At 42.9% G+C, this 115,343-nt stretch carries 122 protein-coding genes, 4 tRNA genes and 3 pseudogenes (1 of these 129 running past the window's edge); 48 read left to right on the forward strand and 81 right to left on the reverse strand.

Annotated elements, in window-relative coordinates; all coding sequences use genetic code 11:
* From WAE57_RS08495 to rlmJ, 3 genes are all read right to left on the reverse strand, one after another.
* A partial coding sequence (locus tag WAE57_RS08495) for a DUF6670 family protein (protein ID WP_337710044.1) occupies nt 1–1,065 on the reverse strand: 1,065 nt, incomplete at its 3' end.
* A 38-nt stretch (nt 1,066–1,103) separates the two neighbouring features.
* Nucleotides 1,104–1,931 carry a CDP-diacylglycerol--serine O-phosphatidyltransferase gene (gene pssA, locus WAE57_RS08500; RefSeq protein WP_237787143.1) on the reverse strand — a complete coding sequence of 276 codons (828 nt, stop codon included), beginning with the start codon at nt 1,929–1,931 and terminating at the stop codon, nt 1,104–1,106.
* A gap of 45 nt (nt 1,932–1,976) precedes the next feature.
* A complete protein-coding gene (gene rlmJ / locus WAE57_RS08505; RefSeq protein ID WP_237787142.1) occupies nt 1,977–2,834 on the reverse strand; it encodes a 23S rRNA (adenine(2030)-N(6))-methyltransferase RlmJ in 858 nt (285 codons plus the stop codon).
* Between the two features lie 117 nt (nt 2,835–2,951).
* Here rlmJ and WAE57_RS08510 point away from each other — a divergent pair, with 117 nt between their 5' ends.
* A complete protein-coding gene (locus WAE57_RS08510) occupies nt 2,952–3,554 on the forward strand; it encodes a 2OG-Fe(II) oxygenase (protein WP_337710049.1) in 603 nt (200 codons plus the stop codon).
* Between the two features lie 75 nt (nt 3,555–3,629).
* Nucleotides 3,630–4,157, forward strand: a complete 528-nt coding sequence (locus WAE57_RS08515; RefSeq protein WP_237787140.1) for a hypothetical protein — start codon at nt 3,630–3,632, stop codon at nt 4,155–4,157.
* 177 nt (nt 4,158–4,334) lie between these two features.
* Here WAE57_RS08515 and WAE57_RS08520 read toward each other — a convergent pair whose 3' ends face one another.
* The 6 genes and pseudogenes from WAE57_RS08520 to WAE57_RS08545 form a co-directional block, all read right to left on the reverse strand.
* Nucleotides 4,335–4,595: a DUF2789 family protein gene (locus WAE57_RS08520; protein ID WP_166168765.1), complete on the reverse strand. Its 261-nt coding sequence runs from the start codon at nt 4,593–4,595 to the stop codon at nt 4,335–4,337.
* A 105-nt stretch (nt 4,596–4,700) separates the two neighbouring features.
* Nucleotides 4,701–4,952 (reverse strand): annotated as a pseudogene (locus WAE57_RS08525) (DUF2789 family protein).
* A gap of 51 nt (nt 4,953–5,003) precedes the next feature.
* Nucleotides 5,004–5,282, reverse strand: a complete 279-nt coding sequence (locus WAE57_RS08530; protein WP_337710055.1) for a DUF2789 family protein — start codon at nt 5,280–5,282, stop codon at nt 5,004–5,006.
* Between the two features lie 170 nt (nt 5,283–5,452).
* Nucleotides 5,453–6,439 carry a malate dehydrogenase gene (locus WAE57_RS08535; RefSeq protein WP_086174414.1) on the reverse strand — a complete coding sequence of 329 codons (987 nt, stop codon included), beginning with the start codon at nt 6,437–6,439 and terminating at the stop codon, nt 5,453–5,455.
* A 154-nt stretch (nt 6,440–6,593) separates the two neighbouring features.
* On the reverse strand, nt 6,594–7,250 hold the full coding sequence (locus WAE57_RS08540; RefSeq protein WP_337710286.1) for a ribonuclease I: 657 nt from the start codon (nt 7,248–7,250) through the stop codon (nt 6,594–6,596).
* 32 nt (nt 7,251–7,282) lie between these two features.
* Nucleotides 7,283–9,256 (reverse strand): transglycosylase SLT domain-containing protein, encoded by a 1,974-nt coding sequence (locus tag WAE57_RS08545; protein WP_337710057.1) that lies wholly within the window; start codon nt 9,254–9,256, stop codon nt 7,283–7,285.
* A gap of 356 nt (nt 9,257–9,612) precedes the next feature.
* On the opposite strand from WAE57_RS08545, the gene miaB reads away from it, so the two are divergent.
* The 4 genes from miaB (at nt 9,613) to WAE57_RS08565 (ending at nt 13,215) form a co-directional block, all read left to right on the forward strand.
* Nucleotides 9,613–11,067, forward strand: coding sequence for a tRNA (N6-isopentenyl adenosine(37)-C2)-methylthiotransferase MiaB (gene miaB, locus WAE57_RS08550; protein WP_337710059.1), 1,455 nt, complete (start codon nt 9,613–9,615; stop codon nt 11,065–11,067).
* Nucleotides 11,068–11,105: 38 nt separating this feature from the next.
* Nucleotides 11,106–12,179: a PhoH family protein gene (locus tag WAE57_RS08555; RefSeq protein WP_086198506.1), complete on the forward strand. Its 1,074-nt coding sequence runs from the start codon at nt 11,106–11,108 to the stop codon at nt 12,177–12,179.
* 19 nt (nt 12,180–12,198) lie between these two features.
* Nucleotides 12,199–12,678 (forward strand): rRNA maturation RNase YbeY, encoded by a 480-nt coding sequence (ybeY, locus tag WAE57_RS08560; protein WP_337710064.1) that lies wholly within the window; start codon nt 12,199–12,201, stop codon nt 12,676–12,678.
* A gap of 108 nt (nt 12,679–12,786) precedes the next feature.
* Entirely contained in the window at nt 12,787–13,215 is a 429-nt protein-coding gene (locus WAE57_RS08565; RefSeq protein ID WP_337710067.1) for a hypothetical protein, read from the forward strand.
* A 58-nt stretch (nt 13,216–13,273) separates the two neighbouring features.
* Here WAE57_RS08565 and WAE57_RS08570 read toward each other — a convergent pair whose 3' ends face one another.
* Complete coding sequence (locus WAE57_RS08570; RefSeq protein WP_337710069.1) at nt 13,274–14,152, reverse strand: TonB family protein; 879 nt, start codon at nt 14,150–14,152, stop codon at nt 13,274–13,276.
* A 240-nt stretch (nt 14,153–14,392) separates the two neighbouring features.
* Here WAE57_RS08570 and WAE57_RS08575 point away from each other — a divergent pair, with 240 nt between their 5' ends.
* The 3 genes from WAE57_RS08575 (at nt 14,393) to WAE57_RS08585 (ending at nt 16,619) form a co-directional block, all read left to right on the forward strand.
* Entirely contained in the window at nt 14,393–15,073 is a 681-nt protein-coding gene (locus WAE57_RS08575) for a hypothetical protein (protein WP_337710071.1), read from the forward strand.
* Between the two features lie 165 nt (nt 15,074–15,238).
* Entirely contained in the window at nt 15,239–15,952 is a 714-nt protein-coding gene (locus WAE57_RS08580; protein ID WP_237787132.1) for a DUF3108 domain-containing protein, read from the forward strand.
* A 91-nt stretch (nt 15,953–16,043) separates the two neighbouring features.
* Complete coding sequence (locus WAE57_RS08585; RefSeq protein ID WP_086195739.1) at nt 16,044–16,619, forward strand: xanthine phosphoribosyltransferase; 576 nt, start codon at nt 16,044–16,046, stop codon at nt 16,617–16,619.
* Between the two features lie 392 nt (nt 16,620–17,011).
* Here the strand turns inward: WAE57_RS08585 and WAE57_RS08590 are convergent, their stop codons facing one another.
* From WAE57_RS08590 to WAE57_RS08600, 3 genes are all read right to left on the reverse strand, one after another.
* Nucleotides 17,012–17,626: a hypothetical protein gene (locus WAE57_RS08590; RefSeq protein ID WP_237787130.1), complete on the reverse strand. Its 615-nt coding sequence runs from the start codon at nt 17,624–17,626 to the stop codon at nt 17,012–17,014.
* 85 nt (nt 17,627–17,711) lie between these two features.
* The gene (locus WAE57_RS08595) at nt 17,712–18,902 is read right to left on the reverse strand and encodes a CsgG/HfaB family protein (RefSeq protein WP_337710077.1); all 1,191 of its coding nucleotides are present in this window, start codon (nt 18,900–18,902) and stop codon (nt 17,712–17,714) included.
* Complete coding sequence (locus WAE57_RS08600) at nt 18,896–19,273, reverse strand: hypothetical protein (RefSeq protein ID WP_086174426.1); 378 nt, start codon at nt 19,271–19,273, stop codon at nt 18,896–18,898. Before WAE57_RS08600 ends, WAE57_RS08595 begins: the two co-directional genes overlap by 7 nt.
* A gap of 879 nt (nt 19,274–20,152) precedes the next feature.
* Between WAE57_RS08600 and WAE57_RS08605 the strand changes: the two genes are divergently transcribed.
* On the forward strand, nt 20,153–20,512 hold the full coding sequence (locus WAE57_RS08605; RefSeq protein WP_337710080.1) for a hypothetical protein: 360 nt from the start codon (nt 20,153–20,155) through the stop codon (nt 20,510–20,512).
* Between the two features lie 141 nt (nt 20,513–20,653).
* Here the strand turns inward: WAE57_RS08605 and wrbA are convergent, their stop codons facing one another.
* Complete coding sequence (gene wrbA / locus WAE57_RS08610) at nt 20,654–21,250, reverse strand: NAD(P)H:quinone oxidoreductase (protein ID WP_337710081.1); 597 nt, start codon at nt 21,248–21,250, stop codon at nt 20,654–20,656.
* Between the two features lie 114 nt (nt 21,251–21,364).
* Here wrbA and WAE57_RS08615 point away from each other — a divergent pair, with 114 nt between their 5' ends.
* Nucleotides 21,365–22,612 (forward strand): YihY family inner membrane protein, encoded by a 1,248-nt coding sequence (locus tag WAE57_RS08615; protein WP_337710083.1) that lies wholly within the window; start codon nt 21,365–21,367, stop codon nt 22,610–22,612.
* Nucleotides 22,613–23,137: 525 nt separating this feature from the next.
* Here WAE57_RS08615 and WAE57_RS08620 read toward each other — a convergent pair.
* The gene (locus WAE57_RS08620) at nt 23,138–23,776 is read right to left on the reverse strand and encodes a fumarylacetoacetate hydrolase family protein (protein WP_337710085.1); all 639 of its coding nucleotides are present in this window, start codon (nt 23,774–23,776) and stop codon (nt 23,138–23,140) included.
* Nucleotides 23,777–23,814: 38 nt separating this feature from the next.
* A complete protein-coding gene (locus tag WAE57_RS08625; protein ID WP_086174432.1) occupies nt 23,815–24,312 on the reverse strand; it encodes a YcxB family protein in 498 nt (165 codons plus the stop codon).
* Between the two features lie 199 nt (nt 24,313–24,511).
* Between WAE57_RS08625 and WAE57_RS08630 the strand changes: the two are divergent.
* Nucleotides 24,512–25,782 (forward strand): annotated as a pseudogene (locus WAE57_RS08630) (SRPBCC family protein).
* Between the two features lie 88 nt (nt 25,783–25,870).
* Here WAE57_RS08630 and WAE57_RS08635 read toward each other — a convergent pair.
* From WAE57_RS08635 to WAE57_RS08655, 5 genes are all read right to left on the reverse strand, one after another.
* Nucleotides 25,871–25,947, reverse strand: a tRNA-Arg gene (locus WAE57_RS08635).
* A 201-nt stretch (nt 25,948–26,148) separates the two neighbouring features.
* Nucleotides 26,149–26,748: a dihydrofolate reductase family protein gene (locus WAE57_RS08640; protein WP_337710088.1), complete on the reverse strand. Its 600-nt coding sequence runs from the start codon at nt 26,746–26,748 to the stop codon at nt 26,149–26,151.
* Between the two features lie 159 nt (nt 26,749–26,907).
* Nucleotides 26,908–26,984: transfer RNA gene (locus tag WAE57_RS08645), tRNA-Arg, on the reverse strand.
* A 48-nt stretch (nt 26,985–27,032) separates the two neighbouring features.
* A tRNA-Arg gene (locus WAE57_RS08650) sits at nt 27,033–27,109 on the reverse strand.
* A gap of 15 nt (nt 27,110–27,124) precedes the next feature.
* Nucleotides 27,125–27,216: transfer RNA gene (locus WAE57_RS08655), tRNA-Ser, on the reverse strand.
* Nucleotides 27,217–27,480: 264 nt separating this feature from the next.
* On the opposite strand from WAE57_RS08655, the gene rnr reads away from it, so the two are divergent.
* The 5 genes from rnr (at nt 27,481) to WAE57_RS08680 (ending at nt 33,715) form a co-directional block, all read left to right on the forward strand.
* The gene (gene rnr, locus WAE57_RS08660; protein ID WP_337710288.1) at nt 27,481–29,901 is read left to right on the forward strand and encodes a ribonuclease R; all 2,421 of its coding nucleotides are present in this window, start codon (nt 27,481–27,483) and stop codon (nt 29,899–29,901) included.
* A gap of 132 nt (nt 29,902–30,033) precedes the next feature.
* The gene (locus WAE57_RS08665; protein ID WP_337710290.1) at nt 30,034–32,088 is read left to right on the forward strand and encodes a M3 family metallopeptidase; all 2,055 of its coding nucleotides are present in this window, start codon (nt 30,034–30,036) and stop codon (nt 32,086–32,088) included.
* 41 nt (nt 32,089–32,129) lie between these two features.
* On the forward strand, nt 32,130–32,339 hold the full coding sequence (locus tag WAE57_RS08670) for a YheV family putative zinc ribbon protein (protein WP_171262930.1): 210 nt from the start codon (nt 32,130–32,132) through the stop codon (nt 32,337–32,339).
* A 13-nt stretch (nt 32,340–32,352) separates the two neighbouring features.
* Nucleotides 32,353–32,790, forward strand: coding sequence for a hypothetical protein (locus WAE57_RS08675; RefSeq protein WP_337710089.1), 438 nt, complete (start codon nt 32,353–32,355; stop codon nt 32,788–32,790).
* A gap of 52 nt (nt 32,791–32,842) precedes the next feature.
* Entirely contained in the window at nt 32,843–33,715 is an 873-nt protein-coding gene (locus WAE57_RS08680) for a DMT family transporter (RefSeq protein ID WP_337710090.1), read from the forward strand.
* Between the two features lie 73 nt (nt 33,716–33,788).
* Here WAE57_RS08680 and WAE57_RS08685 read toward each other — a convergent pair whose 3' ends face one another.
* The 5 genes from WAE57_RS08685 to WAE57_RS08705 all read right to left on the reverse strand — a co-directional run bounded on the left by WAE57_RS08685 (nt 33,789) and on the right by WAE57_RS08705 (nt 39,039).
* Nucleotides 33,789–35,987, reverse strand: coding sequence for a TRAP transporter large permease subunit (locus tag WAE57_RS08685; RefSeq protein ID WP_237787119.1), 2,199 nt, complete (start codon nt 35,985–35,987; stop codon nt 33,789–33,791).
* 183 nt (nt 35,988–36,170) lie between these two features.
* Nucleotides 36,171–36,740 carry a rhombosortase gene (rrtA, locus tag WAE57_RS08690; protein WP_086174593.1) on the reverse strand — a complete coding sequence of 190 codons (570 nt, stop codon included), beginning with the start codon at nt 36,738–36,740 and terminating at the stop codon, nt 36,171–36,173.
* Between the two features lie 90 nt (nt 36,741–36,830).
* Nucleotides 36,831–37,886 (reverse strand): hypothetical protein, encoded by a 1,056-nt coding sequence (locus WAE57_RS08695; protein ID WP_337710093.1) that lies wholly within the window; start codon nt 37,884–37,886, stop codon nt 36,831–36,833.
* Nucleotides 37,887–38,402: 516 nt separating this feature from the next.
* Complete coding sequence (locus WAE57_RS08700; protein WP_337710095.1) at nt 38,403–38,789, reverse strand: hypothetical protein; 387 nt, start codon at nt 38,787–38,789, stop codon at nt 38,403–38,405.
* Nucleotides 38,782–39,039, reverse strand: coding sequence for a succinate dehydrogenase assembly factor 2 (locus WAE57_RS08705; protein WP_086174442.1), 258 nt, complete (start codon nt 39,037–39,039; stop codon nt 38,782–38,784). Before WAE57_RS08705 ends, WAE57_RS08700 begins: the two co-directional genes overlap by 8 nt.
* A 187-nt stretch (nt 39,040–39,226) precedes the next feature.
* Here WAE57_RS08705 and WAE57_RS08710 point away from each other — a divergent pair, with 187 nt between their 5' ends.
* On the forward strand, nt 39,227–40,399 hold the full coding sequence (locus WAE57_RS08710; RefSeq protein WP_337710099.1) for an acyl-CoA dehydrogenase family protein: 1,173 nt from the start codon (nt 39,227–39,229) through the stop codon (nt 40,397–40,399).
* A gap of 33 nt (nt 40,400–40,432) precedes the next feature.
* On the opposite strand, the gene WAE57_RS08715 is transcribed toward WAE57_RS08710, so the two are convergent.
* The 31 genes and pseudogenes from WAE57_RS08715 to WAE57_RS08865 form a co-directional block, all read right to left on the reverse strand.
* A complete protein-coding gene (locus tag WAE57_RS08715; RefSeq protein WP_337710101.1) occupies nt 40,433–41,224 on the reverse strand; it encodes an alpha/beta hydrolase in 792 nt (263 codons plus the stop codon).
* Between the two features lie 159 nt (nt 41,225–41,383).
* Complete coding sequence (locus WAE57_RS08720; protein ID WP_337710103.1) at nt 41,384–42,880, reverse strand: NAD(P)/FAD-dependent oxidoreductase; 1,497 nt, start codon at nt 42,878–42,880, stop codon at nt 41,384–41,386.
* Nucleotides 42,881–43,083: 203 nt separating this feature from the next.
* On the reverse strand, nt 43,084–43,449 hold the full coding sequence (rplQ, locus tag WAE57_RS08725) for a 50S ribosomal protein L17 (protein ID WP_337710105.1): 366 nt from the start codon (nt 43,447–43,449) through the stop codon (nt 43,084–43,086).
* An 18-nt stretch (nt 43,450–43,467) separates the two neighbouring features.
* Entirely contained in the window at nt 43,468–44,475 is a 1,008-nt protein-coding gene (gene rpoA / locus WAE57_RS08730; RefSeq protein ID WP_004869497.1) for a DNA-directed RNA polymerase subunit alpha, read from the reverse strand.
* 17 nt (nt 44,476–44,492) lie between these two features.
* Nucleotides 44,493–45,119 (reverse strand): 30S ribosomal protein S4, encoded by a 627-nt coding sequence (rpsD, locus tag WAE57_RS08735; protein WP_086195760.1) that lies wholly within the window; start codon nt 45,117–45,119, stop codon nt 44,493–44,495.
* Nucleotides 45,120–45,131: 12 nt separating this feature from the next.
* Nucleotides 45,132–45,518 (reverse strand): 30S ribosomal protein S11, encoded by a 387-nt coding sequence (rpsK, locus tag WAE57_RS08740; RefSeq protein WP_001040166.1) that lies wholly within the window; start codon nt 45,516–45,518, stop codon nt 45,132–45,134.
* A 19-nt stretch (nt 45,519–45,537) separates the two neighbouring features.
* The gene (gene rpsM / locus WAE57_RS08745; protein WP_086174447.1) at nt 45,538–45,894 is read right to left on the reverse strand and encodes a 30S ribosomal protein S13; all 357 of its coding nucleotides are present in this window, start codon (nt 45,892–45,894) and stop codon (nt 45,538–45,540) included.
* A 106-nt stretch (nt 45,895–46,000) separates the two neighbouring features.
* Complete coding sequence (gene rpmJ / locus WAE57_RS08750; RefSeq protein ID WP_000867907.1) at nt 46,001–46,117, reverse strand: 50S ribosomal protein L36; 117 nt, start codon at nt 46,115–46,117, stop codon at nt 46,001–46,003.
* Between the two features lie 19 nt (nt 46,118–46,136).
* Nucleotides 46,137–47,456, reverse strand: a complete 1,320-nt coding sequence (gene secY / locus WAE57_RS08755; protein ID WP_171263967.1) for a preprotein translocase subunit SecY — start codon at nt 47,454–47,456, stop codon at nt 46,137–46,139.
* A gap of 45 nt (nt 47,457–47,501) precedes the next feature.
* Nucleotides 47,502–47,942, reverse strand: a complete 441-nt coding sequence (rplO, locus tag WAE57_RS08760) for a 50S ribosomal protein L15 (RefSeq protein WP_086174449.1) — start codon at nt 47,940–47,942, stop codon at nt 47,502–47,504.
* Nucleotides 47,943–47,945: 3 nt separating this feature from the next.
* Nucleotides 47,946–48,122 (reverse strand): 50S ribosomal protein L30, encoded by a 177-nt coding sequence (gene rpmD / locus WAE57_RS08765; RefSeq protein WP_004691302.1) that lies wholly within the window; start codon nt 48,120–48,122, stop codon nt 47,946–47,948.
* A gap of 6 nt (nt 48,123–48,128) precedes the next feature.
* Nucleotides 48,129–48,626 carry a 30S ribosomal protein S5 gene (gene rpsE / locus WAE57_RS08770; RefSeq protein WP_004657688.1) on the reverse strand — a complete coding sequence of 166 codons (498 nt, stop codon included), beginning with the start codon at nt 48,624–48,626 and terminating at the stop codon, nt 48,129–48,131.
* A 2-nt stretch (nt 48,627–48,628) separates the two neighbouring features.
* Nucleotides 48,629–48,979, reverse strand: a complete 351-nt coding sequence (rplR, locus tag WAE57_RS08775; protein ID WP_053579516.1) for a 50S ribosomal protein L18 — start codon at nt 48,977–48,979, stop codon at nt 48,629–48,631.
* A 14-nt stretch (nt 48,980–48,993) separates the two neighbouring features.
* The gene (gene rplF, locus WAE57_RS08780; RefSeq protein ID WP_086174450.1) at nt 48,994–49,527 is read right to left on the reverse strand and encodes a 50S ribosomal protein L6; all 534 of its coding nucleotides are present in this window, start codon (nt 49,525–49,527) and stop codon (nt 48,994–48,996) included.
* 13 nt (nt 49,528–49,540) lie between these two features.
* Nucleotides 49,541–49,936 (reverse strand): 30S ribosomal protein S8, encoded by a 396-nt coding sequence (gene rpsH, locus WAE57_RS08785; protein WP_086195766.1) that lies wholly within the window; start codon nt 49,934–49,936, stop codon nt 49,541–49,543.
* A gap of 12 nt (nt 49,937–49,948) precedes the next feature.
* Nucleotides 49,949–50,254 (reverse strand): 30S ribosomal protein S14, encoded by a 306-nt coding sequence (gene rpsN, locus WAE57_RS08790; RefSeq protein ID WP_086174452.1) that lies wholly within the window; start codon nt 50,252–50,254, stop codon nt 49,949–49,951.
* Between the two features lie 9 nt (nt 50,255–50,263).
* On the reverse strand, nt 50,264–50,800 hold the full coding sequence (gene rplE / locus WAE57_RS08795; RefSeq protein WP_086174453.1) for a 50S ribosomal protein L5: 537 nt from the start codon (nt 50,798–50,800) through the stop codon (nt 50,264–50,266).
* Between the two features lie 16 nt (nt 50,801–50,816).
* Nucleotides 50,817–51,134 (reverse strand): 50S ribosomal protein L24, encoded by a 318-nt coding sequence (rplX, locus tag WAE57_RS08800; protein WP_086174454.1) that lies wholly within the window; start codon nt 51,132–51,134, stop codon nt 50,817–50,819.
* A 9-nt stretch (nt 51,135–51,143) separates the two neighbouring features.
* The gene (gene rplN / locus WAE57_RS08805) at nt 51,144–51,512 is read right to left on the reverse strand and encodes a 50S ribosomal protein L14 (RefSeq protein ID WP_086174455.1); all 369 of its coding nucleotides are present in this window, start codon (nt 51,510–51,512) and stop codon (nt 51,144–51,146) included.
* Between the two features lie 92 nt (nt 51,513–51,604).
* Nucleotides 51,605–51,862: a 30S ribosomal protein S17 gene (rpsQ, locus tag WAE57_RS08810; protein ID WP_004650481.1), complete on the reverse strand. Its 258-nt coding sequence runs from the start codon at nt 51,860–51,862 to the stop codon at nt 51,605–51,607.
* Nucleotides 51,859–52,056 (reverse strand): 50S ribosomal protein L29, encoded by a 198-nt coding sequence (gene rpmC / locus WAE57_RS08815; RefSeq protein WP_004650482.1) that lies wholly within the window; start codon nt 52,054–52,056, stop codon nt 51,859–51,861. The genes rpsQ and rpmC overlap by 4 nt, the downstream gene beginning before the upstream one ends.
* Nucleotides 52,056–52,469: a 50S ribosomal protein L16 gene (rplP, locus tag WAE57_RS08820; protein WP_086174456.1), complete on the reverse strand. Its 414-nt coding sequence runs from the start codon at nt 52,467–52,469 to the stop codon at nt 52,056–52,058. The genes rpmC and rplP overlap by 1 nt, the downstream gene beginning before the upstream one ends.
* Nucleotides 52,409–53,225 (reverse strand): annotated as a pseudogene (gene rpsC, locus WAE57_RS08825) (30S ribosomal protein S3). Before rpsC ends, rplP begins: the two are co-directional and overlap by 61 nt.
* A gap of 1 nt (nt 53,226) precedes the next feature.
* Entirely contained in the window at nt 53,227–53,556 is a 330-nt protein-coding gene (gene rplV, locus WAE57_RS08830) for a 50S ribosomal protein L22 (protein ID WP_004754247.1), read from the reverse strand.
* Between the two features lie 9 nt (nt 53,557–53,565).
* Nucleotides 53,566–53,841 carry a 30S ribosomal protein S19 gene (rpsS, locus tag WAE57_RS08835; RefSeq protein WP_004869548.1) on the reverse strand — a complete coding sequence of 92 codons (276 nt, stop codon included), beginning with the start codon at nt 53,839–53,841 and terminating at the stop codon, nt 53,566–53,568.
* A gap of 19 nt (nt 53,842–53,860) precedes the next feature.
* Nucleotides 53,861–54,685 (reverse strand): 50S ribosomal protein L2, encoded by an 825-nt coding sequence (gene rplB, locus WAE57_RS08840; protein WP_086174458.1) that lies wholly within the window; start codon nt 54,683–54,685, stop codon nt 53,861–53,863.
* A gap of 11 nt (nt 54,686–54,696) precedes the next feature.
* Nucleotides 54,697–55,017 (reverse strand): 50S ribosomal protein L23, encoded by a 321-nt coding sequence (gene rplW, locus WAE57_RS08845; protein WP_086174459.1) that lies wholly within the window; start codon nt 55,015–55,017, stop codon nt 54,697–54,699.
* The gene (gene rplD / locus WAE57_RS08850; protein ID WP_086174460.1) at nt 55,014–55,616 is read right to left on the reverse strand and encodes a 50S ribosomal protein L4; all 603 of its coding nucleotides are present in this window, start codon (nt 55,614–55,616) and stop codon (nt 55,014–55,016) included. The genes rplW and rplD overlap by 4 nt, the downstream gene beginning before the upstream one ends.
* An 11-nt stretch (nt 55,617–55,627) precedes the next feature.
* Entirely contained in the window at nt 55,628–56,266 is a 639-nt protein-coding gene (rplC, locus tag WAE57_RS08855; RefSeq protein WP_086174461.1) for a 50S ribosomal protein L3, read from the reverse strand.
* A 59-nt stretch (nt 56,267–56,325) separates the two neighbouring features.
* Nucleotides 56,326–56,637 carry a 30S ribosomal protein S10 gene (gene rpsJ, locus WAE57_RS08860; protein WP_000070912.1) on the reverse strand — a complete coding sequence of 104 codons (312 nt, stop codon included), beginning with the start codon at nt 56,635–56,637 and terminating at the stop codon, nt 56,326–56,328.
* Between the two features lie 269 nt (nt 56,638–56,906).
* On the reverse strand, nt 56,907–57,644 hold the full coding sequence (locus WAE57_RS08865; RefSeq protein WP_337710140.1) for a type 1 glutamine amidotransferase: 738 nt from the start codon (nt 57,642–57,644) through the stop codon (nt 56,907–56,909).
* Between the two features lie 159 nt (nt 57,645–57,803).
* Here WAE57_RS08865 and WAE57_RS08870 point away from each other — a divergent pair, with 159 nt between their 5' ends.
* The 7 genes from WAE57_RS08870 to WAE57_RS08900 all read left to right on the forward strand — a co-directional run bounded on the left by WAE57_RS08870 (nt 57,804) and on the right by WAE57_RS08900 (nt 65,106).
* Nucleotides 57,804–59,006 carry a PLP-dependent transferase gene (locus WAE57_RS08870; RefSeq protein ID WP_337710142.1) on the forward strand — a complete coding sequence of 401 codons (1,203 nt, stop codon included), beginning with the start codon at nt 57,804–57,806 and terminating at the stop codon, nt 59,004–59,006.
* A 19-nt stretch (nt 59,007–59,025) separates the two neighbouring features.
* Entirely contained in the window at nt 59,026–60,609 is a 1,584-nt protein-coding gene (locus WAE57_RS08875; protein ID WP_337710143.1) for a helicase HerA-like domain-containing protein, read from the forward strand.
* Nucleotides 60,610–60,758: 149 nt separating this feature from the next.
* A complete protein-coding gene (gene hmpA, locus WAE57_RS08880; protein WP_237787108.1) occupies nt 60,759–61,967 on the forward strand; it encodes an NO-inducible flavohemoprotein in 1,209 nt (402 codons plus the stop codon).
* 93 nt (nt 61,968–62,060) lie between these two features.
* Entirely contained in the window at nt 62,061–62,504 is a 444-nt protein-coding gene (locus WAE57_RS08885) for an Rrf2 family transcriptional regulator (RefSeq protein WP_237787107.1), read from the forward strand.
* A gap of 86 nt (nt 62,505–62,590) precedes the next feature.
* Nucleotides 62,591–63,463 (forward strand): ribosome biogenesis GTP-binding protein YihA/YsxC, encoded by an 873-nt coding sequence (gene yihA, locus WAE57_RS08890; RefSeq protein ID WP_337710147.1) that lies wholly within the window; start codon nt 62,591–62,593, stop codon nt 63,461–63,463.
* Nucleotides 63,464–63,614: 151 nt separating this feature from the next.
* Nucleotides 63,615–64,562, forward strand: coding sequence for a metal-dependent hydrolase (locus WAE57_RS08895; protein WP_337710149.1), 948 nt, complete (start codon nt 63,615–63,617; stop codon nt 64,560–64,562).
* Between the two features lie 124 nt (nt 64,563–64,686).
* Nucleotides 64,687–65,106 (forward strand): VOC family protein, encoded by a 420-nt coding sequence (locus WAE57_RS08900; RefSeq protein ID WP_337710150.1) that lies wholly within the window; start codon nt 64,687–64,689, stop codon nt 65,104–65,106.
* Here the strand turns inward: WAE57_RS08900 and WAE57_RS08905 are convergent.
* Nucleotides 65,103–66,338, reverse strand: a complete 1,236-nt coding sequence (locus tag WAE57_RS08905; RefSeq protein ID WP_237787103.1) for a dicarboxylate/amino acid:cation symporter — start codon at nt 66,336–66,338, stop codon at nt 65,103–65,105. The two genes, WAE57_RS08900 and WAE57_RS08905, sit on opposite strands and share 4 nt — an antisense overlap.
* Nucleotides 66,339–66,728: 390 nt before the next feature.
* On the reverse strand, nt 66,729–67,601 hold the full coding sequence (locus tag WAE57_RS08910; RefSeq protein ID WP_337710152.1) for an acyl-CoA thioesterase II: 873 nt from the start codon (nt 67,599–67,601) through the stop codon (nt 66,729–66,731).
* Between the two features lie 294 nt (nt 67,602–67,895).
* Between WAE57_RS08910 and plsB the strand changes: the two genes are divergently transcribed.
* Nucleotides 67,896–70,472 carry a glycerol-3-phosphate 1-O-acyltransferase PlsB gene (gene plsB, locus WAE57_RS08915; protein ID WP_337710154.1) on the forward strand — a complete coding sequence of 859 codons (2,577 nt, stop codon included), beginning with the start codon at nt 67,896–67,898 and terminating at the stop codon, nt 70,470–70,472.
* Between the two features lie 146 nt (nt 70,473–70,618).
* Here plsB and WAE57_RS08920 read toward each other — a convergent pair whose 3' ends face one another.
* Nucleotides 70,619–71,425 (reverse strand): NAD-dependent epimerase/dehydratase family protein, encoded by an 807-nt coding sequence (locus WAE57_RS08920; RefSeq protein WP_337710155.1) that lies wholly within the window; start codon nt 71,423–71,425, stop codon nt 70,619–70,621.
* 35 nt (nt 71,426–71,460) lie between these two features.
* On the opposite strand from WAE57_RS08920, the gene recG reads away from it, so the two are divergent.
* Both recG and WAE57_RS08930 read left to right on the forward strand, forming a co-directional pair.
* Nucleotides 71,461–73,506: an ATP-dependent DNA helicase RecG gene (gene recG / locus WAE57_RS08925; protein ID WP_337710157.1), complete on the forward strand. Its 2,046-nt coding sequence runs from the start codon at nt 71,461–71,463 to the stop codon at nt 73,504–73,506.
* A 125-nt stretch (nt 73,507–73,631) separates the two neighbouring features.
* Complete coding sequence (locus tag WAE57_RS08930; RefSeq protein WP_337710159.1) at nt 73,632–74,264, forward strand: phosphoribosyltransferase family protein; 633 nt, start codon at nt 73,632–73,634, stop codon at nt 74,262–74,264.
* A gap of 93 nt (nt 74,265–74,357) precedes the next feature.
* On the opposite strand, the gene WAE57_RS08935 is transcribed toward WAE57_RS08930, so the two are convergent.
* Complete coding sequence (locus WAE57_RS08935) at nt 74,358–74,768, reverse strand: NUDIX domain-containing protein (RefSeq protein ID WP_337710161.1); 411 nt, start codon at nt 74,766–74,768, stop codon at nt 74,358–74,360.
* Nucleotides 74,765–75,367, reverse strand: coding sequence for a TIGR00730 family Rossman fold protein (locus WAE57_RS08940; protein ID WP_337710163.1), 603 nt, complete (start codon nt 75,365–75,367; stop codon nt 74,765–74,767). Before WAE57_RS08940 ends, WAE57_RS08935 begins: the two co-directional genes overlap by 4 nt.
* A gap of 149 nt (nt 75,368–75,516) precedes the next feature.
* Between WAE57_RS08940 and WAE57_RS08945 the strand changes: the two genes are divergently transcribed.
* Complete coding sequence (locus WAE57_RS08945; RefSeq protein ID WP_086174477.1) at nt 75,517–76,530, forward strand: CorA family divalent cation transporter; 1,014 nt, start codon at nt 75,517–75,519, stop codon at nt 76,528–76,530.
* A 144-nt stretch (nt 76,531–76,674) separates the two neighbouring features.
* Here WAE57_RS08945 and WAE57_RS08950 read toward each other — a convergent pair whose 3' ends face one another.
* The 8 genes from WAE57_RS08950 to dxs form a co-directional block, all read right to left on the reverse strand.
* Entirely contained in the window at nt 76,675–76,965 is a 291-nt protein-coding gene (locus WAE57_RS08950; protein ID WP_237787095.1) for an STAS domain-containing protein, read from the reverse strand.
* Between the two features lie 16 nt (nt 76,966–76,981).
* Nucleotides 76,982–77,608 carry an ABC transporter substrate-binding protein gene (locus WAE57_RS08955; RefSeq protein ID WP_086174479.1) on the reverse strand — a complete coding sequence of 209 codons (627 nt, stop codon included), beginning with the start codon at nt 77,606–77,608 and terminating at the stop codon, nt 76,982–76,984.
* A gap of 18 nt (nt 77,609–77,626) precedes the next feature.
* The gene (locus WAE57_RS08960) at nt 77,627–78,298 is read right to left on the reverse strand and encodes an outer membrane lipid asymmetry maintenance protein MlaD (RefSeq protein WP_337710168.1); all 672 of its coding nucleotides are present in this window, start codon (nt 78,296–78,298) and stop codon (nt 77,627–77,629) included.
* Nucleotides 78,298–79,077 (reverse strand): lipid asymmetry maintenance ABC transporter permease subunit MlaE, encoded by a 780-nt coding sequence (gene mlaE / locus WAE57_RS08965; RefSeq protein WP_086174481.1) that lies wholly within the window; start codon nt 79,075–79,077, stop codon nt 78,298–78,300. Before mlaE ends, WAE57_RS08960 begins: the two co-directional genes overlap by 1 nt.
* Complete coding sequence (locus tag WAE57_RS08970; protein WP_337710170.1) at nt 79,074–79,892, reverse strand: ABC transporter ATP-binding protein; 819 nt, start codon at nt 79,890–79,892, stop codon at nt 79,074–79,076. Before WAE57_RS08970 ends, mlaE begins: the two co-directional genes overlap by 4 nt.
* 387 nt (nt 79,893–80,279) lie before the next feature.
* Nucleotides 80,280–82,166 carry a DEAD/DEAH box helicase gene (locus WAE57_RS08975; RefSeq protein ID WP_337710172.1) on the reverse strand — a complete coding sequence of 629 codons (1,887 nt, stop codon included), beginning with the start codon at nt 82,164–82,166 and terminating at the stop codon, nt 80,280–80,282.
* A gap of 545 nt (nt 82,167–82,711) precedes the next feature.
* Nucleotides 82,712–83,542 (reverse strand): inositol monophosphatase family protein, encoded by an 831-nt coding sequence (locus tag WAE57_RS08980; protein WP_086174483.1) that lies wholly within the window; start codon nt 83,540–83,542, stop codon nt 82,712–82,714.
* A gap of 115 nt (nt 83,543–83,657) precedes the next feature.
* On the reverse strand, nt 83,658–85,565 hold the full coding sequence (dxs, locus tag WAE57_RS08985; protein WP_337710175.1) for a 1-deoxy-D-xylulose-5-phosphate synthase: 1,908 nt from the start codon (nt 85,563–85,565) through the stop codon (nt 83,658–83,660).
* 308 nt (nt 85,566–85,873) lie between these two features.
* Here dxs and ribA point away from each other — a divergent pair, with 308 nt between their 5' ends.
* Nucleotides 85,874–86,476, forward strand: coding sequence for a GTP cyclohydrolase II (ribA, locus tag WAE57_RS08990; protein ID WP_337710177.1), 603 nt, complete (start codon nt 85,874–85,876; stop codon nt 86,474–86,476).
* Nucleotides 86,477–86,585: 109 nt separating this feature from the next.
* Here ribA and hemN read toward each other — a convergent pair whose 3' ends face one another.
* Nucleotides 86,586–87,950: an oxygen-independent coproporphyrinogen III oxidase gene (gene hemN / locus WAE57_RS08995; RefSeq protein WP_337710179.1), complete on the reverse strand. Its 1,365-nt coding sequence runs from the start codon at nt 87,948–87,950 to the stop codon at nt 86,586–86,588.
* A 275-nt stretch (nt 87,951–88,225) separates the two neighbouring features.
* On the opposite strand from hemN, the gene hemF reads away from it, so the two are divergent.
* The 6 genes from hemF to WAE57_RS09025 all read left to right on the forward strand — a co-directional run bounded on the left by hemF (nt 88,226) and on the right by WAE57_RS09025 (nt 94,881).
* A complete protein-coding gene (hemF, locus tag WAE57_RS09000; protein ID WP_337710181.1) occupies nt 88,226–89,170 on the forward strand; it encodes an oxygen-dependent coproporphyrinogen oxidase in 945 nt (314 codons plus the stop codon).
* Nucleotides 89,171–89,450: 280 nt separating this feature from the next.
* The gene (locus tag WAE57_RS09005; RefSeq protein WP_086195801.1) at nt 89,451–89,657 is read left to right on the forward strand and encodes a hypothetical protein; all 207 of its coding nucleotides are present in this window, start codon (nt 89,451–89,453) and stop codon (nt 89,655–89,657) included.
* Nucleotides 89,658–89,790: 133 nt separating this feature from the next.
* Nucleotides 89,791–90,579 carry a shikimate dehydrogenase gene (aroE, locus tag WAE57_RS09010; RefSeq protein WP_337710184.1) on the forward strand — a complete coding sequence of 263 codons (789 nt, stop codon included), beginning with the start codon at nt 89,791–89,793 and terminating at the stop codon, nt 90,577–90,579.
* Between the two features lie 395 nt (nt 90,580–90,974).
* Entirely contained in the window at nt 90,975–92,798 is a 1,824-nt protein-coding gene (locus WAE57_RS09015) for an acyl-CoA dehydrogenase C-terminal domain-containing protein (RefSeq protein WP_337710186.1), read from the forward strand.
* Between the two features lie 136 nt (nt 92,799–92,934).
* On the forward strand, nt 92,935–93,894 hold the full coding sequence (locus WAE57_RS09020; RefSeq protein ID WP_337710188.1) for a hypothetical protein: 960 nt from the start codon (nt 92,935–92,937) through the stop codon (nt 93,892–93,894).
* Nucleotides 93,895–94,290: 396 nt separating this feature from the next.
* Nucleotides 94,291–94,881 (forward strand): DUF4142 domain-containing protein, encoded by a 591-nt coding sequence (locus tag WAE57_RS09025; protein WP_337710189.1) that lies wholly within the window; start codon nt 94,291–94,293, stop codon nt 94,879–94,881.
* A gap of 130 nt (nt 94,882–95,011) precedes the next feature.
* On the opposite strand, the gene hemW is transcribed toward WAE57_RS09025, so the two are convergent.
* The gene (gene hemW / locus WAE57_RS09030) at nt 95,012–96,166 is read right to left on the reverse strand and encodes a radical SAM family heme chaperone HemW (protein WP_337710191.1); all 1,155 of its coding nucleotides are present in this window, start codon (nt 96,164–96,166) and stop codon (nt 95,012–95,014) included.
* Nucleotides 96,167–96,290: 124 nt separating this feature from the next.
* On the opposite strand from hemW, the gene WAE57_RS09035 reads away from it, so the two are divergent.
* Together WAE57_RS09035 and WAE57_RS09040 are read left to right on the forward strand one after the other, a co-directional pair.
* Nucleotides 96,291–96,752 (forward strand): DMT family transporter, encoded by a 462-nt coding sequence (locus tag WAE57_RS09035; protein ID WP_337710194.1) that lies wholly within the window; start codon nt 96,291–96,293, stop codon nt 96,750–96,752.
* Between the two features lie 36 nt (nt 96,753–96,788).
* Nucleotides 96,789–98,147, forward strand: coding sequence for an MATE family efflux transporter (locus tag WAE57_RS09040; RefSeq protein WP_337710196.1), 1,359 nt, complete (start codon nt 96,789–96,791; stop codon nt 98,145–98,147).
* A 108-nt stretch (nt 98,148–98,255) separates the two neighbouring features.
* On the opposite strand, the gene WAE57_RS09045 is transcribed toward WAE57_RS09040, so the two are convergent.
* Nucleotides 98,256–98,327 (reverse strand): DUF1737 domain-containing protein, encoded by a 72-nt coding sequence (locus WAE57_RS09045; RefSeq protein ID WP_237787152.1) that lies wholly within the window; start codon nt 98,325–98,327, stop codon nt 98,256–98,258.
* Between the two features lie 212 nt (nt 98,328–98,539).
* Here WAE57_RS09045 and WAE57_RS09050 point away from each other — a divergent pair, with 212 nt between their 5' ends.
* Complete coding sequence (locus tag WAE57_RS09050) at nt 98,540–99,838, forward strand: AarF/ABC1/UbiB kinase family protein (RefSeq protein WP_337710198.1); 1,299 nt, start codon at nt 98,540–98,542, stop codon at nt 99,836–99,838.
* A gap of 107 nt (nt 99,839–99,945) precedes the next feature.
* Nucleotides 99,946–100,200, forward strand: coding sequence for a type B 50S ribosomal protein L31 (locus WAE57_RS09055; protein ID WP_237787078.1), 255 nt, complete (start codon nt 99,946–99,948; stop codon nt 100,198–100,200).
* Between the two features lie 111 nt (nt 100,201–100,311).
* Here the strand turns inward: WAE57_RS09055 and crcB are convergent, their stop codons facing one another.
* On the reverse strand, nt 100,312–100,692 hold the full coding sequence (gene crcB / locus WAE57_RS09060) for a fluoride efflux transporter CrcB (protein WP_337710201.1): 381 nt from the start codon (nt 100,690–100,692) through the stop codon (nt 100,312–100,314).
* Nucleotides 100,693–100,846: 154 nt separating this feature from the next.
* On the opposite strand from crcB, the gene WAE57_RS09065 reads away from it, so the two are divergent.
* Nucleotides 100,847–101,179, forward strand: coding sequence for a HopJ type III effector protein (locus tag WAE57_RS09065; RefSeq protein ID WP_337710203.1), 333 nt, complete (start codon nt 100,847–100,849; stop codon nt 101,177–101,179).
* Between the two features lie 280 nt (nt 101,180–101,459).
* Here WAE57_RS09065 and WAE57_RS09070 read toward each other — a convergent pair whose 3' ends face one another.
* Together WAE57_RS09070 and WAE57_RS09075 are read right to left on the reverse strand one after the other, a co-directional pair.
* Nucleotides 101,460–101,867 (reverse strand): protease inhibitor I42 family protein, encoded by a 408-nt coding sequence (locus WAE57_RS09070; protein WP_337710206.1) that lies wholly within the window; start codon nt 101,865–101,867, stop codon nt 101,460–101,462.
* Between the two features lie 52 nt (nt 101,868–101,919).
* Nucleotides 101,920–102,480, reverse strand: a complete 561-nt coding sequence (locus WAE57_RS09075) for a hypothetical protein (RefSeq protein WP_337710208.1) — start codon at nt 102,478–102,480, stop codon at nt 101,920–101,922.
* Between the two features lie 174 nt (nt 102,481–102,654).
* On the opposite strand from WAE57_RS09075, the gene WAE57_RS09080 reads away from it, so the two are divergent.
* Entirely contained in the window at nt 102,655–103,272 is a 618-nt protein-coding gene (locus WAE57_RS09080) for a class I SAM-dependent methyltransferase (RefSeq protein WP_337710210.1), read from the forward strand.
* Nucleotides 103,273–103,623: 351 nt separating this feature from the next.
* Here the strand turns inward: WAE57_RS09080 and WAE57_RS09085 are convergent, their stop codons facing one another.
* Entirely contained in the window at nt 103,624–104,091 is a 468-nt protein-coding gene (locus WAE57_RS09085) for a Holliday junction resolvase-like protein (protein WP_237787072.1), read from the reverse strand.
* Nucleotides 104,092–104,210: 119 nt separating this feature from the next.
* Here WAE57_RS09085 and WAE57_RS09090 point away from each other — a divergent pair, with 119 nt between their 5' ends.
* The 5 genes from WAE57_RS09090 to WAE57_RS09110 all read left to right on the forward strand — a co-directional run bounded on the left by WAE57_RS09090 (nt 104,211) and on the right by WAE57_RS09110 (nt 109,515).
* Nucleotides 104,211–104,855, forward strand: coding sequence for a ParA family protein (locus tag WAE57_RS09090; RefSeq protein WP_337710214.1), 645 nt, complete (start codon nt 104,211–104,213; stop codon nt 104,853–104,855).
* Between the two features lie 131 nt (nt 104,856–104,986).
* A complete protein-coding gene (locus WAE57_RS09095; RefSeq protein ID WP_237787070.1) occupies nt 104,987–106,114 on the forward strand; it encodes an AI-2E family transporter in 1,128 nt (375 codons plus the stop codon).
* A gap of 116 nt (nt 106,115–106,230) precedes the next feature.
* The gene (sodC, locus tag WAE57_RS09100) at nt 106,231–106,779 is read left to right on the forward strand and encodes a superoxide dismutase [Cu-Zn] SodC (RefSeq protein WP_337710217.1); all 549 of its coding nucleotides are present in this window, start codon (nt 106,231–106,233) and stop codon (nt 106,777–106,779) included.
* 167 nt (nt 106,780–106,946) lie between these two features.
* Complete coding sequence (gene yccS, locus WAE57_RS09105) at nt 106,947–109,097, forward strand: YccS family putative transporter (protein WP_337710219.1); 2,151 nt, start codon at nt 106,947–106,949, stop codon at nt 109,095–109,097.
* A 121-nt stretch (nt 109,098–109,218) separates the two neighbouring features.
* On the forward strand, nt 109,219–109,515 hold the full coding sequence (locus WAE57_RS09110; protein WP_237787151.1) for a DUF3817 domain-containing protein: 297 nt from the start codon (nt 109,219–109,221) through the stop codon (nt 109,513–109,515).
* 75 nt (nt 109,516–109,590) lie between these two features.
* Here WAE57_RS09110 and WAE57_RS09115 read toward each other — a convergent pair whose 3' ends face one another.
* The 4 genes from WAE57_RS09115 to WAE57_RS09130 all read right to left on the reverse strand — a co-directional run bounded on the left by WAE57_RS09115 (nt 109,591) and on the right by WAE57_RS09130 (nt 114,456).
* Nucleotides 109,591–110,820, reverse strand: coding sequence for an MFS transporter (locus tag WAE57_RS09115; RefSeq protein WP_337710221.1), 1,230 nt, complete (start codon nt 110,818–110,820; stop codon nt 109,591–109,593).
* 246 nt (nt 110,821–111,066) lie between these two features.
* A complete protein-coding gene (locus tag WAE57_RS09120) occupies nt 111,067–112,461 on the reverse strand; it encodes an AbiH family protein (RefSeq protein WP_337710223.1) in 1,395 nt (464 codons plus the stop codon).
* A 93-nt stretch (nt 112,462–112,554) separates the two neighbouring features.
* Nucleotides 112,555–112,935: a hypothetical protein gene (locus tag WAE57_RS09125; RefSeq protein WP_337710224.1), complete on the reverse strand. Its 381-nt coding sequence runs from the start codon at nt 112,933–112,935 to the stop codon at nt 112,555–112,557.
* A 111-nt stretch (nt 112,936–113,046) separates the two neighbouring features.
* Nucleotides 113,047–114,456, reverse strand: a complete 1,410-nt coding sequence (locus WAE57_RS09130; RefSeq protein ID WP_337710227.1) for an FAD-binding oxidoreductase — start codon at nt 114,454–114,456, stop codon at nt 113,047–113,049.
* 357 nt (nt 114,457–114,813) lie between these two features.
* Between WAE57_RS09130 and serA the strand changes: the two genes are divergently transcribed.
* On the forward strand, nt 114,814–115,343 hold the start of the coding sequence (serA, locus tag WAE57_RS09135; protein WP_237787063.1) for a phosphoglycerate dehydrogenase. 703 nt of this gene lie beyond the right edge of the window; 530 of the gene's 1,233 nt are visible here — the first part of the coding sequence; it begins with the start codon at nt 114,814–114,816; the stop codon falls past the right edge of the window.

Here is a 115,343-nt window from a genome sequence, read left to right on the forward strand (position 1 = left end):
GCATGCAAAAGGTACAGGATTGGCTAATTCATCGCGCATTTTTTCTTGTTTATTTTTTTCTTGCCAGGTGAGTGAGCGGCAATCGATATATTCACAATAACCACTTTCACCCGTTTCTTCATGCCGATTAATGCGAATTTGATATTTAAAGCTACCCACATAGCCTGCTGCCAGGCCAAATTTAAAATCTCCACGGCTTTGTGCTTGTACGGAAATGCAGGTGCCATCTTTACCTTCATAACCCCACTCAAACTCACGTGGCAAATACATGCTTTGTCCATTCGGTGTTTTTACTTTGGGATAAACCCGATGCACCTTAAAGCGAACGTTTTGGTCAAACATTTGTGTCTTGCCTGTTTTTGCATCTCTTAAATAGAGTCGTGATTGCAAAATGCCATTAAAAGAATCACGAATTTGTGCCAAAAGCAGCTGACGCTGATTTTCCAGATTTATTACCTGATAAGTAAAAAATGCCAAAGGCAAATAGGAAAAATTAATGCAGCGTGCATATTCAAAACAGCCCATCTGCTGAATTTCAAATTTTTGTTCTTTATAAGTCACCTGCCCTTCACATTGACACAGTAAAGACCAGTGATCCGCCAACCCCATACGTAACTGGGTAAAATAAGAAATAATATTGCTGGTGGTAATCGATAAATCAAAACTCAGTTCTTTATCTTTACGCTGTATTTGAAAATGCGGAAAACTGCCGCGAATTGTTTCCCGATCTGAAAACTGAAAATGCCCTTTTGTAAAAAAACAGTCCTGTCCTACCGAGTAAGAATTCAATTGCCCCACCATATGCGAGCTAATACTGGCAATCGTGGTTGCAGTATCTAAGGCGGTGGTATGAATAGCACTTTCATTACGCAGCATTGCCGCATTCGGCTGACCAATCAGGCTAATAAAATTAAGATAATGTAAGGGTGCCGGCAAATTAGGAATCATCAATCCTTGATGAATGATTTTATAACGGCCTTTTTGCGCATGATATGCCAAGCGCGACTGAAGTGGAGCCTGATTGAGTTGTTTGGAACGATCAAATAAATCTTGAAACAACTGCATATCTTGCTCCTTTTATTTTCAGTATAGCGTTCTCATTTTTATATGGCGGTATTTTTTCTCGCAAGGAAAGTGGTCACAAAACCAGACAGTGCATAAATAATGGAAATTACCATAATCCCTACAGGAATATTATAAGTAATCGCGGCAAAGATAAATACAGCGATCGGCAACACAAAAAATGGAACACGTTTGCGATCAAATGTTTTAAATGAATAGTATTTGATATTAGAAATCATCAGTAATCCCACAGCAATGATCGCTATAGCATTAAAGAGCTGAATACCAAATTCACGTACATCAAAAATTTGCGGGAAATCTTGTGCTACCCAAATCAGGGTAATAATAATCACGGCGGCTAATGGACTTGCAACACCAATAAAATAGCGCTTATCCACCACACCAATTTGTACATTGAAGCGTGCCAAACGGAATGCTGCACAGGCGGTATACACAAAACAGGCGGCTAACCCAATCCGTCCCAAATCATGCAGACACCAGCTATACATTAAAATAGCCGGTGCCACACCGAAAGCAAGCAAGTCCGACAAGGAATCGAACTGTTCGCCAAACGGGCTTTGAGCACCAATTGCACGCGCTACCCGACCATCCAACCCATCAAACAAAGCTGCCAGAAAAATGGCATAAATGGCGTGAATGAAATCACCATTCATACTGGCAATAATGGAGTAAAAGCCAGACAACAAAGCTGCCGTGGTAATCAGATTCGGCCACAGATAGATTCCACGACGTTTCACCTTTTGTCCCTCATGGGTATGCTCTTCTTCCTCCACTTCAAAGGTGATGCCATCAAAACCATGTTCATCACGTGTAGAAGATTCACTTTCAGGTTTGTTTATACTTGTCATTCTTGTCGATCCTAAATGTAACCGTATCTCTTTCAAACGTATAACTTATTCGCCAACCAACCAACGGACAGCGGCATGTCCACCATTTTCACTCATGCGTAAATGCGGGAACAGCCATTGTAATGCCTCATCCGCATCTTCAGAAAATTTCCAAGGCGGGTTAATCACAAGTAAACCACAACCATTCAAGCCCACTGGAGTGTCATCTGGCCACACACAAACTTCACACACCAATTGACGGCGAATACCAGTTTTGATCATTTTCTTTTCGAAACGCTCAATCATGGCGCGGTCTTTAATCGGATACCAGACTGCAAAAACACCGGTAGGCCATTTTTTGTATGCAGCAACCAACAATTCTACCAATTGTGGAAAATCTTTACGTTCCAATTCGTAAGGCGGATCAATCATCACCAAACCGCGCTTTTCTTTCGGTGGAATCACCCCAAGCAAACCTTCATAGGCATCACGCTCATGCAAACCGGCACGGCGGTCACGAACATTAAAGCGCAACTGTTGAAACACCTCGGGCTGCATTTCAAAAATAGTCGCTTTATCTATTTCGCGCATGCCTTCCAAGGCAAACCATGGTGAACCTGGATAAGCCCCTTTACCTGAAACTTCACGCATATCCTGAACAATCTTAAGATATTGCTTTACGCCTTCAGGTGCATTACGAGTAATTGAATCATCAAGCTTGATTAAACGATGAATACCATTTAAAAACTCGCCTGATTTCTGTGCTGCAGAAGTCGATAAATCATATTTACCTGCCCCACCATGCGTATCGATATAGCGATAAGGTTTATCTTTGGCATTTAAACGTGTTAAAAGTTGCAGTAATAACACATGCTTCATGACATCGGCAAAGTTGCCTGCATGGAAATGGTGACGGTAATTCATGTTTCTTTAATTCCTGATATCAACCGATATTTTAGCATGAAAAAATGTTTCGTTCCGCAGGATATCTTGCTCTAGAATACAACAGCATTTTTCTATCCTGTTTTTGAGTCTATCTTTATGGATGCAATTCACCTCCCGAAGTCATGCAATGTTGATCAAATGATTGAAGATTTAGATCAGCAAGGATTTAGCATTATTGATGATCTTTATCCTCAGGATTATGTACAGGCTTTGGCTGAAGAATGTATTTCTCATTTAAATCAGTTTAGAGATGCTGCCATTCAGAACGGTGTAATCAGCAAAATTCGTAGTGATCATATTTTATGGATTAATGAAGATTTAGAAAAAGCCCAACAGCACATACAAACACTGCAAGGCTTGGCCGAACAACTGAACCGCGCATTTTTTCTGGGTATTCGTGAAGTTGAAGCCCATTTTGCCTGTTATAACGCCGGTGAGTTTTATGCCTTGCACCGCGACAATCCACAACAAAAAAATGACCGTGTGATTTCGGCAGTCTATTACTTGCATGAAGACTGGCAGGAGGATTGGGGCGGTGAATTACGTTTGCAGGACAAGCAGGATCAATGGCACATCATCCCGCCAAAACCGAACCGCATTGCCCTATTCCAAAGTGATTTATTGCATGAGGTACTCAAAACCAAGCATCAACGCTTATCCATTACCGCATGGTTACGCAGCGGCAATTCCATTTGGTAATTTACCCCCAGAGGATGCTTTAAATCTGGAAAAACATCCTCATATAGCAATCATAGACAGATGAGGATGTAACCGATGCGGGAAAACACCCAACAGATTATTCAACGTATTGGCGAAACCGATCAGTTGTATTTACAAGGGAATACACCAAAACTTGCCTTGGAACGTGCTGAGTTACGTATGCAATTGGTTACACTCAGTATCGTACGTCAGGAACAGCTTCATTTCCTGCAAGAAGCCGTAGTATTGCTTGAACAGGGTCGTATTGAATTTGAAGAAATGCCGTTAAGTTTATATATGAACTTATCCATGCATTTGGCCAAAGCCTATATGCTGTATTTCGAAATCACCAAGGAACAAAGATTTGCCTTAATTACCCAGCAAATCTTAAAACCCATTACTCATGATGAGTATGGAGATATTTACTTCTTCCTGGCCTATGCTTCTGCGGTCAAAAGTGAAACGGCATTAACCCGACATTGGCTCACAAAATACAGTAAAACTGCTGAGTTTGACTTAATCCTGCTACAGCAGCATCCAGCCTTCCACCCATTCCGTGAACACGACTGGTTTGTTAATTTAGTAAAAAGTAAATTGCATTAATGCTGATGCATCTGTAAAAAACGCCTCCGATGAGGCGTTTTCTGTTTCGGTACTTTATTCTTCAGAATAAGGATATCGCTCCCATTTTTCAGTCGTCCATTGACTTCTTTTTCGTCTTCCTTTTCCCTAAATAAGATTAAAAATACCAATAAGGATCGAAAATTTTAAGATCGAAGTTTAAGCAGGCTGTAATTTAGTAGCATTCATATGTAATTGCTGGTTAAGCTCATCAATCAACATGACCCACTCATCTGCGTCTTCTACTAAATAGCGAATTAAAAACTCACGCTGGGATTTATTCCAGAAGGGAGCATCATGCAGATTTTGATGTGCAGGTAATTGATGAGTCCGTATAAAAAGCTCAACAGCCGCAGGGCTAGAAGCCAGACCGAGTTGTTCAAATAACATTTTAAAGGATGGGTTATTATTCATAAGCATGGCACACTCCTTATCAACCAAACTATCATTTATTATTCAATTAACTTATAAGATGTTCATAAAAAAACCTAGTCATAAAACTAGGTTTGTTGTTTCAATTTGTGTTCACTGATACGTTGAGGTTGAAAACCGGTCTTCGGTATGCAAGTGTTCATTTAAGATATCGACCACCATAGCCCATTCATCATCCTTTTTTTCCAATGACTGATAATGAAATCATGCTGAACACGCAACCAGAATGGTGCTGTATATAAAGAAACATCCATGGTCAATTGACCATGGATGTTTTTGGACTCGAATTCAGAGCCAATTGTTCAAAAAAGAGCTCCAAAAAGTAGGCTATTGTTCAAATACCATTTAAGACTCCGATAATAATGAATAACCTTTAAACCAGAAATAATAAAAATATTATTTCTGGTCATACACAGGTACGTCGCATGCTCCGGAGCCTTCAGCATCCATATGTAATTGTTCATTGAGCACATCAACAAAAATTGCCCAATCATCATCTTCTTTCCAATGACCAATCAGAAAATCGTGCTGTGACCTAGACCAGAACGGGGCTTTATGTAACGGAACATCCATACCAATTTGATGGGTCTGGATAAACTCATCAATGGCCTCAGGGCTTGAATCCAGCCCTAATTGTTCAAAAAAAACTTCCATGGTAGGGAGCTGCTCTAACATCTTGTGTACCTCAGCTTTTATTGATGATCTTGCTTATAAGTTAGACAAAAAACTTGAATAATTCAGTTATCCCTCCATCACAGCATGTTATTTTTTGTTCTATAAAAATGATGCAACAAAAAAAAGCACGCCATTGGCGTGCTTTTTTTAATTTAATCTAAAAGATTAAATTATTTAAGCATGTCAGCAATCGCTGCACGTTCTTCTTCTAACTCGTTAAGAGTGAAGTTAATACGTTCTTGACTGAATGCATCGATTTCTAGACCTTGAACGATTTTATATTCACCGTTTTCAGTAGTCACAGGGAAACCGAACATTACGCCTTCAGGGATACCATAAGAACCGTCAGAAGGAATACCCATCGTTACCCATTCGCCATTTGTGCCAAGAGCCCAATCGCGCATATGGTCGATTGCAGCGTTAGCAGCAGAAGCAGCAGAAGACAAACCACGAGCTTCGATGATTGCAGCGCCACGCTTACCAACTGTAGGAAGGAATGTGTTTGCATTCCAATCTTGGTCGTTAATCATGTCTTTAACGCTTTCACCATTGATAGTCGCGAAACGGTAGTCAGCATACATTGTTGGAGAGTGGTTACCCCAAACTGTAAGTTGTTTGATGTCTTTAACCGCTTTACCAGTTTTAGCAGCAATTTGAGATGCAGCACGGTTGTGGTCAAGACGTAACATTGCTGTGAAGTTTTTAGCTGGAAGATCTGGAGCAGATTTCATAGCGATGTAAGCGTTAGTGTTAGCAGGGTTACCTACAACAAGAACTTTAACATCACGGCTAGCAACTTCGTTAAGTGCTTGGCCTTGACCAATGAAGATTTCGCCGTTCACTTTAAGAAGGTCAGCACGTTCCATACCTGGACCACGTGGACGTGAACCAACCAATAACGCGTAGTCAGCATCTTTAAATGCAACTTTAGGATCATCAGTACCGATCATGTCCGCTAAAAGTGGGAATGCGCAGTCTTGAAGTTCCATCATTACGCCTTTAAGCGCTTGTTGAGCTTTCTCAAAAGGAACTTCTAACAATTGCAAAATAACGGGTTGGTCTTTACCAAGCATTTCGCCGCTAGCAATACGGAATAATAGGCTGTAACCAATTTGACCAGCAGCGCCAGTAACGGCAACGCGAACAGGTTGCTTCATGTAATTATCTCCAATTGAGGATAGTCAATGCGATTAAATAATCAATGTTTAATCTAATAATCATAAACGCGAAAGATTGTACTCCAATCCTTTTCGATATGCATTGAAAAGAAAATGAATTTCAACAAAAGTCTGATAGGAAATATAAAAAAGCTTAGTAAGAGCCTTTTATTATGAATAAATTGGGACAATTATTTTCTACCGCTACTGAGCATTGCTTGTACTGTCCGTTATTTTTATAGCAAAGTCTCACTTCGGTCAGAATGGCATTTCCTTGAGAGGTCGCACAGTTAAATTTAATTGCACTGGCAGGTAAACTCGAATTTAAACGCAAAAACCGTAACCGAAGATTGGTCTGATGCATGGTTCGCGTTTCAGGACTGGTCAACTCAGCCGGGACTTTAAGGCGTTCGGCATAATTAATGATGGTACGAAAATATTGACTTGAATTCATCTTTACACATCCACCGATTCCCCGCCAAAGCTGCACGCGTGCATTTTCATCTGGCATGATACGTGCCACGACTTTCGCCTGCAGCGGCGATAGCATGGCGGAAGATGCTGTTTTACATTCAGATTCTGAAGTTTCCGGATACAAACCGGAAATATTCAGTGAATAACCTTCCAGACATTTTCGCTGCTTGGATTTTTGAGCATCAAACATACATACCGCAGGAGTCATTTGCACGACCATGACATAGCCCTGCAAAGGCTCGGCAAAAATTTGAGGTGCAAATAGCCCTAGTCCAGCACCGCTCACCCCGAACAGTGCCCATCTTGCTAAAACTGAAGTTTGCCCAAAAAATATCATCAACAAGTCAGACCTATCAATAAAATTAAAGTTTAAGGATTTATTCTCAATGGAATGATATTCATTCTTTTTTCAATCGATTGCGCCCCTTCTCCAAGCAATACCCCATAATGTGTTGCGTTGGTCATCACATGTTTTACATAATCACGTGTTTCAGTCAGTGGAATGGTTTCGGTATATTGATCCGCGGCAATGGACTGAGCGTCGGGTTGCCAGCGACGTGCCCGGTTTGGCCCCGCATTGTAGCCAGCCGTTGCCAGCACAGGGCTATTGCTGAGCTGGTTCTGAATCATTGATAAATAAAAAGTACCATAACGAATATTGGTATTCATATCGGTTAAAGCTGCAGGGTTATAGGTTTCGCCCATTTGGCGGGCTACAAGTTTTGCCGTGTCCGGCATAATTTGCATTAAACCGCCTGCACCCACATGCGAGCGTGCCTGCGAAACAAAACGGCTTTCCTGACGCATCAGGCCATATGCCCATGCAGGATCTATACCCGCATTACGGCTATGGCTGACCACATAGCTTTGATGTGGCATGGCATAACGATAAGAATAGTTGTGTTTGGATTCGGTACGGTCAGCAGCATAAATGGCCCGATCATACCAACCCATATCTGTTGCACGTTTTGCAGCTGCCAGCAGCAAGCCATCATCATGTTTTAAATAGGCCTGTCGCACCGCCCAGTTCCATTCACGATTCACATAACTATCTGGTGCATTTACCCGGCGTAAAGCAAAAGCACGGTTGAAATGAATATTTTGACTTAAACGCTGCACATCACTATTGGAAGGTTGAACATTATTGGGAATATTATTGTAACTCTGACCTAATTTATCTCTGGCCAGCAGATTGTGGTAATCATCCCCTTGAGCCAACTTTTTAAAAATTTCTTGCGCTACACGTTTAGATTTAGCATCGCCACGTTGTTCCGAAGCCCGTGCCAACCAGTACTGCCAGCGATCTTCCTGTTTCTGGGTCACACTCATGGCATCAATGGCCCGAATCAAACTTTCCCAGCTACTGAAACGAATGGCCTGACGGGCATAAACTTCCGCTTCTTCCGCACTAAAGGGCAATCCATAACTGGCATCCAGATAATTCAGCACTTCACGATTAAAGTTGTTTTTCATCACTGTGGTACCACCAATATAGCCCACAGCACGGTATAGTGCTTTTTGTACTTGCAGCGGTGTCCCTTCTGCTGCATTTTTTACCGAAGCCATTGCGGTATTTAAATCACTATCGGCCAAACGTCCTAGGGCATAAATCAAATAAGCCTGATCTGCACTGGTAGCTTTAGGCGCAGTCCATAAATAATTTAAAGGATTGGCCTGAATTTGATTGAGCTGTGCAAGTGACAGGCTCACACCCAGACTTTGTGCAGTTGCCAAAGCCAAACCAGACTGGCCTGCGCGCAGTTGTCCCCATAAGCGCTGCTGTCTGTCCTGCTCGGTCATCAGCGGGCTAGACAACATCATGCGTCCCAAACCGGTACATGATTCAGGTTGTGAACTGGTGGCGAGCCAAACATCCTTATATTCAGCAAAAACCAAAGGATCACCCGATTTTGCACGCACTTGAGCAACCGCACAGCTTTCTGCCTGATCCGGATTGGTCACATACTGTAAAATGGGTTGTGCCGTCGCAAAATCTGCCTGCTTTACTTTTTCTTCGACATAATCGGCAGCCAGTTTTTCAGCCATCGCAGATTGAGGATAACGCTGGGCAAAATTAACAATATTACTGGCCGGCTGATTGGCTAAATTGCTATTCAATGACCAATATTCGGGATAATAGCCCAGTACGTCATTTTGCATCGACATCTGATATTGTTGTAATAAAGCAACATTGCCTGAGTTGGCAGCACGCAAAGCATCATTAAACTGTTCATCGGCTGCATGGGAAATCGAAATAAAACCGCTAGATGCCACACTTAAAGCAAGCACTTTATAATAATTTTTATTGATTACCCGATTAAACATATGCTTGCCTTCTGTCATTTAGTATTGCCTTGGTCGCATCTAATCATTTTTGAATAGTTTAATTATTATTAAACTACTCTACTGTTCTGTTGTGTAACCTTATGATTAGACAATATTAATTTTCAATCATTTTTACTTCACAAATCAATATTCTTGTAGCTTTATTTATATCTATAAGTTTAGCTTCGATTCCTGCTAAAATATGCGCCTTTCTTGTATTCAAATCGCAATTTTTTCAAGATTGCAGCTAGCCTCATCTTTCTCAATCAATGCAATTAAGTATTGAAATAAAAAAGGAAATATTGCTCGCTCATCCGACCTGATCCGGTCAATCTTGAATGGCGATTTCCTTGATTTATCCTTTAGGAGCCTACATGACGGTTCAAACCTTCATTCCAAATAGTGCCCAAGCTGCTTCAGAAAACACTGTTACCCAGCCACAGCACACCCCAGCCGACGGTTCAGTCAAAAAACTGTATATCGAAACGCAAGGGTGTCAGATGAATGAGTATGACAGTCATCGTATGGCAGACCTGTTGGGCGATTCACACGGTTATGTGTTAACAACCGATCCAAGTGATGCAGATATCCTGCTCATGAATACCTGTTCAATTCGTGAAAAGGCCCAAGAAAAAGTGTTTTCCGAATTGGGTCGCTGGCGCAAGCTGAAAGAAAAAAATCCTGATCTGGTGATTGGTGTCGGTGGTTGTGTCGCTTCTCAGGAAGGTGACAACATTCAAAAACGTGCGCCCTATGTCGACATGGTTTTTGGCCCGCAAACCTTGCACCGTTTACCACAAATGCTGGATCAGCATTCTGAACAATTGGAAAAACCAAAGAAAGATAAAATCAAACTGGTGGATATTTCTTTCCCTGACATCGAAAAATTCGACTTTTTACCTGAACCGCGTGTTGAAGGCTATAAAGCCTTTGTTTCAATTATGGAAGGCTGTTCCAAATACTGTTCTTTCTGCGTAGTCCCTTATACCCGCGGGGAAGAGGTATCGCGTCCTTTAGATGACGTACTGGCTGAAATTGCCGGTCTGGCGGAAAAAGGGGTTCGTGAAATTTCGCTACTCGGTCAAAACGTCAATGGTTACCGCGGTGAAACGTTCGAAGGTGAAATCTGTACTTTTGCAGACTTACTACGTCTGGTGGCTGAAATTCCGGGCATTGGCCGTTTGCGTTATACCACTTCACATCCGCTTGAATTTAACGACGACCTGATTCAGTGCTACCGTGATTTGCCACAAATGGTTTCACATCTACACTTGCCGGTACAAAGTGGTTCAAACGATGTACTGAAAGCGATGAAACGTAACCACACCATCGACGTGTATATCGAGAAGATTAAAAAGTTACGTCAAGTCCGTCCAGATATACATTTATCTTCAGACTTTATTATTGGTTTCCCGGGTGAAACTGATCAGAACTTTGAAGAAACCTATCAATTCATCAAAGATTTGGATTTCGACCATTCTTACAGCTTCATTTATTCAAAACGTCCGGGTACACCAGCGTCAGAACTTGAAGACAACACCCCTGAAGATGTGAAAAAAGAACGTCTGGCCAAAGTTCAGCAATGGATTAAACGCTCAAGCATTGATAAAACAGATGCCATGCTCGGCACCATCCAGCGCGTATTGATTGAAAACGTATCCGATAAAGATCCGAACCTTTTGGTCGGTACGGCAGACAACACCCGTTATGTCTCCTTCATTGGTGATCCGGCTTGGGTTGGACGTTTTGCAGAGATTGAAATTACCGAAATTAAAACTTTGAATTTTGTTTACGGTGAGCTCTTGAATCTTGAGCCTGACGTGGCGTAATGTAAGGTGATCGGCTAGACCATTTATAAGGAATTCTCTTGACTGCAGCGATTCGGCGTACAGTAACTTTTCCTGGTGTTTCGATGGAGCGTTTGAAAGGCATGCTCGGTGCTTATAACGGTCATTTGAAACAAATTGAACAACGTTTAAACGTCAACATTTCCCATCGAGGCGAAGCCTTTTACATTGATGGTGAAATCGATGCAGTAGAGAGAGCAGAAAGCCTCTTGATGCGTCTACATGAAGAAACCGAAATTAGCCCGCAAGTGAGTGCAGATACCTTGCATCTCATGATTCAGGGCAGTCAAACTGACCGTGAATTACAAATCGATCCTCATCAGGAACATACCGGTCTGGATGAGGTGTGGCTGCAAACCCGTAAAGGTCGAATCAACCCGCGTGGTGCTAACCAGAAACGCTATGTGCAACGTATTTTGCAAAGCGATATTTCATTTGGTATTGGCCCTGCAGGTACAGGTAAAACCTATCTGGCTGTAGCAGCTGCGGTGGATATGCTGGAACGCAATGAAATTCAGCGTATCTTGCTGGTGCGTCCTGCGGTTGAAGCCGGTGAAAAACTCGGCTTTTTACCGGGGGATTTAAGCCAGAAAATCGATCCTTATTTGCGTCCACTTTACGATGCCCTGTATGAAATGCTGGGCTTTGAAAAAGTGGCCAAACTGATTGAACGTCAGATTATTGAAGTTGCGCCCCTCGCCTATATGCGTGGCCGTACTTTAAACCATTCTTTCGTGATTTTAGATGAAGCGCAAAATACCACACCGGAACAGATGAAAATGTTCCTGACCCGTTTAGGTTTTGGTTCACGTGCGGTCATTACCGGTGATATCACTCAGGTCGACTTGCCACGTGGTCAACAGTCCGGTCTTTCACATGCCTTACGTGTGCTGGAACCGGTGACTGAAATTCATATCACTCGTTTCCATTCTCGTGACGTGGTTCGTCATCAGCTGGTACAAAAAATTGTCGAAGCCTATGAAGGATGGGACAGTGAACAACACCGTCTTAATGCTGAAGCACGGGCAGAACGTAAAGCGCGTCAGGAAGCATTGATTGCTGAAAATGATGCCGCTGCCGATGCTCAGGATTAAGATATTTTAAGGATTCATTTTGAAACTTAACCTATCACTGCAACAAGATTTCCAATCCCCTGAACTGGTACTGAAACGTGCTTATATTAAAAAGGTCATTGAGACTGCACTGCGTTTTATCGATGTCGATCAAGACTGTGAGATAGGGATTGCCTGTGTAGACAATGCCGAAAGCCATAAGCTGAATCTGGAGTATCGCCAGAAAGACAAACCGACCAATGTGTTGTCTTTTCCAAGTGACATTCCAGAGGAAGTTTTATCAATGCTGGATGCTCTTCCAATCGGCGACTTAGTGATTTGTATTCCTGTGGTTTTAAAGGAAGCCATTGAGCAAAACAAAACCCCGATTGAGCATTTCACCCATATGCTGGTGCATGGCACATTGCACTTAATGGGTTATGACCATGAAACTTCAGATGAAGATGCCGAAGAAATGGAAGCATTGGAAATTGAAATTCTGGCCAAGGTAGGTTTTTCAAATCCATATACTGAACAGTAGTTCTTGCATCCCTGTTTTTTAAACCCGATTAATTTCGATTAGTCGGGTTTTATTTATGGCAAATAAGCATAAAATCTTAAAATCCCCTCTAAAATGGCGGAAAAAATAATGAACAGAATTATTTCCCGGCTTTTCCTGATTTCAGCGTTATTTCCTGCATGCCAGCTGTATGCAAATGATGCACTGCTCAATAATAAACCGCCCAATAATGAATCACTATGTAAAGAAGTAAAATTCCAGCAGGCAGCAAATGTCTGGATAGGCCATTATTATCTGGAAGGCGTGATGGAAGTCGGCTCTGAGCTTTTACTGGAACCGGACGGCAAGTTTAAATGGTATCTGGCAGTCGGTGCTTTAGACCAATATGCCGAAGGAACATGGTGGAAAAATGGGACATGTATTGGCTTAAAAGCGGCACCCCAATATCGCCAATATTTAGAAATCTTCCCGACCCGCCTCGACCTTTCAGAAACCGGCTTAAATGCGACATGGCCAGATGGACATCAAAAAGGACAATATGTATTAGCGTCGCATTAAAACCCTAATCAAAAACCGTGATTAGCAATTTTTGCAAAGCAGATGAACCGCCATACAATCAATGTACTTCAAACTCAGCTTCAGCCGGATCAAAACGCCAGGTACGTACAATACGCAGCTCTGAAATATCCTTCATTCCCCGATCAAAGCTGCCAAACGGCGCTGCCTTGCGTACTGAAGTCTTTGCCGCTTCATCCAGCAAACTATGCCCCGAACTTTCAATCAGGCGAAGGGCACGAATCCCGCCGCTTTTATTCAAAATCACCATTAACCGAACCTCTCCTGCGAGGCGTTGCACTTTCGCTGCATCGGGATAATAACGGTTACCGTAAAATTCAACCTTTTCGCGGAATTTTTCCAAATAAGCCGCTGAAATGTCCTGCTTGGCTTGAATACCATCTACTGTTTTAATTTTTTGCTGGCGACTGAAATTTTGTTGACGTTGCAAATATTGCGCTTCCAGACTTGCGACCATAGCCGCCTTGGCTTGAAACTGGCTATTCAGCTCTTGCATGGCTTTTTTACGCTGGTTCTGTTCTGCTTCCTTTTTCCAGCTTAAGGTAGTCATCAATACTTTTTCTTCAAAACTTAATTCGCGCTTTTGCTGTAAACGCTCCAAAGTTTCCTGTTGCTGTTGACCAGCACTTTGTTCAGTCATTGCGGCAGGCATATCGCTCGACATACGATGTGCTTCACGGAATGTGCCGGAACCTTGCTGGTCTGCCTGTGCCAGAAAATCAGCCTGTTCCACCTTGTCCTGACTTGGACGTAAAGTGACGGCAATTTCTTTGACTGCAGCATCACTTTCTTCCGGCATGGCAAATTGCAAGGTCAAAATAATCAAATGCAAAAGAGCAGCCACAATCACTGCGCTTGTGAAAACTGGATCTTTCCACCATGCCTGCATTAAAGGTGCAAAACTGATTTTCTTAAGCATCACATTAAACCGACAAAAAGTCAGGTTCCCCAAACTGCATAAAAGCAGTATAAAATAAACACAGCGTCTACTTTTGAATGAAAAAACGAGAACTCAATCAACAAGCGACCTGTAGACAATTAAAATCATGAAAATGGTGCAATTAATTTTGCTAAACTGCAAGATCGAATATCTGTATTTTTAATACTTTCGACAAAATCTATCGAAGTTTAAAAAGATTAACTCGCTGGGATGCCTTATATGCAAACGCTACTATCCAATATCTCTCAACGTATACGCCAGGTGTACCAAAAGGCAGAAGGGTTTATTGAGGATGAGCGTGAATTTCCCCTATCTCAAGTTTTTTTAAATGCAACTTTTCAGCGCTTTGTCACCGACAATGTCTCCATGCTCAAAGATCTGCATGCCGACTTGCATGAGGACTGGTTACGTTTATATGCAACGTTGGATGTGAAAGGTTTATACATTACCCTGTCAGTCGATTTGAAACTGGTTCAAATGGAATTGAATAAAGATACCCAGCTGATTGTGTTTGAACAGATCAGCGATACCCAGGTCATTGACGCCAAATTCAAAAATGTATTCCAAAAACTTGCCGTAAAATTTGCTTTATTTTTCTATCAAAAAGTACTCAACCAAGACCCTTTGGGTATGATTCTTGAGAAGCTGAAAGTAATTAAAGTTAAAGATGACTTGTTACATCTGGATTTAAACCGCTGGTTAGGCAAAAAGCGCTCTATCATTGATACCTTAGCGAAAGTTCATGTAAATCATGCCGTTTTACGTGAAGCTGAACTGGTGGTCATCGGCAATGTCAATCTGACTGCTTTATTCAGAAAAATGTCCGAAGAACCAATGGATGTTTGGGCGGATGAGGAAGAACAGGAAGAAAGCAAAGTCAGTCCAATTAAGCAAAAATAAATTGCATTGTGAGTAATGATTAAAGTCTGTATTTTTACCTAGAAAAAAACTACATAAAGATACAGATTGAACAAAATTTCGAATTTTATCTTCATAATCAAAGCGCATAATAGTAAGCAACAAAAACTTTATACTTTATTCAACCATTCTAGGAACCCACTACTTATGGCTCACAATGTATTGAAAACGATTGCGTTGGCATCTGGTGTAAGCACTACACTGTTGTTTGCTGGTTTCTCAAGCCAAGCATTTGCCATGAGTCCATTCCAGGCAAGTTATCAATTTAGCTATAACGGCAAAAATATGGGTTCGGCAACTCGTACTTTAAGCAAGTCGGGAAATAACTGGACTTATGTTTTTGCTGCCAAAGCAGGTGTTATTGCTTCTGCAACGGAAACAAGTCATTTTAGCTTAAATGGTAACAACATCATTTCTCATAACTTTAACCGCAGCAGTAAAATTTTGGTGCACAACAACACCATGAGCATTAACTTTAATCCGAATGCTAAAATCATTAACACCAAGAAAGATGACAAAGCACGTTCTTTTGCTTGGAAATCTGGTGTTTTGGACGAGCTAAATGCTGAATTGCAACTTCGTGAAGACTTAAAAACTTCAGGTTTAAAATCAAGTTATCCAATTGCCGACGCCAAAGAAGTTGAATCACGTCGCTTTGTCAAACAAGGGGCGGAAAAAGTTAAAACCTCTTACGGTACCTTTGACACCATTAAAGTGGTAATGAAACATGATAAACCAAACCGTGATACGATTTTCTGGTTAGCTCCTAAACTTGACTATGCTCCTGTGAAGGTTTCTCACCAAGATGGCAATACCTCCTATGGTTTGCTATTAACGGGGTATAAAGGCGCAACGAATTAATCAATTTGATCAATTTTGCTTGCATTTTTCGAGAGCCTTTTTAAAATACGCTTTTGCTTGAAAAAGCATCTGCCCTTAGAGGAATTCTCCCGTGCACGCACTAGAACAGAAAATCTTAAGTGAAGGTATCGTTCTATCTGATCAAGTTTTAAAAGTTGATGCTTTCCTGAATCATCAAATTGACCCTGTATTAATGCAGCAAATTGGTAAAGAATTTGCTGCACGTTTTAAAGATGCAGGAATCACCAAGATTATTACAATTGAAGCTTCCGGTATTGCTCCAGCAGTAATGGCTGGTTTAGAACTTGGCGTGCCTGTAATCTTTGCACGTAAATATCAATCTTTAACCTTAAAAGATGATTTATACCGTTCTAAAGTGTTCTCTTTCACTAAACAGATTGAAAGCACCATCGCCATTTCCAACAAGCACATTAACTCTAGCGATAAAGCTTTAGTCATTGATGACTTCTTGGCAAACGGTCAAGCAGCTTTAGGTCTTGCCGATTTGATTCATCAAGCGAATGCTGAAGTTGTCGGTATTGGGATTGTGATTGAAAAATCTTTCCAACCAGGTCGCCAATTGTTACTCGATAAAGGTTACCGTGTTGAATCTTTAGCACGGGTTAAATCTTTAGAGAATGGTACGGTTGAATTTGTTCGTGACTAAATTTCGAACTGAATTTAAAAAGAGCGCTTAGGCGCTCTTTTTTTGCAGATGTTTTTTGTACCGTATATTTTATCTGAAGCAGGTATCCTGAGCGATGACTGTAAGATTGCAGTGGCTCATATAATTCCAACTGAAATCAGTTTTCCAGCGTCTGCTTTAAATTCAGATACCAGAAAAATATTAAGTGCACTCTTTTTTCTCTAATAATCTGAGTAGAACCTAATCCATAGCCTAGTTTTGGAATGTGTAACTATCGAAATTTCAGACTAAATCTTATTGTGTAGTAGATTGATTCAGTTACAAAACCATACCCAATGAACAATTTTTAATCTAAAATAAGAGGTCTAACTATCCGCAAATAGTTAGACCTTGGATCATATTGAACGGTGGATTTACTTTACGGTAACAGTAATGCTGCCGGTGTTCACAGCACCAATAGCAGAAGTTTTGATACCTTCAATATGATTCTCAAATCCGCGTGAATTGACAGATGCATCAATAGCCCCGGTATTAATGGCTAAATTCGCTGCGCTGTAATTGCTCAGGGTTTCAGAGAATTGATCATAAGTATCGGTATTCAATGACGTGCTGATAGAGCTTTCGAACTCTGATGACCGTTCAGAACGCCATTCTTCCAAACTACGTGCCGCACTTCTTTCAGCATCAAGCGTTGCATCTACTGTACCGGTATTCAAAGCAGTCAGGTTGCCTTGCTGTAAGCTGATACTGCCTGTGTTCACAGCACCCAGTGCGGAAGTTTCTACCGCGATAGTGTTACCCACACTCTCAAGTTCATTATAGCGACCAGATGTGTTAACGGTTGCATCAATATTATTGGTATTGATGGCAAGGTTAAGCGCACTACCATTTGCAGTCCTTTGAGATAAAAGATTGAGGGTCGCTTGCAACCCCGTATCTACAGTTACATTGTTATTTTGAGCATTTGCCATAGCTGCGCTGGACAGGAAGGCGACGGATAAGACGATTGTTTTGATAGACTTATTCATGGTTATTTCCTTTTCTCGTTTTGAAGTACTTCTCGCTAAGCACTTTCTCTTATAATGGGAGCGAGCCCATTTTTTACATATTTTTTTAATCGCGCTGAGTGGTTGACCAATAGTTTTCTATGACTGCTGGATTTGCATCCCACAGCATCGCGGTCTTCTGCTCTTCTTTTTCTTTATTGCCGTTTTCTTCATTCATTTTACTTGAAGAGGTACGCTGTTTCTTGCTGATGTATTTAATCAGGTCCTGTTTGCTCATTTCTGGTTCCGCTTCAGGATTTTTAATCACCTCAGATTCTTTATGCTTAGGCGGCTTAGTATCTTTGCTGGGTGAGTTGGTCGACTTATTTTTCTCATCGGATGAATCTGTTTGATGTGAGGATGATTCCAGAAGAGATCTGTTTAAATCTGTAGGTTTTTGCTGCTGGCTTTGCTTGTATTTATGCAGGGCAACAGAACTTCGGGTTAAATTTAACTGACCAAATTCAGGCGGTATTGCAGCACGGCAGCTTTCAAATGTTGTGGGCGGAATAACCTGACTGAGCAACTCAAAAGTTGCCAGATTCAGCATTTGGCGCAAGGCAAAGTTTGTCGCCTCTCGCTCCCCTTTTCCGATCTGAATATTCAATAACGTATGGCCAGCAAACCTACCGGCATTTATACCGTAATCCTGTGCTGCAATTTGTTTCTGCAGCGAGACATTTGCAACGACTTTACTGCTGCGCGTATCTGTCAGAGATAAATCTAAACCGACCATAATTCGGGTTTGACTGTAATTGGGGCCGACACCGCCAATCTGCATGTCCAAGCCACCGCCAGGAATAAAGTCCAGACTGTTAATACTGCCGGTCACATAATAATCCGATGCCTGGATTTGCCTTGGGTCACGAATTCCCCACTTGGCTTCGCTTTCGATAATTCGAGGATCACGCCGGTTCAATAAGCTGACCCCAGCCTGAAACAATGCAGATTGCACCATATCTCCGGCACCTTGGGTCACCATTTTGCCACTGCCGCCATTGGTCACCACATCTTTGCCGGTTTGATCCAGAATCGCGCCAACAGAGAAACTGACATCATTGCGCAGTTGCCCTTTCAGGCAGGATAAGGCCAGATCAAAAGGGGTAAAAATATCAGTAATCGGTGGGCCTTGTACCAGGCTGACTGGCTCCTTATTGGAAAGCGCCATACCCGTGCACCCGGTCATAAGTTGGCTAAAAATGATGGCGATGCTCACAGAAGATATTTTTCTTCTACTCAACCCAGGAAAATTCAGCATAGCGATTCTCCCGGTTGGGTGCTTAAGTTAGGACATTGCTGGTTATTTTGAGTGGTCGTCGAATTTACAGAACCGTCATTGGCAGTATCATTCGAAATGTCTACACCGTTGTTTGAACCGTTTATATTTACATTGCTGGTAGATGAATTAACTGTACCTATAGAACTTGTCGATGTACTGTTTATTGTGGTCTTTCCTAGTCCAGAATAATAATCTGAATCCATGAGTTCGATCAGATTAGCTTGGGTTAAATTCTCACTGGAACGGGTACTTGATGCTTTCCAGCGCTGACTCCACTCATCAGATGTTGCATAAGCGTTGCTCAGAAAACATAAACAAAATAAACCAACATTGATCACTGATATTCTCATAATGTTTACCATCCTTTGATCGAAGATGTTTATTTATTTTTCATTTAGTAATGTTTAATTAGTAATTTTTAATTTATCTAACAAAGATTAAATCACATAAAAAAAACAAAGTGCTAAATTTATCCGGTTTTAGCTGTTTTTTGTTTTTATAATTAAAATATCCTTTTGTTTTAATTTAACAAATGTTATTTATTATTATTTTTTGAATTGTAAGAAATCATTATGTAAAAAAATTTTAAATTTTAAAATTCACATCAAAACCTGTTTTAATTAATATATTTTTTATATTAATTAAAACAAGAAATTTTATTCAAAAAACTCAATTTATCAAACCGCTTCAATTTTATGGAGTTGTAAACTTTAATTTTCTTAGCATATTTATCAAAACTAGAACCGTGTCGCATTTTGCTATAAATATAAAAAACTAATCACAATTAAGATTATTTATATAGAAATTTTGAGATAAATAGGGAGTGTGGAAGCAATATGCCAGATAGGCGTTATACGGCACTTCCGCTTCAAAACGCCTCACGCTACAATCGAAAACACTAGTGTCGTTAAGCTTCCTGGGATAACCAGTGCAGCATATTCATGTTTTGAATTGCAGGACATTCAATTAAGGGATTTTTCATCATCTTAGGGATCAGCACTACCCAAAAATAATTCAGGGATCGCCCACATTAGATGAAGAAGTAATATATTTACAACTCAGATAAACTTCTTTGTATTTACTTCTTCTAGAATCAAGTTGGTATGAAATGTTCCTGACATCAGGATTCAGAACAGACATACTGTTTAGCAACATGTAATGAATACCAGCTTATCTGGATGCAATTCCATATCACACATGAACTTAAGATAAGCAAATATCAATCGTTGATGGAAAAACCTATGCAATGTCCTAAATGCGGATCTTCTGAAGTAGAAAAACGTGATCACGAAAAAAGGCTCAAGACCATTAGTGGTATTCTGCTCACCTCTGCTGGTGCAACCGCTGGAACAGTCGGTGGCGCGGCTACCGGAGCTTCAACTGGTGCAGCGATTGGCGCCGTTGCTGGGCCATTAGGGGTTATTTTTGGCGGCACAGTGGGAACTTTTGTCGGTGCCATTGCAGCAGGTGTGACTGGTGGTATTTTAGGCAATATCTTCGGCAAAAAAGCTGGGGTGATTATCGATAAAAATGTATTTTTAGATTACAAATGCCTGAAATGTAACCATCGCTTTAAAGAAAAAGAATAAATCTTTAAGTACTCAAATTTTATCTGGCAATAAAAAAAGACCCTTCATTTGACGAAGGGTCTTTTTTTATATCTACAGGAGTTTATGCGAGGTCATATAAAAAGTGTGCCAATTAAACTCGCTGTCTAAAGTTAAAACAGATCAGTTTGCCTGTAATTTTTTAACCACATCGCCTAAGCGTTTACCCTGCTCTTCACACAAGACTTTTTCATCCTGACTCAGGCCCAAATCATGGCGCGGACCACTGACATGGCTGGCACCATACGGCGTACCCCCCGATTTGGTATTGGATAATGCCGGATTAGCATTCGGCAAGCCCATAATCATCATGCCGTGATGGAACAATGGGGGGAGCATGCTCAGCAAGGTACTTTCCTGCCCGCCATGCATCGCACCTGAAGATGTAAAGACACAGGCCGGCTTTTGATGTAATGCCCCATTGAGCCACAGGCTGGTGGTCTGATCCCAGAAATATTTCATCTCGCTGGCCATGTTGCCAAAACGGGTCGGCGAACCTAAAGCCAGACCTGAACAGTTTGCCAAATCATCTAAACTACAGTAAATATCTCCTTCGGCAGGAATACTCGGCTCAGCTTCCTTCACTACAGTCGATAAATTGGGCACCGTACGAATTTTTACAGCCATACCTGTAGATTCAATACCATTGGCAATTAAATACGCCATTTCTTTGGTCGAACCATATTTGCTGTAATATAAAACAAGGACATAAGGCTGCATAATTTTAATAAACAAAGTTAAAGATAAAAACTATACGGTATTTTTCCCATTTTTTGGTTAAGCTTGTTCATGAAAGTTCATAAAGATGATTAAAAAAATTGAGACTTTATAGTTATGTTAAAAAAGTATTTAAAAAAACTTCCTTTTTATGACGAGACCTGGTTTCAGTTTGTTTTATTTGTAATCAGACGTTTTGAAGCAGATCGTTGCCGTGATCAGGCCGCATCACTTACCTATACCACCCTGTTTGCAGTGGTACCCATGCTGACGGTTTTTCTGGTCATCATTTCTTCTATTAAAGCCTTGGAACCGGCACGGCAACAATTACAACAACTGATTTATAGCAATTTTTTACCCAAAACCACCATTGCTTTTGACAAGGCATTTAATGCCTTTACCGATAAATCCAGCAACCTGACTGTAATTGGTATCTTATTCCTGTTTATCACCACAGTGATGATGCTTTCCAGTATCGAGACGGTATTTAACCGGATTTGGCGAGTGCAGGAAACACGCGGTGGCATCATCGGATTTATGCGCTACTGGACCATTATTTCACTCGGTCCGATCCTGTTAGGCAGTGCCTTTGTGATTTCTTCTACTGTGGCCTCATTAAATGTACTGAGCGATAACTTTACTGGTTATGAAGTCAACGGCGAATTTGTCTTATGGTTCATTTCCTTTGCCCTGACCATTTTGGGTTTCTTTATTTTAAACTGGACCATCCCCAACCGTAGTGTGCCGATTAAAGCGGCTCTGATTGCGGGTACATTCAGCGCAGTGGTGTTCGAATTATTAAAAGATTTATTCGGGCTGATCATGACCAATTTCACCAGTTATGAAATTGTTTATGGCGCATTCGCTGCGGTACCGATTTTCCTGTTATGGATTTTCCTGTCCTGGAATATTGTTTTGCTTGGGGTCGAAATCAGTTATGCTCTCACCGCATTTAATTCAGGTAAAGAGCAAAAGTATCATCCCGTGATCATGCTGTTAGATTTGCTGGAGTTGTTTTATAAAAAGCAACAAAGTGGCGACAGTGTTTCGGATGAAGAAGCCCTGGAAGTTTTAGGCCGTGATGAAATTGGACGCTGGCCAAGTTATGTGCTGATGCTGGAAAAACAAAATCTGGTCAAGCGCACCGATAATGATGAGTACATTCTTGCGCGCAATTTGGCTCAAGTCGATTTCTGGAGTTTCTATAAACAGTTGCCTTATCCGCTGCCCTTGCGCAAAGATGTCGGCAATATCCGTGCAGATGATGAATGGATGCAAAAACTCGGCCCGGCTTTGGTCGAATCTGATGATTATCTGGCTGCAAAACTCTCCATTCCACTGTCGGCTATTTTTGAAAAGAAGTAGTTTTAACTCACTTTGACCAGATCATAAAAAGCCTTCAAACATGCATAATGCCAGTCAACCAAGAAATTGACTGGCATTTTCTTTTTTAAATTCATGACTGTATTGGATATGTGGAAAAGTCATCCGCAACTGTTTGAGGCATGAGGTGCATTGCACCGCAAGATTAAAAAATGATTGTTTCTGCGACAAGTTTGCTAGTTGATAGTGGCTGACGAGTTTTGCGGATGACAAATGCCTTTGGTCTTACGAAGCAATGCTTCTCAGGGCGGAACCAAAGTAACAAATGAACTGTAAGGGCTTGATTTAAAACGGTAAGACTCCGTCATGAATTACTAAAAAATTCAAGAGTCTATTTCTAAACCCCTTAACTGATCAGCATTATTCAAACATGCCGGCTTTTTCAATGACTACGCCGAAGTATTAGCAGACAAAAATGTCTGATCCGACCATGCAAACTGACCATCATATAAAAATTCAGAACTTAAAAAGGCTGCTTTAAGGCAGCCTTTTTTAAGAATGGGATACTTATTTTACAAAAGTTGCCCAAACGAATTCTTTTGATTGACCTTGTAAAGTCATGCTCAGTTGATCACCCGCTTTTAATGCTGCCACACCCGCAGGTGTACCCGTCATCACCACATCACCTTCTTCCAGGGTAAAGACCTGACTAATGTCGGCAAGTAAAGTTGCAATGTCAAAAATCAACAGTGCAGTGTCGCCTTTTTGGCGTAACTCATCATTCACATGCAAAGTGTAATGCACATCTTTCCAGTCTTTGACTTCAGACAATTCCACCCAATCCCCCAACAGACATGAACCGTCATATGCTTTGGCACGTTCCCAAGGCTGACCTTTTTTCTTCAGCTCATCCTGTAACTCACGCAAGGTTAAATCCAGGCCTAAAGTTACCGCACCCACAGCTTCTAGCGCCTTAGCCGGATCGGTCTCCGCTTTTAAAGTACGGTCAATCCGCAGGCTGAGTTCACATTCATAATGACAATTGCCCCAAACCGGATTCCAGGAAATCCCTTCTTGTAATGCCGTTAAAGCACTCGGTGGCTTGATAAATAAAACCGGACGATCAGGAATGGCATTGCCTAATTCTTTGGCATGGTCTGCATAGCTACGACCGACACAGACAATCTTCGATGGACGAGTATTCATGATCTTCCCTTTTATTTCATTGTTACGATATTTAAAGCTTATTTTTTGAAGGTATTTTCAAATACGGTTTGATCGGCAGATTGCTCAAAAGCACGTTTCGGCACAATCACCACAGTACGATTTTTCAATTCAATCATATAAGTCAGCTTGCCCACCGCAAAGTTCTGTACTTCGCTGTAGTTGAAAATTTGCTTGCGGCCATTGGCATAGATTTCTGCATAATCCTGAAATAATTCGATGCCCTGTTCACTTTTACCAAACTGATATTTCACAAATTGACGCTTAAACATCATCGGTAAAAACCAGTAACGCATCAGCAATTGTAAAATTAAAAAGAACGCGCCGAGTGCAACATAATAGCGGCCTACATCATTAAAGCCGAGGTAAAATCCCCAGACCATAATTCCGATACTCACCAGTGGCGTAATAAAACGGGTAATTTGCTTTTTACCAAATGTAGCAAGGGCAAAACCATCTTGTGATTCTTCCAGGCTTAAGGAATAACGTAGCGATACTGCCGGCTTGGTTTCTGACATGATTGATCATCAAATTATTACAACAATTGTGCTAGATATTACACCAGATTCAACATTTTCCTTATCGTTTTTGCCCGCTTAAATTACATAAGCTTGCTTCACAATTGTTTTAAAATTGCTTAAAACATCAGCACTCACTCAGAAAAATGCATAAACAGGATGTGATATGCCCAACAATAAAAATAAATGCTGTTTGCTGATGCTGTGTTGCCTGATCGGTACGCAAGTCTCAGCTAAAATTATTCCATGGAAAGAACAGATTCCAATTAGCCTGAGTGTATTTCAGGGCAAGGCCCAAGTACTGGCAGACCTGACTGCAAACTCTATTTTGATTTATGCACATCCTGCACAATCCATTACTTTACCCACGCTAAAAAATCAGCAAAGCATGATCGGTAAGTTTTATACTGGTGCGGTCGTCGTTCCTACAAATAGCCAGAATGTGGCCAGACTTTTAAGCAACTACAGCCAATACAATGGACTATTTCCGGTATTGAAATCTGCAAAAGTCTTGGAGCAACAAGGCAACATTACCCAGATGAAATATCAAGTCTCTATCCCTACCCCTATTCCCGTGTTGAACTTTAAAGAAAATATGGTGATGCAGCATCATTTAACGGCCAATAGCATTTCAACTATTGTGCTGGATGCACCCATTCCTTATGGTGCGGGTAAAATTGAATGGTTTGATTTAGGCAGTAACAAGACTTTAATCACCATTACCCAATGGGGCGATTTGAACCATCCCAAAGGCTTTCTATTCAGTACCATTCTGAATGCCATTCCAGAGGCCAAACTCGGTATTCCCTCGGGCACAAACGCTTTTTTACTCGAAGCCTTGCAACAACGCTTTAAAACGACCACGGCGCAAACCTTAAAAGTGGGTGAATTACCTGACCTGCAACTGGACACAGCTCAGGTGCAAAAAATTGCAGCACTCAGCCAATTCTCACAAGAACGGTTTCTTTTATCCTGCCCTCTAACAAAGTGCCCTATCAGCATGGATTGGAAAGCTTGCGCTTTAGCAGCAGTTATCAATATTTTGCCAAAAGCCCGCAACAGTTACAGCATTGGCTCAATGCTCCATCCTTTCAGGAACTTTTTCCACGCCAGATTAAAGACATCGACATCAAAAAAGTGGACCCCAACACCTTTGATGCAGACTATAAAATTTCAGTCGGCTTAGGCGTCATCAATATTCCCTTCGATTTTAAGTTGCGTTTTGACTATCCGAACAGTCTGGAAAATGAGTTTCACGCCGTTGGAGGTGATTTACAGTTTGTGAAAGGTGGAATGCAGCTGATTCCGCAAGGTACAGGCACCTTATTCAAGGTCACCAGTGCCATGAAAATTCATGATCAGGCGCCGTTCGTACTCCGCGCGATGCGGAGCATGCCTTATCATGACATGTTGCCAGCCCTGGGTGGCAATACCGTATTGGCATTAAAGATTAAACAGAAGATGAAATAATTATTTAACACATTTAATTTATTCTAGGCACAAAAAAACCGCAATTAAGCGGTTTCTTCCATTTTTACATCTGTCGATGTGATCAAGTTGGTGCGCTCAGAGAGATTCGAACTCCCGACCCCTTAGTTCGTAGCCAAGTGCTCTATCCAGCTGAGCTATGAGCGCGACGTCTTGATGTGGTGCATTATACGCGTTTTTAACCCGCTGTTAAGTGCTTTTTAACAAATACACAATCAAGTGGACAGTTATTGGGCAAAATTGGATTTTTCATCTATTTTTTAAACAAAAAAATTAATTTAATCCTGCTGTACTACATTTGCATACTGTAAATGGTCATACTGATAAAAAGAATTGAATCATTAATCATTACCCCACTGTGCCAGTTTTCACTTCGCCTGCCTGCTGGTAACAAGTAAACATCACGCCACTAGACGTGACCAAGTGATCGGTTAATTCAAAAGCCGTCGCAGTTGCACCCTCAGCAAATAAACGTTTACCTGTACCGAGGATAACTGGAAAAGTCATCAAACACAGTTCATCAACCAGATCATGTTGAAAAAGCGTCTGTGCCATATGCGCGCTGCCATGCACTTTGATATCCTCACCTTCTGACGCTTTGAGCTTTTTCACATCATCCACATTTTTCAAAAACACAGAGTTTTGCCAGTCTGAATGATCCAGACTATTGGACATCACATACTTGGTGACCTCGTTGATTCCCGCCCACATTTCAGCATGTTTTGGCCAGTAAGACTCCCAAATCTGAAATGTATTTCTGCCCAAAAGAATATCGGTGGACTGCATCCATTTTTGCATGATGGTATTGATCACCGAGTCTTGCTTGGTAAAATAAGGAGCAACCCAGCCACCATATTTAAAGCCGCTGGATGGATCTTCCTCTGATCCGCCCGGTGCTTGAATCACACCATCTAAAGTCATAAATTCCTGAACAATTATTTTTCTCATAATTATTTTCTCATATTAGGGCTTCATTTTGTTTATTCTGTAGCCTAATCCTTATTTTTATCCTTCCGCCCATTTATTTCAATTCTATAAAATTCAGACACAAAAAAACCGCAACATGTGCGGTTTTTTCCAGTTTTACATCTGTCGATGTGTTCAAGTTGGTGCGCTCAGAGAGATTCGAACTCCCGACCCCTTAGTTCGTAGCCAAGTGCTCTATCCAGCTGAGCTATGAGCGCGTACTTGAGTTGCTTTTCAGCATTCGTTACATTTACGTTTAACTTGATTGGTGCGCTCAGAGAGATTCGAACTCCCGACCCCTTAGTTCGTAGCCAAGTGCTCTATCCAGCTGAGCTATGAGCGCATTTCAAGTTATTCGTGGCGGTGAGAGAGGGATTCGAACCCTCGGTGGGCTTTAAGACCCACGCTCCCTTAGCAGGGGAGTACCTTCAGCCACTCGGCCACCTCACCGTAACGAGCCGCCATAATACAAATTAAAGTTAATTTCTTCAAGTCACATTTCAAAAATTTCTGATATTTTTGATCAATCAACTATTTTTTAAACAATTTTCGAGTTGAGCGCGTACTTTTCCCGGTTATTCGGCAGTTGTTACTGTGAAATATGCTGCTTCGCGTTAGAATTAGGACTGAAAAACACAATATTGCAATCATTTACGTGCAGTATCCTGCAGCATGACTTATGCTAATCCTATCTTCTGACATGAAGCCAAAGACATTATGAAAAATTGGGTCGACCCTGAAGCTAAGGCTGAAGCCGAACGTTATGACAATCCTATTCCAAGCCGTATTCTCATTTCAGAAACGATTGAAAAATTACAAGCACCACAATCTCATGCAGATTTAGTGGAATACTTTAATATTGCAGATGAAAGAAGTATAGAAGCACTCAGCCATCGTTTAAGTGCCATGGTACGCGATGGTCAGTTGATGAAAGATGGATTTAAGTTCCTACTCGCAACCAGCCAGCCGACTCATGAAGCCACCGTCTATATCAATTCCAAAGGTTTGGGCAGTGCCTCAATTGCCGATCATGACGACATTTTATTACCTGAACGCGAACTCCGTTTGGTATTTAATGGTGATCGCATAAAAGTGCGCCAAACCTCGGTAGACCGTAAAGGTAAAGCTTGGGGTTTTATTACTGAGGTCGTGCAACATCGGGTCAAACAGATTATTGGTAAAGTGGCGGTGTATGACGGCGAATACTTTATTCAGCCAGGCAATCCGAATGCCCATCAGCCAATTACTTTAGAAAAAGAACTGATTGAACACGCCCAAGTCAAAGTGGGTGATTCTGTTCGGGTGGCGATTGATGACTACCCGACCCGGGAAGAATTGCCGACAGGACACATCGTGCAATCCATGGCGGATAAAGCCGATACCGAAATCATTATTCCGCAAACCATTTTAGAATTTGGTTTACCTTACGAATTTCCGGAAGAAGTGCTTCGCGATGCCGAACACTTTAAAGAACCGAACCAACAGGACCGCGAAGGCCGTATCGATTTACGTGACTTGGCCCTAGTCACCATTGATGGTGAAGATGCCCGCGACTTTGATGATGCAGTCTATGCCGAAAAACGTCCAGGTGGCGGTTACCGCGTGGTGGTAGCAATTGCTGACGTGAGCCATTATGTACGTAATGACAAACCGCTGGATGATGAAGCAAAAGAACGTGGGACTTCGGTGTATTTCCCGCACTTTGTGCTGCCGATGTTGCCGGAAGCCTTATCCAATGGCTTGTGCTCGCTGAATCCACATGTCGACCGCCTATGTATGGTTTGTGATTTGACCTTGTCCCGCGCAGGTAAAGTTACCGGCTTCCAGTTCTATCCATCGGTGATGCATTCCAAAGCACGTTTAACCTATACTCAGGTGGCGCAATATTTTGATGGTGACAGCAAAGCCGTTCCTGAAGATCGTGATGTACGTAAATCGCTGAATACCTTGTTCCAGCTCTATCAGACCCTCAAAGGTTTGCGTGCAGAGCGTCATGCCATGGAATTCGAAACGGTCGAAACCTACATGACCTTTGACGAACTCGGTGGAATCAAGGAAATTTTGCCGCGTTCACGTAATGAAGCGCACAAACTGATTGAAGAATGTATGTTGCTGGCCAACGTTGCAGCAGCAGAATATGCCTTGGAAAATGACATTCCTATGTTGTACCGTGTGCATGAGCCACCTGAATTTTCACGTATTCAGAAAGTACGCGAGTATGTGAAATTGCTGGGCTTGCCCTTCCCTGAACAGCCAACGCAAAAAGATTATCAAGCGGTGATTGAAGCCACCAAAGACCGTATTGATGCACCAAGCATTCATGCAGTGTTATTGCGTTCGATGATGCAGGCTTATTACGGCGCAAACAATGCCGGACATTTTGGTTTGGCTTATGATGCCTATACACATTTCACTTCACCAATTCGTCGCTACCCTGACCTGTTGTTGCACCGTGCCATCAAAGCACATTTAAAACAAAAGCCTTTCGCGCTTTCGGGTGCAGCTTTAGATGATGCGGGCGAACATTTCTCACAAACGGAACGCCGTGCCGATGAAGCATCACGTTCGGTCACCACCTGGCTGAAATGTCACTATATGCAGCAGCATTTAGGTGAAGAATTCGTCGGCATCATCAGTGCCGTGGCTGAGTTTGGCCTGTTCGTGACCTTAAAAGACTTGTATGTCGATGGCATGGTTCACGTGAGCCAACTGGGCGATGACTTCTTTGTTTATGACCAAGCCAGCCAAAGCCTGGTCGGTCAAAATCGCGGTCAAACCTTTAGCTTGGGCGATGAAGTCAAAATTAAAGTGGCAGCCGTGAATCTGGAAGATCGCAAGATTGATTTTCAATTGTTGCAACAGCTGACTCATGCCGGCCGTGCGATTCGAAGCCGTGCGCCACGTGTGGCCAAGACAACGACAGAAGAAGTCTTTAACCCGCGTGCTAAGGCCGTGGTGAGTGAAGATGGTGAACAGCCAATTCGCAAGAAAAAGCCAAAAAACAAATCAGCTGATTTGGCTAAAAAGTCAGATAAAAAATCTTCAGCCAAGTCGGATGCAAAAGCCAAAGACAAGCTGAAGAAAAAATCTAAGCCGAAAAAGAAAAAGTCGAATGCGAAAGCCAAGATAGAATAATTTTTCGATAAAAGCCCTACTTCGGTAGGGCTTTTTATTGAGTCTGATCTGGAAAGTATTTACCGACTGAAAAATAATAGCCCTTGATTTAACCCTTTCTAAGCCTTACATCTACTATTAACTTTATAAATGATATGGCGTATAGAAATGACTTTAGAAAAGGCGACCTTGCCCGTTCCACAATTTGACCAGATTCAACTGGCCGATTTAAAACAGCAGATTGAACAGGCCATTCAACAGGGACAAAGTTTTTTAAAAGATTTAACCGCAGTACCGGATGATGCTCAGGCACAGCTGAATATTCTGGGACAGGTCGATACACTGGAAAACAACATGAGTGAAGCTTGGGGTGTATTGTCACATCTCAATGCCGTGATGAATAACACAGAAACACGTGAACTTTATCAATCCCTACTTCCAGCATTAAGCGAATACTACACTCAACTGGGTCAACATACGGTACTCTATCAAACCTATCAGCATGTGCATGACTCGTCCGTATTTAGCACCCTTCCTGCAGCTCATCAAAGTGCCATTAAACTGGCGCTACGTGATTTCAAACTTTCCGGTGTGGCTTTAGAAGGTGAAGCGAAAAAACGCTATGCAGAAATTTCTGCACGTTTGTCGCAGCTTTCTTCCGACTTCTCCAACCATGTCCTCGATGCTACCCAAATCTACTTCAAACCTCTGACAGAAGAACAACTCAAAGGCTTACCGCAAAGCAGCATAGACCTACTCAAACAATATGGTCAGCAACGCGAACTTGATCAGGCTGTAGCGACTTTGGACATTCCGGCTTATCTAGCCATCATGACCTATGCCGATGACCGTGCCTTACGTGAAGAACTGTATAAAGCCTATACCACTCGTGCCTCCAACCTGTCTGATCATCCTGAGTTTGACAATACCCAAGTGATGGAGGAAATCTTAAGTCTGCGTCATGAAATGGCCCAGTTATTAGGTTTTGCTAATTTTGCCGAGCTATCGCTGGCCAGCAAAATGGCACCCGATGTCGAAACTGTAGATAAGTTTCTGGTTGATCTGGCTGAACATGCACGAGTACCTGCCAGCAAAGAGATTGCTGAATTAAAAACCATTGCCATTCAGGACGGCATTCTCGAGTTACAACCTTGGGACACTGGCTACTATTCTGAAAAACTGAAACTGCAACAATTCAATTTATCCCAAGAATCCCTCAAACCTTATTTCCCTGCACCGAAAATCCTGCAAGGCCTGTTCAGCATTGTGAACCGTCTATATGGCATCAACATTGTGGAACGTGAAGCGCCGGTCTGGCATCCCGATGCACGCTATTTTGAACTGGAAGATCAAGGCAGCGTAGTCGGTGGCTTCTACCTCGATCTTTACGCACGCAGTAGCAAACGCGGTGGTGCCTGGATGAGCGGTTTCCGTTCACGCATGCAAACCAAGGATGGCTTACAAAAACCGATTTGCTACATGATCTGCAATTTTACCCCTGCGGTTGGTAATCAGCCGGCACTGCTCACTCATGATGAAGTGAATACCCTGTTCCATGAATTTGGTCATGGCCTGCATCATCTGTTGACCGAAGTCGATCATATTGCGGTTGCAGGGACTCACGGCGTAGATTGGGATGCGGTCGAACTACCTAGCCAGTTTATGGAGTTCTGGACCTGGGATCACGAGAGTCTTGATCTGCTGAGTGAACACATCGAAACCAAGCAGCATTTACCTCAGGATCTGCTTAAATCCTTGCTGGATGCACGTTTCTTCCAGTCCGGCATGCAAACCTTGCGTCAAATCGAATTTGCCCTGTTTGACCTGTCTATTCACAAGCACAGTTCTGCTTTAAATGCCGAGCAGGTGCAAGCGATGCTGGATGAAATCCGTCAAAAATATGCTGTGGCACCAACGGCAAGTTATAACCGTTTTCAACATAGCTTTAGCCATATTTTTGCTGGAGGCTATGCCGCAGGTTATTACTCTTACAAATGGGCCGAAGTTTTGGCCAGTGATGCCTTCGATCGTTTCGAACAGGAAGGAATTTTTAACATACAGACCGGAAAAGAATTTCGTCAATTTATTCTAGCAGTTGGCGGAAAAGATACAGCACTTGATGCGTTTATCAATTTCCGCGGACGCGAGCCAAAAATAGATGCGTTATTACGTCATCAAGGTTGGACGCAGCCCTCTAAAAACGCTTAAACTAGGGATCTAAGATTGTTCAGAAGGTTAGGATGATGACTATCAAACGTCGTTTCATTGCAGGTGCTAAATGTCCAAAATGTGAAGCGCTAGATCGGATTGTCATGCTAACTTCTGGCGACGATGAATGGATTGAATGTATCGACTGTGGCTATAACGAAAATCGGCCAACGCATGTCGATGAACCACAAATGCCGGAACTGCCGGATGAGATTGGTGTCATTCAGTTCAAACCACGTCAGCCTAAATAAAAACAGGTTCACTATGACATTAGATCAAAGAAATAGCCCAAAACTTTTATTGGGCATTACTGGGGGATTGGTTGCAATCATTGTGCTTTTTTTGGCATATCAATGGTTTTTTGCAACTTCAAACGAAACACTGCCTGAACATGAAGGAGCCAGCTTGACCGCTCCTGTAAAACCGGCACCACCTACTACCGCAGAACCGCAAGTAGCTGCTGCTAAAAGCGATCCGGAAACCATTCAACTGGTGGATGAAAAAATTCTGAAAGCGCCAGTTTCAGAAAATGCTTCTTTGGTCAAAGAAGAAGTGGCCAAACTGGACGATATCCAGAACCAGCTCCATGAGCAAGAAACCATGCTGAAAGCACAACATACCGATGCCGACGAGCTGATTGCCCTCAAACAAGAACAGATTAAATTACTTGAAGCCCAACTGGCTCAAAAACAATCATTATAATGCGTGAAATTTCAGCTAAAATATCGGCACATATTTTAGCTGAATTTGTTTAATGCCCATCCCAAGAAGCAACCTTAATTTAATCAAGGCACTTAGCTTTCTCACCTGCTCTGCTTTTCTGTTTTCCCTGATGGGCGTATGTATCCGTTATGCATCGCACAGCGTAGACAACCCCACCATTGTTTTTTTCCGCAACTTTGTCGGTCTGTTTATTTTTCTGCCTCTGATTTTTAGCAAAGGCATTGGATTTTTTAAGACGGAAAAAATCTGGATGCATAGCTGGCGTGCCGTGATCGGACTGATTGCCATGTATGGTTTCTTTTATGCGATTGCCCATTTAAAACTGTCCAATGCCATGGTGTTTACCTACTCTTCTCCGATTTTTATTCCACTGATTGCCTGGTTATTCCTGAAAGAAAAAATCACCAAATCCATGCTGCTCGCGGCAGCCATTGGCCTGGCCGGGGTGATATTTGTAGCCAAGCCAGATGCAGGCATGTTTAACCAGATGTCAGTGATTGGTCTGGGGGCAAGCTTCTTGGCGGCCATGGCCTTTGTGACAGTACGTGCACTCACCAGTACCGAATCGCCAGAAAAAATCGTGTTTTATTTCTGCTTTATAGGCACTCTCATTTCCATGATTCCGATGTTCTGGCTATGGCGTCCTTATACTTGGACTGAACTGGGTTTCTTGATTGGCGCGGGTCTGCTTGCCAATATCAGCCAGATTTTTATGTCCAATGCCTATAAACTCGCCCCTGCCGGACAAATTGGACCGGTAAATTATATTGCAATTATTTTTGCCGGGATCTGGGGCTTTATATTCTGGCAAGAAACCCCTGATCATTATAGTTTGATGGGCTTCGGGCTGATTTTGAGTGCCATTATTCTCTGTAGTCCCTTAATTCAAAAGCGCTCAGCTTAATCATTCAGGCCGATCTTCCAAATATAAGTAAGGCATAAAAAAGCACCCGAAGGTGCTTTTTATTCAGTTAAAATTAATGATACCAGCCGAATAGTTTAAAAATATACGGCGCATAAGTCACAATCAGTAAGGATGGGAACAGCACCATAATCGGCAATAACCAGCGCTCATAGCGGTAATAGAACTTGGTATATTTGGCCTTTGCTTCTGCATCGGCAGCACGAACCTCATCATCACCCACCGACATTCGGGTCAGGAGATGATTCAGCGCCACTGGCGGAGTCACATAACCCAACTCAAATGCGACCAGTACAATCATCCAGAAATGAATTGGATGAATACCATTTTCATAGGCTACGGGTGCAATGGTTGCAGCCACCAGAATGACCGCGCCAAACGGGTCGGTAGTCATACCGACAATCGCCAGCAACAGTGCAATAAAGGCCAGTGAAATATAGATGTTACCCAAATGTGTTGGTAACAATTCAACCACTTCACTACGTTCAATCAGACCGCCTACACTTGCAGACAAGGCCATCAAAATAATCAGTGCACCAATATGTCCAACGGTTTCTGCCGAAGCAAACCACATTGAATGGGCAAAGCCGCGTGACTTCTCTCCCCCATGCGGTGTATGTTCACGCATAAAGGCCGATTGTTTTTCATGCTCCTGGGTTAAAGCAGCATGACGGTCTGGTGGTGTCACAAATCGGTCACCCCACCATTTATCAAACATAATATAAGCAATCAGAATGATCGGCAGAATCACTGGTGCAGTGAATTCATCCATCTGGGTATCCAAACCCACCGTATACATTGCAATCACGGCAATGGTGATCACGATATAAGGAATAACCGGCACAATGGCTTTTAACATGCCCGGCACTGCCACTTTAGGCGAATTCACACGGAAACGTGTTTCCGCAAGATACAGAGATACACCCAAGAAGATTAAAGCAGTCAGCCAGAATACATAGATACCATGATCAAACAGTTCATCTGAAGTCACATGACGGCTGTCGAGCATCGAAATTAGGATCACCAGCAAGCATGGACGAATCACCACACCTAATGAGCCGGACATGGCTGAAACGGCCAAGGCATATTGACGGCGAGAACCGGAATTCCACACTTCCTTGTAAATAATTGCACCTGCCGCCACAACGAAGATCCCTGATGCACCGGTATAAGCGGTTGGAATAGCAGCAGCAATCAAAATCAGCCAGGTCAGTGTTTCAGGTGCCAAATTCCAAGGACGTAAAATACCGAGGAATAAATCCATCACCCGGGTTTGGGTCAGTAACATACCCGCCCAGATAAACAGTGCCAGATTTAAGAAAATACCGGAGAATTCCACCAGAATTCCAAGGTAAATCCCTTGCCCCATTGGATAATCCATGACGAAGGTAAAAACAATACCGGTTAGCAATGCCATGTAGGCATACAGAGGCACACTCAATAAAGCCAGACCCAGATTGCCTTTGCCTTCCTGCTTGGCTACAGGTGGTTTAAACAGTTGTAGCAGACTGATCAGAGTCAAAGTAATAAATAGGAAAATCCACAGCCAGTAAACAGTCAGTGTTTCGTAAGTCGAAGTCACACCTGAATTGATAATCGAGTGATATTGGCTTAATACCGATGCAGTCAGCAGACCATTACCCAATGCCATAAACAGGGCATAAACGCGATAATCCAGCTTGGTGGTTGGCGCACGTAAACCAATATGGTGAAACTTCACTGAAGCGGTAATTGCAGCCACTACAACCATCAGCAATAAAATAATCACACGGTTTTCAGTACCAAATTTAAAGACACCAAAGAATGATGTTTCCAGGGTACGGTAACTTCTTATCGTAGGATGATCATCCATATATTTAATGGCTTTGTCATAGAACTGATACTTTTCCTGACATTGTTGTTGTCCTGCCATGACCGAAGCCCGTACATCTGCTTCTGAGGTAGTACCGAAAATATCGGCAAACTCATCATTGGCATTGGCTTTCATTTGCTTTTGTACTTGCGCATCAATATCCGGATGTAAATCACAGCTTGGTTTGGCGGGTTCTGCACGTAAAAAAGAATATTGCATGCCAATTTCTTCATTGCCATACAAACGTTCACCCACACGTAATAGCTGTCCATGAATCATCTCACCGGTACCGATGATGAGGGTAAGCAAAAGCAGTAAGAGAATGACAAAAGTCGAAATCCACTCTGTCCATATATAACGTAACAGACCTAATCCTGATCTGTTGTTTTCATCATTTTGCATGTGCATTCCTATTTTTTATTTTGGCCATTACACGGGGTTTAGCAATGCCAATCTTCTTTATGAATAGAAAAGATCCTTTCTCTATCCAATCTCTTTATTGTTATCTACAAATTTGCATTAACTCGATACCAATGAAAATGACAATATGTATTTTCTTTTCTGTTTTAAATGTCAATATCACCACTATTCAACGAAATATTCCCATAAAACATAGGCCAAGGCGATTACTACTCCTCCAATCACCCCTAATAAATGTGCTTCAACCAATACCGGACTGCCAATCAGTTCAGCTGTGCCGACACTGCCGACCGTATTTTCCCAAATCAATTTCCCCAGAATCAGACACAACACCAATGCCGCAAAATTACGTTCTTTTCTATACAACAAATGCACACAGGCAACGGTGACATACGCTCCATGCAATACCCCGGACAGGCCCGCATAAGCTTCTATATTGGGAAAGAAATAATAAAAACACAGGCTGATAAACGGCGGCAGCAATACCAGTAAAGCAACAAAATGCCAGATTTTGACGCGAGGAAAAATGAAAGGTAAGCAGGCGAAAGCCAGCATATTCAGCAGATAATGAATCCATCCCACATGTACCCAATGGGCAGTCCATAAACGCCAGAATTCTTTTAACAAACTGGCTTGCCAATAGATAAATGAATCTGCAAAAACTTGGAGGCATGCCGAGAAAGACATTACAAATGCAATAAAAATAATTTTTCGCATCAGAAACGGGTCTTTCATGGGCATGCCCCCTAATTTAGAAATAACGAATTAAAAATAAAACATCATTCCAACCCATCTTTTCTTATATTCTCTTTCATCCCATCCAATTTAAGAGGATGCAGCACTCTCATTTTCAGTGAACAAATCATCCAATTCTGCAGAATTGTCCTTCTCATCCCAGAAATGTTGCATGCCGTCATCACTAGAGCGGATTCCGGTATGTTCAGTCCAATAACGGTCTGAAATACCCTGCACCATATTTTGTGCCATGCTGTCTACCAGTCTGAACTGGGGATTGACCGGTTTTTCTTCAGTACGGGCAGCAGCAAATGCTTTTAGTGCATCACGCATCTTGGCATCATCGCCACTGGCTTGAGCTGCAACCGCATACAAGGCATGAGATAAACGCACCCCTTTTTGCTCACCCAACTGTACCGACTGTTTTAAAGTCTGGTAAGGATCTGGCTTGCCATCCCCTGCACCCGGCAATAAGGTCCAAATGACTGCACGTGCCGCTTCTGGTGCTCCCCAGAATTTGGCATTATCCAGGCACACCATACCGCGTTCAACAACGGCAGCGATATCTTTTGGTACATTCACTGCACCGCCAGAATTAATGTCATTGGTCATGGCCTGTAAGCCACTGATCATCCCCATCAAATACACGGTTTGATCCAAGTCACTTTTCATTTTTGGGCATCCATCACCCAATGCCTTATTATATTTTGCTTCCCAACGCTTTTCTAACAGCTGGTAGCCTGCATATTGACGTTGTGCAGCAATGGCAGCCCAGCGTTTTTGTTGAATACGGGCATCTTGCGCTTCTGAAACCTGCCCCGCTTTAGAGGCACGTAAATAATGTAATTCTGCTTCTAAGGCCTGATTTTCAGCACAAATTCCCGATGAAGCATATAACAGTACCGCAATACGGGTTGGATCTGCCCCCATATCTTTGGTTGACATAATGGCGGGCGTTAAGGCATTGCCTGAATTACACGCCATATCTGCATCATCCATGGCTAAGATTGGCGGTACGATATGTTTCTCACTAAAACCCAGTGCAATATTTGCCCCTGATTTAACCACTTGAGAACAACCTGATAAAAAAGAACTTGTAACGATGATAACTGCCATACCCTGGCATATTTTTTGGACTTGCGACATTTTCCTGTCCTCTATAATTGTGTTTATGTCCATAGCATCCAAACATATCAGATGCGAAATCCGAATAAAAGAGTATTCACTCTAATTAGATTTGATACTTTGCCATGAAATGAGTTTGGGGAAATTGACTGTATTCCAGCAAGTTAAAAATTTTGGGCAAAAAAAAGTAGCATTGCGACGGTTCGGCACATGCTACTTATCAAGGGGTCAAAGCCTATTGGCTTTCATGTTGTGCAAATCGATCCTTCAGCACGGTTCCTAGTCGTCCAATAACAATTGCCAAAACAATTGCTACCACCAGAAACATCCAAGTTGGAATCATCATGATGATTTCCTCATTTGCTGTTGGTGTTTTTAATTTACATTTAGCTTAAATAATTCAGGGGAAAAATTGTCTGACAATTGCAATATTTGTTATTTTTCTCATCCAACTGTCTTACAAAAACAAACACCTATATTCATGTTATTGATTATTAATATTTTAATTAAAATAAATTTTATACAACTGTCTAACAATTAGGTCAATTTAGCCAGTTTTTTCAGTGCCTTCCATTGCTGAAAGGATAATTGATCGATCCAGATCAATAATGGCTTTTCCTGAAAATGCTGGAAATACACCACTATATAAAGCTGATGATCAACCAAATGACTAATCGAAACGCGTTTTACCTGTTGCGATTTTAAATGTGATAGTGACCATTCACGTGTATGCAAATGCTCAAAACAAATCGGTTGAGGGACTTTTAAGCCATAGGCATAGATCATTACACCCAGCACAATGCACAGCAACCATAACCATGCGGGCAACAGCTGCTGCAAAAGTACAATCAACAGAGTAAAAATGGCCAGCTGAAATACAAAGGCCAGACGACTGCGTTTCAGCTGAAAACAACGATTAGCCATGAACGTAATGTTTCAACTTGACAATCAAGGCTCTCATTTCCGGACGAGGGGGTTCAGAAACTTCCATAAACCAATCTAACAGGTCTGGGTCTTCTTGCGCGACCAACTCGGCAAAAACCTCTTTCTCAGCTGCATCAGCCTGTAAATAATGATTTTTGACATAGGGATCAAAGTACACATCAATTTCTTTTAAACCGCGACGAGCACGATAAATGACTTTGCGTTCTTCCAAGCTGATTTCTTCGCTCATAGCTTTCCCCAATAGTGTGAAAATTTTTGCTAGTTTACCCTATCCCATCCCCCTATTTCGAGCCATTTCCTCGAATTGACCAAATTCATCATTTTATATGCACATTTGAGCATTCATCTCATTGTGACTTGCGGCTCAATCTTCTAATTTTTAACTAACAATAACTTTGTAGATGGACACAATAACAATGCAATCAGCTGCGATCCGACCTTTAGCCAATATGCTGCCACGTCATTTATTTAGCGCAGAGCATGAAGCTTTTCGTGAAACCGTACGAAAATTTTATGAAAAGGAAGTTGCTCCCAATATTGCCAAATATGAACAGCAACAGCATGTCGACCGGGATTTATGGAACAAGGCCGGTGCAATCGGCCTACTTTGTGCCACCATGCCAGAACAATACGGGGGATCAGGTGTAGACCGTCTTTATAGCATGATCCTGATTGAAGAACAGGCTTATGCCATGGATTCATCCACTGGTTTTTCACTCCATTCGGATATTGTAGCCAATTACATCTTCAATTTTGGCAATGAAGAACAGAAATCAAATTGGTTACCGAAAATGGCCTCCGGTGAAGTGGTCACTGCCATTGCCATGACCGAACCGGGAACCGGATCTGACCTGCAGGCAGTACGTACTTCTGCCGTACTGGATGGCAATGAGTATGTCATCAATGGTTCGAAAATCTTTATCACCAATGGCTACCTGTGTGACATGGCGATTGTGGTCTGCAAAACGGGCAGCAGTGATAAAGGTTCAGCTAATCTTTCTTTAATTATGGTCGAAGCTGACCGTGCCGGTTTCAGTAAAGGCAAACCTCTAAATAAAATTGGCATGAAAGGACAAGATACCTGCGAGTTGTTCTTTGACAATGTGCGCGTACCGAAAGAAAATTTGCTGGGTATGGAAGGCATGGGTTTCATAATGCTGATGAAAGAACTGGCCTGGGAACGCATGCTGGTCGCCATCATTTGTCAGGCGGGAGCCGAAGCTGCATTTGCGCATACTGTGCAATACACCAAACAACGCCAAGTCTTTGGTAAACCGATCAGTGCTTTTCAAAACACCCGCTTTAAGCTGGCTGAATTACGAACCGAAATCGATTTCTGCCGTGCTTATTTAGACCGCTGTATGGAATTACAACTTACTGAACAGCTTGGGATTGATGCTGCGGCAGCGGCGAAATACAAAATTTCCGAAATGTTTTCTAAAGTCGTGGATGAATGTCTGCAATTGCATGGTGGTTATGGCTACATGATGGAATACCCAATCGCACGTGCCTATATCGATAACCGTGCCAACCGGATTTATGCCGGTACCAATGAAATTATGAAAGAACTGATCTCGCGGTCACTGTAATCAAAAGCCCATCTGCTGATGGGCTTTTTTCTTTTAGGCAATGTCTGCTAAAAACTCTGTAGTTAACGCCAGCACCTGTTCCGGTTGTTCTTTATGCGGCATATGATGCAGACCTTTCAAGATCTGTAATTCGGCTACTCCCTTCACTCCTACAAAGATTTTCTGAGGCTGTGCTGTTGTAGCATATTCATCCAACTCACCATGAATGACCAAGCTTGGGCATTCTACTTGTGGCAGCACCTCACGCAAATTCCAGTCCTTAAATGCAGGCGCCAGCCAGGTTTCAGTCCAGGCATCCAGCACCCACTGCGCTTTATCAGGGTGATATTTGGCTAGACGCTCTATTTGCTCTGCTTGCTGAAATGCCTGTTTGGCTGCACGGATACCCGCTAAAGTTCGTTCTTCTACTTCATATTGCGCGGCAATGGTCACTAAAGCCTTACAGCACTGTGGATATTCAGCAGCGATGGCTGCGGACATTCCACCACCCACACTATGACCGAGCACAATAAAATGTTTCAGATCAAAATAATCAAGCACAGCCTTAAATCCATGGGTCGCTTCAGACATGACAAAATCCAGTGCCAAAGATTGGTCATTGACGGATGATTGCCCAAAGCCAATCCGGTCATAGGCATATACAATACGTTTAGTCTGAGCTGCAAGTTGCGCAGGAAAATCACGCCATAAAGCCACACTGCCCAGTGAATCATGCATCAATAGAATTGGTGCCAATTCTGGATTGGCTTCAGCAGACTGCCATGATTTGGCATAAATGGAATAGGAATGAAATGACAACTGATATTCACGCGCTAAAATACTCAAAACTTATTCCTATGCTGGCTTAATTCGTTTTGTTCCATCATGTAGGAGGTTGCCGCAGAACTAAAGATTACAAATTGAACTTGTGATTCAATATGCATAAAAAAAGGAGCATTGCTGCTCCTTTTTTAAATGATGATCAGGCTCAATAAGAAAACTAAATCATGACACCAAACGCGGTGTCACGTTTTTATTATCCTTTTGCTCACGCTTATGGAATTTAAGCACGCCATCATCAAAGCGCGCATGCTTTAATTGTTTACGGTCAGCCAGATAATTATTGGATACACTCCAAGGTGCATGCTTGCCCTGTTTCGGCATCACATCAGCAGCACGGGCAATATAGCCTGAAGTCAGACTGCCCATAACGGTATCTTCCATTAACTCGTTCGCATCGCCTTGAGGACGCACTTCATCATAGCCATTTTTGTCCATATAATTGATCAGACGGCAAATATAATCTGCCGCAATATCCACTTTCAGTGTCCAAGAGGCATTGATATAGCCAATAATCATCGCCATGTTTGGCACATCACTGACCATGATGCCCTGATACAGCATATGTTTAGAGGTATTCATCGGCTTACCATCAATCGTGGCCTGCATGCCGCCTAAAATTTGAATATTGAGTCCGGTTGCAGAGACAATAATATCCGCATCCAAGTGCTTGCCTGATTTTAATTGAATCCCCGTTTCAGTAAATTTTTCAATTTGATCGGTTTCAACTGAGGCACGCCCTTCACGTAAAATCTTGAATAAATCACCATCTGGTACCACACATAAACGTTGATCCCATGGTTCATAGTTCGGGGTAAAATGTTTCATATCCACCTTACCTTTGAGCTGAAATTCAATTGATTTCAACAGCAAACTACGCAGTAATTTAGGCTGTTTCTGTGCCAGTGCATAAATACCACGCTGCATGCCAATATTACGTGCGCGAGTCAGCTTATAGGCAATATCTTCTGGCAAGTACTTACGCATTTTATCGTAGATTAGGTCAATCGAGGGAACCGAGGCGATATAGGTCGGTGAACGTTGCAACATCGTGACATGAGCTGCACCACCTTTCGCCATGGCTGGCACCAAGGTAATTGCAGTTGCCCCACTGCCAATAATCACTACTTTTTTACCTGAATAATCGAGCTGCTCAGGCCAATGCTGTGGATGAATAAAGTCACCTTTGAATGCAGACTGATTCGGGAATTCTGGCTGAAAGCCTTGATCGTAATTATAGTAACCAGTGCAGCCTATAACGAAATTGGCTACCCAAGTCTGTTTTTTCCCTTGCACATCTTCAATTTCAACAATCCATTTTTTAGTAGCAGAATCATAATTGGCAGCCAACACGCGGTGCTGAAAATGAATTCTATTTTTTAGCTGATACTCATCAATCACTTCAGACAAATAATTCTTGATGGATGGACCATCTGCCAGAACACTGGCTTTTTGCCACGGTTTAAAATTAAAACCAAAGGTCGACATATCTGAATCGGAACGAATTCCAGGATACTTGAATAAATCCCAGGTTCCGCCAAAACTTTCGCGACGCTCAATAATTTCAAATTGGCGTTGTGGGCAGTTTTTAGAAAGATGAACAGCGAGACCAATACCAGAAATACCGGCACCTACAATCAAGACATCAATATGTTTTTCCATGTTCTTTTTATAACCTGTTTAAGCTTTATTTTATTAAACCATAAAATTGACAATACTCAATGTCAAGTTTGTACAAAACTGATAAAAAATATGTCAGTTCAGGACAAAAGCTTAAATTGTCAGACAATGATAAAACAACAGGCATAAAAAAGACCGGTGAAACACCGGTCTTTTTTAGAACAACTGAAGCTATTCTTGCGAAATTAGTTAGCTTCGCGATCTACTAGCTCAACGTAAGCCATCGGTGCAGCATCACCTGCACGGAAGCCCGCTTTAAGAACACGTAGATAACCGCCGTTACGTTCTTTGTAACGAGGGCCAAGAACGGTAAATAATTTACCAACAGTTGCTGCTGAACGAGTACGAGCAAACGCTAAACGACGGTTTGCAACAGTATCGTTTTTAGCTAAAGTGATTAAAGGCTCAGCTACACGACGTAACTCTTTTGCTTTAGGCACAGTTGTTTTAATCAACTCGTGCTCGAACAAAGAGTTAGCCATGTTTTGGAACATCGCTTTACGATGACTGCTTGTACGGCCTAATTTCACACCACTATTACGATGACGCATGGTGATAGTCCTACTTAATTAACGGCTACGATAGGCGAAACGATCGTCCATACGGAGACTAGCTGGTGGCCAGTTCTCTAAACGCATGCCGAGCTGTAAGCCCTTAGAAGCCAGAACATCTTTGATTTCAGTTAACGATTTTTTACCAAGGTTAGGAGTTTTTAACAACTCCACTTCAGTACGTTGAACCAAGTCACCGATGTAGTAAATATTTTCTGCTTTCAAACAGTTAGCAGAACGAACAGTAAGCTCTAGATCATCTACTGGACGAAGCAAGATTGGATCCACTTCTTCGCGAGGCTCTTGAGCAACAGGAGCTTGATCTTTCTGAAGATCAACAAAAATTGCAATTTGTTGTTGCAAGATTGTTGCCGCTTTGCGGATTGCTTCTTCAGGATCAACTGTACCATTGGTTTCAAGATCAATGATCAATTTATCAAGGTCAGTACGTTGTTCTACACGAGCGTTTTCCACTGTGTAAGACACGCGCTTGATTGGGCTATAAGAAGCATCTAACTGTAAGCGACCCACAGGGCGAGTCTCGCCTTCTGGGAAACGTGAATCAGAAGTTTCATAACCACGACCTTGAGAAACTTTCAGGCGCATTTTTAAATTGCCTGATGCACTCAAAGTGCCGATCAAATGCTCAGGGTTTACCACTTCAACATTATGAGGTAAACGAAGATCAGCGGCTGTTACATCGCCTGGACCTTGTTTTTCTAATGTCAAATATGCTTCGTTTTGATCGAACAGCTTAATCGACAATCCTTTTAGGTTCAGCAAGAGCTCGACGATGTCCTGCTGCAAGCCTTCCAAGGTACTGTACTCGTGCTCAACCCCTTCTATTTCAACTTCAACCACAGCAGCGCCAGGTAAAGAAGAAAGAAGGATACGACGTAAAGCATTACCAAGAGTATGACCAAAGCCACGCTCTAATGGTTCTAGAATCACTTTTGCCGAGGTCCCGCTAGCCGCTTCGACCTTGATCGCTTGCGGAGTTAGAAACTCATTTGCAGTACGCGTCATTATTGCTACCTCAAGGATTATTTAGAATACAATTCTACAATCAAGCTTTCGTTGATTTCAGCAGGTAAATCAGAACGATCCGGTGCAGCTTTAAACGTACCTTCTAATTTTGAATGGTCAACTTCCATCCAAGAAGGGATACCACGTTGAGCAGCCAACTCAATCGCGCCTTTAATACGCAATTGTTGTTTAGCACCTTCGTGAACCGCGATTACATCACCAGCTTTAACTTGGATAGACGCGATGTTTACACGACGACCATTCAAAGTAATGCTACGGTGAGATACAAGCTGACGAGCTTCTGCACGTGTAGAACCAAAACCCATGCGATAAACGACGTTATCAAGACGGCTTTCAAGCAGTTTCAACAAGTTTTCACCTGTTGCGCCTTTAACACGAGCAGCTTCTTTATAGTAGTTACTAAATTGACGTTCTAACACACCGTACATACGACGTACTTTTTGTTTTTCACGTAATTGTAGTGAGTACTCAGATTGTTTACTGCCACGAGCCCCGCCATGTTGGCCAGGCGCTTTAGCATGTTTTTTAGTTTTGACGTCAAATGGTTTAACGCCAGATTTTAATTGCAGGTCTGTCCCTTCGCGGCGAGAGAGTTTGCATTTTGGACCAATATAACGAGCCATGAATGATTCTCCTTACACACGACGTTTTTTAGGTGGACGGCAACCGTTGTGCGGGATTGGCGTCACATCGGTAATGCTGTTAATTTTATAACCCACTGCACCTAAAGCACGAACCGCAGATTCACGACCAGGACCAGGACCTTTTACAAGGACGTCCAAGTTTTTCAAACCATAATCCAAAGCAGCTTTACCAGCAACTTCAGCAGCTACCTGAGCAGCAAACGGAGTTGATTTACGTGATCCACGGAAGCCTTGTCCACCAGAGGTAGCCCAAGCCAGTGCATTACCTTGACGATCGGTAATAGTCACAATGGTGTTATTAAAAGAAGCGTGAATGTGTGCAACACCTTCAGAGACGGTACGAGTGACCTTCTTGCGTGTGCGTGTATCTTTAGCCATCTTTTAGCTTCCAGAAATCTTATTTCTTAATAGGTTTGCGCGGACCTTTACGGGTACGTGCGTTAGTTTTGGTGCGTTGTCCACGGACAGGCAAGCTGCGACGATGACGAAGACCGCGGTAGCAGCCTAAATCCATTAAACGTTTAATGTTCATGGAAATTTCGCGACGTAAATCACCTTCGGTCGGAACCTTGGTAATTTCTGCACGAATCGCATCAAGTTGAGCATCATCCAATTCACGGATCTTGGTAGTTGGTGCAATACCAGCAGCAGCTAAGATGTTCTTAGCAGTGTGGCGACCGATACCAAAGATATACGTGAGGGAGATAACAGCATGCTTGTTATCCGGAATGTTTACACCGGCAATACGAGCCATTCACTTTCTCCAAAAAGGCAGTAGAGATAATCAACCGCCCCACAAAAACCTTGAGGGGCGGATATTAACCTAATTCACCTACTGAAATCAACAGGTCTTGATCAGATTAACCTTGACGCTGCTTATGACGAGGTTCAGCGCTACAAATCACGCGGATAACCCCATTACGACGGATAACTTTACAGCTACCACAAATTTTTTTAACAGAAGCTTGTACTTTCATGATGAAACCTCAAGTGCGCTTATCCTTTAGGATGAGCAGTCGTTTTTCTCATTAACGTTTGATTGTCATACTGGTGCGAAGTGAGATGAGCTTGCAGCTGAGCCATAAAGTCCATCACAACTACCACTACGATCAACAAAGATGTACCACCCAAATGGAATGGAATACCAAAAGAACTTTGCAGAATCATCGGCATTAAACAGATGATCGTAATGTAAATTGCACCAATAAACGTCAAACGATTAAGAATATGATCTAAGTAACGAGCAGTTTGCTCACCTGGGCGAATACCAGGTACATAAGCTCCGCTGCGTTTCAAGTTCTCTGATACTTCTTTAGGACTGAACACAAGTGCAGTATAGAAATAACAGAAAAAGATAATTAACGCACCGAAGAGCACCAAATACAAAGGTTGTCCAGGCGATAATACCAATGCCAAATCTTGTAGGCTACGCTTTACAATTCCTGCATTTGGATCAGAACTACCTAACCATTGACCTAAACTTGCAGGGAACAGCAATAACGAACTAGCGAAAATTGCTGGAATAACCCCTGCCATATTCAATTTCAATGGCAAATGTGTCTGCTGTGCAGTGAATACGCGACGCCCTTGTTGCTTTTGAGCATAGTTAACCGGTATACGACGTTGAGCCTTTTCAATAAATACAATCGCAGCAAGAACCGCAACTGAAAGTAATGCAAACACAGCCAGACCAATTAAACTTGATTGACCGTTATCCACCGAAGTGAATGCTTGAATTACAATATTAGGCAAACCAGCAACAATACCTGCGAAAATGATCATCGAGATCCCATTACCAACACCACGTTCGGTAATTTGCTCTCCCAACCACATTAAGAACATAGTACCTGCAACCAATGAAGTTACAGCAGGAATGTAAAAAGCCAGTCCTGAAGTCAAGGTAATCCCTTGGCTAATCAGACCAGCACACATACCTACACCTTGTACCAATGCAAGTAATAACGTGCCGTAACGCGTATATTGATTAATCTTACGCTTACCCTGCTCGCCTTCTTTCTTTAATGCTTCCAGCGAAGGAACGACTGTTGACATCAACTGCACGATAATCGATGCAGAGATATATGGCATGATCCCCAACGCAAGAATTGACATTCGCTCTAATGCTCCGCCAGAGAACATATTAAACAAACCTAAGAAGGTACCTTCATTAGCTTTGAAAAAACGTTCTAAAGCGACATTATCAATACCCGGCAGTGGAATATGTGCTCCTAGTCGAAAGACCAATAATGCGCCAACCAAAAACATTAATCGACGAATAATTTCACGATATTTCACATGAAATGGTTGGCCTTTCATCATGTTGACATGACCTGAAGAACTAGGAGACATAGACACTAGCGATTACTCCTCGACTTTACCGCCAGCAGCTTCAACAGCAGCTTTAGCGCCTTTAGTCAAAGCAACACCTTGTACAGTGAATGCACGAGTAATATCACCAGAAAGTACGATACGAGCACGAGTCATATCTTTACGTACAACATTGGCAGCTTTTAAAGTTTCAAGTGAAATGATATCACCTTCAACTTTAGCAAGCTCTGATAAACGTACTTCAGCAGTTTTTAAAGCGAGTTGGCTAGTGAAACCGAATTTAGGTAAACGACGATATAACGCAGTTTGACCACCTTCGAAACCTGGACGTACGCCACCGCTCTTACGTGATTTTTGACCTTTGACACCACGGCCACCAGTCTTACCAACGCCAGAACCGATACCACGGCCTAAACGAAGGTTGTCACGTTTAGCACCTTCTGCAGGTGCAATAGTATTTAAACGCAGAGTCATGGCTTATTCCTCTACACTAACCATATAGTAGACTTGGTTGATCATACCACGGTTAGAAGGCGTATCTTGCACTTCTACAGTATGACCAATACGACGCAGACCTAAACCTTGAAGGCTAAGCTTGTGATTTTTCAAGCGGTGCGCAGAAGATTTAGTCTGGGTAACTTTAATCGTTTTCATGATTGATTACCCTTGAATTTGTTCTACTGAAAGACCACGTTTCGCAGCGACTTTCTCAGGAGAAGTCATATCACGCAAACCTTTGAAAGTTGCGTTAACTACGTTAGCAGCGTTTGTAGAACCGTAACATTTAGCAAGTACGTTATGTACACCAGCAGCTTCCAAAACAGCACGCATCGCGCCACCAGCAATTACGCCAGTACCTTCAGAAGCAGGCTGCATGTAAACACGGCTTGCACCATGACGAGCATTCACAGGGTGTTGCAGAGTAGTACCTGCAAGATCAACAGTGATCATGTTGCGACGAGCAGCTTCAAGTGCTTTAGAAATAGCAGCTGGAACTTCACGTGCTTTACCACGACCAAAACCTACACGACCATTACCATCACCCACAACAGTTAATGCTGTGAAAGAGAAGATACGACCACCCTTAACAACTTTGGCTACACGATCAACGGCAACCAGCTTTTCAACAAGACCTTCGTTTTGTTCAACTTTAGCCATGATTAGAACTCCAAGCCGTTTTCACGAGCAGCATCAGCCAAGGCTTTGATACGACCATGATATTTGAAACCAGAACGGTCAAATGCAACTTTAGTAACGCCAGCTGCTTTAGCACGTTCTGCGATTAAAGCACCTACTTTAGTCGCTGCATCAACATTACCAGTTGTACCAGCACGTAAAGTAGCATCTAAAGTTGAAGCTTGCGCTAAAACTTTGCCACCATCTGCTGAGATAACTTGAGCATAGATGTGACGCGGAGTGCGGTTTACACACAAGCGAGTCGCACCCAATGCACGAATGTGCAAGCGTGTGCTTTTCGCACGACGCAAACGGGATTGTTTCTTTTCGTTCATAAGAACCTCGCGCCTTATTTCTTCTTAGCTTCTTTACGAAGTACAACTTCGTCAGAATAACGAACACCTTTACCTTTATAAGGCTCTGGCGGACGGTAACCACGGATATCTGCAGCAACTTGACCTAAAGCTGCTTTATCAGCAGATTTAAGAACAATTTCAGTTGCAGTAGGAGTTTCAGCAGTTACACCTTCTGGAAGGTTGTAATCAATCGGGTGAGAGAAACCAAGGTTAAGGTTAACAACGTTACCTTTAACCGCAGCTTTATAACCAACACCGATAAGTTGTAACTTGCGTTCGAAACCTTCGCTAACACCTTTTACAAGGTTGTTTAACACAGCGCGAGCAGTACCAGCTTGCATCCAAGCGTCTTTCGACTCAGCTTTAGGAGCAATTTGAAGTTGACCTTCTTCCTGTTTTAGCTCGACCAGCGCATGCAGGTTGAAAGACAATGTACCTTTGCTGCCTTTCACTTCGACCTGCCGGCCGTTCTGAGTAACTGTTACACCGTTAGGTACAGTTACTGGGGCTTTAGCCACACGAGACATGAGGAATCACCTATTAAGAAACAAAAGCAATAACTTCACCACCGATGCCCGCAGCACGTGCAGCGCGATCAGTCATGATGCCTTTGCTTGTAGAAACAATTGCAATACCTAAACCTTGCTTAACGCTAGGAAGTGCATCTTTACCGCGATACTGACGTAGACCTGGACGGCTTACGCGTTTCACAGTTTCGATAACTGGTTTGCCTTCAAAATATTTTAACGTAAGTGTTAAAGTTGGTTTGCCTTCAGCATCTGCAACTTCTACGTTTGAAATATAACCTTCTTGTTGAAGAACGTTGGCAATTGCAACCTTCAACTTAGAATTTGGCATAGAAACAGTTTGTTTCTTTGCCATTTGTGCGTTACGAACACGGGTTAACATGTCGGCAACGGTATCTTGCATACTCATTTATAGTGCTCCTTACCAGCTTGCCTTAACAACGCCCGGTACATCACCTTGCATTACTGTATCACGTAGTTTGTTACGGCTTAGACCGAACTTACGGAAGTAACCATGAGGACGACCAGTTAAACCACAACGGTTACGAAGACGCACTGGAGATGCATTACGTGGTAATGCCTGTAACTTCATCATCGCATCGAAACGTTCTTCGTCGCTAGCATTTACATTTGCAATCGTAGCTTTTAATTCAGCACGTTTTGCAGCAAATTTAGCAACTGTTTTTTCGCGTTTCAATTCGCGATTAATCATACCTTTCTTAGCCATATCGACCTCTTATTTGAACGGGAAGCCGAATGCACGCATAAGCGCACGGCCTTCGTCATCGGTGCGAGCAGTCGTAGTAACGGTAATATCCATACCACGAATACGATCAATCTTATCGAAATCGATTTCAGGGAACATGATTTGTTCCTTCAAACCCATCGAATAGTTACCACGACCATCAAATGATTTCGCAGAAAAACCGCGGAAGTCACGAATACGAGGGATCGCGATAGAGATCAAACGGTCTAAGAATTCGTACATTTGTTCGCCGCGTAAAGTAACTTTACAACCAATCGGCCAACCATCACGGATTTTGAAACCAGCGATTGATTTGCGAGCTAGAGTAAGAACTGGCTTTTGACCAGCAATCGCTTGCATATCAGAAAGAGCGCCATCTAACAATTTCTTGTCAGCTGATGCCGCACCAACACCCATGTTAATGGTGATTTTAGTGATGCGAGGAATCTCCATCACATTTTTAACGCCTAATTGCTCTTGTAACTGAGCTTTAAGTACGTCGTTGTAACGTGTTTTAAGTCTGGCCATTGCCTATTTCAACCTATTACTTCGCTACCGCCACTGATTCACCGTTAGATTTGTAAACGCGAGTTTTCACGCCTTCAATCGTTTGGTAACCAACACGGTCAGCCTTTTGGGTTGTAGCATTAAAAACTGCCACGTTTGAGATATGAAGCGAAGCTTCTTGTGTAACTACAGCGCCTTCAGCACCTGTTGCACGGTTAGGCTTTTGATGCTTCTTAACCAAGTTAAGGCCTTCAACCATAACACGGTCATTTGAAACAGACAGAACAGTACCCTGTTTGCCTTTTTCTTTACCTGCGATCACGATAACTTGATCGCCTTTTTTAATCTTAGCCATGAGTGCCTCTTATAGAACTTCAGGAGCCAATGAAATAATTTTCATGAACTGTTCAGTACGAAGTTCACGAGTCACTGGTCCGAAAATACGAGTTGCAATCGGCGCTTTGTTGTTGTTCAAAATAACAGCAGCATTGTCATCAAAACGGATGATAGAACCATCCGGACGACGTACACCGAATTTTGTACGTACAACTACAGCATTCATCACGTCACCTTTTTTAACACGTGCGCGTGGAATAGCTTCTTTTACAGTAACTTTAATAATGTCGCCAACAGAAGCATAACGACGATGTGAACCACCAAGTACTTTAATACATTGTACGCGGCGAGCACCACTGTTGTCTGCTACGTCGAGCATACTTTCGGTTTGAATCATTGCCCTACTCCAAAACCGAGCATCACCGGTCAGTATTTCGAAAGGCTCAAAGAGTACTCGAAATTAACCGATGATGCAACAAGAACGTCTAATTACTCAGCAGCAGCTTCAATAACTTCCACTAAAGCCCAAGCTTTAGTTTTAGAAATCGGGCGGCTTTCTTTAATGGTCACTACGTCGCCAGTTTTAGCAACATTGTTCTCATCATGAGCGTGTAATTTTGTTGAACGGCGGATTGATTTGCCATACAACGGGTGTTGAACGCGGCGTTCAATAAGCACAACAATAGACTTGTCCATTTTGTCGCTTACGACTTTGCCGGTTAACGTGCGAACTGTTTGTTCACTCATTGTCCGTTCCCCTGTTTTTCGGTAAGGAGTGTCTTGATACGAGCAATAGTCTTGCGAGTAAGCGCAACTTCATGCGATTTACCCAATTGACCAGTTGCTTTCGCCATACGAAGACGGAATTGGTTAAGCTGTTGCTCATCAAGCAAAGCTGTCAACTCTTCTACCGATTTTTCACGTAGATCTTTAGTTTTCATTACATTACCGTCCGAGTCACGATAGCGGTTTTAAACGGAAGCTTAGCAGCAGCAAGCGTAAACGCTTCACGTGCTAATTCTTCGCTTACACCTTCCATTTCGTACAAGATCTTACCTGGTTTGATTTGACAAACCCAGTATTCCACAGAACCTTTACCTTTACCCATACGAACTTCTAATGGTTTTTCAGTAATTGGTTTGTCTGGGAAAACACGGATAAAGATCTTACCACCACGTTTTACACGACGGCTGATTGTACGACGCGCTGCTTCAATCTGACGAGCTGTCATTTGACCACGCTCGATAGATTTAAGTGCGATAGAACCGAAAGATACGGTGCTACCACGGTGCGCTAGACCAGTGTTACGGCCCTTTTGAACCTTACGGAACTTAGTACGTTTAGGTTGCAACATGGATTATTCTCCTTTTTCAGCAGAACGATCATTGCGACGACCACGACGCTCTTGACCTTCACCACGGCCGCGACCACGTTTAGCTGGACGTTCTTCAGCAGGAGCAGGGTTCATGACTTGTTTCATGCCACCTAAGATCTCACCACGGAAAATCCAAACTTTAACGCCAATCGTACCGTAAGTAGTTTCAGCACGCATAGTAGCGTAGTCGATGTCCGCACGAAGTGTATGCAAAGGTACACGACCTTCACGATACCATTCAGTACGTGCAATCTCAGCACCACCTAAACGACCAGAAACTTCAACTTTGATACCTTTAGCACCAGCACGCATAGTGTTTTGAACCGCACGCTTCATAGCACGACGGAACATTACACGTTTTTCTAATTGAGAAGCGATAGCTTCAGCAACTAAACGAGCGTCTAAGTCTGGGCGATCGATTTCGTTGATGCTTACTTGCGCAGGAACACCCATAATAGATGTTAATTCGCGTTGTAATTTTTCAATGTCTTCGCCTTTTTTACCGATAACGATACCAGGACGAGCAGTGCTAATAGTAATTTTAGCAGCGCCTGTAGGACGTTCGATAAGAATATTGCTGATCATTGCATTCTTAAGTTTTTTAATTAAAAACTCACGAACTTGCAAATCTTTAAGCAAGTATTCAGCGTATTGTTTCGGACTCGCATACCAGTTAGCGTTATGACGTTTCACAACACCTAGGCGGATACCGATTGGATGAACCTTCTGACCCATATCAAACCCCTACCTTAACGGTGATGTGACAAGTACGCTTAGTAATACGATCTGCACGGCCTTTAGCACGTGGCATAATACGTTTAAGGCTGATGCCTTCATCAACGTAAATCGTAGATACTTTAAGGTCGTCTACATCTAAACTGTTATTATGTTCAGCGTTTGCAATTGCAGATTCCAACGCTTTTTTAACTAAAACTGCAGCTTTTTTGTTGCTGAAGTTCAAGATATTTAAAGCGTGAGCAACAGATTTGCCACGGATTAGATCTGCAACCAAACGAGCTTTTTGTGCCGAGATAGCGGCACCGCGTAATTTAGCAGTAACTTCCATCATCGCACCTTAACGTTTAGACTTCTTGTCAACACCGTGACCACGATAGGTACGAGTTGGCGCGAATTCACCGAGTTTATGACCAACCATATGTTCAGATACAATCACCGGAACATGGTTACGACCATTATGAACAGAAATTGTTAAACCAACAAAATCTGGGAGTATCATCGAACGACGCGACCAAGTTTTGATCGGCTTGCGAGAGTTACTCGCTACAGCCGCTTCAACCTTAGCGAACAAGTGCGCATCGACGAATGGGCCTTTTTTCAGAGAACGAGGCATTGTCAGATTCCTTTACTTGTTACTTAACGCGACGGTCGCGAATAATCATCTTAGTCGTACGCTTATTGGTACGTGTCTTGTACCCTTTAGCTTTTTGACCCCATGGGCTTACAGGTTGAATACCTTTGTTACGCCCTTCACCACCACCGTGTGGATGGTCAACCGGGTTCATCGCCATACCACGAACGGTAGGACGAACACCACGCCAGCGTGATGCACCAGCTTTACCCAGTGAACGAAGGTTGCTTTCTGAGTTAGAAACTTCACCCAAAACAGCGCGACATTCAACGTGTACTTTACGCATTTCGCCTGAACGAAGACGAATGATTGCGTAAGAACCGTCACGACCCAACAATTGAGCAGAAGTACCAGCAGAACGCATCAATTGTGCGCCTTTACCGATTTTAAGCTCGACGTTGTGAAGAGTAGAACCGATAGGCATGTTACGAAGTGGCAAGCAGTTACCTGGACGGATTGGAGCATCGTTACCAGATTGTACTTTATCACCAGCACGCAAACCTTTAGGCGCAATGATGTAACGACGTTCACCGTCAGCATATTTTAATAGAGCAATATGAGCTGTACGGTTAGGATCGTATTCAATACGTTCAACTACAGCTGGAATGCCGTCTTTGTTACGTTTGAAGTCGACAAGACGGTAGTGTTGTTTATGACCACCACCAACGTGACGAGTTGTAATGTGACCGTTATTGTTACGACCACCAGTACGTTTTTTAGCTTCAACCAACGGAGCATAAGGCGCGCCTTTGTGAAGATGGTCGTGAACGACTTTCTCTACAAAGCGACGTCCTGGTGACGTTGGCTTACATTTTTGAATAGGCATAATTCTCGTCCTTATTCCGCTGCGCTTTCAGCGGTATCGCCCAAGTCAGCCATTTCAACATCTTGGCCAGCTTTCAGGGTGACGTATGCTTTTTTAACATCAGAACGACGTCCTAATGTTTTACCAAAGCGTTTAGTCTTACCTTTAGTGATCGTAGTGTTAACTTTAACCACTTGAACACCAAAGAGTTGTTCCACTGCTTTTTTGATTTCAAGTTTGTTTGCATCAAGTGCAACTTTAAAAACTTGAACACCAGCAGCTTCACCTAAAACTTGTGCTTTTTCTGAGAATACAGGTCCTTGTAGGACTTGATAGATACGTTCGTTGTTCATCCGAGTTCTACCTCAATTTTCTTAGCAGCAGCTACAGACATAACAACTTTGTCGAACGCGATCAAGCTAACAGGATCGATTGCAGCAGCATCAACCACATCAACGTGTGGAATGTTACGTGCAGCAAGATACAAGTTCTCATCAACAGCATCAGTAACGATTAATGCACGAGTAGCATTCAAGTCGTTAAGTTTTGCAAGCAACTCTTTAGTTTTTGGAGCTGCAACAGCAAACTCATCAACTAAGATTAGGCGATCTTGACGAACAAGTTCAGCCATGATGCATTGCATAGCACCGCGGTACATTTTACGGTTAACTTTTTGAGACCAATCTTGTGGACGAGCGGCAAAAGTTTTACCACCACCAACCCAGATTGGGCTACGAATAGAACCAGCACGCGCACGGCCAGTACCTTTTTGACGGAATGGTTTTTTACCACCGCCAGATACATCGCCACGTGATTTCTGAGCTTTCGAACCTTGACGACCACCAGCTAAATAAGCTGTAACAACTTGGTGTACAAGAGCTTCATTAAATTCACGACCGAAAGCAACTTCAGATAATTCAACAGCAGAGCCGGAAACAGTATTTAAATTCACGTTATTTCCCCTCAGGCCTTGATCGTAGGACGAACAGTAACGTCGCCACCAGTAGCACCAGGAATCGCACCTTTAACAACCAGAACTGAACGTTCAGCGTCGATAGATACAATTTCAAGACCTTGAACAGTTACGCGTTCAGCACCTAAATGGCCAGCCATTTTTTTGCCTTTGAACACGCGACCAGGAGTCTGGTTTTGACCTGTAGAACCTAGAACACGGTGAGACAATGAGTTACCGTGAGTAGCATCTTGGGTACGGAAGTTCCAACGCTTAACACCACCTTGGAAACCTTTACCTTTAGATTGACCAGTTACGTCAACAACTTGACCAACTGCGAACAAATCTACACCGATAGTTCCGCCAACTTCACGACCTTCAAGCTCAGCTTCTGTAGTACGGAATTCTTGAACCAGACGACCAGCAGCAACACCAGCTTTCGCAAAGTGACCTTTCTGAGCGTTAGTTACGCGAGATTCGCGACGTTCACCAGTAGTGATTTGAATCGCTTGATAACCATCAGTTTCAAGCGTTTTGATTTGAGTGATGCGGTTAGGATCAACCTCAATCACTGTTACAGGTACAGAAACACCAGCATCTGTAAAGATACGAGTCATACCGCACTTGCGACCGACTAAACCAATAGCCATGTGCATAAACCTCTAAAAAAGCGGCCTAATTAACTTAGAGCGTTAATTAACCGAAAGCCTTAACCCAATGCGATCTGAACATCAACACCAGCTGCAAGATCCAACTTCATCAATGCATCAACAGTTTTATCTGTAGGCTGAACGATGTCGATCAAACGTTTGTAAGTGCGGATCTCGTATTGGTCACGCGCATCTTTGTTAACGTGTGGTGATGTTAAAACGTTAAAACGTTCAATGCGTGTAGGCATTGGAATTGGACCACAAACTTGTGCGCCAGTACGTTTTGCTGTTTCTACGATTTCTTGAGCTGATTGATCAATTAGACGGTGATCAAAAGACTTAAGACGGATACGAATTCTCTGGTTAGACATACCAGTTAACTCCAAGCCAAATATATAAAGAATCACCCTTGACGCATCTCACTCCACTTTTATATGGGTAAGTGTCAAGAGCAGTGAATTATCACTAAGGTCATGATCGATGCCACGACTGTCACGATGTTAACTACGTTATTGGTAGTCAACCCCCTTTCATTAAAGGGTCGCTTATTATAGCTATTGTTTAACGCTTAAGCAAACCTCTTTTCAACTTTTTGCTCTTTTTTTCCGCTTATCTATTTATGCTTTTGTTTAAAAATAAATCAGCATGAAGTTTTTTGTAAAACGTACTCTATTGCTTGGTTTAGTATTTGATTTCCTTCAATAAAATTGGTTTTATCTGCTTTTCTTAATTGCTGTTCAGTTTGCACATATTCTCCTGAAAAACCTTCTAGCTCTTCGTCATTTTCTAAAAACAGCTTTAGCGTCTCGGAAGTAATTTCAGGATGAAACTGAAATCCCAGCACATTTTTACCAATCTGGTACATCTGGTTGCGGCAAACATCATTTTCAGCCAAATGAATAGCGCCTTTAGGAATTTCAAAGGTTTCACTATGCCATTGCATAATCTTAAATTGTGCTGGCAATTCAAAGCATTCTTCAGGCACATGCTGTACCTTACGCACGGTAGTCCAACCCAACTCCTGTTGCTCATTGCGCCTGACCGCAGCACCCAAAGCATTGGCGATCAGCTGCCCGCCCAGACATAAACCAATGGCCGGTTTACCCATAGATAAATAACGTCGAATCCAGCGTTTTTCTATCTTTAACCAGGGATAATTTGCTTCATCATTCACACTCATTGTCCCACCCATGATAATGAGCAAATCGACATCTTCAACTTGCGGTAAAGCCTCGATATCGAGTGGCCGATCCAGCGGTAAGGCAAAAAACTCCGTTGCACTAATTTTAGCGTGATGCTGTTTTAAATATTGATAACAACTGCCGAACCCTTCACCAGCAATATGCTGAAAATAATGTACTTTTAAATGCGACTTCATCCGCCCCCACCTATTGTTTTAGCTCTGTCGTAGATTTAGCAAGAATAAAGCCAACTTTATGTGCGGTTTAATGTTTCTATACATTTTGGCATTTATATAGCCTAATTCGCGTGTTTCTCTTAAGCTAAGACTAATTTTGATACGACTTAGAGCAGTTCCTTGAAAAAAAACCCACAAACCACGCTCATTCATGCACCACGAAAAGCCCCACAATATATTTCTAGCGTTCAACCTCCCCTGTTTCGTGCATCGACCATTATTTTTAACAACACCGATGCACTATTTAATCGCCATTGGACCGATGACTATGACTATAGTTATGGCACCCACGGCACGCCAACGACCTTTACTTTAGCGGACAACATTGCCCAGATTGAAGGAGGGCAATATTGCTTGCTGGCCCCTAGTGGTTTATCCGCGATTAATCTGGTCAATTCCTGCTTTTTGAGTCAGGGCGATGAAGTCTGGGTGGCAGACAATATTTATGGTCCAAATATGGAACATCTGCACAACCTGCAAACGCGCTATGGCATTACTGTAAAAGTTTATAATCCGATTGATGCAGATACTTTCCAGCCAACAGAGAAAGCCAAACTGATTTGGTTAGAGGCTGCAGGTTCCGTGACTTTAGAATTTCCAGATCTAGCTGGCTTAGTGAAAAAAGCGAAACAGCATAATATATTGACAGCTTTAGACAATACCTGGGGCGCAGGTCTAGCCTTTAATGCCTTTGATTTTAGTGAAGAACATTTGGCGGTTGATATAACCGTGCACGCGCTGACTAAATATCCAAGTGGCGGCGGTGACATCTTAATGGGTTCTGTAGTCACTCGTGATCGAAAGTTGCATCAGCAATTATTCCGTATGCATGCTATTCAGGGTATTAGTGTATCTGGTGATGATGTTGCACAAGTACAACGTAGCCTGGCTTCAATGCAACTGCGTTATCAGCACCAGTCTCAAAGTGCATCAACCTTACTGGACTGGTTGAAACAACAACCAGAGTTTGTACAGGTCTTGCATCCTGCTGATGAAGCTTCGGCAGGACATTCATACTGGAAAGAAATTTGTACAGATGGACAAAGTGCAGGTCTGGTCAGTGTGATTTTTAAACCTGAATATACCCTGGAAGATATTCGTAGATTCTGCGATGCACTGGAACTGTTTAAGCTGGGCTTTAGCTGGGGCGGGCCGCTCAGTCTGGTCATGCTGTATAACCTGAAAGATATGCGGGTGTTGCCACATACACATTTACAACAAGGTTTATTGGTTCGTTTTTGCATAGGACTAGAACATCCGGCAGACTTAATACATGATATAGAAAACGCATTAAAACAGTTGCCTACGCAACAACATGAATAAAATAGAATAGGGAAAAAATATGGGTACACCAATCGTCATTGCCAAGAAAACCACCGATACACAACAAGAAATTGTTTTACATTCACAATTTGCCAACCGCCACGGTTTGATTGCCGGAGCCACCGGAACCGGTAAAACCGTGACCTTAAAAGTATTGGCAGAAAGTTTTTCCCGCATTGGTGTGCCGGTATTTTTAGCCGATGCCAAAGGCGATGTGTCCAGTCTGGCCAAGGCCGGTGAAAGCAATGCTAAATTTGATGCGCGGATTAAAAGCCTGAATCTTGAATCGATTCCCTTTGCAGCATCACCTGTGGTGTTTTGGGATTTGTTCGGTGAGCAGGGCCATCCCATTCGAACCACAGTTTCTGAAATAGGTCCGTTGTTACTGGCGCAAATACTAAATCTCAATGACACCCAGGAAGGTGTACTTTCAGCAGTGTTCCGCATAGCCGATGATCAGGGTTTATTGCTGATTGATTTTAAAGACTTGAAGTCGATGATTAGCTATGTGAGTGAACATGCTACCGAATTTAAAGCAGAATATGGCAACCTGTCTCCAGCAAGTTTAGGGGCAATCCAGCGCAATTTACTGGCGCTGGCCGATCAGGGCGGAGACAAATTCTTTGGTGAACCTGCATTAGACATCATGGATTTTATCCAGACCGATAGCCAAGGCCGTGGCACCATCAATTTACTGGCTGCAGATAAACTGATGAATACGCCTAAACTGTATGCCACCTTTTTGCTGTGGATGTTATCCGAACTGCTTGAACAGTTGCCGGAAGTGGGTGATCTGGACAAACCGAAACTGGTGTTCTTCTTTGATGAAGCACATCTGCTTTTTGATAATGCTAGCTCCGCCCTGCAGGAAAAGATTGAACAAGTGGTACGTTTAATTCGCTCCAAAGGCGTCGGCATTTACTTTGTTACCCAGAATCCACTGGACCTACCTGAAAGTGTTTTAGGTCAGCTTGGTAACCGGGTGCAACATGCCTTGCGCGCCTTCACGCCTAAAGACCAGAAAGCGGTCAAAACTGCTGGAGATACTTTCCGTGCCAATCCTGAATTTAAGGTCGATCAGGCCATTACCGAACTGGCTGTGGGTGAAGCCTTGATTAGCTGTCTGGATGAACAAGGCACCCCGCAAATGGTGCAACGCGGCTGGGTGATGCCACCCTATTCTTCCTTCAGCCCCATTTCTCTAGATGAGCGTAAAACACTAATAGCACAAAGTGTTGTGGCAGGTGTTTATGAACAACAGCTTGACCGAGAAAGCGCATTTGAAATGCTGCAAAAAAAAGTTGCAGAACGCCAACAACAAGCAGTTCAAGCCGAACAAGAAAAAGCGGCAGCAAAAGAAAAAGAGGCTTTAGAAAAACAGCAAGCCAAAGATGCTGAAGCTTTTGCCCAGCAACAGGCACGCGAACAACAGCGCCTAGCACAAGAGCAGCAAAAAGAAGCGGAACGTGCAGCCAAACAGCGTGAAAAGCTGATTCAAGATACTGTCGGTACTTTTGCCAAAAGTGCCGCCCGCAGTCTGGGTGGCAGTACTGGACAAAAAATTGTTCGTGGCTTATTAGGTTCACTGTTTGGTAAAAGATAATTTAAGAAACTGATTAATAATTTGTGAATTATGGAATATTTTTATATTCCATAATTTTTTATGGTTTAATGAAAAATATGTGTTGTAAAAAGATTTTATAAGATATATTTTAAATACATCTTATAAATAACAGCCATGAGAGATCAGCTATGACTCCGCAGCAAATTGACCTTGTAAAAGCCACTGTTCCTGTACTTCGTGAAAATGGCGTAGCCCTGACTGGTTATTTTTATAACCGTATGTTGGGCAATAATCCTGACCTAAAAGAAACTTTTAATATGGGGCACCAGCGCAGCGGCGCACAGGCTCAAGCATTGGCAGGTGCAGTGTTGGCTTATGCTGAAAACATTGAAGATCCGTCTGTGCTTTTACCTGTGGTTGAGTTAATTGCGCACAAACACGTTAGCCTGAATATTCAGGCACCGGACTATAATATTGTCGGTGAAAACCTGCTCCACTCAATTAGTGAAGTACTAAGCATTTCAATGGATGACCCCCTGATTGGTGCTTGGGCAGCAGCCTATGGTCAATTGGCGGACCTGTTCATCAGCACCGAAAAAGCCATTTATGATCAGCACGAACAGACTAAAGGCAGCTGGTTAGGCTGGCGTAACTTCAAGATTGCCAAGAAAGTCGTTGAAAGCGATGAAATCACGTCGTTCTATCTTCAACCTGCAGATGGTGGTGCTTTACCGAAATACGAAGCCGGCCAATATATTTCAGTGCGTGTTTTCGTCGAGGAGCTTGGCTTAAAACAACCTCGTCAATATACGCTTTCAACCAGCCCGCAAGCAGACTATTTACGTATCTCGGTAAAACGTGAAGATCAAAAAGGCGACATGGTTCCAGGTTGGGTATCGAATACTCTACATGGTCTGCCAGAAGGTTCAGAAATTGAAGTGTCTGCACCAACAGGTAATTTCTACCTGATTGATCCAAATAAACGTAATGTATTTATCAGTGGTGGTGTAGGCCTTACTCCAATGATTGCCATGCTGAATCAACTGGTAACGCTGGACATGCCACAACCTGTGACTTTCATCCATGCTTGCCGTAGCAAACAAGTGCATGCGATGCATCAGCACATTCAAGACTTGAAAGCAAAATATCCGCGCCTAAGCACATTTACTGCTTATGAATTCCCGCATGAAAGCGATAAATTAGGTGAAGATTATGATGTTGCCGGTCGTCTAGACCTAAGCACGATTGATAGCGCATTGTTACCAGCTAATGCCGACTACTACCTCTGCGGCCCAATGCCATTTATGGCTGAACAGCAAAAAACTCTCGTTGCTCGCGGTATTCCTGCTGAAAATATTCACAGTGAAGCGTTTGGTACAGGTGGCGTTCACCACTAATCTGCTCCGTCAGCATAAAATAAAGAGAGGGCTGGTCTGGTTATGCTAGACTAGCCCTTATCTATTCATTTTTTGAAAAATATCAGTGCGATCATGCAATTAAATAAATTCACCGACTATGCCTTGCGTATCTTAATGTATATTGCCCAGCCACGGGATATGCCTTATACCATTGCAGAAATTGCCCAGGACCTGCATGTGTCCAAAAACCATTTGGTGAAAATTGTGCACTTTATGGGAAAACAGAACTGGCTGATTACCACGCGTGGCAAAGGTGGGGGTATCGGTCTGAATCCTGATGCCCTGGAACTGCGATTGGGGCAAATTGTGCGAATTCTACAAGGTGAAAACCAGATTGTCGAATGCAATACACCTCCTTGCGTACTGCGTTCACAATGTGGTTTAAAAGGCATTCTGGATCAGGCGCTGGAACAGTTTTATCTCAGTCTGGATCAATATACGCTGGGACAAGTGCTGAATACTTCCCCAGTGGCCAAGTACACCACTCAGTCCCCTATTCAGATGATCAATCTTTAATTCCCGGTCTTTGGCTTGCAAAGTTCGCTTGCCCGAACGACTTCCTTTATAATGTTCGCTTGTAGATCATTTATTGAAGTTGAGTTATGCATCACAGCAGAGGAAAATCCAAAAACAGTAAGACAGCCAGTGCGCCTAAGCAAAAGATCAGCTACGAGAAAAAAGTTGATTCTGCCATTACTGAGTACTCTGTTCGCGCATTGAACTGGTTGCGTAAAGCTGAATTTTTAATGAGTGCGCCCAAGCTGAATCTTTGTGTGGAAGATAGCGGTTATGAAATTGCTTTTGCCGGTCGTTCCAATGCCGGTAAATCCAGCGCCATTAATGCTTTAACCAATCAAAAGCAGTTGGCACGTGCCTCGAAAAAGCCGGGTCGTACCCAGATGATCAACTTTTTTAGTTTGGGCAACCCAAACCAGCGCCTAGTGGATTTGCCAGGTTATGGTTATGCAGCCGTACCGGAAGCCATGAAAATTGTCTGGCAAAAAGAACTGGAGAACTATCTGATTCACCGTCAGAGCTTGCAAGGTCTGGTGTTGCTGATGGATATTCGTCATCCGCTACAGCATTTTGATGTGATGATGCTGGAATGGGCTCACTCACGTAAATTGTTCGTACATGTGCTATTAACCAAATCAGACAAGCTGAACCGTGGTCCTGCATCGAAAGCCTTGCAGGAAGTCAAAGCAGCATTGAAAAAGATGAAGCTGGATTTCTCCATTCAATTGTTCTCGTCACTTAACAAGCAAGGCCTAGAAGAACTGGCCAGTGTGATGGGTGGCCGTTTGAACTTTACCCTTGAGCAATCCACCCAGTTCGATTTGGACAGTATCCCTGAAGCCACTGCCGATGAACTCAATGATCTGGATGAACCACTCGAATCTTTAGATGCAGTAGAGGAAGAGTGTGAAACTGAAATTGCCGAAGATGCCACCGATGCAAGTCGACAAGCTGATTGACAGGATCTGATTGAGCCAGATTGTCCGACCAAAATCATCATCAAATGATATTCCAGTGTCCTGTATTGCTAATCACAATACGGGACTTTTTTTTCATACTGACCTTGAGCTCAAGTGCAGCACTGCACGCTAAAACAATAAGGACAGTATGATGAAACTTCTCTCCCGTTTAAGAAATTCCAAACTCGGCTCATCCATTGCCTATCATATTCACCCGCGTAAAGTAAAATTCGAGTGGCAGGACACCCCGATTGACTGGATTCCCCAGCAGCCCTATGTCAGCTATTTCATTAATGAAATCAATATGATTTTGCCAGCCGGCGAATTCTGGTTCTGTCGTTTATATAACAAGGTTTTGCCGCAGATTCAGGATGAAAAACTGAAACAGGATGTACAGGCCTTTGTCCGTCAGGAAGCCATGCATGCTCAGGCACACAACTCAGCCAACACAGAATATCTAACTGCTCGCAACATTGATATCCAGCGCAATCTGGATGTGATGAATTTCCTGTTCAGCAAGTTACTTGCCGATCAGCCTTTAGGTCTAAAGATACCTCAATTGCTTGAACATCAATGGGACTTATTCCGCCTCGGCATTATTGCCACTGTGGAACACATGACCTGCGTACTGGGAAAATATGCCCTGTATAATCAGGAATGGGAAAAACTGGGCGCCGATCCGGCCATGCTGGATCTGATCAAATGGCACGGTGCAGAAGAAATTGAACACCGTACCGTAGCCTTTGATTTGTATCGTCATTTAGGTGGTGGTTATATTGCCCGTTATTATTTAAGCGTGATTGTAATTGTGGCGGTGATTGGCTTGTGGGTCGATGGGACAGCTCATCTGCTTAAGCAGGATCCACGTTTTCAGTCTATCTGCCCTGCGGTATACAAACCGTGGATCTGGCGTGAATGGTATGCCATTGCACAGCGTGACAACAATTTAATGCCCAGTCCATTCTGGCTGATTTCACAACAACTGGGCTATTTGATGCCATGGTACGATCCACTGCATGAAGCCAAAACTGAAGATGCCATCGCTTACCTGAATCGCTCCCCTGCTGCCAAACGTGCAGCCAGACTGAAAGTGGCCTAGTCCTTTTGATCATTCAGTTGATAGTTAAATTCATGTATACAATTTCCACACAGTAGGGCTTTATGCCCTGCTTTTTATTTGCTCTAAGATAAAAGTCCAAGAAAACAACAATAAGGATAACTGTATGCAAGCACGGATTTCAGTCATTACACTGGGGGTGCACGACCTGGAAGCATCTTTGCATTTTTATCGTGAAGGCCTAGGCTTAAGCAGTGAAGGGATTATCGGGCGGGAATTTGAATATGGTGCAGTGGCATTTATTGAACTGCAGTCTGGCCTGAAACTGGCGTTATGGCCACAAAACAGTATTCAACAGGATACCGAACTAGAGCTCACGCCGATGTGTCCCACTCAAATGACTTTAGGACAAAATGTCTATAGCCCACTGGAAGTGGATCAGGTCATGGCTCAGGCAGCACGTGCTGGTGCCAAAATCATTAAACCCGCACAAGCCACCTTTTACGGCGGCTATGCCGGTTATTTTCAGGATCCAGATGGCCATATCTGGGAAATCGTGTTTAATCCCAGCTGGGAAATGGATTAATCGACTTGCGGTTCACGGGTATACCGATCGACCACTACACTAATCATCATATCACCCTGAACATTGACCACGGTACGGACGGTATCAAGCAAACGGTCAATCGGCAGTAAAATCGCAATTGCTTCTGCCGGTAAACCGACCGATTGCAACACCATAATCATGGTCACCATGCCTGCGCTTGGAATACCTGGCGCACCGAGGGATGCAATCATGGCTGTTGCACAGACAATTAGTTGCTGACCGATACTCAAATCCAGCCCCATCAGGTTGGCAATAAAAAGTGCTGCCGCAGCTTCATACAACGCCGTACCATCCATATTCAGCTGGGTGCCCAATGGAATCACAAAACCTGCTGTTTGGGGACGTACCTTTAAATTTTCCTGCGCGCATTTCATCGACAGTGGCATGGTAGCCGAACTGGAACTGGTGGCAAATGCGGTAATCAGCGCAGCCCGTGTACCTTTAAAGAACGTAATTGGACTCATCTTGCCAAAAATCCATAGCAACAAAGGCAATACTACTGCACCATGAAAAATGGTGGTTCCAGTCACCACGGCGGCAAACTCGGCCAGACGGCTTAACACCGAAATATCTTCAGTTGAAATCAGTTTTGCCAGCAAAGCAAAAATACCGAGCGGTGCCAGCTTCATTACCCAGCTAATCATCAGCATCATGATGTCAAAAAATTGCAGGCTTAATTTACGTACACTGCGGAAATTATCTCCGCCTTTGACCAGCGCCACGCCAATAAACAAGGCAAACACCACTACAGCTAACACATTGCCTTCTGCAAAAGCTTTAAAGGGATTAATCAAGGTGTTCTGAATAAAATTGGTAAAGAAGGACGATGGCGTTAAGGTATCTGGCGTTTGATGGCTGCTCATGGCATCCTGAAACATCACAATATCTACGCCCTTGCCTACATTAAACAGATGGGCACAGCTTAAGCCTAAAATAAGCGCCAAAGTAGTGGTGGTGACACAGCACAGTAGGGTGATTTTCCAGACCCGCCCCAGTTGTCCACCGGCCTGCAAATTCGAAACACCAACCACAATTGAACTGAAAATCAGCGGAATAAGCAGCATTTTCAACAAACCAATAAAAATGCTACTGGCCAATCCCAAGCCATAAAGACTGAGATTAAAAAACTGGCTATCAGGAAACAGATTTAACAGAAACCCAAATGCTACCCCTAAAATTGCAGCAATCAATATTTGTGTATTTAAGCTCATCACGACATGCTTTTTATCATTAAGTCCTGACTGGCACTATGCCATGGCCTATTTTTAGAATCGAGGAATTTTTTGTCACAAGCTCAGCATAAATAGATTAAAGCCAGTGGCTCACTTTATCTGAATCATCAACACTGCGCTAAACTGATGGCATAAAATCTGCTTATTGATAGATACTCATCCAGCCAATAATTAAAAGAGAATCGATATGAAAAAAATCATGCTCATGACTGCACTGCTTCTGAATATCAGCGTGGCATTTGCCCATCCAGACCATGGCTGCCATAAAGACATCTCCGAAGATATCCCTCGCTGCCACTAAATCACAATGACCAAGACAAGCATAAAAAACCGGACAGCAGCTCCGGTTTTTTTATGACATTTCAGTCCTTATTGGGTTTCAATTTCACGCAAGCGAATCAAACCTTCCTGTGTCGTGCTACACACCAGTTCACCATTTTGCCACATGCGGCCGAAATTCAGTCCGCGCGAACTGGCACTAATGGTGGCTTCCATATCATAGAGCATCCACTCATCAACACGGAATGGCTTATGGAAATACATGGCATGGTCAATGCTGGCACATTGCAGACTTGGGGAAATATAACTTAAACCGTGTGGACGTAAAGCCGTGGTCATTAAGGTAAAGTCCGAGTAGAAAGCAGCAATAGCCTGATGCAATGAAATTTCATCGACCTTCTGGGCAATCTGACCATGGGTGCGGATATAGTGCGCATAAGACGGCGCTTCAGGTTGAGGCTGGAACGGATTTTGCGGATTGATCGGGCGAATTTCCACATGACGGTCACGCATAAAACTGGCACGCACATTTTCCGGCACGAATTCGACCAGCTGTGTCTTTAATTCAGCTTCATTTTTTAAATCTTCAACGGCAGGATATTCCGGCTCCGAGATTTGATAATTCAAGCCTTCTTCTGGACTTGCAAATGAAACCATGGCGGTAAAAATGGTGCGTCCATGCTGAATGGCACGTACTTGGCGACTGACAAAGCTCTTACCATCCCGTAGATGGTCTACTTTATAAATAATCGGTGCGTTGACATCTCCACCATATAAAAAGTAGGCATGCAATGAATGTGCAGGACGATCTGCCGTATAGGATGCTGCGCGTAATGCCTGCCCCAGCACCTGTCCACCAAAGACGCGCTTGCCCACCAGGTTACGGCTTTGCCCTCGGTAAATATTTTCTTCAATTTTTTCCAGGCTCAGTAATTCAACCAGTTCTTGGGTTAAGGCATTCATAAGCGACCTATTTTTTAATGGGGGATACCTAAAATGTAGGCGAAAAATTTCAAGCAATCAGCTAAGCTATTCACCCTATTCTGCCACAAATCCAAACTAAATCCCTAGAGTTAGACTGACTGGCCTGTCACGCTATTTGTGCGGAATATTCGCTAAAAATACGATTTTTAACGATAAAATTTAACACTCAATATGCATTTTGTCAGAAAATGACATATTGTTTTAAATTACAATGATGCAAAACTATTCCCCCTCAGAAAATCTGTGGTTTCGGTCATTTAAGTAGGAGTATGTATGTCCAAGAGTGGCTTTGGTCAAATCTATCGTCAGCTTTCCAGTAAGCTGCTTGACCTGGTGGTAACCCCACATGTTCTTGGTGAGGTTCCTACTGAACCGACAACTACAGAAGCGAATTCCCAAGCAGAGCACCCCATTCAACAAAAAGTGGTGTGCTATGTATTACAAAATTACTCGCGCAGTAATGCCCTGATTGTCGATGGTGAAACCCGCCGCCTAAAACTGTCACCGGCATTAAATCCATTGGTGGTGGGTGACCACAAGGAAAAAGCATCGGTGCTGTTCTTGCAGCATCATGATGAAAACAACCTGCTCAATCCTCCGCCACATGCCTTTCCACCACGGTTATTGCGCCTGATCGACATTCTGGAACATCATCCTCAGGTTGATATTGAACTAATTCCGGTGACCGTACTCTGGGGGCGTTCGCCAGACAAAGAAGATTCCTGGCTGAAACTGCTATTTACCGACACCTGGGCAACACCAGGTACGGTCAAACAGCTGGTGAATATTGGCTTGCATGGTCGTCAGTCTTATCTGGAATTCCATCAGGGCCAGTCTTTGCGTCAACTGATCGAATTTTCCCAACAGACCCATCCGAACCTGTCTCCTGCGACTTATATTCTCAATACCTTAAACAACTATTTAGATGGTCAACGTGAAGTGGTACTGGGTCCGGATCTTTCAGACCGACGTAACGTGGTGCATTCACTGATCAAGGCCAGTGATGTTCAGGATGCCATCCGCCGTGAAAGTATCCGTGGCAAAATTAGCATGATTGAAGCTGAACGTCGTGCCATTGGCTATTTAAACGAGATCGTATCTGACTATTCGCATTCAGCCGTGCGTTTTGCCGACATGGCGCTTACCCGTTTATGGACCCAGCTTTATGACGGCGTAGAGGTGCATAATTTCAGTACCGTGCGTGAACTGGCCAAAGACTACGAGATTATCTACACCCCCTGTCACCGCAGTCACATCGACTATTTATTACTGTCTTATGTGATTTATAAACGTGGCATGATGGTGCCGTACATTGCTGCGGGCGATAACCTAAACATGCCTTTTGTGGGTCAATTATTGCGTGGTGGCGGTGCATTTTTTATTCGCCGTACTTTCCGTGGTAATGGTCTATATACCACTGTATTTAAAGAATATCTTTTCAACATTCTTTCCCGTAACACACCACTGGAATATTTTATTGAAGGTGGCCGTTCACGTACAGGACGCTTGCTGCCAGCCAAAACCGGTATGCTGGCCATGACCGTGCACGGGCATTTACGTGGCCGTTCTAAACCGATCGTATTTGTACCGACCTATATTGGCTATGAACGCCTGATGGAAGGTGCCACCTATGTCGGTGAAATGAACGGTAAAGATAAAGAATCTGAATCCATCATGGGCATTATGAAAACCCTGCGCAAAATCGAACGCATCTTCGGTCAAGTGCATGTGAACTTTGGTGAACCGGTTTTCCTGGATGACATGCTAAAACAGCATGGTGCAGACAATATTAAAATTGCCAAAAATGATGACCCGATCCCTCAAGAAGTTTCGGATGCAGTCAACAGCTCGGCACATGCGATTTTGGAAAATATTAACCGTGCCGTGGTGATCAATCCGGTATCGTTACTTTCTCTGATCCTGTTAGCAACCCCGAAACATACCCTGGATGAAGAGATCTGCATCAAGCAGCTGGATGCCTACCGTAAGCTATTGACTGCATTGCCTTATGATGCACGTACTCAGGTAACACCGCTTTCAGGCAAGGAAATCATTGCCTACGGTTTAAAATTGAAACTGATTAAACGTGTGAAGCATGTTCTAGGCGATATTATTGCCATTGAAGACAATCAGGCAGTATTGCTGACTTATTTCCGTAACAACATCCTGCATGCCTTCGTGTTGCCTTCATTAATTGCCGCACTGGTAGAACATAACGGTTCGATCCGCCGTGGCGATTTGATTAATGTTATCCGCACGCTTTATCCATTCCTGAAAGCGGAATTGTTCCTGAAATGGAATGATGAAGAGCTGAAAGACCAAATCTGTGCCTATGCCGAAGCGCTGATTCAGGCCAAACTGATTTCTGAAGATAATGAGGGCAACCTGCTTTCCCCTGCACCAAATTCGGAAGATCATAACCAGCTGGTGGTGCTTGCTGCTCCTGTGATGCAGAGTCTGGAACGTTATTACATGACGCTGGCTTTAATTACCCAACGCGGTTCAGGCAATATTTCTACCCGTCAGGTGGAAGAACTCAGTCATCTGGTCGGTCAGCGCCTATCAGTACTGTATGAGTTCAACTCACCGGAGTTCTTTGATAAATCGCTGTTCCAGAGTTTTATTAAAGTGCTGACGCAACAGGGTTATATTCGTAACAATGAAGATAACGCCATTGTGTTTGATGAGAACTTCCAGAACGTGGCTCAGTATGCCAACCTGGTGCTGGATGATGTGACCTTGCAAATGCTTCAGCACATTACCACCTTCAGTGATGAAGAGCTGAAAGAAGCTTTGGATGCCGTTGCGGCACAGCAGGCAAAACGTCGTTTGAAGCGGAAGAAGAAATAAGGGCCTTAAGTATTCCCTCTCCTGAGCTGGATATAAGGCACTGCTTGATATCCAGCACAAATGACGGCTAGAGTGAGATTGATTAAAGAACCCTCCTCCTAACCTCCTCCCATAGGGAGGAGGAACTTCAAATATCAAAGTGGCATTCACTCCACCTTTAACAATTCCACATAATCCCTAAAACAATCCTCATGTTCTAACTGAAAGCCCATTTCCTTCATTCGCGTTACATAAATCCGTTTACCCGTTTGTTTTTGGCTTTGTAAAACCAGTTCAGGTAAATTCAACTGCCGTTGAAACCATAGAATGATTTCATGCAGAGCAATCGGCTGATTATTGCTACAAATATAAGATTTTTCAGGATGTTCCACGTGAATCAATTGTGCAAGAAAGTGCGCCAGATCATCGATATGAATTCGGTTTGACCAATGCATATTGGCATAGCTTTTAGTGCTCTCAGCCAGCTTGATCATTCTGGCGACAGAAGTGCCATAAATCCCTGTAGGGCGAATCACCACACAGCGCTCTGGAAATGCCTGCTGATAAAGCTGCTCCATTTTCCAGAGTAATCGGCCCTGCTCATCCACAGGACGAATAGCAGATTCATCATCAATGCACTCCCCGGCATTTTCACCATAAACACGGGTCGAGGACACCACGACAATTCTTTGCACCGGATGCAGCTTTAAAGCATGCACAATCGGTGCGACAGTATCGACATAAGTCTGTTGATAGCCTTCTACCGTGCTTTGTGATGGCGACAGCAAAATATAGACCCAATCTATGGGCGTGATCTGAGTTAAATTAAGCTGATGTACATCCTGAATCAGATGATTTGCATAGACATCAGTTTTCGGACTTTGGCTGATTGTGGTAATTTGGTGCCCTTGCTGAAATAATTGTTTAGCAACCCGGGTAGATGTTTTACCATAACCTATAAATAATATATGCATTAAGCACCTGATGAATTAACTCAAGTTGAGGGGACATGGCTGCAGTCCATCAATTGCAAGGGGTAGGAACTGCCTCTGCTGCATTACTGGAAAAACTGAATATCTTTAGCACAGATGATTTACTGTTTCATCTGCCGCGTGATTATGAAGATCGTAGCACGATCATCCCCATGAACCAATTGTCCGTGGGGCGTAGCTATTTGCTGGAAGGAATCGTTAAAGGGGTCGATTTTCCGCCAGGTAAGCGTAAATCCATGGCGATCCAGCTACAGGATGATTTTGGCAAAGTCACCTTACGTTTTTATCATGTCTATAAAGCCCTGACTGACCATGCCAAAGTCGGTAATCGCTTGCGCATTTTTGGTGAAGTTCGCGTGGGTGCACGTGGTCTGGAACTGTATCATCCTGAAATCCAGCTGATTACCGAACACACGCCGTTGCCGAAAACCCAGCTCACCGCGATTTATCCTGCAACCGATGGCCTAACCCAGCCAAAACTGCGTGAATATGTCAGACAGGCATTGAAACAGCACAGTGATGGTCTACCGGAATTATTGCCGGAAAAATTCACCAATGGTTATGCGCTAAAACAGGCATTGGAATATATTCATGAACCGCCATTAAATGCGAACATGTTACAACTGGCACAAGGTTCTCATCCGGCACAGCAGCGCCTGATTTTTGAAGAACTGGTTGCCCATCAAATTAGTCTGCTTACACGGCGTGCCTATATCCAGCAGATCGAAGCGCCCTCCTTCACGGCCAGTAAAAATTTTGCCAAACAACTCTTAGCCGGCTTGCCCTTTAGCCTGACTGGTGCGCAAAAACGGGTCTCCAAAGAAATTGTGCAGGACTTAAAACAAAACAAGCCGATGCTGCGTCTGGTTCAGGGCGATGTCGGCGCAGGTAAAACTTTGGTTGCAGGAGTTGCAGCCTGTCATGCCTTGGAAGAAGGCTGGCAAGTAGCACTGATGGCACCGACAGAAATTTTGGCTGAACAGCATTATTTAAATTTTAAAAAATGGTTTGAACCACTAGGCCTAACCGTGTCCTGGCTTTCAGGCAAACAAAAAGGTAAAGCGCGCACAGCAGCAGAACAAACAATTAAAGAAGGCACCGCAAATTTAGTGATCGGTACTCATGCCCTGTTTCAGGAAAATGTTGAATTTGCCAAACTTGGTCTGGTGATTATTGATGAACAGCATCGCTTTGGGGTCGATCAACGACTGGCACTTCGTAATAAAGGTGCCAACAACATGACACCGCATCAACTGGTGATGACCGCGACACCTATTCCACGTACGCTGGCGATGTCGGCTTATGGCGATCTGGATACTTCGGTGATTGATGAACTGCCGCCCGGTCGTACCCCGATTCAAACCGTGACCATTCCTTTGGATCGCCGTGAAGAAGTGCTTCAGCGTATTACCACCAACTGTGCTGAAGGCAAACAGGCTTACTGGGTCTGTACCCTGGTGGAACAATCGGAAACCCTGGATGCACAGGCTGCTGAAGCGACTTATCAGGAAATTAAACAGCGCTTTCCACAGCTCAACATTGGCTTGGTACACGGCAAAATGAAAGCTGATGAAAAACAGTCGGTGATGCAACAATTTAAAGATAATCAGCTGCAACTACTGATTGCCACCACAGTAATTGAAGTAGGTGTGGATGTGCCGAATGCATCCATTATGGTAATTGAAAATGCCGAACGCTTAGGACTTTCGCAGTTACATCAGCTGCGTGGTCGCGTTGGTCGTGGAGCAACCGCCAGTTTCTGTGCCCTGCTGTATAAAAACCCACTGTCGCAAAATGGACAGGAACGGCTACGCATCATGCGCGAAACCAATGACGGTTTTATCATTGCCGAAAAGGATCTGGAAATTCGTGGTCCGGGTGAGTTGCTGGGCACCAAACAAACTGGGGATATGGGCTTTCGCGTGGCCAAACTGGAACGCGATGATCATCTGCTCAATCAGGCGCACTACGTCGCACAGCAAATTTTGAAAGACTATCCGGAAAATGCCGATGCCTTGTTAAAACGCTGGCTGCCTGAAGCGCCGCGCTATGCCTATGTGTAAAAAATAATTTTAAATAACAGGCTCAGTCAGTTATTGATTATGCCGTGAGCAGCATGGATGCTGCCACTATCGCACTTAAATACCTGCTATGCAAAATTAATATTCAATAAAAAGAAGAAGAAAATATGCTGCAATTTATTCAACCATTCATGCACAAAGCCATCCAACGTTTTTCCCCTTGCATACTCTGTGGCATAGACCATCAACGTCATCATTCAGTCTGTACAGATTGCTGGCAGAAATTACCGTGGTTTAAAAATGTGGTTCAACGACAAGAAATGAATATTCAGGTCGCCTGTCATTATGACTATCCGATGGATCGCATCATTCAAAAATTCAAATATGAACAACAGCTACATTTTCAGCAATTGCTTGCAGGAGCTTTAATCCAACTTCGAATTCCCAAAATCCAAGCGATTGTCCCGATGCCCATTTCCCATCAGCGTTTGGCAGAACGTGGCTATAACCAGTCATTGGTGGTTGCGAAACTCTTGGCAAAACAGCTGAATATTCCAGTCTGGCAACCGGTGTCCCGGCTGGCCCAACATTCGCAAAAAGGCATGAGCCGGATAGAACGCCTGGATCAGATCGAGCAGCAATTCGTGATTGCAGCACGGCCTAAAATTCGTTACCGCAAAGTGCTGATGCTGGATGATGTAGTTACGACTGGCAGTTCACTACATGCCTTAAAAACCAAGTTAGACGAATTAGGCTGTCAGCAAATCTATGCCGCCTGTATAGCCAGTGCAGAGCCATAAAACCAAGAGGACATATCCCAGATCCCGATTTTAGCTTGAGCTATGCAGGCATAATACAGGAGGCAGATATAAGTCAGAAAGTCGTTGTCCTGATCAGGAAATAATGGCTTTGGCTGTTAAAAACTGCTTTACCCAAGGCATCACAATTTGCGTGGTCAGTGGTGCAAGTGGCGTACTCTGATCATCCAGACTTACCCACTTCATCTCAGCAATTTCAGCAGAAATATTTGGTGTACCCGCTAAAGTCACATAATAAACATAGCTGACAAGCTGATGATCCGGCTCATTGGCTGTTGCTGTTTCAAAGCGACCGACAAATTGCTCAATCGAGGCCCGACAGCCTATTTCTTCCTGAATTTCACGCAGCATGGTGTCTTCAGGTGGCTCATTCGGTTCCAGCTTGCCCCCTACCTGCATAAAGCAGGAAGTATTACGTTTACGCACCACTAAAAGTTGCTGTTGATCATTTAAAATAATGGCCGCTGCGACAGTAATGATTTTCATGCATGTTTCACCAAGACTTCCTGATCCACCACCATTCCCCATTTCGGTTGTGGCGCTCGAAAAGCGTCAAATTGTTGCAAAATATCTTCAATGGAATCCGAAGCAATCATACTGTCTGCAAAACGTGGCTGGGTAAAACCTTTTACTGTGGTCAACTGAATAAATTTCAGCAAATCATCGTAAAATCCGGCCACATTTAAAAATGCACAGGGCTTTAAATGAATACCGAGCTGTGACCAGGTCCATTGCTCAAAAATCTCTTCCAGCGTACCTGCACCGCCCGGTAAGGCAATAAAGGCATCAGAAAGTTCCGACATCCTGGTTTTGCGTTCATGCATATTGGCCACCACATGCAATTCGGTTAAATGCGGATGAGCCAGCTCATGATCCACCAACACCCTTGGGATTACCCCAATGACTTTGCCACCTGCCTGTAAAGCACTATCGGCCACCACCCCCATCAGACCTGAACGTCCACCCCCATAAACCAGGGTTTTCCCTTGCTGGGCGATGGTTCGCCCCATTTTTTGCGCGGTATCTAAAAAAATCGAGTCGGTGCCTAAAGCTGAGCCACAAAAAATTGCGATCGATTTCGTCATTGTTTCAGCCTGTTTTGCAGATGTCATATTAATAAAGTAAATTTTCAGGAGATTTTTTAATAAAAAAGCGATTGAATCAGTGTTTTTATTCAATTCCTTGTCTAAAATACACCCATCAATTCACCTATACTGCGCAGGGAAAAGACAGCATGCTTGAAGCCTTTTACGCCACAGAGCGCGGTAGTTTGGAAGATGCCACCATCAATGGTGGTTTTGATCTCCACCCGGATTTAGTGTGGATCGATCTCATTGCCCCATCACAAGAAGAACAACAATGGGTCTTAGATGCTTATGAGCAAAATTTACCGACGCTAAAATCCTTGGAGGATATTTCTTCATCGGCACGATTCTACCGTGATGATGACGGTATTTTACATATCAGTACCTATTTTTTGACGAAAAATAAAAATTTTCAGGTCGATGGCGAAACCGATGACAACTCGAGCATTTTAGCAACCGTGCAAACGGTGGCTTTTATTCTACATAAACAACACCTGTTTACCCTGCGCGGTGAAAAACTGGTGGCCTTCCGTGCTTTCCGTGCCCGTGCCCGTCGTAACGACTATGAAATTGACTACAAAGACCCGACCTGGGTTTTGCTCGGTTTACTGGAAGCCAAACTGGATGAACTTGCGGATATCCTGGAAGATATCCACAAAGACCTGGAAAAATATTCCACAGAAGTGTTGAACAACCGCCATCGTGAACAAATTCTCGATCTGGATGACATGATTACCCGTCTGGCACAATTGGAAGATATGCTCGGAAAGGCACAGTTGTGTTTAATCGATTTACGTCGGGTACTGACTTTCTTGTCGCGTCCGCGTGCTTTAGGCAGTCATATTTATGATGCCGATATTCGAGAACTCAGTGAAGATGTGCGATCTCTGGTAGAACATGATGCCTTCCTGTTCCAGAAGGTTCGATTTTTACTCGACACCACCTCCGGATTCATTAATACCGAACAGAACGATACCATCCGTCGCTTCTCGATCTTGCCAAGCATGCTCGCACCACCGATGCTGGTTGCCAGTATCTATGGCATGAATACCGATGTGCTGCCATTTGCCCGAGGGGCGACCAGTTTTATTATGGTCGGCATTATTTTAGTGGCCTTCTTTATTGGACCACTGATCTATTTCCGCTGGAAGAAATGGATTTGAGCAAGCTTTGAAGCACTGCTTCAAAGCGAAGCGCAAGAAACGCACTTATTTTGATGGTTGTCTTCAATTTCCACGCCTTAGGAAAAGTGAGAAGTATGTAAGCTATGGATATAAAAAAGCACCTTCCGGTGCTTTTTTATTGGTTTAGCCAATCAGCTGCAGATCATCTTGCAAATGACAGGCCTGAATGATTTTCATCATTTTCTCAGGCACTGCTTTAAATTGCAGACCCTGAGCTTTCGGGGTCTGACGTAACCAGCGCACCAGTACTGCCAGTGCCAGCGTACTGCCCTGTTCCAGCTGTGCCAGATTGACCACCACAGGAAACTGATGCTGCGATTGAATCAGTTTTAAACCTTGCTGGTAATAGTCCTCTGCATTGGCATAATCTATTTTGCCGGAAACCTGCAATTCCTGATGAATGAATTGAATCACTGAACACCCTTCCCGGTTATTTTTTATCTACAGATGCATCGGGTTCAAAGTTCGCAATAGCTTTATCGATATTGCCACCATTACGTTTTACCGTTGCAGCAAACTGATTACGGAACTGTAAACCTAAATCAATACCAGCCACATTGATATTACGTACTTTCCATTGATTGCCTTTATCCACCAACTGGAAAGATACAGGGGTTTTTTCACCTTTGTTGTTGAAATCAATCGTGACCACAGGATTTTTGCTATTTGTTTCTTTATATGGACGCAGGCTATAAGTCTGGTTGGTATATTTAACAAAAGCTGTACCGTAATTTTCGATTAAAGTTTCACGAAAATTGTGTTCAAACTTGGCACGCTGAGCAGCCGTACTGTACTGATTGGTGGCATAGGTTCCCATGACCAGACGGGTAAAGGCTTGTGAATCAATATAAGGATCAAGATTTTGACGCACAATCGCTTTCACCGCAGCAGGATTGTTTTGCAATTTTCCTTGATCCGCTTTTAAACGAGCAACCAGACCATCTGCTACTTTTTTAACAAAAGCCGGTGGCGTTTCAGTCGGTGCTGCAAATGCAGTACTTGCGATCATTGTTGATAAAACACTTATGCCAAGTGTATGTTTAAGTAAGGTATTCACGAAATTCTCCTCTCAAAATTATTCAACAAATGAAGTTTGCGCATCTTCTGTTGATTCAGTTGATGTTTTTTCTTCTGCCGCCTTAGCTGATGACTTGCCTGCACCACCAGTAATAAATTTACTGATTAAATCTTCAAGATCCATCGTACCTTGGGTATTGGCAATGCTTTCACCACGTTTGACATAGTTCAGACCACCACCTGGAACAACTTTCAAATATTTTTCGCCCAATAAACCGTTGGTTGCAACCATAATATAAGCATCTTCATCGATACTAGTGATGGAGTTCATGTTATCAGCCAGTTGCTTTTCCATTTCTTTTTGTTTCGCAGGAGCTGCTTCACTGTATTCTGTGCTATAGCGCAATTCTTCCAAAGCATTGGCTTTAACCTTTTTCAGCTGTTCTTTATTGAAAGACGTTAACTTGCCATCCAGCTCAAAATGCACCGTTGCCAAACGTGATACCGGATCAAGGGTAATATCCGTGACACGACCAATGGTCACGCCACTCATGGTGACTTTGGCACGCGGTTTTAGGCCATTCACATTGTCAAAACTTGCGGTCATGTTGTAGCTGTCACGCAGGTTTGTTCCCACCAAGCCACTCACTTTCATAGCCAAGAAAAATAAGGCAATACCTGTAAGAATGACAAAAATACCTACGGCCAGCTCACTTGCACGTGATTTCATTAAACACCTCCAAACATGACCGCAGTCAACACAAAATCAGAACCCAAAACACACAATGAGGAATACACTACTGTTCGCGTAGTCGATGTTGCAATTCCTTCCGACGTTGGCACACAGGCATAGCCCTGATAGACTGCAATCCATGTGCAAATTAATGCAAAAACCAAGCTTTTAATAATGGTGCCGTTGAAAATATCTTTATAGAACTGCACGCTATTTTGCATCCCGCTCCAGAAGGAACCTTCATCTACCCCTAAAAAATCGACCCCAACCATTTTACCGCCCATGATACCAATGGCACCAAAAATGATTGATAACATCGGCAGACTAACAATACCGGCCCATAAACGAGGAGAAACGATACGTTTCAGCGGATCGACCCCAATCATTTCCATACTGGCCAGCTGCTCTGTGGCTTTCATCAAGCCTATTTCAGCCGTTAAAGCCGAACCGGCACGCCCTGCAAACAATAATGCCGCCACGACAGGAGCCAACTCTCTTAACAGGGTTAAAGACACCATTGTGCCAAGCATGGCTTCCGAGCCGATATTGACCAAAATGGAATAGCCTTGTAAACCAAGTACTAAACCAATGAACAAACCCGATACGGCAATAATCAATAAAGACATCACACCAATACGGTACATTTGATAAAGAAACAGTTTGACCCCGAGCCAGGTCGGCATGGAAAACAGGATTTGCAGCAACATCTGGGTTGCCACACCTATACCCTGAACACGTTCAATGACGCGTCTACCTAATGAGGCAATAGCATTCATGAACGCACCTCATCACTTAAATAAGCCTTATGACTAAACTGATAATCGACAGGACCTTCAGCAGCCCCGGTTAAGAACTGACGGACAAATGCCGATTCATGCTGCATTAATTCAGCCGGCGTGCCCTCGCCCTGAATAACCCCTTCCGCAATAATATAAATGTAATCGGCAATGGATAAGGTTTCTCCCACATCGTGCGACACAATAATCGTGGTTAAATCCAGTGCTTCACGCAAGGTACGAATTAAACGGGCAAGTACCCCTTTTACAATCGGGTCTTGGCCGGCAAAAGGTTCATCGTACATGATCAGTTCCGGATCTAGCGCAATCGCACGGGCCAAAGCCACACGACGATTCATCCCGCCAGACAATTCTGCAGGCATCAACTTTTCAGTACCGCGTAAGCCCACCGCCTCCAGTTTAAGTGCTACCAGCTCAGCAATCAGATGTTCAGAAAGTTGAGTATGCGCACGTAAAGGAAAAGCCACATTTTCATAGACACTCATATCGGTAAACAGAGCACCGCTTTGGAACAGCATGCCCATACGGGCACGTGCAGCAAATAATTCCTGACGTGACATATCTGCAATATTTTGGCCATCTAACAGAATTTTACCGTGCTCAGGCGTCAACTGACCACCAATCAGACGGAGCAAAGTAGTTTTACCGGTACCTGAAGGCCCCATAATCGCGGTAATCTGGCCACGTCGAATTTTTAAACTGACATTATCGAAAATGACACGTTTCCCTCGTTTAAAGCTCAAGTCATGGACTTCAATCCAAGATTGAGCTTGCTGAGGTATTTGATTATTCATAGCTGAGGGTTTTCCTGCATTTTTTTCAGCATGCATACTATAAAGGATTCGGGTTTAAAATGTTACCTTTAGATAAAAAGCAACCAATTTACCATAATTTTTATTTTTTAATTGTAGTGCAGCTATTTTAACTAACAGGATGCTGAATTATTGAAAAGAATTATAGATATAGTATGCAATATTGCATAGTAATAAAATCAAACCAATATAAGGCATAATCACCTCTTGATTAAAATTCCATACATAATGATGAGATTCATTATTCATATTTAACAGAATGAAAATAAAATATGACTTAGTATACATTTTTATTCGATAAGGTCAAAGATTAGTCTCATAAAAAAACCGGTGTTTCCACCGGTTTTTTACTATCAAAATCTAACGTTTTTAGTCGTTAAATTTACGACGTGGGCGATCTTCACCAAAACTGCGTTTAGGACGATCTTCGCCAAAGTTACGTTGCGGACGGTCGCCAAAATCACGCTTAGGACGGTCGCCGAAGCTGCGTTGTGGACGGTCACCAGTAAATTCGCGACGTGGACGATCTGCGCCTTCACGAGCTGGTTTATAATCTACGCGGTTACCACGGTTGTCATCGTTAGAACGCGGTTTGTCACCAAAGCTGCGTTGCGGACGATCACCATAACCACCTTCACGACGTGGAGCTGGACGATCACCGAAATCACGTTGTGGACGATCACCGAAATCACGTTTTGGACGATCATCGAAAGAACGTTGTGGACGGTCGCCAAAACCACCTTCACGACGTGGAGCTGGACGATCACCGAAATCACGTTTAGGACGGTCATCAAAAGAGCGTTGTGGACGGTCGCCATAACCACCTTCACGACGTGGAGCTGGACGATCACCGAAGTCACGACGTGGACGATCTTCTCCACCAAATGCTGGACGTTCGCCACGTGGTTTGTCATCGTAGCTACGACGTGGACGATCATCACCGCCTTCACGACGTTTGAAGTTGCTTTCGCCTTCAAAACGACTACGACCACCGCCATCACGACCACGACCGCCGCCAAAACCGCCACGACCACGACCACCGCCGTCACGACCACGACCACCGCCATCACGACTACCGCGTGCAGGAGGTGGAGATGGCTCAAGACCTTCAATTTCAGATACATTTAAACGTGCATCTAGGAAGTCTTCTAAAGCACGGATCTTGCCGCGTTCACGGTAAGTAGCAAGAGTAATTGCTTTACCTGTACGACCAGCACGGCCAGTACGACCAATACGGTGTACATAGTCTTCGTTCTTCATAGGAAGACCGAAGTTAATTACGTGTGAAATTGTTGGTACGTCAAGACCACGAGCAGCCACGTCAGTTGCAACTAGGATTTTTGCACGACCTTCACGGATGCTACGTAAACGACGGTTACGAACAGTTTGTGGCATAGCACCATGAAGCGCTACAACTGATAAACCTGCTTCAGCAAGTTCTTCAGCCAACATATCTGTATCTTCTTGAGTTGACGCAAATACTACTGCTTGATCAACGTCTTCTTCGTTTAACCAGTGAGTAAGTAATTTTTTCTTGTGTTCAAAGCCATCAGTCCAGTGCAAAGTCTGAGTGATGTCAGTGTTTGTAGAGTGACCAGTTTCGATCGAGATACGCATTGGATCATTCATCATGCGTTCAGCAAGCGTAATGATACGTGGTGCAAAAGTCGCAGAGAACATAAGTGTTTGCTTGCGGTTTGCAGCCAAGTCACCAATTGCTTCTAGGTCTTCAGAGAAACCCAGGTCAAGCATACGGTCAGCTTCATCGACAATTAATGAGTCAACTTTATCAAGTTTGATTTGACGACGGTTAACCAAGTCAAGTAAACGACCTGGAGTCGCTACAACCACTTGTGCGCCTTTTAACTGCTGGATTTGTTTACCAAAAGGCATACCACCCATGATCGCAGCAACACGAACACCTTTCATGTGACGTACAAGTGCAATCGCATCTTGACATACTTGTTGTGCTAACTCACGAGTAGGAGAAATCACTAAAATGGATGGTTGAGTAACCGCTTTCATACGCTCTTTAAACGGTACGAAAGTTTCTTGATTTGCAAGCGCATTCAAAGTTGGAAGCAAGAATGCAGCAGTTTTACCAGAACCCGTTTGGCTTGATACTAAAAGGTCTTTACCTTCAAGTGCAGCAGGAATCGCTTGTTCTTGTACAGGAGTTGGCGTAGTAAAGCCTAAACCTTCAAGAGCCTGTGTTAATGACTCATCGAGGGAAAAATCAGCAAAAGTTTTGCTCATAGAGAGTATTCACCCTGAAGTGGGTGCTCCATTTAATAAATTACAATATGGACATCGGCAAAAAGCGGCACAGCAATTAGAGCTGAAAATATAAGAATTCAGCAGCGATCCGAATAACGACGATGTGGATATAACGCACGCATGATTACGGCCGCAAACCTGAAGGAATCGCTTAAGCGATTGGGGCGCGAAGGATATGTCCTCTCTATGGACAGGACGCGCATACAATGATTAGAAGATAATGTTCAGGTAAAGAACGGAAATTTAAGTGCGTGGCGGCATAATAACAGAATCATTTTAAAAAGTAATCATTTTTTTCGATCGAATTGTGCATAAATACTGTTTTTTTCAGTAACAGCCTATTTTACAACTCAATTTTGTTTAATTTTCAAACAATCCATATTGTAACCTTTTCGTACTGAATAACAATGTGCTCAAACCTTGATCCACGGGTATTTTCAGTAAATCACGAATTTTATTCGAGAATAAAAAAAGCCCTCACAAGGAGAGCTTTTTCTTTGTCATATCACTCGATTCAATCGATCTTACTTGGCTGCTTCACCCCAAGCTGGAACAACAGCTTGCATTAAAGGTTTGAGCATTTTCATAGAGCAAGCAAGTACTTGACCATTTTCCATAGAATCGGCACCACCACGCGCATCCACTACAGTACCACCCGCTTCTTTCACGATTAACTCGCCTGCAGCGATATCCCAAGGTTTCAGCCCCAGTTCAAAATAACCATCTAAACGACCTGCAGCAACATAAGCCAAATCTAATGCAGCAGAACCTGCACGACGGTATTGTGCACCCGCTTCAGTCACGTTTAATAATGAATTGAAATGGTTTTTCGCATAAGAAATCACTTCACCGTTACGTTTCGCACGGTAAGCATGACCTACGGCAAGGAAAGTATTTTGCAGGCTGTCTTTGACATTTACGCGAATACGGCGTTGGTTCAACATTGCACCGCGACCACGACTTGCAGAGAATAACTCGTCTTTCACAGGATCATAAATGACACCGTGTTGAGTTACACCTTTGTGCTGAACAGCAATAGAAATACAGAAATGCGGGAAACCGTTAATGAAGTTTAAAGTCCCATCAAGCGGATCGATCACCCAACACCAGTCGGCGTCGTGACCTTTACCTTCTTGCAGACCGAACTCTTCACCAAGGAAGCTGTGGTTTTTATAGCTTTTACGTAGAGTATCGATAGTCAATTGTTCCAAATAACGGTCTACACGCGTTACCGGACCATCAATCCCTTTTTCTTCGACTTGTAGATCGAGTTTATGACGATTCTGATGCGCTTTTAAAAGCTCTTGACCAACTAATTGAGCCGCACGCGCAGCCATCACCACCATAGGTTCCATTGAACACCCACTACAAATTTGAAGATATTGATAAAGAATAATGCATAAAAGCCCTCACATTTTAGCAAATACGAGGGCTTTTAGGGAAAAAATGTTTCTAAAATTTTTAAATGCTTCAGGATACCGACTGCACAAGTTTCAACCAGGCCAATTCAATTGATCTTTCAATGCCTTTGGCATCCAGCCCGGCCTGTTGCAGCATCTGTGCATGTGAAGCCTGATGCATGAAGATGTCTGCTAATCCCAAATTCAAGATTGGTTTAACAATTTGCGCCTGAGCTAAATACTCATTCACTGCACTGCCTGCCCCAGCCATCACGGCATGTTCTTCTACAGTCACAAACAGGCTGGTGGTTACAGCCAGTTGATCAATGATTTGTTCATCCAGAGGTTTAACGAAGCGCATGTTTACGACACGCACACCAACATCATGACTGTCTGCCAAGACTTGTGCCGCTTCTACCGCCGCACTGACACGGCTACCGAATGCCAGAATACTAATCTGTTCATCTTGATGTTCATTAAAACTGGCCACAATTTCTGCTTTACCAATGTCCAGAGTAGTCAATTGCGCTTGAATTTCAACACCGATCCCATTACCACGCGGATAACGTACTGCTGCAGGTCCCTTATATAAATAGGCGGTATGCAACATTTGACGACATTCATTTTCGTCTTTAGGCGCCATAATCACCATATTGGGTACGGTACGCATAAAGGCATAGTCATAGGCACCAGCATGGGTTGGGCCATCTTCACCCACCAACCCTGCACGGTCAATGCCGAAAGTGACATCCAGATTTTGTAAGGCTACATCATGAATCAGCTGGTCATAACCACGCTGCAAGAAGGTCGAATAAATCGCAACAACAGGCTTCAGTCCTTCACATGCCATACCGGCAGCTAATGTCACAGCATGCTGCTCGGCAATCGCCACATCAAAAAAGCGTTCAGGAAACTGTTTGGCGAACTGCACCATGCCTGAACCTTCACACATGGCCGGCGTAATGGCCAGCAAGCGCTGATCTTGTGCAGCTTCATCGCATAACCATTGTCCAAACACATCGGAATATTTTGGTGCTGCATTGCTTGAAGATGTAGCATTTAATTTACTGATGGCATGGTACTTAATCTGATCGGCTTCGGCCGGCGCAAAGCCCTTGCCTTTTTTGGTATAGACATGAATTAAACGTGGGCCTTTACGTTTTTTTAAGGCATTAAATACCTGTACCAGCTGATTGACATCATGCCCGTCGAACGGACCAAAATAGTCAAAACCAATGGCTTTAAACAGGTTGTCCGCAGCTTCAGTAGCAGCACAGTGCAAACGTGAATTGTAAGTCCATTCCGGATGCGGCTGGATATACGCTTCGCCCTCATCAGTAATATTCACTGATTCACCGCGTTCCCAAATGGCAGCCAAATGTTTGGCAAACCCCCCGGTACTGCATGAAATAGACATGTCATTGTCATTCAGCACCACCATAAGGTCGGCCTGATGGGCAACGGCATCATTCATGGCTTCAAAGGCCATACCGGCCGTCATTGCACCATCGCCAATAATGGAAACCACTTCACACAGATCTTTCTGGTAACGGCGTGCCAGTGACATGCCTAAACCCGCAGAAATTGCAGTAGAAGAATGACCAACGCCAAAGGTATCGAATACCGATTCTTCACGCGCCGGAAAAGCAGCCAGACCGTCTTTGGCACGAATGGTAGTCAGTTGCTCACGGCGACCGGTTAAGGCTTTATGCGGATAGGCCTGATGACCGACATCCCAAATCAGGCGATCATGCGGGGTATTAAAACTATAGTGCAAAGCAACGGTCAGTTCGATTACACCCAAATTGGCACCGAAATGGCCACCACTCTGTCCTGCCGCATACAAAATGTACTGACGTAACTCATCCGCCACTTGTTCTAATTGGCTGCGCTCGAGCAATCGTAATTGTTGGGGATGATCAATTGCATCCAGCAACGGAGTTACAGGGCGGTGAGTCGGTATTTCTGTATACAACATAAATGGCAAAGCCTTCTAAAGCCTGGCAAATCCTAAGCTAGGTAAACGGGTTATCGAGCACAATGGTCGAATTGTATCACCTTTAAATCAGCCACATTCCTAGCGATGCAGTTTAGAGGCAAATCTCTATACTGGGTGTTTGTTCATGAGCGAGATTATCCTGAATAATCTTACTATTTATCAACCATTATCGTTCGCTTTATACAAAAAAGAAAATCTTCTGCATAAATTCATCTTTACAATTCAACTAATGTCCAAGCATTCAGCTATACTTTAGCTAATTAATGAACTATTTAACGAGTTAAGCAGTGCCTATAGAGTTTGTCGCGACTTCAAGATTACCAACCGCTTTTGGTGAATTTAAAATCACGGTATTTCAAGACCCTAACACAGGTGAAGAACATGTAGCTCTTTCTAAAGGCTTAGACACTCCCCCTACTGAACCGGTATTGGTGCGGATTCATTCTGAATGTTTAACCGGTGATGCCTTTTCTTCACTCAAATGCGATTGCGGTCCACAGCTTCAAGCCACACAAAAATTAATCAATGAAGTCGGTCAAGGCGTGATTCTGTATTTACGTCAGGAAGGCCGCGGCATTGGACTGACCAACAAGATCCGTGCCTATGCCTTGCAGGATCAGGGCCATGATACGGTCGATGCCAATTTAATGCTGAACTTGCCGGCGGATGCACGAAGCTATGACATGTGTACCATCATGCTCGACCATTTGCAGGTCAAACAGGTGAAATTGATTACCAATAATCCTTCAAAGATTCAGGCGCTACAAGAACTGGGTATTGAGGTGGTCGATCGTGTGCCGCTTACCGTCGGCTTAAATCCGTTTAATGCCCAGTATTTAAAAACCAAACATGAACGCATGGCGCATATGTATAAGAAAGGCGACTTCTAATCCTCTTTTTCCATACCCCCGACTTTGATACAAATCCACCCCAACCCTCCTTTACTAAAGGAGGGTGTTGTCTTATTTAAAAAAGAAGATTTGTAGGGATTAAATAAGATTAAATCGTCATCGAGAAAATACGGTTTTCCGGAACACGGCGTTTTAGGCGCAAATCAAAAGCCATACAGATATTACGTACAAAAGGTTTGCCTTGCTCAGTCACTGTGATGCCCTGCTCGTCAATCTGTAACAATTGATCCTGCTGCATTTCTGCAAGTTGCAGCAAAATTTCGGGCAATTCAGGAAACTGCATAGCTTCGGACTGCCAGGACGTGCTGAATGTACACATCAAATTCAAGATATGTTCGCGGATGATTAAATCCTCTGTATTCAGCACATGACCTTTGACCACTGGAATTTCATCCAGCTCTAAACGTGCATAATAATCTTCCAGTTTTTTTTCATTTTGCGCAAAGCTGTACCAGCTGTCACTAATGGAAGAAATTCCCAGGCCAATCATCACTTGCGTTTTGGATGAGGTATAGCCCATAAAATTACGGTGCAAAGTTCCGGCCTGAAAAGACTGATACATGCTGTCCCGGCTTAAGGCAAAATGATCCATACCAATTTCATGATAGCCATGCTTTAAAAGCTGCTTCTTGCCTTCTTCATAAAGCTGGCGCTTCAGCTGATCTTTAGGTACATCGGCATCTTTAAAACCACGCTGGCCATTGCCCTTAATCCACGGCACATGCGCATAGCTATAAAATGCCAAACGGTCTGGCATTAAACTCTTGGTTTGATCAATGGTATTCAGCACATCTTGCAAACTCTGAAAAGGCAAACCAAAAACCAGATCATGGGAAATGGACGTATAACCAATTTCACGTGCCCACTCTGTTACACGCTGTACATGTTCAAAAGGCTGCATCCGGTGGATGGCTTTTTGCACGGTTTGATTGTAGTCCTGCACACCATAGCTGACTCGACGAAAGCCCAGATCATATAAGGCTTGCAGATGTTCACGGGTGGTATTATTAGGATGCCCTTCAAAACTGAATTCATGCTCGGCAACCACCTCTGCCTTTGCCAAGATGCCTTGAATTAGCTGTTGTAAATGCTCCACCGAAAAGAAGGTCGGTGTGCCGCCTCCCAAATGAATTTCTTTAATTTTCGGCGTTGTTGCCAGCAACTGGCAATACAAGTCCCATTCTTTGAGCACAGCCTGAATATAAGGCTGTTCCATCTCATGCTTTTTGGTCACTTTTTTATGGCAACCGCAGAAAGTACACAGGCTTTCACAGAAAGGCAGATGGATATACAGACTGATGCCTTCGCTTTGGTTAGATTCATCAAAGGAACGCTTTAAGGTCTGTTTCCACAGCTCAAGCGAAAATGGCTCGACTTCCCAATACGGTACCGTTGGATAACTGGTATAACGGGGTCCTGGCACATTATATTTTTGAATTAAAGAACTCGTCATAGTTGCTATCTACTCTCTACTGCAACAGCCAGTTATACCCATAACCAAGCCAATATTTTGCATCACATATTTAACCCATTTTGCTGAGCTTGATCATAGAATTCAACCTAGTGAAAAAGTCGGGATATTTTTCAGTGCTCACTTCGAAGCAAAGCCTGAACAAAAATGATTGCATCCGTTTCAAGAAAACATCCTGCTGCATAAAATCCTTAATCTTTTATACAATTTATGTTTTGATGTGATGAGTTCTTTAATAATCCCCCATGAGCGTTCTGATGCAACATCCGACTTCTAATGATATTCAACGTGTGCATGATTTTTTAGTCGATTTACAGGCACGTATTTGTGCTGCCCTTGAACAACAAGAAGTAGCCGGCGGCGGCACGGCTAAATTTGAAATTGATGACTGGCAGCGTCCTGAAGGTGGTGGTGGTCGTTCACGGGTCTTGCAAAACGGCAGCGTCATTGAAAAAGGTGGCGTGATGTTCTCTCACATCAACATTGCTAAACTCCCCGCTTCTGCCACAGAACGCCATCCACAAATTGCCGGTGCTAAAGCCCAGGCTATGGGTGTGTCTTTAGTGATTCATCCGAAGAATCCCAATGTGCCGACTTCACATGCCAACGTGCGCCTGTTCGTGGCCGAAAAAGAAGGTCAGGATCCAGTGTGGTGGTTTGGTGGCGGTTTCGACTTAACACCATTTTATCCAAATGATGAAGATGTTTTGGCATGGCATCAAAAGGCTCATGATTTGTGCACACCATTTGGTGATACGTTGTATGCAGAACACAAAAAATGGTGTGATGATTATTTCTATTTAAAACATCGCGACGAACAGCGTGGTATTGGCGGCTTATTTTTTGATGATTTAAATCAGTGGGACTTTGAAACCTGCTTTCAGTATATGCAGGCTGTCGGCAATGGTTACCTGGAAGCGATTGTTCCCATCTTTCAACGCAATCAGGATAAACCGTATAGCGAAGCACAGCGCGATTTCCAGCTTTACCGTCGTGGCCGTTATGTCGAATATAACCTGGTCTATGACCGTGGCACTTTATTTGGTCTACAAACCGGTGGCCGGATTGAATCGATTTTGGTCAGTATGCCCCCATTGGCAGCCTGGTCGTATCGTCCCGAATGGGAGGAAAATTCGCCTGAAAAATGCTTAACCGACTATTATCTCAAACCGCATGACTGGTTGAGTGAACTTAAAAAATAACAAAGTTTTTATCCCTTTTTCACTACAGAAAAAGGGATTTTTCACTGAAATAACTTTTGAAAAAATCGACACTTAAAATATTTAAATAATTAAAATCAATATTTTAATTTAATTAAGATACTCAACCAGGCTATTAATGCAAGAAAAACCGACATATTTCCTTACAGCACTAGACACTAGTGTGTCACAAAAATCGTTTAGACTGGATCATGATATTCATGACCTATACTGATTTAATCAGCATGGATAAATACAAAAAAGTATGCTTGAAGGAGAAACGATGCTCAACACAATGTTAAATAATAAGGTGATTTTATTTTGGTGTATTTTAACCCTGATCGTGTGTTCTATCACCATTACCTTGCTTTCACATAACACCCTTGCAGACAGCGTGTCGATTAGCTTTACCGTATTTGCAGGTTTTGCCCTATTTTTTACTGCAGCCATGTGGCTGGAAGATACCATTCGCGAAATTTGTAATCCTTAACAGGATTTAACTTCACCGCTTTAACGATTTCCCCCCTTCTTCCTTCTTTGTCATTTTTCCTTTCCGTAGTGGCTTTAGCCTGCAGGAAAAATCACGTATATTGAATGCCATTTCCGCACACGGACCTTGTGAAATGAGCAAACAATTTGCCGTGATTGGCAATCCAATCGAACAATCACGTTCTCCAGAACTGCATCATGCTTTTGCCAAAAAAACTGGCATTAACCTGAGCTATAGCAAACGCCTTGCCCCACTGGATGGCTTTGCAGCCAATATCCAGGAGTTTTTTGCTCAGGGCGGTATGGGCATGAATGTGACCGTGCCCTTCAAAGAGCAAGCTTTTGCAGCCTGTGCCGTATTAACTGAACGTGCCAAAATTGCCAAGGCAGTCAATACCCTATGGATGCAGGATGGCAAGCTGTATGGCGACAATACCGATGGTCAAGGTCTGGTCGATGCTATCAAGGCCCTAGATTGGAAACTCGACAATAGCGAGCTGTTAATTATTGGTGCGGGCGGTGCAACCCGTGGTGTCATCTACCCCTTGGTACAGGCGGGTGCGAAAAAAATTGTCATCGCTAACCGGACTTTAGCACGCGCAGAACAACTGGTGGCCGATTTACAACAAGCAGTTCCTCAAGCCACTCTTGCAGCCATTTCATTGCAAGACCTGGCCGGTGATTTTGACATTGTCATTAATGCCACTTCAGCAAGTTTGAGCGGTGATGCTCTAGTTTTACCTGAAAGTCTTCAATTTAAGCATGCCTATGAAATGGCCTATGGCAAAGCTTCCAGCTTTTTAGATCAGGCCAAAGCACGCGGTGTTCCAACTTCAGAAGGTTATGGCATGCTGGTTGGACAAGCGATCGAATCTTTCTCGATTTGGAACGGGGTCAAGCCTGAGCTCAAAGATTTTCTTTAATAAATGGTATTAATAAAATAATTGAAAAGAAGTAAACCTCTGCTTCTTTTCAGTTTTTATCAGCATACATGGTTTTCAATTGGATTTTATGACATTCATATTCTTTTATAAATATTCCTTATTATAAGAATAAAAATTCGTTATCTTTATTTATAAACCACTAATAACATGATCATTTAATTATATTTTTATATAAAAATTCAAAAATAACATGCGCAAAAAATAGTACCAGACACTATAATTTATTTAAACATCAAGCAGGATCACCAGCTCTTCAATTCGCCTTTCTGACATTTCTCTCAGGCTGCATCATCAATGTATTTTTATCAACAATGTGAATAATCAAATTATCGATTCGAATAATCCAATACTATTTCTAAATTAGGATTAAGACTATGCCAGCATATAAAGCCCCTTTGCATGATATTCGTTTTTTAATGAACGAAGTGCTTGATTACCCGGCACACTACAAAACGCTTTCAAATGGTGAAGCAGCGGATGCTGACACTGTAGACATGATTCTTGAAGGTGCGGCAGATTTCTGTGAAAACGTACTTTCTCCACTCAACCAGTCTGGTGATGAAGAAGGCTGTCACTTTGAAAATGGTGAAGTCAAAACACCAAAAGGCTTTAAAGAAGCCTATGACCAGTTCGTGCAAGGCGGCTGGCAAGGTTTGTCTTTCCCTGAAGAATTTGGCGGTCAAAACCTGCCGCAATCTTTAAACCTGATCAAATCAGAAATGATGGGTACTGCGAACTGGTCATTCCAGATGTACCCGGGTTTAAGTGTCGGCTGTATGAACACTATTCTTCAGTTCGGTACTGAAGCACAAAAAAATACCTATATGCCTAATCTGGTCACGGGTGAATGGTCAGGTACAATGTGTCTCACCGAACCACAATGCGGTACAGACTTAGGCCAGGTCAAAACCAAGGCTGAACCAAAGGCAGATGGTACCTATGCCATTTCAGGGACTAAAATCTTCATCTCTGCCGGCGAACACGATTTAACAGAAAATATCATTCACATCGTTCTCGCACGCCTTCCAGATGCTCCTGCCGGGACCAAAGGTATTTCGCTATTCATCGTGCCAAAATTCATGGTGAACGCGGATGGTACAGTGGGTGAGCGCAACCCTGTAAGCTGTGGTTCAATCGAACATAAAATGGGGATTCGTGCTTCTGCAACAGCCGTGTTGAACTTTGACAATGCAACGGGTTACCTGATTGGCGAACCACACAAAGGCTTACATGCCATGTTCACCTTCATGAACACTGCACGTATCGGTACTGCGATTCAAGGTATTGCACATGCAGAATTGTCTTTCCAGGGCGCACTGCCTTATGCCAAAGAACGTATGTCGATGCGTGCCCTTTCAGGTAAAAAAGACCCTGAAAAAGTAGCTGATGCGATCATTCACCATGCTGACGTGCGCCGTATGCTCCTCACTCAAAAAGCGATTGCTGAAGGTGGTCGTGCAATGATTTATTATGCTGCGCAACTTGCCGACAAAATGGCGGATGCTTTAATGCATGGTGATACCGCAGCATATGAAGCGCATGATGACCACTTAGGTTTCTACACCCCTATCCTGAAAGGTTTCTTGACGGAATTGGGTTATGAAGCTGCCAACCACGGTATGCAGGTGTATGGCGGTCATGGCTACATTAAAGAATGGGGTATGGAACAGATTGTTCGTGACTCACGGATTGCTACCCTGTATGAAGGTACCACCGGTGTGCAGGCACTTGACCTGATTGGTCGTAAAGTCCTGCTAACTTCTAAAGGTAAAGTGATTCGTGAGTACACTGCTGAAATCTTGAAGTTCTGTGGCCAACAAGCACGTAACAAATATATGCGTCGTTTTGCCTGGGATTTAACCAAGCTTTGCGCACAATGGAATGCACTCACCGTTCGCATCATGCTTGCTGCACGTAAGGACCGTGACATCGTGTCTTCAGCTTCGGTTGATTTCTTGATGTTCTCAGGTTATGTGATGATGGCTTATTTCTGGGCGCAGCAAGCTGCGGTTGCTTCTGCAAAACTTGCTTCTGGTGAAGGTCAGGAAGTACCTGAGTTCTACAAAGCTAAAATCAAAACAGCTGATTTCTACTTCGAACGTATCCTGCCACGTACTCAAGGTCATGCGGAAGCAATGGTCAATCCATCCAAGACCATGACTTCACTGGTACCTGAACACTTTAGCTTTGATTACTAAGTTCCAAAGTGAAGTTCCAATTCTAAAATGAATAAAAAGAGCGCTACGGCGCTCTTTTTTTCACTACAATAATCTCAATGTCATCGCGGTTTTGAACAGCATAAAATAATAAAAAATCAATCCGGTGACCTGTTAGATGAAAAAATTATTTTCGTTTCTAAGTCGCTTTTATCAGCCATATAGTGCAACCGTCCCTTTGGATGCGCATCATCTCGAGCAAGAATTTGATTCTCCTGATTCTGCCAACTTAGGAGATGCTGCCCAACCGATTACCCTGATCAGAACAGGACTGGGTAATTATCATATTGTTCAAGGCTTGGCGCTCGACCACCGAAATCAATTTTTATACACCACTCATGTCGAGGGCCATCCAGAACAGGGCGTGATTAATCGATTTAAGCTAAACAGTTCCAACTTATGGTCGGCACAGGATGCGCAAAAACCCTCTCCGCTTGTGGGTCATCAAGGTATTTGCGTCGATCCACAGAGTGACTTTATGTTAGCTTCGGCAGGATCCGGCATTCCCAATAAAGGCTGGTATATTTTAAAATTTCAATATATGCCCAATGCAGAACCTATGAATACCCAGGTTATTCAGGTATTTGATAAAAGATACAATAAAATTACCAATACCATGCCTTCAATCACGCCGGATGGTAAATATCTACTGGTGCGAGGTAATCACCATAAAACAAATGTGATCCGTATTTTTAAATTCGATTTAATCACTCAAAAAAATTTAACCGATATTCGCTTTTTATATGAAGATGAATGGCCGATTGATGCAGGTTTCACGCAGGATCGCTGTGCATTTCAGGGCCTGAGCACCGATGGAACTTATATCTACCTGTTAAGCGGAAATAAAAATAAAGGCCCAAAAAGAATGTATATTTATGACTTCGCAGGCAAACTGGTTCAGAAAATGGATGCTGTAACGCTCGGTCATTTTGATGCTTCATCCAGTCATGCCATTCAATATTGGGAGCCAGAAGGTCTAACGGTCGATAGTCAAAACCATCAGCTCTACATTTTATATAGCATAGGAAATACTGGACAATTCTTGGGCCGTATTTATCGAATGAAAATTAATACCTAGAAAATAAATTCTATGAAGCTTAAATATTTACAGGCTATTTTTACAATCGATCAAATAAAAATCAGGATGAGATTTTTATTTTAAAATACTGACTTCAACACTCTCTCGAATAATGAAAATTTAACTTAATAACTTTCATATAATCACCATTAAGGTAAAAGGTACTATCTTATGATTAATTCTTATCATATTCAGGTAGTGCACTATATCGCCTGTTTTCTGTATGTGCTGTGCGACTCTCAAATACATAAACAAATAGCCTATTGTCTTTGCTTAAAGCCATCACCATTTTATATATTTATCCCACAAAGTTACTGAAATTTTACACTGCCTTTAATGTAAGGAGCCTATCTTATTAAGGCGAATTTTAAACAATAAACTTTAAAGGTTGCCAATATGAAAGCGATTACAATGAAGAAAATGATTCACTGTGTAGCAGTAAGTGGTGTATTAAGTTTTGCTGCATCTCAAAGTATGGCAATGGAGCATCAAGCAACGAATGATGGCAAAACTCATTCTAAAATGTCGCACGATGCTCATGAGCGTTTAACCGATAGTCAAGTGATCAAGGTGGTAAGTACAGCGAATAACGGTGAGATCATGCAGGCAAAAACTGCCTTGCCCAAACTAAAAATGGATCAGAGCCGTAAATATGCCCAGTTGATGATTAATGCACATTCATCGAATGAGAAAAAAAGCCAGGCTTTGGCAAGTCGTCTAAAGTTAACGCCTCAAGCGAGCAATATCAGTACATCCTTGCAAAATGAGAGCGATAAAATAACTGAAAAGCTGAGTCAATCAACAGCAACGGATAAAGACTACATGATGAGCCAGGTTAAAGTACATCGTAAAGTTCTAATGACTATTGATAAGCAATTGATGCCAAATGCTAAAAATTCTGAATTAAAAAATATGCTTACACAAACCCGGACCGCGGTGGCTAAGCATTTGCAAATGGCTGAACAAATCGTTGCAAAGATGAAATAGCATAAAATTCAGTATATTATTTAATCACACATTCCTAACCAGCCTGGCATCAATAAGCTAGGCTGGTGAATACTTTTTTTATGTCTCACACTATTTTTTTAAATAACTTCATCCACGTCAAGTTTGAATATTAAATAAACTTTTCCAACACCGAATTCAAAAACACATGCCCCTGCTCTGTACAAGACAGACAGTTTTGATCTTCAACCATCAATTTACGTGAACGTAGCGATGTTAATAGCTCATTCAAACCATCTAAACTCAAACCTGTACGCTCGTGATAAAGTTTTGCTTCTACGCCATCATTTAAACGTAGCGCATTCATCATAAATTCAAACGGCATGTCTTCATCTTCAATCTTTTTAAATTGAAGATGCTCTGCCGGCACTTTGGCTAAATAATCTTTCGGTAAACGGGTTTTCTGGAAACGGTACACGCCATCAGGTCGTGTCACTTTAGCGTGTGCCCCTGCCCCAATCGCCAGATAATCGCCAAATTGCCAGTAATTTAAATTATGCGCAGAAGGTTTTTCCTTACGCCAAGCTGATACTTCATAATTCACAAAACCGTTGGCTTTTAAATAAGCCTCGCCCTGTTCCTGAATATCTTCCAGCACATCGTCCACAGGTAAAACCGGTTGGGTACGGAAAAATACCGTATTCGGCTCAATGGTCAGTTGATACCACGACACATGGGTTGCGCCATTTTCCATCGCCAGTTTTAAATCATTTAAGGCTTGTTCCAGAGTCTGTTCAGGCAGTCCATGCATCAAATCGACATTGACGCGTTCAAAGCCTGCTTCACGGGCCAAATGAATGGCATTGATCGCATCATCATTACTATGGATACGCCCCAATTTTTTCAGGTGTTCTGTATTAAAACTCTGTACACCAATCGAAAGGCGGTTGATCCCGGCCTCTAAATATCCCGCAAAGGGATCATGCTCCACTGTTCCCGGATTGGCTTCCAAAGTAATTTCACAGCCATTTTCAAAAGGAATCAGTGCTTTTAACTGGCTAAATAGCCATTGATAACCTTTGGCAGAAATCAGTGACGGCGTACCTCCACCAATAAATACGCTATGAATTTTACGCCCTTGGGCAAAATCGATCTGGGTTTTAAAGTCTTCGACCAAAGCCTGTAAATATTGCTGTTCCAAATCTAAGGACAGTTTTCCATCCGGGACGGCATGCGAGTTAAAGTCACAATACGGACACTTACGCACACACCACGGCATATGAATGTATAAAGATAAAGGAACCAGTGCAGGATTTAATTCAGCCAAGGAACAAGCTCGAAATGGGTAAAGGAAGATGCATATTTTAACATGACTGCATCAGGACACCGATAAAATCTCACAATGAATATCAGTACACTAGAAAAAACTACAGAAGAATTAAATTGTTAGAATGATGAAAATATCTGCTCAGTTATTGTTGCTCATGCCCCTGACTCTGGGGATTGGTATCGCCATGACCTTTCAGACTGCAATCAACAGCCAGTTAAGAGAATATTTAAATTCCCCCTTACAAGCTGCCCTTTTATCTTTTCTGATTGGTACAATACTGCTTGCCATATTGGTGTTTTTTCAGCCGGTAGAAAAACCGGGATTTGCAACTTTTGTGCAACTGCCATGGTATTTATGGTTGGGCGGATTTCTGGGCGTGTATGCCATTAGCCTCAGTATTTATGCCGCTCCCAAACTCGGTTTTCTAACCCTGTCCGGTTTAATTATTTTTGGTCAACTGCTCACTTCAATGGTTTTAGATCATTTTGGTTTACTGGGCACAGAAAAAACACCGGTTAACTGGCAACGTCTGTTAGGTGGCGTAGTGATTTTTATTGGTGTGCTTCTCACTTTACAACGCTAACACCTCATTATTCTAAGCACATGATGAGTAATTTTTGTGTCTAATGCCTCATCGGTTACAACGACCCGTTATGAATTAAAACAACTTTTTCATTTGATGATTCCAATTTTGGTGACTCAATTTTCCCAAGCCGGTCTGGGACTGATTGATACCATTATGGCGGGACATCTGTCTCCGGTTGATCTTGCCGCCATTGCTGTCGGGGTAGGCTTGTGGATTCCGGTCATGCTGCTGTTCAGCGGCATCATGATTGCCACTACACCTTTGGTTGCTGAAGCCAACGGCGCACGTACACCTGAAAAAATTGCCACCATTGCTCGTCAATCGCTATGGATCGCATTGATTCTGGGGATCATCGCTGCGCTGATTTTACAAGTCATGCCGTTCTTGCTACCTGTATTGGGTGTACCTGAAGTCTTGCTGCCCAAAGCCAGCTTGTTCCTGCATGCCATTGGTTTGGGTATGCCTGCCGTAACCATGTTTTCAGCACTACGTGGCTATTCGGAAGCACTGGGTCATCCACGCCCTGTGACTGCCATTAGTCTGGTGGCATTAGTTGTTCTGGTACCGCTCAACTTTATTTTCATGTATGGCTTGGGGCCGATTCCTGAATTAGGTTCAGCAGGTTGTGGCTTTGCCACAGCTATTTTGCAATGGCTGATGTTTATCGCTTTGGCCATCTATGTGTTTAAAGGCAAGGCTTATGCTAAAACCCAGCCCTTTGCAGCCTTTGAAAAGATGGATACTTACTGGATTAAGCGCATTTTAAAACTCGGCTTACCGATTGGTTTAGCCATCTTTTTTGAAGTGAGTATTTTCAGTACCGCCGCCATTGTACTCAGCCCACTGGGTGAAACCCTGGTGGCAGCGCACCAGATTGCCATTTCCGTCACCTCACAACTGTTTATGATTCCCATGTCACTGGCCATTGCGCTGACCATTCGTGTCGGCATCTATTATGGGGAAAAAAACTGGCAGGCGATGCATAAGGTGCAATATCTGGGCTTGGCCACCGGCACTGTGTTTGCCATCGCCACCATGGCATTGATCTGGTTTTTTCGGCCAGAAATTGTTTCTATTTACACTTCGAATTATGACGTGACTCAAGTCGCGCTGTATCTGCTGCTATTTGCCATGGCCTATCAGCTGATGGATGCCTGGCAGGTCAGTGCGGCTGGTTGCCTGCGCGGTATGCAGGACACCAAAGGCCCGATGTGGATTACCATGATTGCCTATTGGGTAATTGCCTTCCCGGTCGGTGTTTATCTGTCACGCTTCACCGAGATGCAGGCTGCCGGTGTCTGGGTCGGCTTGATTGTCGGTTTAACTGTCGCCTGTGTATTATTATTAACCCGTTTATATATGAACAATAAACGTTTAGTGCAGCGGGTTTAATTCACAAACCAGCGATTTACTTATAAAAAAGCGAAGTTTTGACTTCGCTTTTTTTTAAAGTCTTCACTTTTTAGTTAAGTGCTTATTGCTGTGCAGCAATCGCATCTTTTAAGCCTTGGTCACTCCTCGAGCACAAAAATGCACATCATCTTTGCCTGTTAAATAACGATAAATTTTCATCACATATCATATGTATTAAACCTAGGCATTATTCTAATTTGCTTCAAATGTACCGTGGGATAAGAAAATCTACCGCAACTCTCTCAAAATAGCTAAAAATTCAAATGAAAATTAAATACAAACAAAACCTTAACAATTTAAATTAGGCAGTTTGCCATTTGTCGCCTATGATCAGAGACATATCATTGATGATGATCTTCGAGGAATCTCGCATGGCAAAAACGGCTAGCACACCCGGTCGTCGCTTTATGAAACTTGCCAGTATGACGGCAAGTATTGCAACCAAAACAGTCTCAAATTCCATTAAAAATTTTAATGCCGATGAAGAACAAAAAAATGCCTCGCGCAGTAAACTTTTTCAGGATATCGGTTTGCAGATTGCCGATACGCTTGGCGAAATGAAAGGTGCGGTCATGAAAGTGGGGCAAATTGCTTCACAATATAAAGATATCTTCCCGCCTGAAGTGGCCCGTGCCATCAGTAAATTACAGCGTCAGGCCCCTGCCATGCCTTTTGCCGAAATTAAAGCACAAGTGGAAAAAGAACTGGGTAAACCCATTCTGCAAATCTTTAAAAGTTTTGATGAACAGCCTTTTGCGGCGGCCTCTATTGGCCAAGTACATAAAGCCACTTTGCCGAATGGTCAGCAGGTGGTGGTCAAAGTGCAATATCCGGGTGTGGATGAGGCCTGCGAAAGCGACCTGAAACAGGTACGCTTGGCCCTGCGTTTAATGGGTGTGCTGAAAATTGACCGTAAATTGCAGGATCAACTGTTCAATGAAATTCAGGAAAGTTTGGATAACGAGCTGAATTACCAGGTCGAAGCGCAAAATCTGCAAGTTGCACGTACCTTCCATGAAACTTTAGACAGCAAGATTATTATTCCTAAAGTCTATTCCGATTATTCTTCGCGTCACATTTTAACCTTAAGCATGGAACATGGCGAAAGCATGGAAACCGCCAGTACTTGGTCTCAAGACACCCGTAATGAACTGGGACGCCGTTTGTTCCGTGCCATTGGTCAGGAGATTTTCTATCTGAAACGTTTCCACTGTGACCCGCATCCAGGCAACTTTGCCTTCCGCGAAGATGGTACAGTCATTATTTACGACTACGGCGGTGTCAAAACCCTTTCTACCGAAATTGTCTCGAATTTCAAGACCCTGATTAATGCAGCCCGTGAAGGCAATATTGCTGAAATGGAACAAAAGCTGGATGACCTGCATTCCCTCACCACGCAAGGCAAGTTCCCTGAAGACCTCTATCGCCAGTGGCTGGAAGTGTTGATGCGTCCGCTGATCACCCATTACGATTTTGCCGAAAACTCTGCCCATCATGATGGTGTCGAGCTGCTCAAACCGTCGTTAAAATATTGGGATGTGTTTAAGCCTTCACCAGATACCTTAATGGTCAACCGCACAGTTTCCGGACATTACTGGAACTTAATTCATTTAAAAGTGAATGATAACCTGAGTGATTTATTTGAGGAGCTGGTGCCGCCTCGAGTCTGATCACACAAAACCCACCCGGTTAACCTAGGGTTACCGGGTTTTATTTGACTCGATAATTGTTATGTTATAACATTTCTTTAAATTTGAAATATACGATGGAGAAATGTATGCGTCCAGATATCCACCCCGACTATCAACAGGTACTGTTCCACGATACCAATGCAGATGTCTATTTTGTTATTGGCAGCACGTTAAAACCGACTCAGACCCATGAATATGAAGGCCAGACCTATCCTTATGTCACCCTGGATATTTCCAGTGCCTCTCATCCGTTTTATACCGGTGAACAACGTCAAACCAGCAATGAAGGCCGTGTAGCAAGCTTTAATAAACGTTTCGCACGTTTCAAACGCTCACATTAACTTCATATTATTTTAAGATTTAGCTCTTAAGCTAGAACCTTACAAAGCCCAAGTCTCCTCCTCCAACTTGGGCTTTTTTTTTCGCAGATATTTTTTAAAAATATTTAGATGTTATCGACTCTGTAATAACCACTGAAACAGATAAAAACCCACAGCCAAAACAATAACCCCTGTGATCACACTGGAAATGACATAACCTAAAGCCAGAGCGATTTGGCCATGCTTTAATAACTGGAAGGTCTCCAGACCAAAACTGGAAAAGGTGGTAAAGCCGCCTAAAATACCGACCATCAAAAACAGGCGTGTTTCATTTTGCAAAACAGGAAATTTCTGGCTATAGGCAAAGAAAATACCGGCAAGCAGACAGCCAAAGATATTGATCCACCATGTCGTCCACGGAAATCCGCTGCTCGGTTTAAATAAAAATACCCCTGCACCATAACGCAGACTTGCACCAACCGCTCCCCCTAAAGCTACCAGTAGCCAATTCATATCTGTTCCAGTTTTATCGAGTCAAAGATCAAGATTGTATAAATGCTTTATTCACTATACCGCACAAATGCGCTGAAATTGTAATGAAATGCCGCAGTAAAAATTGTTATAGTCACGTGGTTTTTAAACTTTTTTTCTATGAATTGAGGAAATTATGGCTCAGGATTTATTGGCACAGCTTCAAGCAGGTGAAATCAAATTTGCAGACGTGATTGCGTACATTGATGCACGTTATAACCACACCGCAACAGCATTCCAAAATGGCCAACAGGCCAATGCTGCAACGGAAAATCAAGGCAGTGCCAAAGTATTTTCTTTTGCCCAACTCAATGGTTTAGATCAGGCCCAAACCTTAAGCCTGTTTGCTGAACACTATGCTGCCGTACTAGCAACCCCTGAAGCCACAGACCACCAGAACATTCGCCAGTTTATGCAAAATGGCTGGGATGGCATTCAATTTGCAGGTCAGGTTTTAACAGCAAAATAAGTTACTCTTAGAATATAAAAGCCCACTTTATTAAAGCGGGCTTTTTTTTACTCTATTGATCACCCGAAATTTTATTACAACAAGCTTCAGATACGCGAATGTGGCAGGGATGCCACATGTTGTCCACCACCACACGGATGTTGTGTGTGGGTAACAAAGGCTTTTGCCTACTTTTGGCCTGTCAAAAGTAGGATTAAAGCCTGCACAAAGTACTTTTGATTTTTAAAGAAAAATAAGGCTGTGCCAACAGTAAGCTTCACACAAATACTAAATTATTAAATTAAGAAACCCGAACCCGACAACGCCACTCATCAATTGCGTTCTGTTCCCAGGGCCGGCTATGTTTCACGTGAATCCATTCTTCACCCGGTTGCAGCGCAGTAAAACGAAATAACTTTTCACCACCCACACCTACCATTGCCTGTTGGCCTTTGAGCGGGTCTTGCTGATAAATTTCTTCAACTTTTAAGATATTTTGCGGCTTTGCCACTTGCCAGATATAACCTGTAGTCGGATTCTCTGGTAAGGTGAGTTCCAGGGTTTGTCCCACGGTCATTTCCAGCAAAGCTGGACATTGCTGCTTTAAGGAATAAACATGGGTTTTGCCATCAACCGTTGGACTCACGCTACTACACCCCACTAGGCTAAACCCCAGTACTGCCGAAAAACATAGCGCTAAAGCTTTCATCAACCTACTCTTTTTCCCATCTTATTACACTTATTACTGACTAGATGCCAGATTAACCTTTGACCCGCTCAATCCATTCAATGGAACTGACACGGAATAATTCACACGCGCCATCACCCGTATCGGTTGGGGTTAAAGATGAAGTCCACACCAGATTCTTGTCTTTAATTTCCACCAGCTCACCTTTTAGCCGCACCAAATCTCCACGTTTTACATTTTTAATCTGTTTGGCAATCTGAGGGTTGGCAGGAATGATGTGCATATTCGACACCATCTGCATGGCTTGCTCGGCAGGTACAGGCAGGCGATCTATCTTCCAGTTTAAAAAGCGGTCATATTGATTGACCGAGATATGCCGTGCAATTTCAGGCTCGGCAAACAGCCCCCAGCTTACGGCATAATCAATGGGCGAAAACTTGGCTTGTTCATCGCTGGTATAGATTTTCGAACCCAAAATACGAAAATCCCCTTTAAAGGGCTGCAATTTTTTGATCGACTGGTCTTTAGATACCGGAGCCAGACCTTTGGAAATATTATGATCGACAGAGGCACTCGCACTCACCTGCAACATACTGGCTGCAAGTAAAGTACTGAATAATATTGCTCTGATCATCTGTATGCCCCTAACAAATTTCTTGATTTATAACTTAATCTTAAATCAGTAAACTTAAATAACTATATGGACTTGGTAACAATAGAGATATATTCAGTCACTTTTTTGTCTTATTCCGTGACCCGAATTTTGGTTAAAATAAAACGATATAAAGCAAGAAAAATTAAGTGATCAATGATTTATAAATTTTACCAACAACATATTTTTCCGCATTTACTCAATCAAGTCATGCAAACACCCAGCCTGATGGATCAGCGCCGTGAACTGCTGTTACCTATTGCAGGCGAAGTACTGGAAATTGGCTTTGGTACCGGGCTCAATCTGCCTTTTTATCAAAATGTCGATACGCTCTACGCTTTGGAACCGAATGCCGATATTTATCAGCTCGCGATTAAACGCGTGCATGAAAGCGCCATTCATGTGCAGCACGTTCAGGCCAGTGCAGAAAAACTGCCTTTTGCCGACAATAGCATTGAGCATATAGTCAGTACGTGGACCCTTTGCAGTATTAAACATCTGGATCAGGCCTTGGCTGAATTGCATCGCGTGCTCAAGCCGACCGGAACTTTGCACCTGGTCGAACATGTGCTGTCTGACCGACCTACGCTGCAACATCTGCAAAACCTGCTGACACCCGTTCAAAAACGCCTGGCAGATGGCTGTCATCTCAACCGCAATATTGAGCAGGCCTTAATAGATGCACATTTCAGCTTTAAGGAAAAACATTATCTGGATGCAGCTGGCGTTCCTGGCATTGCACAGCGCATGCTGTTTGCCCGGGTGCAAAAATAATAACTGACCTGAGTTCGACAAAAAATATGATACTCGGAAACGTCATCTGCAACCTGCGTAGTTTAAAAAAGATAATGTTTCTGCGATATATTTTAATAAATCCAAGAAGATAACAGGTTTTGCAGTGAGGAGCACTGCTCCGCAAGGTGGTTTTCTTGCGAAGCTTTCAGCTTCTCATTTTCCCGAATGAGAAATATATTTCGCAAGGTAGGGCGAGCCGCAGGCTGATCCTGAAATTGGGTGAGAACTTGGTAAGATTCCGCCAAGAATATTTTTTTCAATAGGTTATAGAAATATTTAAGTCGCACTCAGGTTAACTGAAATACAATGGTGTGGATGAATACCGCCGTTTTAATCATCAAAATCGATGCGTACCGTTTCAAAACGTACCCGCCCTTCTCGAATGGCCTGAGCAATCGCCTGTTGCCCCTTGGTCAGACGTGCACCGCCACTTTTAATGTCAATCAGCACCACCTCGATATCTTCGGGGCTGCCTTCGCCATCGCGCAGGTCGGTATAGCCATCGAAAACCACATAATCGACCGGATCACCCAGAAATTTGGCATCACTGGGTAAATATTGAAACTGGGGCATAATCGGTGCCAGCTGCTCTGCCATCTTGCCTTTAAGCACAGCACGGCTGGTATTGACACTGCGTTTTTGCGCATGGGCCAAAGCCTGCTGATGCTCCAGCTCCAGTTCCGCAATGTACTGTTCATACTCTGCTTTAATACGTCCATTCCGGGTATTGCTTAAAATCATGGTGGTGAGCACCACACCAATACACGCCCCAATCAGCATTGCCATCCAAATGGACATTATTTTTCCTTAATTGCAAAAATTACCGCTACTTATGCCTTAAGACTTTTGTCCCGAGTCATATTCACTGCATCAAACAATGATATGCTAGGACTGAGCAGAATAAAATCATCAGGGTCATGAAAACTATCTTAATTGCCAATCAAAAAGGTGGATGCGGTAAAACCGTTACTGCAATTAATCTGGCTGCCGCTTTGGCACAAAAGGGGTATAAAGTCGCACTTGCCGATGCCGATAATCAAAAATCGGCCTTGCAATGGTTAAAACAACGACCGCAAGAGGCGGCTCCTATTCAAAGTCTGGACTGGCGTCAGGAAAAATCAATTGGCGATGTACCTAAAAATATCGAATATTTAATTATTGATGCACCTGGAGCCTTATCTGGCGAGCATGCTGAACAGTTGATCAGTGAAGCACACGCGATTATCACCCCATTGCAGCCGTCTTTCTTTGATATTGAAAGTACCCGTCGTTTCCTGAAACATTTACAGGATATTAAACGCATCCGTAAAGGGAAGGTACAGATTTTACTGTTGGCTAACCGGATGAAAGTAAACACTGCCAGTTCCAAAGATATACAGGATTTTTTCCAGAAAATTGAACAGCAACCCGTGGCCTGGATTTCCGAGCGAACGGCCTATGCCCAGCTAGCCATGCAGGGACTGAGTATTTTTGATAAAACACAAAAAAACTATCTGGCCATGCAAGATCAATGGCAACCGCTGTTAAATGCGATTGTTGATGATCCCAGCGCCTGGTTTTAATGCCATCAAGAGGATGCAACGAGGAAGTCTGAATTTAAGCGCGCAATAAATATTCATCACAACTTGCCCAGCTCTCGTTCTCGGGAGCTTTTTTTTCGGTTAAGATGAACTCCGAACTAAGGAAGTAGTCAGTGAATTCAGTGCAACGTTACGCGCCCACATTACAAAAAGTTTTATTATTTGGACTCTTTTTCATCCTGATGTATTTGAGCTTTAATGTACTCAAATATTTTATTGTCCCTGTAGTTTGGGCGGCAATTATTGCCTATGTCACCTGGCCGCTGTATCAGTCAGTATTACGCATGTGCGGACAGCGTCCGACCCTGAGCGCCACAGTGATGATTCTTTCTGTGGTTCTGGTACTGGGTTTACCGATTATCTTTGCTATTTTTATGTTGCAGCATGAGGGACGAAACCTGTATTACGAATTACAGAAACAGGTTTTTTCTGGTCATCTGAATGTTCCTGACTTTGTTCGCCAGCTGCCGATTGTGGGCAAAGAAATTTCCCGTTCCTTAAGAGAAATCAATCAGGATCCCAACAGCACCATTCAGTCAGTTTCTTTGTGGATTCAAGGTCACTTAAATTACGGGAAAGCGGTACTGAATGAAGTCAGTAAAAATATGATCAAGCTCTGCTTTGCCGTGATGTCGTTATTTTTCTTCTACCGTGATGGTCACACCATTTTAAATCAGGTCAGCAAAGCCCTGGAAATGGTCATTGGTCCGCGTATTCATCATTATTTAGAGACCATTTCTGAAACCACACGTGCCGTGGTTTATGGCGTAGGACTGACTGCCATTGCCCAATCGTTTCTGGCAGGCATCAGCTATTTTGTTGCCGGTGTGCCTAATCCGATGGTACTGACCATTATCACCTTCCTGTTGGCACTGATTCCTTTTGGACCTCCGGTTGCCTATACTTCCGTTTCGCTGTGGTTGTTTTCTCAGGGACAAACCGTTGAGGCGATTGGGGTGATGGCGTGGGGCGTGTGTATTGTCAGTACCGCCGATAACGTGATCCGTCCATTGGTGATTTCCGGAGCTACCCAGATTCCGTTCTTGCTGATTATGTTTGGGGTACTGGGTGGCCTGGCCAGCTTTGGCATGGTGGGATTATTTGTCGGCCCGGTCATTTTGGCAGTATTACTGGCAATCTGGCGTGAATGGCTGCATGAAACCAATGAAACTGAAGGTTTAATGATGCCTAAAGCCACCTTGGCTCATGATATTGATGATGAAACGCGCCCCCCCAATTAAGCCGGCAAGCCTAAGTTAAGAAACTTATACATTCCACTACTTAAAGCAGGTGGTCTTGCATCTTTTACTTTGCTTCAATGATGCCAATTATAAAAAAGATCAGGATGCTTTGAGTCATGAAAATACGATTTAAGCACGCTGCACTTGCCATACTGGGTGCAATATTTTTGCCCGGATGTGCTGGCCACATGCCAACAGATGAACATAAAGGTCAACGCGTAACGGTCAATGCGGTCACAGCCCAAGGCGTAGGTGAGACTATCGGAACGGTAGAATTGCTCGATAGTCCGGATGGCTTGGTTCTCAATACCCATTTACGCAATCTGCCACCCGGTCCTCACGGCTTTCATATTCATGAAAAAGGTTTCTGCGGTCCAGCGGAAAAAGATGGAAAAATGGGCGCAGCCATTGCCGCTGGCGGTCATTTCAACCCCAATCATGCACCACATCACGGTACGCCACTCACTGGCCATCTGGGTGATTTACCTCTGATCACCGTTGATGCTGCAGGCAAATCCACCGAGCAGCTGGTTGCGCCACGTTTAAAACTGGCTGATGTTCAAGGTTTGGCAATTATGATCCATGCCGGTGGTGACAACTATGCCGATCAACCTAAACCTCTAGGCGGTGGCGGAGACCGAATTGCCTGTGGTGTGATTCAATAAATTGCCCACAAAACCATACAATGAAAAAGCAGGCTGAATGTCTGCTTTTTTTCGTCATAGCCTTAAAAATAAAAGATTAAATAAAACCACGCTAACGATCATAAATTGACACAGCAGCCAAAAAAGCTCAGGCTATATCTATACAAAAAATTGATCTTTAGAACATCGTGCATAGCCTGAAAGACTTACTTCAACGCTTTAAATCCAATTCCACTTTAATCTATTGTCTGCAAATTTTTATTGTTCTTAGCGGAACCACTCTAGGCCTGCTTTTTTTAGGCTATGAAGCCTTGATTGTGCCCGTTACTTTAGGGGCTATTGCCACTGCCCTGACCGATTTTGATGACCGTTTAAGTATTCGTCTGCGTAATCTGGTCTATGTCTGCATACTGTTTTTTGGCGTCAGCAGTATTCTCGAATTTCTCTATCCTTATAAACTGCTTTTTATTCTGTATTTATCCTTATCTAGTGCTGGCTTTATTTTAATGGGTGCGCTGGGACAGCGTTATGCCACCATTTCTTTCGGCACCATTTTATTATCCATTTACACCATGTTTGGACTGGGCGAATACAGCGAATGGTATCAACAGCCAAGCTATTTTGTGCTGGGTGCAGTCTGGTATGGCCTAAGCTCCATCATCTTTTATTTACTCAAGTCCACGCAGGCGGTACAAGACAATTTAGCCGCCAATTTCAATGCCATTGCCGCATTACTGCTGGCCAAAGCCCGCCTGTTTGATCCCGATAATACCGACAATATTGAACCGCTGCTGTATGAGCTTTCCTTAAAAAACAGTGAAGTGGTGCAAAGCCTGAATACCACCAAGGCCTCCTTACTCACCCGTTTAAAAGCCTCTCGTGCCAATAAAAATACCATTTACTGGCTGAATCTTTATTTTCTGGCACAAGACATTCATGAGCAAGCAACATCAAACTATCTGCATTACGAAAATATCCATCAAAACTTTAGCCGTACCGACCTGATTTTCCGGATTCAAAAAAATGTCAAACTGCATGCGCTTTCCTGCCAAAAACTGGCGCACGATATTCTGAGCCATCAGCACTATCAGGCCAATCCAGATACAGATATTGCGATTGCCAATTTAGAAAACTCGATTAATTTATGGATTGAAGAAAATCCGCAGAATCTGGAAGTGAAAAACCTGCTGCTGATTTTGCGTAACCTGAAAAAAATCCAGGAACAATTTATTAACTTAAGTCATGAACAAAACAATTACCGTCAGAATTATTTACAGCATCAGGAAAATTTAAACCTGCTGGATGATGATATTCACGATGTGCAGGATTTATGGCTCAAGCTGAAACAGCATCTGACACCGAACTCTGCCCTGTTCCGGCATGCTGTACGGATTGCCTTTGTATTTGCAGTCGGCTATGCCATCTCTTTATTGCCTTTTGCCAAAAATGGCTACTGGATTTTACTGACCAGTTTATTTGTCTGTCAGATCAGTTATTTTGCCACCAAAAGCCGTTTAAAACTGCGGACTTTAGGTACGGTTTTAGGGGTACTGCTCGGCATTCCGGTTTTATATTTTGTACCGAGTATTGAAGGTCAACTGGTACTGACCATTATTTCAGGGGTGTATTTTTTCTATTTACGTTCCAAAAAATATGCCATGGCGACGCTGATGGCAACCTTAATGGTATTGCTGATTTTTAATTTAAAAGGTGCAGGTTATGCCATTATTTTGCCACGCATTATTGATACCCTTTTAGGCTGTCTGATTGCCTGGTTTGCGGTCAGTTTTATCTGGCCAGACTGGAATTTCCGTAATATTTCCAGCACCATCAAAAAGAGTAATCAAGCGACATTGGAGTATTTCGATGCGGTGGTGAAGCAATACCAATTCGGAAAAAACAACAGTCTGGATTACCGTCGTGCGCGTCGTACCGCCCATAATGCGCAAATTGAACTATCCAGCATGATTTCCAGCTTAAGTACTGAACCCAATCCCAACCAGGTGTTGATTCATTCCGCCTTTCGCTATCTGGTCTATAGCCACAGCCAGCTCAGTTATGTTTCTGCTTTGGGCAGCCATCGTGAGCAGGTTCAGGATACTCAGGTACTGGATTTAATGTTGTGGTGTAAAGACACCTTATTCGCCGTGCTGTTACAGCAGCAGCCTTTAGATACAGATAAAATTCAAGATAAACTTCAAGAAATTAAAAAGATGAGTACACAGGAAAATCTGTCTGAAGATTTATTACTGGTACTGAAACAGATTAGCTTATTACTCGAAACACTACCTGAACTGTTAAATCTAAGAACGACGTTATGGGTGCAGGAAATAAAATAATCCAAGCTAAATGCTTGGTTATAAGTATTTGATATATTTTATAAATACATCAAGTTTCGATTCACTGCTGCAGTAATATTAAGTACACTCAGGGTTCATTCTCATTGATTTAAGCATGACCATGAATATCCAAACTTTACGTATTGTCGGTCTTTTAGAAGGTATTTCCTTTCTGTTGCTTCTTTTCATCGCGATGCCGATGAAATATATGCTGGATAATCCAATCTTGGTGAAATATGTCGGTATGGGGCACGGCGTACTGTTTATCCTGTTCTTGATTGTTTTATTTACCGTTTGCGAAAAACAGAAATGGTCGATTTACATGTTTATTCTGGGTTTAATTGCATCCATTTTACCGTTCGGCACTTTTGTTTTTGATCGCAAGTTGAAGGCTGTTGAACAGCCAATTGCTGAATAAAAACTATTTCTTTAAGTTCAAGTGCATTCCTCCTCTGCTGCACTTTTGAAGCAGAGGACGGTGTGGCCTCAATGTTTAAAACGCGCCACTCTGTTTACGTTCTTTTAAAATCTGCTTAAGCGTCACTCGCGGGAAACTAAACCATAGCGCGATTAAAATAAAACACGCCACACTATATGCCAAATAATGATATTGCTCATACATCACTCGAACCAGTTCAATAATAATAAAGAAGCCGAACATCAACAGCATCGATACCGCTGCCGCAACTGTGCCTTTAGAAACTTCCGATGACATTAGCGCAAAGCGGTACAGCACGGAAAAACTGATGCCTTCACCAAAACTGATTAAAGTCATGCCTGCTATTAAGCACCAGATCAGATAATCCTGCCAAATGACCCCTGCAATTAAAACCACGGTTCCAAGCAGCATAATCGGCAAGCCAATCAGTACTGATTTTCCCAAAGCCAGTTTGTCGATAATTTTAATCAGCACCACATTACCGACAATTAATCCGCCCAATACTGGAAACTGTGCCAAGCCGTATTGCATGCTGCTAAAACCCAGTTCTTCCACCAGCATGACCGGTGACAGTGCAATCCACAGCATCAATGGCATACTGACCATCGGCAAGGCCAAGGTCATGGCTAAAAAACGTTTGTTTTTATAGACCTGTTTAAAGTCATCCCAAATATAACTGAACGGCTGTTTTGGAATACTCACCTTTGTATCCGGCATTTTGGCTTTAAGTCCAAACCAGCTTAAAAAGGCTAATGATGCGATGCCGATAAAGCCCCAATGCCATGACACATGATCAATCAGAAATGCCCCCACCACTGGCCCGAGTAAGGGTGCAAGCAGGGAAATATTCGCCATCAGCGCCATGACTTTAATCGCGTCGCGTTCTTCAAAAGTTTCCTGAATGGCGGCATAACCGACTGCTGAAATGACCGTGAGGCCAATCCCCTGTAAAAAGCGCAGTGCTAAAAAGCTTTCAATATTGTGGGTGAGTAAAATCAGCAAGCAGCACAATACAAAGAACAGCACGCCTGCGAGTAGAACTTTTTTACGTCCCAAACGGTCGGACAATGGGCCGAGTAACCATGCCACACATGCCCCACCGAACAGATAAAACGACATGGAAGATGGCGCCCATGAACTGCTGACACCAAAATCTTTGGTAATGGCGAGCATAGCCGGCTGAACCAAGTCATTACCGATATATACGGAAAATTCAAACAGAACCAATGCCAATGGAAACATCAGCGTGGCGCGGTTTAAGGTGGCGGTTTGAACTTTTTGCATTATTTTTCTACATATATTTTAGGCTTGTAGAGCTACGCACTATTTTTAGGGAGAGAAGCGTCAGCCCAATGACAAGCATCGAGTGTTTAAATTAAAGTTTGGGAAATGCACTTGCTTATAAGTGACTTAAAACACCGTATTCACAAGGTGTTTAAATAAAAAATTCGTGAGAATAGTTGATCTCAACCAAGTACACCTACTTGGTTGAGTAGGTGTAGTTTAACAGATAGAAGGTTAGGTATGAAATTAAGTCCCGGCTAATTTTGGAAGTTCAACAGGTTTAATTCCATTAATTTCAGCAATATTTGGATTTTCTTCGAATTTAAGCCAACCCTTTTTCATCCATTTTTCCACTTTTTCTTTCTCTAAAATATGTAAAAGATTTGCCAAAAGATCAAATTTAGCTTCACTATCAAAATAGAAAATCACTACTCTTACATTACAGTCTAGTTGATCATTTAAAGAAAAAATTTCTTTAATATATGTATCATCAGAAATATCTAAAGAATGTCCCCAAATGTAAATATTAGTTCTATATTTTTTTGCTGTTTCTGTCTCATAAAATCTATCTATAGGCTCATTCTCCATTTCAAGCCAAAAATTCAAATTTGATTTAATACCATCATTTTCTAATAAAAATTTATAATTTGTTTGCTTCATCAATTTTTGATGATATTTAGTAAACCCATAAAACTTATATTTTTCTAAATATTTACGCTCTAAATCGGATATTCCTAATACAATATTTTGACTATTTCCAATTTTTCCATGCAAAAACTCAATTTGATTCACATTATAATTTTTTTTACATGTACTTGTATAATTAAAAGAAAAAACCTCTGTATATAATTGAATTTCATTTATTACATTAAAGTTTTTTTTAGGCTCTAGCTCTTCTATAATTTCTAAATAACTATTAAAAATAGTAATAAAATTATCTAAATTCTTTTGTAGATGATTCACAACTTTATCAAATTTGAATTCTTCAAAATTTCTCGTCTGAAAAAAATATTGTTCATTTATATAGAAATTACAAAAATCCCATTTTTCTTTTTTATCAACTTTAATATATCGCAACTTCCCTACATCATCTTGTTCATGAACTAAAAATTCACAATCCAAAATTTTTAGTAAGTTTAAAAGTGAACTTTCATAGCCTCCTAGAACAAGAGTCGATGCTTCTCCTTTATAAGAATATGACTCTACTTTTCTATTTATATTATTACTTCTATTACTAATTGCTTTTACTAAATTAAAAAAATTAAATACTACTTCAATCGCTTGCTGTATCTTTCTTTCAAAATCAATCCATGTTTTTACTTCTTGCACATGGTCTAAAAAATATTGATACCAAACATTTTCTGTTAATTTCTTTTTTAATTCTTCAATTTTTTCAGCTGATATTTTTATTTCACCAGTTTTATATACCGCCTTTGTATATTGAAAGAATTTATTTTGCCATTCTTCACCCGTTTTATCGTCTTTAAACCAATAATCTTTTCCAAAAAGATCATCAAATCCCATATCCCCTTTTGACTCATCCCAGTTCTCAATAGCCTGCATTGCCACCATGAAATGGTCATACTTCGTCGGCAAATAATGTGACAAATCAAAACCATTTCCCACAATCAAAATATTCATTGTTCTTATTCCCCAAACGCAAAAAAGCGCATCAAACGATACGCTTTTTATGAGGCATAGCAGCCTAATTTTCAACCATAAATCAAAGATTTATTAAGGGCATTTCGCTTTTTGAAAAGACTTGGTATTTTTGCTACGCATACATTGATACGACTTCTCAGTATCAATCTTCTTCCAGTCACCATCCACCAGTTTAAAACTATATATCGTACGCATCGAACGAACCGAGTCATCCATTAAACCCGTTTCCGTGACTTTTACCTGTGCAGCAGTTGGTGACTCTACACTATTAAAAAATTGACGAATCTCAACCGTTGCCGAATTCTTACGCAAATCAGGTCGTTCTTTCAAGACTTGTTGCAAAGGCGTATCGGACGAACCAATATTCACTTTAGAGGCCAATTTTTTAGTTGTTGCACAACCCGTCGTGATTAAGCCCAAACAAATTATAGAGGTAGAGAGTAAACGTAACATTGGGAAATATCCCCCATAAAAAAAAGACATTGCATCTATGATGCCATGCCTTTTTTTTATACTCGATAACAGTTATGTAGTCATCGGCGCATAGAACTTACAGGTTAAATATTAAAGATCGAACAATTTACCCGGGTTCATAATGCCGTTTGGATCGAATACCTGTTTCAACGCTTTCATGTATTCAATTTCTTCTGCTGAACGTGAGTACTCAAGATATGGCTTTTTGGTCATACCGACACCGTGTTCCGCAGAAATCGAACCATCATATTTTTTCACAGTTTCGAATACGTATTTATTCACCACCTGACATTTGGCAAAGAATTCGTCTTTACTTAGGTCAGCAGGTTTCAAGATATTCAAGTGCAAGTTACCGTCACCAATATGACCGAACCAGCAAATTTCAAAGTCTGGGTAGTTTTCAGCAACAATGGCATCAATTTCTTTGATGAATGCAGGAACATGGGTAATTAATACTGAAATGTCATTTTTGTATGGCGTAAACGGCGCGATAGATTCAGAGATATCTTCACGTAAACGCCATAAGCTATGCACTTGGTCAAGGTTTTGGCTCATTACGCCGTCCAGTACCCAACCCTGTTCCATGCAATGCTCGAAGATTTCCATCGCCGCATCCATGATCGGTTCAAATGGCGCTTCAAACTCAAGCAACACATAGAAAGGACAAGCCGTTTCAAATGGACGTTGTACATGACCATTGTCCAGTACTTTCTGCATGGCCAATTCACCAAAGAATTCGAATGCAGTTAAATCAATTTTGTTCTGGAATGCGTGAAGTACCGGCATAATCGCATCAAAGTCTGGTACGCCTAAAACCATCACTTGCAAGTCATGCGGTTGACGCTCAAGCTTGATTTCAGCTTCAGTCACCAAACCTAAAGTCCCTTCACCACCAATGAATAAGTGTTGAAGCGCATAACCGGTTGCATTCTTGATCATGCCCTTGTTCAGACGAAGGATGTCACCTTTACCTGTCACAACAGTCAGACCAAGCACCCAGTTACGGGTCATGCCGTATTTAATCACTTTAATACCACCGGCATTGGTGCCGATGTTACCGCCAATTTGTGAAGAACCTGAAGATGCAAAATCTACCGGGTAATACATACCCTGTTCTTCAGCATAGTTTTGCAATTGTTCAGTCACTACACCGGCTTGTACACGTACCATACGGTCTGCAGGGAAGAACTCAAGAATCTGGTTCATCTTGTCCATGCTAACGACAATTTCACCATTGGCTGCAACTGCACCCGCAGATAAACCGGTACGACCACCAGACGGCGTAATTGCCACATTAAACTGGTTGGCAAGTTTTACAATCTGTTGCACTTGTTCTGTGCTAGATGGAAAAACGATGACCGACGGGTTTGGATCGAAATGTTTAGTGTGGTCCCGACCCCAATTTTGCAGGCTATCCGCATCTGTTTTAATGCGGTTTTCACCCACAATAGCTGTCAATTGGGTTAATAACTCAGGTGTTAAAGCGACTGGAGCATTCATCGTTTGCAAACCTAGCAAGAAATATACAAGTGGTGGATGGTCTATAGAGCATTAATTTGTAAAAAGATTCACAAGAAAATGTCATCTTGAACCGGACGTGAACATAAAACCAGCAGCAGCACTGTGATCGATTTCACTGCCCGACATTATAAGGCATTTTCCACTGAAACCCTGAGGAAATAAGCATTTTGACAATCTAGCCTTAAAAATTACAGCCTTAGTTAGACCAAAATTTGTCGTTCACGGCATATGTATGGCAAAAATACCTATCGTCTGTGTCATAAAAGGAAATGTCTATAGACCCTTCTCGTATGTTATCATATCGCGACTAAATTTGGCCTTTGTAGCGGAGCCGTAATGAGCCAACATCTTTCACTGCCTAAAGATAAAATTCGTTTCTTGTTGTTAGAAGGCGTTCATCAAAACGCAATCGACACATTAAATGCTGCTGGATACACCAACATCGATTACCGTAAAACTGCGCTTGAGGGTGAAGCGTTGAAAGAAGCGGTAAAAGATGCCCACTTCATCGGTATTCGTTCACGTACTCAGTTGACTGACGAAGTATTTGAAGCAGCCAACAAGCTGATCGCTGTTGGCTGTTTTTGTATCGGTACCAATCAGGTAAATCTTGATGCTGCGATGGTTCGTGGTATTCCAGTATTTAACGCACCGTATTCAAATACCCGTTCAGTTGCTGAACTTGTACTTGCTGAAGCAATTCTTTTGCTTCGTGGCGTACCTGCTAAATCTGCTTCTACTCACCGTGGTGGCTGGAACAAATCTGCAGCAGGTTCGTTTGAAACTCGTGGTAAAACTTTAGGTATCGTTGGTTACGGCTCAATTGGTTCGCAACTTTCAGTACTTGCTGAAAGCATGGGTATGCA

The sequence above is a fragment of the Acinetobacter sp. NS-4 genome (genome assembly GCF_037402435.1).
GTDB lineage: Bacteria > Pseudomonadota > Gammaproteobacteria > Pseudomonadales > Moraxellaceae > Acinetobacter.

Bases quoted from the DNA above. Each gene is read 5' to 3' on its own strand.
- pssA (WP_237787143.1), bottom strand. From the start codon at position 1,931: ATGACAAGTATAAACAAACCTGAAAGTGAATCTTCTACACGTGATGAA.
- rlmJ (WP_237787142.1), bottom strand. From the start codon at position 2,834: ATGAATTACCGTCACCATTTCCATGCAGGCAACTTTGCCGATGTCATG.
- WAE57_RS08510 (WP_337710049.1), top strand. From the start codon at position 2,952: ATGGATGCAATTCACCTCCCGAAGTCATGCAATGTTGATCAAATGATT.
- WAE57_RS08515 (WP_237787140.1), top strand. From the start codon at position 3,630: ATGCGGGAAAACACCCAACAGATTATTCAACGTATTGGCGAAACCGAT.
- WAE57_RS08520 (WP_166168765.1), bottom strand. From the start codon at position 4,595: ATGCTTATGAATAATAACCCATCCTTTAAAATGTTATTTGAACAACTC.
- WAE57_RS08530 (WP_337710055.1), bottom strand. From the start codon at position 5,282: ATGTTAGAGCAGCTCCCTACCATGGAAGTTTTTTTTGAACAATTAGGG.
- WAE57_RS08535 (WP_086174414.1), bottom strand. From the start codon at position 6,439: ATGAAGCAACCTGTTCGCGTTGCCGTTACTGGCGCTGCTGGTCAAATT.
- WAE57_RS08540 (WP_337710286.1), bottom strand. From the start codon at position 7,250: ATGATATTTTTTGGGCAAACTTCAGTTTTAGCAAGATGGGCACTGTTC.
- WAE57_RS08545 (WP_337710057.1), bottom strand. From the start codon at position 9,256: ATGACAGAAGGCAAGCATATGTTTAATCGGGTAATCAATAAAAATTAT.
- miaB (WP_337710059.1), top strand. From the start codon at position 9,613: ATGACGGTTCAAACCTTCATTCCAAATAGTGCCCAAGCTGCTTCAGAA.
- WAE57_RS08565 (WP_337710067.1), top strand. From the start codon at position 12,787: ATGAACAGAATTATTTCCCGGCTTTTCCTGATTTCAGCGTTATTTCCT.
- WAE57_RS08570 (WP_337710069.1), bottom strand. From the start codon at position 14,152: ATGCTTAAGAAAATCAGTTTTGCACCTTTAATGCAGGCATGGTGGAAA.
- WAE57_RS08575 (WP_337710071.1), top strand. From the start codon at position 14,393: ATGCAAACGCTACTATCCAATATCTCTCAACGTATACGCCAGGTGTAC.
- WAE57_RS08580 (WP_237787132.1), top strand. From the start codon at position 15,239: ATGGCTCACAATGTATTGAAAACGATTGCGTTGGCATCTGGTGTAAGC.
- WAE57_RS08590 (WP_237787130.1), bottom strand. From the start codon at position 17,626: ATGAATAAGTCTATCAAAACAATCGTCTTATCCGTCGCCTTCCTGTCC.
- WAE57_RS08595 (WP_337710077.1), bottom strand. From the start codon at position 18,902: ATGCTGAATTTTCCTGGGTTGAGTAGAAGAAAAATATCTTCTGTGAGC.
- WAE57_RS08600 (WP_086174426.1), bottom strand. From the start codon at position 19,273: ATGAGAATATCAGTGATCAATGTTGGTTTATTTTGTTTATGTTTTCTG.
- WAE57_RS08605 (WP_337710080.1), top strand. From the start codon at position 20,153: ATGGAAAAACCTATGCAATGTCCTAAATGCGGATCTTCTGAAGTAGAA.
- wrbA (WP_337710081.1), bottom strand. From the start codon at position 21,250: ATGCAGCCTTATGTCCTTGTTTTATATTACAGCAAATATGGTTCGACC.
- WAE57_RS08615 (WP_337710083.1), top strand. From the start codon at position 21,365: ATGTTAAAAAAGTATTTAAAAAAACTTCCTTTTTATGACGAGACCTGG.
- WAE57_RS08620 (WP_337710085.1), bottom strand. From the start codon at position 23,776: ATGAATACTCGTCCATCGAAGATTGTCTGTGTCGGTCGTAGCTATGCA.
- WAE57_RS08625 (WP_086174432.1), bottom strand. From the start codon at position 24,312: ATGTCAGAAACCAAGCCGGCAGTATCGCTACGTTATTCCTTAAGCCTG.
- WAE57_RS08640 (WP_337710088.1), bottom strand. From the start codon at position 26,748: ATGAGAAAAATAATTGTTCAGGAATTTATGACTTTAGATGGTGTGATT.
- WAE57_RS08675 (WP_337710089.1), top strand. From the start codon at position 32,353: ATGACATTAGATCAAAGAAATAGCCCAAAACTTTTATTGGGCATTACT.
- WAE57_RS08680 (WP_337710090.1), top strand. From the start codon at position 32,843: ATGCCCATCCCAAGAAGCAACCTTAATTTAATCAAGGCACTTAGCTTT.
- WAE57_RS08685 (WP_237787119.1), bottom strand. From the start codon at position 35,987: ATGCAAAATGATGAAAACAACAGATCAGGATTAGGTCTGTTACGTTAT.
- rrtA (WP_086174593.1), bottom strand. From the start codon at position 36,740: ATGAAAGACCCGTTTCTGATGCGAAAAATTATTTTTATTGCATTTGTA.
- WAE57_RS08695 (WP_337710093.1), bottom strand. From the start codon at position 37,886: ATGTCGCAAGTCCAAAAAATATGCCAGGGTATGGCAGTTATCATCGTT.
- WAE57_RS08700 (WP_337710095.1), bottom strand. From the start codon at position 38,789: ATGGCTAATCGTTGTTTTCAGCTGAAACGCAGTCGTCTGGCCTTTGTA.
- WAE57_RS08705 (WP_086174442.1), bottom strand. From the start codon at position 39,039: ATGAGCGAAGAAATCAGCTTGGAAGAACGCAAAGTCATTTATCGTGCT.
- WAE57_RS08710 (WP_337710099.1), top strand. From the start codon at position 39,227: ATGCAATCAGCTGCGATCCGACCTTTAGCCAATATGCTGCCACGTCAT.
- WAE57_RS08720 (WP_337710103.1), bottom strand. From the start codon at position 42,880: ATGGAAAAACATATTGATGTCTTGATTGTAGGTGCCGGTATTTCTGGT.
- rplQ (WP_337710105.1), bottom strand. From the start codon at position 43,449: ATGCGTCATCGTAATAGTGGTGTGAAATTAGGCCGTACAAGCAGTCAT.
- rpoA (WP_004869497.1), bottom strand. From the start codon at position 44,475: ATGACGCGTACTGCAAATGAGTTTCTAACTCCGCAAGCGATCAAGGTC.
- rpsD (WP_086195760.1), bottom strand. From the start codon at position 45,119: ATGGCTCGTTATATTGGTCCAAAATGCAAACTCTCTCGCCGCGAAGGG.
- rpsK (WP_001040166.1), bottom strand. From the start codon at position 45,518: ATGGCTAAAGATACACGCACACGCAAGAAGGTCACTCGTACCGTCTCT.
- rpsM (WP_086174447.1), bottom strand. From the start codon at position 45,894: ATGGCTCGTATTGCCGGTGTAAACATTCCGGATAACAAGCATGCTGTT.
- rpmJ (WP_000867907.1), bottom strand. From the start codon at position 46,117: ATGAAAGTACAAGCTTCTGTTAAAAAAATTTGTGGTAGCTGTAAAGTT.
- secY (WP_171263967.1), bottom strand. From the start codon at position 47,456: ATGAAAGGCCAACCATTTCATGTGAAATATCGTGAAATTATTCGTCGA.
- rplO (WP_086174449.1), bottom strand. From the start codon at position 47,942: ATGACTCTGCGTTTAAATACTATTGCACCTGCAGAAGGTGCTAAACGT.
- rpmD (WP_004691302.1), bottom strand. From the start codon at position 48,122: ATGAAAACGATTAAAGTTACCCAGACTAAATCTTCTGCGCACCGCTTG.
- rpsE (WP_004657688.1), bottom strand. From the start codon at position 48,626: ATGGCTAAAGTTGAACAAAACGAAGGTCTTGTTGAAAAGCTGGTTGCC.
- rplR (WP_053579516.1), bottom strand. From the start codon at position 48,979: ATGAACGAAAAGAAACAATCCCGTTTGCGTCGTGCGAAAAGCACACGC.
- rplF (WP_086174450.1), bottom strand. From the start codon at position 49,527: ATGTCTCGTGTGGCTAAAGCCCCAGTAACTGTACCTAACGGTGTAACA.
- rpsH (WP_086195766.1), bottom strand. From the start codon at position 49,936: ATGAGTATGCAAGATACCGTTGCCGACATGTTAACCCGTGTTCGTAAC.
- rpsN (WP_086174452.1), bottom strand. From the start codon at position 50,254: ATGGCTAAGAAAGGTATGATTAATCGCGAATTGAAACGCGAAAAAACA.
- rplE (WP_086174453.1), bottom strand. From the start codon at position 50,800: ATGGCCAGACTTAAAACACGTTACAACGACGTACTTAAAGCTCAGTTA.
- rplX (WP_086174454.1), bottom strand. From the start codon at position 51,134: ATGGCTAAGATTAAAAAAGGCGATCAAGTTATCGTGATCGCAGGTAAA.
- rplN (WP_086174455.1), bottom strand. From the start codon at position 51,512: ATGATTCAAACCGAAAGTATGCTCGACGTAGCAGACAACAGTGGTGCT.
- rpsQ (WP_004650481.1), bottom strand. From the start codon at position 51,862: ATGAGTGAACAAACAGTTCGCACGTTAACCGGCAAAGTCGTAAGCGAC.
- rpmC (WP_004650482.1), bottom strand. From the start codon at position 52,056: ATGAAAACTAAAGATCTACGTGAAAAATCGGTAGAAGAGTTGACAGCT.
- rplP (WP_086174456.1), bottom strand. From the start codon at position 52,469: ATGTTGCAACCTAAACGTACTAAGTTCCGTAAGGTTCAAAAGGGCCGT.
- rplV (WP_004754247.1), bottom strand. From the start codon at position 53,556: ATGGAAGTTACTGCTAAATTACGCGGTGCCGCTATCTCGGCACAAAAA.
- rpsS (WP_004869548.1), bottom strand. From the start codon at position 53,841: ATGCCTCGTTCTCTGAAAAAAGGCCCATTCGTCGATGCGCACTTGTTC.
- rplB (WP_086174458.1), bottom strand. From the start codon at position 54,685: ATGCCTATTCAAAAATGTAAGCCAACGTCACCAGGACGTCGCTTTGTA.
- rplW (WP_086174459.1), bottom strand. From the start codon at position 55,017: ATGAACAACGAACGTATCTATCAAGTCCTACAAGGACCTGTATTCTCA.
- rplC (WP_086174461.1), bottom strand. From the start codon at position 56,266: ATGGCTATTGGTTTAGTCGGTCGCAAGTGCGGTATGACTCGTATCTTT.
- rpsJ (WP_000070912.1), bottom strand. From the start codon at position 56,637: ATGTCTAACCAGAGAATTCGTATCCGTCTTAAGTCTTTTGATCACCGT.
- WAE57_RS08865 (WP_337710140.1), bottom strand. From the start codon at position 57,644: ATGAAGTCGCATTTAAAAGTACATTATTTTCAGCATATTGCTGGTGAA.
- WAE57_RS08875 (WP_337710143.1), top strand. From the start codon at position 59,026: ATGGGTACACCAATCGTCATTGCCAAGAAAACCACCGATACACAACAA.
- hmpA (WP_237787108.1), top strand. From the start codon at position 60,759: ATGACTCCGCAGCAAATTGACCTTGTAAAAGCCACTGTTCCTGTACTT.
- WAE57_RS08885 (WP_237787107.1), top strand. From the start codon at position 62,061: ATGCAATTAAATAAATTCACCGACTATGCCTTGCGTATCTTAATGTAT.
- yihA (WP_337710147.1), top strand. From the start codon at position 62,591: ATGCATCACAGCAGAGGAAAATCCAAAAACAGTAAGACAGCCAGTGCG.
- WAE57_RS08895 (WP_337710149.1), top strand. From the start codon at position 63,615: ATGAAACTTCTCTCCCGTTTAAGAAATTCCAAACTCGGCTCATCCATT.
- WAE57_RS08900 (WP_337710150.1), top strand. From the start codon at position 64,687: ATGCAAGCACGGATTTCAGTCATTACACTGGGGGTGCACGACCTGGAA.
- WAE57_RS08905 (WP_237787103.1), bottom strand. From the start codon at position 66,338: ATGAGCTTAAATACACAAATATTGATTGCTGCAATTTTAGGGGTAGCA.
- WAE57_RS08910 (WP_337710152.1), bottom strand. From the start codon at position 67,601: ATGAATGCCTTAACCCAAGAACTGGTTGAATTACTGAGCCTGGAAAAA.
- plsB (WP_337710154.1), top strand. From the start codon at position 67,896: ATGTCCAAGAGTGGCTTTGGTCAAATCTATCGTCAGCTTTCCAGTAAG.
- WAE57_RS08920 (WP_337710155.1), bottom strand. From the start codon at position 71,425: ATGCATATATTATTTATAGGTTATGGTAAAACATCTACCCGGGTTGCT.
- recG (WP_337710157.1), top strand. From the start codon at position 71,461: ATGGCTGCAGTCCATCAATTGCAAGGGGTAGGAACTGCCTCTGCTGCA.
- WAE57_RS08930 (WP_337710159.1), top strand. From the start codon at position 73,632: ATGCTGCAATTTATTCAACCATTCATGCACAAAGCCATCCAACGTTTT.
- WAE57_RS08935 (WP_337710161.1), bottom strand. From the start codon at position 74,768: ATGAAAATCATTACTGTCGCAGCGGCCATTATTTTAAATGATCAACAG.
- WAE57_RS08940 (WP_337710163.1), bottom strand. From the start codon at position 75,367: ATGACGAAATCGATCGCAATTTTTTGTGGCTCAGCTTTAGGCACCGAC.
- WAE57_RS08945 (WP_086174477.1), top strand. From the start codon at position 75,517: ATGCTTGAAGCCTTTTACGCCACAGAGCGCGGTAGTTTGGAAGATGCC.
- WAE57_RS08960 (WP_337710168.1), bottom strand. From the start codon at position 78,298: ATGAAATCACGTGCAAGTGAGCTGGCCGTAGGTATTTTTGTCATTCTT.
- mlaE (WP_086174481.1), bottom strand. From the start codon at position 79,077: ATGAATGCTATTGCCTCATTAGGTAGACGCGTCATTGAACGTGTTCAG.
- WAE57_RS08970 (WP_337710170.1), bottom strand. From the start codon at position 79,892: ATGAATAATCAAATACCTCAGCAAGCTCAATCTTGGATTGAAGTCCAT.
- WAE57_RS08975 (WP_337710172.1), bottom strand. From the start codon at position 82,166: ATGAGCAAAACTTTTGCTGATTTTTCCCTCGATGAGTCATTAACACAG.
- WAE57_RS08980 (WP_086174483.1), bottom strand. From the start codon at position 83,542: ATGGAACCTATGGTGGTGATGGCTGCGCGTGCGGCTCAATTAGTTGGT.
- dxs (WP_337710175.1), bottom strand. From the start codon at position 85,565: ATGTTGTATACAGAAATACCGACTCACCGCCCTGTAACTCCGTTGCTG.
- hemN (WP_337710179.1), bottom strand. From the start codon at position 87,950: ATGACGAGTTCTTTAATTCAAAAATATAATGTGCCAGGACCCCGTTAT.
- hemF (WP_337710181.1), top strand. From the start codon at position 88,226: ATGCAACATCCGACTTCTAATGATATTCAACGTGTGCATGATTTTTTA.
- WAE57_RS09005 (WP_086195801.1), top strand. From the start codon at position 89,451: ATGCTCAACACAATGTTAAATAATAAGGTGATTTTATTTTGGTGTATT.
- aroE (WP_337710184.1), top strand. From the start codon at position 89,791: ATGAGCAAACAATTTGCCGTGATTGGCAATCCAATCGAACAATCACGT.
- WAE57_RS09015 (WP_337710186.1), top strand. From the start codon at position 90,975: ATGCCAGCATATAAAGCCCCTTTGCATGATATTCGTTTTTTAATGAAC.
- WAE57_RS09020 (WP_337710188.1), top strand. From the start codon at position 92,935: ATGAAAAAATTATTTTCGTTTCTAAGTCGCTTTTATCAGCCATATAGT.
- WAE57_RS09025 (WP_337710189.1), top strand. From the start codon at position 94,291: ATGAAAGCGATTACAATGAAGAAAATGATTCACTGTGTAGCAGTAAGT.
- WAE57_RS09035 (WP_337710194.1), top strand. From the start codon at position 96,291: ATGATGAAAATATCTGCTCAGTTATTGTTGCTCATGCCCCTGACTCTG.
- WAE57_RS09050 (WP_337710198.1), top strand. From the start codon at position 98,540: ATGGCAAAAACGGCTAGCACACCCGGTCGTCGCTTTATGAAACTTGCC.
- WAE57_RS09055 (WP_237787078.1), top strand. From the start codon at position 99,946: ATGCGTCCAGATATCCACCCCGACTATCAACAGGTACTGTTCCACGAT.
- crcB (WP_337710201.1), bottom strand. From the start codon at position 100,692: ATGAATTGGCTACTGGTAGCTTTAGGGGGAGCGGTTGGTGCAAGTCTG.
- WAE57_RS09065 (WP_337710203.1), top strand. From the start codon at position 100,847: ATGGCTCAGGATTTATTGGCACAGCTTCAAGCAGGTGAAATCAAATTT.
- WAE57_RS09070 (WP_337710206.1), bottom strand. From the start codon at position 101,867: ATGAAAGCTTTAGCGCTATGTTTTTCGGCAGTACTGGGGTTTAGCCTA.
- WAE57_RS09075 (WP_337710208.1), bottom strand. From the start codon at position 102,480: ATGATCAGAGCAATATTATTCAGTACTTTACTTGCAGCCAGTATGTTG.
- WAE57_RS09080 (WP_337710210.1), top strand. From the start codon at position 102,655: ATGATTTATAAATTTTACCAACAACATATTTTTCCGCATTTACTCAAT.
- WAE57_RS09085 (WP_237787072.1), bottom strand. From the start codon at position 104,091: ATGTCCATTTGGATGGCAATGCTGATTGGGGCGTGTATTGGTGTGGTG.
- WAE57_RS09090 (WP_337710214.1), top strand. From the start codon at position 104,211: ATGAAAACTATCTTAATTGCCAATCAAAAAGGTGGATGCGGTAAAACC.
- sodC (WP_337710217.1), top strand. From the start codon at position 106,231: ATGAAAATACGATTTAAGCACGCTGCACTTGCCATACTGGGTGCAATA.
- WAE57_RS09110 (WP_237787151.1), top strand. From the start codon at position 109,219: ATGAATATCCAAACTTTACGTATTGTCGGTCTTTTAGAAGGTATTTCC.
- WAE57_RS09115 (WP_337710221.1), bottom strand. From the start codon at position 110,820: ATGCAAAAAGTTCAAACCGCCACCTTAAACCGCGCCACGCTGATGTTT.
- WAE57_RS09120 (WP_337710223.1), bottom strand. From the start codon at position 112,461: ATGAATATTTTGATTGTGGGAAATGGTTTTGATTTGTCACATTATTTG.
- WAE57_RS09125 (WP_337710224.1), bottom strand. From the start codon at position 112,935: ATGTTACGTTTACTCTCTACCTCTATAATTTGTTTGGGCTTAATCACG.
- WAE57_RS09130 (WP_337710227.1), bottom strand. From the start codon at position 114,456: ATGAATGCTCCAGTCGCTTTAACACCTGAGTTATTAACCCAATTGACA.